The organism is Streptosporangium amethystogenes subsp. fukuiense (genome assembly GCF_042665875.1).
GTDB classification, from domain to species: Bacteria; Actinomycetota; Actinomycetes; order Streptosporangiales; family Streptosporangiaceae; genus Streptosporangium; species Streptosporangium fukuiense.
Genome location: NZ_JBHTEE010000001.1, coordinates 7,757,761 through 7,870,435, shown reverse-complemented (window position 1 = coordinate 7,870,435; position 112,675 = coordinate 7,757,761). Strand labels below are relative to the sequence as shown.

The 112,675-nt window shown below is 69.4% G+C and carries 107 protein-coding genes, 1 tRNA gene, 1 pseudogene and 1 riboswitch (2 of these 110 running past the window's edge); of the genes and pseudogenes, 56 read left to right on the top strand and 53 right to left on the bottom strand.

The window, feature by feature from the left end; all coding sequences use genetic code 11:
- Positions 1-1,837, bottom strand: partial view of a lysylphosphatidylglycerol synthase transmembrane domain-containing protein gene (locus tag ACFQVD_RS35025; RefSeq protein ID WP_343972837.1) — the 5' portion only. It extends 590 nt beyond the left edge of the window; the window shows 1,837 of its 2,427 coding nt (coding positions 1-1,837); its start codon is at positions 1,835-1,837; its stop codon lies beyond the left edge, outside the window.
- 479 nt (positions 1,838-2,316) lie between these two features.
- Between ACFQVD_RS35025 and ACFQVD_RS35020 the strand changes: the two genes are divergently transcribed.
- From ACFQVD_RS35020 to ACFQVD_RS35010, 3 genes are read left to right on the top strand one after another with little or no spacing between them, the layout of a single operon-like run.
- The gene (locus tag ACFQVD_RS35020; RefSeq protein ID WP_343972834.1) at positions 2,317-3,951 is read left to right on the top strand and encodes a M28 family peptidase; all 1,635 of its coding nucleotides are present in this window, start codon (positions 2,317-2,319) and stop codon (positions 3,949-3,951) included.
- A 29-nt stretch (positions 3,952-3,980) separates the two neighbouring features.
- Entirely contained in the window at positions 3,981-5,651 is a 1,671-nt protein-coding gene (locus ACFQVD_RS35015) for a M28 family metallopeptidase (RefSeq protein ID WP_343972831.1), read from the top strand.
- A gap of 36 nt (positions 5,652-5,687) precedes the next feature.
- Positions 5,688-7,703: a molybdopterin-containing oxidoreductase family protein gene (locus ACFQVD_RS35010; protein ID WP_343972828.1), complete on the top strand. Its 2,016-nt coding sequence runs from the start codon at positions 5,688-5,690 to the stop codon at positions 7,701-7,703.
- 34 nt (positions 7,704-7,737) lie between these two features.
- Here ACFQVD_RS35010 and ACFQVD_RS35005 read toward each other — a convergent pair whose 3' ends face one another.
- A complete protein-coding gene (locus tag ACFQVD_RS35005) occupies positions 7,738-8,187 on the bottom strand; it encodes a GNAT family N-acetyltransferase (RefSeq protein ID WP_343972863.1) in 450 nt (149 codons plus the stop codon).
- A 1,104-nt stretch (positions 8,188-9,291) separates the two neighbouring features.
- Between ACFQVD_RS35005 and ACFQVD_RS35000 the strand changes: the two genes are divergently transcribed.
- On the top strand, positions 9,292-9,516 hold the full coding sequence (locus tag ACFQVD_RS35000) for a hypothetical protein (protein WP_343972825.1): 225 nt from the start codon (positions 9,292-9,294) through the stop codon (positions 9,514-9,516).
- A 68-nt stretch (positions 9,517-9,584) separates the two neighbouring features.
- Here ACFQVD_RS35000 and ACFQVD_RS34995 read toward each other — a convergent pair whose 3' ends face one another.
- The 4 genes from ACFQVD_RS34995 to ACFQVD_RS34980 form a co-directional block, all read right to left on the bottom strand.
- Positions 9,585-9,941: a pyrophosphohydrolase domain-containing protein gene (locus tag ACFQVD_RS34995; RefSeq protein ID WP_343972822.1), complete on the bottom strand. Its 357-nt coding sequence runs from the start codon at positions 9,939-9,941 to the stop codon at positions 9,585-9,587.
- A 113-nt stretch (positions 9,942-10,054) separates the two neighbouring features.
- Positions 10,055-10,876 carry a helix-turn-helix domain-containing protein gene (locus ACFQVD_RS34990; RefSeq protein WP_343972819.1) on the bottom strand — a complete coding sequence of 274 codons (822 nt, stop codon included), beginning with the start codon at positions 10,874-10,876 and terminating at the stop codon, positions 10,055-10,057.
- The gene (locus ACFQVD_RS34985; RefSeq protein WP_343972816.1) at positions 10,869-11,366 is read right to left on the bottom strand and encodes a DUF6879 family protein; all 498 of its coding nucleotides are present in this window, start codon (positions 11,364-11,366) and stop codon (positions 10,869-10,871) included. Before ACFQVD_RS34985 ends, ACFQVD_RS34990 begins: the two co-directional genes overlap by 8 nt.
- Positions 11,363-11,527: a hypothetical protein gene (locus tag ACFQVD_RS34980; protein ID WP_343972813.1), complete on the bottom strand. Its 165-nt coding sequence runs from the start codon at positions 11,525-11,527 to the stop codon at positions 11,363-11,365. The genes ACFQVD_RS34985 and ACFQVD_RS34980 overlap by 4 nt, the downstream gene beginning before the upstream one ends.
- A 184-nt stretch (positions 11,528-11,711) precedes the next feature.
- Between ACFQVD_RS34980 and ACFQVD_RS34975 the strand changes: the two genes are divergently transcribed.
- From ACFQVD_RS34975 to ACFQVD_RS34965, 3 genes are all read left to right on the top strand, one after another.
- Entirely contained in the window at positions 11,712-11,939 is a 228-nt protein-coding gene (locus ACFQVD_RS34975; protein WP_343972810.1) for a hypothetical protein, read from the top strand.
- A 725-nt stretch (positions 11,940-12,664) separates the two neighbouring features.
- Positions 12,665-14,020, top strand: coding sequence for an RNA-guided endonuclease IscB (gene iscB, locus ACFQVD_RS34970; RefSeq protein ID WP_343972807.1), 1,356 nt, complete (start codon positions 12,665-12,667; stop codon positions 14,018-14,020).
- The gene (locus ACFQVD_RS34965; protein WP_343972804.1) at positions 14,020-14,484 is read left to right on the top strand and encodes a hypothetical protein; all 465 of its coding nucleotides are present in this window, start codon (positions 14,020-14,022) and stop codon (positions 14,482-14,484) included. Before iscB ends, ACFQVD_RS34965 begins: the two co-directional genes overlap by 1 nt.
- A gap of 138 nt (positions 14,485-14,622) precedes the next feature.
- Here ACFQVD_RS34965 and ACFQVD_RS34960 read toward each other — a convergent pair whose 3' ends face one another.
- The 3 genes from ACFQVD_RS34960 to ACFQVD_RS34950 form a co-directional block, all read right to left on the bottom strand.
- Positions 14,623-14,994 carry a VOC family protein gene (locus ACFQVD_RS34960; protein WP_343972801.1) on the bottom strand — a complete coding sequence of 124 codons (372 nt, stop codon included), beginning with the start codon at positions 14,992-14,994 and terminating at the stop codon, positions 14,623-14,625.
- 124 nt (positions 14,995-15,118) lie between these two features.
- Positions 15,119-15,442 carry a DMT family transporter gene (locus ACFQVD_RS34955; protein WP_343972798.1) on the bottom strand — a complete coding sequence of 108 codons (324 nt, stop codon included), beginning with the start codon at positions 15,440-15,442 and terminating at the stop codon, positions 15,119-15,121.
- A 20-nt stretch (positions 15,443-15,462) separates the two neighbouring features.
- Positions 15,463-15,529, bottom strand: a riboswitch (guanidine-III (ykkC-III) riboswitch).
- Positions 15,530-15,549: 20 nt separating this feature from the next.
- Positions 15,550-16,335 (bottom strand): class I SAM-dependent methyltransferase, encoded by a 786-nt coding sequence (locus ACFQVD_RS34950; RefSeq protein ID WP_343972796.1) that lies wholly within the window; start codon positions 16,333-16,335, stop codon positions 15,550-15,552.
- A gap of 182 nt (positions 16,336-16,517) precedes the next feature.
- On the opposite strand from ACFQVD_RS34950, the gene ACFQVD_RS34945 reads away from it, so the two are divergent.
- The 6 genes from ACFQVD_RS34945 to ACFQVD_RS34920 all read left to right on the top strand — a co-directional run bounded on the left by ACFQVD_RS34945 (position 16,518) and on the right by ACFQVD_RS34920 (position 22,910).
- Entirely contained in the window at positions 16,518-18,350 is a 1,833-nt protein-coding gene (locus tag ACFQVD_RS34945) for an acyl-CoA dehydrogenase (RefSeq protein ID WP_343972793.1), read from the top strand.
- A gap of 250 nt (positions 18,351-18,600) precedes the next feature.
- Complete coding sequence (locus tag ACFQVD_RS34940; protein ID WP_343972790.1) at positions 18,601-19,344, top strand: NUDIX hydrolase; 744 nt, start codon at positions 18,601-18,603, stop codon at positions 19,342-19,344.
- The gene (locus ACFQVD_RS34935) at positions 19,341-20,306 is read left to right on the top strand and encodes a lipopolysaccharide kinase InaA family protein (RefSeq protein WP_343972787.1); all 966 of its coding nucleotides are present in this window, start codon (positions 19,341-19,343) and stop codon (positions 20,304-20,306) included. The genes ACFQVD_RS34940 and ACFQVD_RS34935 overlap by 4 nt, the downstream gene beginning before the upstream one ends.
- A gap of 33 nt (positions 20,307-20,339) precedes the next feature.
- A complete protein-coding gene (locus ACFQVD_RS34930) occupies positions 20,340-21,293 on the top strand; it encodes a hypothetical protein (RefSeq protein WP_343972784.1) in 954 nt (317 codons plus the stop codon).
- A 125-nt stretch (positions 21,294-21,418) separates the two neighbouring features.
- Complete coding sequence (locus tag ACFQVD_RS34925) at positions 21,419-22,633, top strand: adenylosuccinate synthetase (protein WP_343972780.1); 1,215 nt, start codon at positions 21,419-21,421, stop codon at positions 22,631-22,633.
- A gap of 52 nt (positions 22,634-22,685) precedes the next feature.
- Positions 22,686-22,910 carry a DUF6458 family protein gene (locus ACFQVD_RS34920; RefSeq protein WP_030917415.1) on the top strand — a complete coding sequence of 75 codons (225 nt, stop codon included), beginning with the start codon at positions 22,686-22,688 and terminating at the stop codon, positions 22,908-22,910.
- Here ACFQVD_RS34920 and ACFQVD_RS34915 read toward each other — a convergent pair.
- From ACFQVD_RS34915 to pdhA, 5 genes are all read right to left on the bottom strand, one after another.
- A complete protein-coding gene (locus ACFQVD_RS34915; protein ID WP_343972776.1) occupies positions 22,907-23,200 on the bottom strand; it encodes a Dabb family protein in 294 nt (97 codons plus the stop codon). The genes ACFQVD_RS34920 and ACFQVD_RS34915 overlap by 4 nt on opposite strands.
- A 172-nt stretch (positions 23,201-23,372) precedes the next feature.
- Positions 23,373-25,103: an ABC transporter ATP-binding protein gene (locus ACFQVD_RS34910; protein WP_343972773.1), complete on the bottom strand. Its 1,731-nt coding sequence runs from the start codon at positions 25,101-25,103 to the stop codon at positions 23,373-23,375.
- Between the two features lie 742 nt (positions 25,104-25,845).
- Positions 25,846-27,255 (bottom strand): dihydrolipoamide acetyltransferase family protein, encoded by a 1,410-nt coding sequence (locus tag ACFQVD_RS34905; protein ID WP_343972770.1) that lies wholly within the window; start codon positions 27,253-27,255, stop codon positions 25,846-25,848.
- A 12-nt stretch (positions 27,256-27,267) separates the two neighbouring features.
- Positions 27,268-28,245: an alpha-ketoacid dehydrogenase subunit beta gene (locus tag ACFQVD_RS34900; protein WP_343972767.1), complete on the bottom strand. Its 978-nt coding sequence runs from the start codon at positions 28,243-28,245 to the stop codon at positions 27,268-27,270.
- Positions 28,242-29,333 carry a pyruvate dehydrogenase (acetyl-transferring) E1 component subunit alpha gene (gene pdhA / locus ACFQVD_RS34895; protein ID WP_343972764.1) on the bottom strand — a complete coding sequence of 364 codons (1,092 nt, stop codon included), beginning with the start codon at positions 29,331-29,333 and terminating at the stop codon, positions 28,242-28,244. Before pdhA ends, ACFQVD_RS34900 begins: the two co-directional genes overlap by 4 nt.
- 299 nt (positions 29,334-29,632) lie before the next feature.
- On the opposite strand from pdhA, the gene purS reads away from it, so the two are divergent.
- From purS to purL, 4 genes are all read left to right on the top strand, one after another.
- Positions 29,633-29,878, top strand: a complete 246-nt coding sequence (gene purS / locus ACFQVD_RS34890) for a phosphoribosylformylglycinamidine synthase subunit PurS (RefSeq protein WP_343972761.1) — start codon at positions 29,633-29,635, stop codon at positions 29,876-29,878.
- Positions 29,879-30,020: 142 nt separating this feature from the next.
- Positions 30,021-30,488 carry an ATP-binding protein gene (locus ACFQVD_RS34885; RefSeq protein ID WP_343972758.1) on the top strand — a complete coding sequence of 156 codons (468 nt, stop codon included), beginning with the start codon at positions 30,021-30,023 and terminating at the stop codon, positions 30,486-30,488.
- Between the two features lie 172 nt (positions 30,489-30,660).
- On the top strand, positions 30,661-31,344 hold the full coding sequence (gene purQ / locus ACFQVD_RS34880) for a phosphoribosylformylglycinamidine synthase subunit PurQ (protein WP_343972755.1): 684 nt from the start codon (positions 30,661-30,663) through the stop codon (positions 31,342-31,344).
- Positions 31,341-33,596: a phosphoribosylformylglycinamidine synthase subunit PurL gene (gene purL, locus ACFQVD_RS34875; protein ID WP_343972752.1), complete on the top strand. Its 2,256-nt coding sequence runs from the start codon at positions 31,341-31,343 to the stop codon at positions 33,594-33,596. The genes purQ and purL overlap by 4 nt, the downstream gene beginning before the upstream one ends.
- A 185-nt stretch (positions 33,597-33,781) precedes the next feature.
- Here purL and ACFQVD_RS34870 read toward each other — a convergent pair whose 3' ends face one another.
- On the bottom strand, positions 33,782-34,699 hold the full coding sequence (locus tag ACFQVD_RS34870; RefSeq protein ID WP_343972749.1) for a hypothetical protein: 918 nt from the start codon (positions 34,697-34,699) through the stop codon (positions 33,782-33,784).
- Between the two features lie 242 nt (positions 34,700-34,941).
- Here ACFQVD_RS34870 and ACFQVD_RS34865 point away from each other — a divergent pair, with 242 nt between their 5' ends.
- From ACFQVD_RS34865 to ACFQVD_RS34850, 4 genes are all read left to right on the top strand, one after another.
- Positions 34,942-36,990, top strand: a complete 2,049-nt coding sequence (locus ACFQVD_RS34865) for an adenylate/guanylate cyclase domain-containing protein (RefSeq protein ID WP_343972746.1) — start codon at positions 34,942-34,944, stop codon at positions 36,988-36,990.
- Positions 36,991-37,035: 45 nt separating this feature from the next.
- Complete coding sequence (locus ACFQVD_RS34860; RefSeq protein WP_343972743.1) at positions 37,036-37,704, top strand: Crp/Fnr family transcriptional regulator; 669 nt, start codon at positions 37,036-37,038, stop codon at positions 37,702-37,704.
- A 194-nt stretch (positions 37,705-37,898) separates the two neighbouring features.
- Positions 37,899-39,380, top strand: coding sequence for an MFS transporter (locus tag ACFQVD_RS34855; RefSeq protein WP_343972740.1), 1,482 nt, complete (start codon positions 37,899-37,901; stop codon positions 39,378-39,380).
- A 193-nt stretch (positions 39,381-39,573) separates the two neighbouring features.
- A complete protein-coding gene (locus ACFQVD_RS34850; RefSeq protein WP_343972737.1) occupies positions 39,574-40,206 on the top strand; it encodes a hypothetical protein in 633 nt (210 codons plus the stop codon).
- A 69-nt stretch (positions 40,207-40,275) separates the two neighbouring features.
- Here ACFQVD_RS34850 and ACFQVD_RS34845 read toward each other — a convergent pair whose 3' ends face one another.
- A complete protein-coding gene (locus ACFQVD_RS34845; RefSeq protein WP_343972860.1) occupies positions 40,276-42,330 on the bottom strand; it encodes a PhoX family protein in 2,055 nt (684 codons plus the stop codon).
- A 176-nt stretch (positions 42,331-42,506) separates the two neighbouring features.
- Here ACFQVD_RS34845 and ACFQVD_RS34840 point away from each other — a divergent pair, with 176 nt between their 5' ends.
- Positions 42,507-42,962, top strand: a complete 456-nt coding sequence (locus tag ACFQVD_RS34840; RefSeq protein WP_343972856.1) for a sterol carrier family protein — start codon at positions 42,507-42,509, stop codon at positions 42,960-42,962.
- Positions 42,963-43,009: 47 nt separating this feature from the next.
- Here ACFQVD_RS34840 and ACFQVD_RS34835 read toward each other — a convergent pair whose 3' ends face one another.
- A complete protein-coding gene (locus ACFQVD_RS34835; protein WP_343972734.1) occupies positions 43,010-44,053 on the bottom strand; it encodes a hypothetical protein in 1,044 nt (347 codons plus the stop codon).
- Positions 44,054-44,213: 160 nt separating this feature from the next.
- Here ACFQVD_RS34835 and purF point away from each other — a divergent pair, with 160 nt between their 5' ends.
- Both purF and purM read left to right on the top strand, forming a co-directional pair.
- Complete coding sequence (gene purF, locus ACFQVD_RS34830) at positions 44,214-45,659, top strand: amidophosphoribosyltransferase (RefSeq protein ID WP_343972731.1); 1,446 nt, start codon at positions 44,214-44,216, stop codon at positions 45,657-45,659.
- Between the two features lie 43 nt (positions 45,660-45,702).
- Positions 45,703-46,728, top strand: a complete 1,026-nt coding sequence (purM, locus tag ACFQVD_RS34825; RefSeq protein WP_343972728.1) for a phosphoribosylformylglycinamidine cyclo-ligase — start codon at positions 45,703-45,705, stop codon at positions 46,726-46,728.
- A gap of 177 nt (positions 46,729-46,905) precedes the next feature.
- Here the strand turns inward: purM and ACFQVD_RS34820 are convergent, their stop codons facing one another.
- Both ACFQVD_RS34820 and ACFQVD_RS34815 read right to left on the bottom strand, forming a co-directional pair.
- The gene (locus ACFQVD_RS34820) at positions 46,906-47,139 is read right to left on the bottom strand and encodes a DUF3073 domain-containing protein (protein WP_030917477.1); all 234 of its coding nucleotides are present in this window, start codon (positions 47,137-47,139) and stop codon (positions 46,906-46,908) included.
- 150 nt (positions 47,140-47,289) lie between these two features.
- Positions 47,290-48,393: a Glu/Leu/Phe/Val family dehydrogenase gene (locus ACFQVD_RS34815; RefSeq protein ID WP_343972722.1), complete on the bottom strand. Its 1,104-nt coding sequence runs from the start codon at positions 48,391-48,393 to the stop codon at positions 47,290-47,292.
- Positions 48,394-48,664: 271 nt separating this feature from the next.
- On the opposite strand from ACFQVD_RS34815, the gene ACFQVD_RS34810 reads away from it, so the two are divergent.
- Positions 48,665-49,522 (top strand): hypothetical protein, encoded by an 858-nt coding sequence (locus ACFQVD_RS34810; RefSeq protein ID WP_343972719.1) that lies wholly within the window; start codon positions 48,665-48,667, stop codon positions 49,520-49,522.
- A 318-nt stretch (positions 49,523-49,840) separates the two neighbouring features.
- Positions 49,841-50,044: a developmental transcriptional regulator BldC gene (bldC, locus tag ACFQVD_RS34805; RefSeq protein ID WP_013133571.1), complete on the top strand. Its 204-nt coding sequence runs from the start codon at positions 49,841-49,843 to the stop codon at positions 50,042-50,044.
- Between the two features lie 154 nt (positions 50,045-50,198).
- Here bldC and ACFQVD_RS34800 read toward each other — a convergent pair whose 3' ends face one another.
- Positions 50,199-50,888 carry a TetR/AcrR family transcriptional regulator gene (locus ACFQVD_RS34800; protein ID WP_343972716.1) on the bottom strand — a complete coding sequence of 230 codons (690 nt, stop codon included), beginning with the start codon at positions 50,886-50,888 and terminating at the stop codon, positions 50,199-50,201.
- Positions 50,889-51,128: 240 nt separating this feature from the next.
- Between ACFQVD_RS34800 and ACFQVD_RS34795 the strand changes: the two genes are divergently transcribed.
- The 3 genes from ACFQVD_RS34795 to ACFQVD_RS34785 all read left to right on the top strand — a co-directional run bounded on the left by ACFQVD_RS34795 (position 51,129) and on the right by ACFQVD_RS34785 (position 53,452).
- Entirely contained in the window at positions 51,129-52,109 is a 981-nt protein-coding gene (locus ACFQVD_RS34795; RefSeq protein WP_343972713.1) for a LacI family DNA-binding transcriptional regulator, read from the top strand.
- A gap of 123 nt (positions 52,110-52,232) precedes the next feature.
- Entirely contained in the window at positions 52,233-52,481 is a 249-nt protein-coding gene (locus ACFQVD_RS34790) for a hypothetical protein (protein ID WP_343972710.1), read from the top strand.
- A gap of 92 nt (positions 52,482-52,573) precedes the next feature.
- Positions 52,574-53,452 carry an N-acetylmuramoyl-L-alanine amidase gene (locus ACFQVD_RS34785; protein WP_343972707.1) on the top strand — a complete coding sequence of 293 codons (879 nt, stop codon included), beginning with the start codon at positions 52,574-52,576 and terminating at the stop codon, positions 53,450-53,452.
- Between the two features lie 7 nt (positions 53,453-53,459).
- On the opposite strand, the gene ACFQVD_RS34780 is transcribed toward ACFQVD_RS34785, so the two are convergent.
- A complete protein-coding gene (locus tag ACFQVD_RS34780; RefSeq protein ID WP_343972704.1) occupies positions 53,460-54,971 on the bottom strand; it encodes a N,N-dimethylformamidase beta subunit family domain-containing protein in 1,512 nt (503 codons plus the stop codon).
- A 131-nt stretch (positions 54,972-55,102) separates the two neighbouring features.
- Here ACFQVD_RS34780 and ACFQVD_RS34775 point away from each other — a divergent pair, with 131 nt between their 5' ends.
- Positions 55,103-56,740: a beta-N-acetylhexosaminidase gene (locus ACFQVD_RS34775; RefSeq protein WP_343972701.1), complete on the top strand. Its 1,638-nt coding sequence runs from the start codon at positions 55,103-55,105 to the stop codon at positions 56,738-56,740.
- Positions 56,741-56,804: 64 nt separating this feature from the next.
- On the opposite strand, the gene ACFQVD_RS34770 is transcribed toward ACFQVD_RS34775, so the two are convergent.
- The 4 genes from ACFQVD_RS34770 to ACFQVD_RS34755 all read right to left on the bottom strand — a co-directional run bounded on the left by ACFQVD_RS34770 (position 56,805) and on the right by ACFQVD_RS34755 (position 59,473).
- A complete protein-coding gene (locus ACFQVD_RS34770; RefSeq protein WP_343972698.1) occupies positions 56,805-57,008 on the bottom strand; it encodes a heavy-metal-associated domain-containing protein in 204 nt (67 codons plus the stop codon).
- Positions 57,009-57,068: 60 nt separating this feature from the next.
- A complete protein-coding gene (locus tag ACFQVD_RS34765; RefSeq protein ID WP_343972696.1) occupies positions 57,069-58,154 on the bottom strand; it encodes a quinone-dependent dihydroorotate dehydrogenase in 1,086 nt (361 codons plus the stop codon).
- Between the two features lie 95 nt (positions 58,155-58,249).
- Positions 58,250-58,957 (bottom strand): GAF and ANTAR domain-containing protein, encoded by a 708-nt coding sequence (locus ACFQVD_RS34760; protein WP_343972693.1) that lies wholly within the window; start codon positions 58,955-58,957, stop codon positions 58,250-58,252.
- A gap of 45 nt (positions 58,958-59,002) precedes the next feature.
- Positions 59,003-59,473: a GAF domain-containing protein gene (locus ACFQVD_RS34755; protein ID WP_343972690.1), complete on the bottom strand. Its 471-nt coding sequence runs from the start codon at positions 59,471-59,473 to the stop codon at positions 59,003-59,005.
- A gap of 173 nt (positions 59,474-59,646) precedes the next feature.
- Here ACFQVD_RS34755 and ACFQVD_RS34750 point away from each other — a divergent pair, with 173 nt between their 5' ends.
- The 4 genes from ACFQVD_RS34750 (at position 59,647) to ACFQVD_RS34735 (ending at position 62,072) form a co-directional block, all read left to right on the top strand.
- Positions 59,647-60,030: a hypothetical protein gene (locus ACFQVD_RS34750; RefSeq protein ID WP_343972687.1), complete on the top strand. Its 384-nt coding sequence runs from the start codon at positions 59,647-59,649 to the stop codon at positions 60,028-60,030.
- Positions 60,031-60,083: 53 nt separating this feature from the next.
- A complete protein-coding gene (locus ACFQVD_RS34745) occupies positions 60,084-60,848 on the top strand; it encodes a phosphatase PAP2 family protein (protein WP_343972684.1) in 765 nt (254 codons plus the stop codon).
- Between the two features lie 25 nt (positions 60,849-60,873).
- Positions 60,874-61,605 (top strand): phosphatase PAP2 family protein, encoded by a 732-nt coding sequence (locus ACFQVD_RS34740; protein WP_343972681.1) that lies wholly within the window; start codon positions 60,874-60,876, stop codon positions 61,603-61,605.
- A 224-nt stretch (positions 61,606-61,829) separates the two neighbouring features.
- Positions 61,830-62,072, top strand: a complete 243-nt coding sequence (locus tag ACFQVD_RS34735) for a hypothetical protein (protein ID WP_343972678.1) — start codon at positions 61,830-61,832, stop codon at positions 62,070-62,072.
- A 231-nt stretch (positions 62,073-62,303) separates the two neighbouring features.
- On the opposite strand, the gene ACFQVD_RS34730 is transcribed toward ACFQVD_RS34735, so the two are convergent.
- Together ACFQVD_RS34730 and ACFQVD_RS34725 are read right to left on the bottom strand one after the other, a co-directional pair.
- Positions 62,304-64,205: a glycoside hydrolase family 15 protein gene (locus ACFQVD_RS34730; RefSeq protein ID WP_343972675.1), complete on the bottom strand. Its 1,902-nt coding sequence runs from the start codon at positions 64,203-64,205 to the stop codon at positions 62,304-62,306.
- A 349-nt stretch (positions 64,206-64,554) separates the two neighbouring features.
- Complete coding sequence (locus ACFQVD_RS34725) at positions 64,555-65,490, bottom strand: AraC family transcriptional regulator (RefSeq protein WP_343972672.1); 936 nt, start codon at positions 65,488-65,490, stop codon at positions 64,555-64,557.
- A 246-nt stretch (positions 65,491-65,736) separates the two neighbouring features.
- On the opposite strand from ACFQVD_RS34725, the gene ACFQVD_RS34720 reads away from it, so the two are divergent.
- The 3 genes from ACFQVD_RS34720 (at position 65,737) to ACFQVD_RS34710 (ending at position 68,029) form a co-directional block, all read left to right on the top strand.
- Entirely contained in the window at positions 65,737-66,252 is a 516-nt protein-coding gene (locus ACFQVD_RS34720; protein WP_343972669.1) for an anthrone oxygenase family protein, read from the top strand.
- A gap of 197 nt (positions 66,253-66,449) precedes the next feature.
- Positions 66,450-67,028 carry a helix-turn-helix domain-containing protein gene (locus tag ACFQVD_RS34715; RefSeq protein ID WP_343972666.1) on the top strand — a complete coding sequence of 193 codons (579 nt, stop codon included), beginning with the start codon at positions 66,450-66,452 and terminating at the stop codon, positions 67,026-67,028.
- A gap of 119 nt (positions 67,029-67,147) precedes the next feature.
- Positions 67,148-68,029, top strand: coding sequence for a class I SAM-dependent methyltransferase (locus ACFQVD_RS34710; RefSeq protein WP_343972663.1), 882 nt, complete (start codon positions 67,148-67,150; stop codon positions 68,027-68,029).
- 48 nt (positions 68,030-68,077) lie between these two features.
- Here the strand turns inward: ACFQVD_RS34710 and ACFQVD_RS34705 are convergent, their stop codons facing one another.
- From ACFQVD_RS34705 to ACFQVD_RS34675, 7 genes are all read right to left on the bottom strand, one after another.
- Entirely contained in the window at positions 68,078-68,944 is an 867-nt protein-coding gene (locus tag ACFQVD_RS34705) for an NAD(P)-dependent oxidoreductase (protein ID WP_343972660.1), read from the bottom strand.
- Between the two features lie 90 nt (positions 68,945-69,034).
- Positions 69,035-70,066: an ABC transporter ATP-binding protein gene (locus ACFQVD_RS34700; RefSeq protein ID WP_343972657.1), complete on the bottom strand. Its 1,032-nt coding sequence runs from the start codon at positions 70,064-70,066 to the stop codon at positions 69,035-69,037.
- Positions 70,063-70,806: a molybdate ABC transporter permease subunit gene (gene modB, locus ACFQVD_RS34695; protein WP_343972853.1), complete on the bottom strand. Its 744-nt coding sequence runs from the start codon at positions 70,804-70,806 to the stop codon at positions 70,063-70,065. Before modB ends, ACFQVD_RS34700 begins: the two co-directional genes overlap by 4 nt.
- Before the next feature lie 91 nt (positions 70,807-70,897).
- Positions 70,898-71,305, bottom strand: coding sequence for a TOBE domain-containing protein (locus ACFQVD_RS34690; protein ID WP_343972653.1), 408 nt, complete (start codon positions 71,303-71,305; stop codon positions 70,898-70,900).
- 221 nt (positions 71,306-71,526) lie between these two features.
- Positions 71,527-73,674 carry an SF1B family DNA helicase RecD2 gene (recD2, locus tag ACFQVD_RS34685; protein ID WP_343972650.1) on the bottom strand — a complete coding sequence of 716 codons (2,148 nt, stop codon included), beginning with the start codon at positions 73,672-73,674 and terminating at the stop codon, positions 71,527-71,529.
- Positions 73,675-73,926: 252 nt separating this feature from the next.
- Entirely contained in the window at positions 73,927-74,244 is a 318-nt protein-coding gene (locus ACFQVD_RS34680) for a hypothetical protein (RefSeq protein WP_343972647.1), read from the bottom strand.
- On the bottom strand, positions 74,241-74,546 hold the full coding sequence (locus ACFQVD_RS34675) for a hypothetical protein (protein WP_343972644.1): 306 nt from the start codon (positions 74,544-74,546) through the stop codon (positions 74,241-74,243). The genes ACFQVD_RS34680 and ACFQVD_RS34675 overlap by 4 nt, the downstream gene beginning before the upstream one ends.
- Before the next feature lie 152 nt (positions 74,547-74,698).
- On the opposite strand from ACFQVD_RS34675, the gene ACFQVD_RS34670 reads away from it, so the two are divergent.
- The 8 genes from ACFQVD_RS34670 (at position 74,699) to ACFQVD_RS34635 (ending at position 82,186) form a co-directional block, all read left to right on the top strand.
- Positions 74,699-74,941 (top strand): GntR family transcriptional regulator, encoded by a 243-nt coding sequence (locus ACFQVD_RS34670; protein WP_343972641.1) that lies wholly within the window; start codon positions 74,699-74,701, stop codon positions 74,939-74,941.
- A 297-nt stretch (positions 74,942-75,238) separates the two neighbouring features.
- A complete protein-coding gene (locus tag ACFQVD_RS34665; RefSeq protein ID WP_343972639.1) occupies positions 75,239-76,447 on the top strand; it encodes an ROK family transcriptional regulator in 1,209 nt (402 codons plus the stop codon).
- A 427-nt stretch (positions 76,448-76,874) separates the two neighbouring features.
- Positions 76,875-78,344, top strand: a complete 1,470-nt coding sequence (locus ACFQVD_RS34660) for a M14 family zinc carboxypeptidase (protein ID WP_364154226.1) — start codon at positions 76,875-76,877, stop codon at positions 78,342-78,344.
- 160 nt (positions 78,345-78,504) lie between these two features.
- Entirely contained in the window at positions 78,505-79,395 is an 891-nt protein-coding gene (locus ACFQVD_RS34655) for a MurR/RpiR family transcriptional regulator (RefSeq protein WP_343972635.1), read from the top strand.
- Positions 79,396-79,610: 215 nt separating this feature from the next.
- Positions 79,611-79,805 (top strand): DUF5999 family protein, encoded by a 195-nt coding sequence (locus ACFQVD_RS34650; RefSeq protein WP_343972850.1) that lies wholly within the window; start codon positions 79,611-79,613, stop codon positions 79,803-79,805.
- A complete protein-coding gene (locus tag ACFQVD_RS34645) occupies positions 79,789-80,331 on the top strand; it encodes an ATP-binding protein (protein WP_386273115.1) in 543 nt (180 codons plus the stop codon). The genes ACFQVD_RS34650 and ACFQVD_RS34645 overlap by 17 nt, the downstream gene beginning before the upstream one ends.
- Before the next feature lie 194 nt (positions 80,332-80,525).
- Positions 80,526-80,693 (top strand): hypothetical protein, encoded by a 168-nt coding sequence (locus ACFQVD_RS34640; protein WP_343972629.1) that lies wholly within the window; start codon positions 80,526-80,528, stop codon positions 80,691-80,693.
- A 143-nt stretch (positions 80,694-80,836) separates the two neighbouring features.
- Positions 80,837-82,186, top strand: a complete 1,350-nt coding sequence (locus tag ACFQVD_RS34635; protein WP_343972626.1) for a phytase — start codon at positions 80,837-80,839, stop codon at positions 82,184-82,186.
- Between the two features lie 282 nt (positions 82,187-82,468).
- On the opposite strand, the gene ACFQVD_RS34630 is transcribed toward ACFQVD_RS34635, so the two are convergent.
- On the bottom strand, positions 82,469-82,939 hold the full coding sequence (locus ACFQVD_RS34630; RefSeq protein WP_343972623.1) for a MarR family winged helix-turn-helix transcriptional regulator: 471 nt from the start codon (positions 82,937-82,939) through the stop codon (positions 82,469-82,471).
- Positions 82,940-83,015: 76 nt separating this feature from the next.
- Between ACFQVD_RS34630 and ACFQVD_RS34625 the strand changes: the two genes are divergently transcribed.
- Positions 83,016-85,109 (top strand): MMPL family transporter, encoded by a 2,094-nt coding sequence (locus ACFQVD_RS34625; RefSeq protein ID WP_343972620.1) that lies wholly within the window; start codon positions 83,016-83,018, stop codon positions 85,107-85,109.
- Positions 85,110-85,239: 130 nt separating this feature from the next.
- Here ACFQVD_RS34625 and ACFQVD_RS34620 read toward each other — a convergent pair whose 3' ends face one another.
- The 3 genes from ACFQVD_RS34620 to ACFQVD_RS34610 form a co-directional block, all read right to left on the bottom strand.
- Entirely contained in the window at positions 85,240-85,737 is a 498-nt protein-coding gene (locus ACFQVD_RS34620) for a hypothetical protein (RefSeq protein ID WP_343972617.1), read from the bottom strand.
- A gap of 85 nt (positions 85,738-85,822) precedes the next feature.
- Positions 85,823-86,953 (bottom strand): NucA/NucB deoxyribonuclease domain-containing protein, encoded by a 1,131-nt coding sequence (locus ACFQVD_RS34615; RefSeq protein WP_343972614.1) that lies wholly within the window; start codon positions 86,951-86,953, stop codon positions 85,823-85,825.
- Between the two features lie 270 nt (positions 86,954-87,223).
- Positions 87,224-87,409 (bottom strand): hypothetical protein, encoded by a 186-nt coding sequence (locus ACFQVD_RS34610; protein ID WP_343972611.1) that lies wholly within the window; start codon positions 87,407-87,409, stop codon positions 87,224-87,226.
- Positions 87,410-87,680: 271 nt separating this feature from the next.
- On the opposite strand from ACFQVD_RS34610, the gene ACFQVD_RS34605 reads away from it, so the two are divergent.
- Both ACFQVD_RS34605 and ACFQVD_RS34600 read left to right on the top strand, forming a co-directional pair.
- The gene (locus ACFQVD_RS34605; RefSeq protein ID WP_343972607.1) at positions 87,681-89,960 is read left to right on the top strand and encodes an ATP-binding protein; all 2,280 of its coding nucleotides are present in this window, start codon (positions 87,681-87,683) and stop codon (positions 89,958-89,960) included.
- A 565-nt stretch (positions 89,961-90,525) separates the two neighbouring features.
- The gene (locus tag ACFQVD_RS34600) at positions 90,526-91,791 is read left to right on the top strand and encodes an MFS transporter (RefSeq protein ID WP_343972604.1); all 1,266 of its coding nucleotides are present in this window, start codon (positions 90,526-90,528) and stop codon (positions 91,789-91,791) included.
- Positions 91,792-92,093: 302 nt separating this feature from the next.
- Here ACFQVD_RS34600 and ACFQVD_RS34595 read toward each other — a convergent pair whose 3' ends face one another.
- Positions 92,094-94,205, bottom strand: coding sequence for a hypothetical protein (locus ACFQVD_RS34595; RefSeq protein WP_343972601.1), 2,112 nt, complete (start codon positions 94,203-94,205; stop codon positions 92,094-92,096).
- A 147-nt stretch (positions 94,206-94,352) separates the two neighbouring features.
- A complete protein-coding gene (locus ACFQVD_RS34590; protein ID WP_343972598.1) occupies positions 94,353-96,518 on the bottom strand; it encodes a prolyl oligopeptidase family serine peptidase in 2,166 nt (721 codons plus the stop codon).
- Between the two features lie 884 nt (positions 96,519-97,402).
- On the opposite strand from ACFQVD_RS34590, the gene ACFQVD_RS34585 reads away from it, so the two are divergent.
- Together ACFQVD_RS34585 and fmdA are read left to right on the top strand one after the other, a co-directional pair.
- Positions 97,403-97,684, top strand: coding sequence for a zinc ribbon domain-containing protein (locus ACFQVD_RS34585; RefSeq protein WP_343972595.1), 282 nt, complete (start codon positions 97,403-97,405; stop codon positions 97,682-97,684).
- Positions 97,685-97,714: 30 nt separating this feature from the next.
- Positions 97,715-98,971 carry a formamidase gene (gene fmdA, locus ACFQVD_RS34580; protein WP_343972592.1) on the top strand — a complete coding sequence of 419 codons (1,257 nt, stop codon included), beginning with the start codon at positions 97,715-97,717 and terminating at the stop codon, positions 98,969-98,971.
- 151 nt (positions 98,972-99,122) lie between these two features.
- On the opposite strand, the gene ACFQVD_RS34575 is transcribed toward fmdA, so the two are convergent.
- Together ACFQVD_RS34575 and ACFQVD_RS34570 are read right to left on the bottom strand one after the other, a co-directional pair.
- Positions 99,123-99,584, bottom strand: coding sequence for a hypothetical protein (locus ACFQVD_RS34575; protein WP_343972589.1), 462 nt, complete (start codon positions 99,582-99,584; stop codon positions 99,123-99,125).
- A 210-nt stretch (positions 99,585-99,794) separates the two neighbouring features.
- Positions 99,795-99,857 (bottom strand) — tRNA-Phe (locus ACFQVD_RS34570).
- A gap of 393 nt (positions 99,858-100,250) precedes the next feature.
- On the opposite strand from ACFQVD_RS34570, the gene ACFQVD_RS34565 reads away from it, so the two are divergent.
- Both ACFQVD_RS34565 and ACFQVD_RS34560 read left to right on the top strand, forming a co-directional pair.
- Positions 100,251-101,534, top strand: a complete 1,284-nt coding sequence (locus ACFQVD_RS34565) for a hypothetical protein (RefSeq protein ID WP_343972586.1) — start codon at positions 100,251-100,253, stop codon at positions 101,532-101,534.
- 239 nt (positions 101,535-101,773) lie between these two features.
- On the top strand, positions 101,774-102,646 hold the full coding sequence (locus ACFQVD_RS34560) for a GNAT family N-acetyltransferase (protein WP_343972583.1): 873 nt from the start codon (positions 101,774-101,776) through the stop codon (positions 102,644-102,646).
- Between the two features lie 11 nt (positions 102,647-102,657).
- On the opposite strand, the gene ACFQVD_RS34555 is transcribed toward ACFQVD_RS34560, so the two are convergent.
- The 4 genes from ACFQVD_RS34555 to ACFQVD_RS34540 form a co-directional block, all read right to left on the bottom strand.
- Entirely contained in the window at positions 102,658-102,801 is a 144-nt protein-coding gene (locus tag ACFQVD_RS34555; protein ID WP_343972579.1) for a hypothetical protein, read from the bottom strand.
- A 111-nt stretch (positions 102,802-102,912) separates the two neighbouring features.
- Positions 102,913-103,713, bottom strand: coding sequence for a VOC family protein (locus ACFQVD_RS34550; RefSeq protein WP_343972576.1), 801 nt, complete (start codon positions 103,711-103,713; stop codon positions 102,913-102,915).
- A 45-nt stretch (positions 103,714-103,758) separates the two neighbouring features.
- Entirely contained in the window at positions 103,759-104,172 is a 414-nt protein-coding gene (locus tag ACFQVD_RS34545) for a VOC family protein (RefSeq protein ID WP_343972573.1), read from the bottom strand.
- Between the two features lie 20 nt (positions 104,173-104,192).
- Complete coding sequence (locus tag ACFQVD_RS34540; RefSeq protein ID WP_343972847.1) at positions 104,193-104,627, bottom strand: helix-turn-helix transcriptional regulator; 435 nt, start codon at positions 104,625-104,627, stop codon at positions 104,193-104,195.
- Positions 104,628-104,806: 179 nt separating this feature from the next.
- Between ACFQVD_RS34540 and ACFQVD_RS34535 the strand changes: the two genes are divergently transcribed.
- The 3 genes from ACFQVD_RS34535 (at position 104,807) to ACFQVD_RS34525 (ending at position 106,875) form a co-directional block, all read left to right on the top strand.
- The gene (locus ACFQVD_RS34535; protein WP_343972570.1) at positions 104,807-105,271 is read left to right on the top strand and encodes a DUF1801 domain-containing protein; all 465 of its coding nucleotides are present in this window, start codon (positions 104,807-104,809) and stop codon (positions 105,269-105,271) included.
- Positions 105,272-105,712: 441 nt separating this feature from the next.
- Positions 105,713-106,462 carry an arsenate reductase/protein-tyrosine-phosphatase family protein gene (locus tag ACFQVD_RS34530; protein ID WP_343972567.1) on the top strand — a complete coding sequence of 250 codons (750 nt, stop codon included), beginning with the start codon at positions 105,713-105,715 and terminating at the stop codon, positions 106,460-106,462.
- Positions 106,463-106,521: 59 nt separating this feature from the next.
- On the top strand, positions 106,522-106,875 hold the full coding sequence (locus ACFQVD_RS34525; protein WP_386274418.1) for a VOC family protein: 354 nt from the start codon (positions 106,522-106,524) through the stop codon (positions 106,873-106,875).
- Positions 106,876-107,172: 297 nt separating this feature from the next.
- Here the strand turns inward: ACFQVD_RS34525 and ACFQVD_RS34520 are convergent.
- Positions 107,173-107,823 (bottom strand): annotated as a pseudogene (locus ACFQVD_RS34520) (alpha/beta fold hydrolase); the annotation flags it as partial.
- Positions 107,824-108,117: 294 nt separating this feature from the next.
- Between ACFQVD_RS34520 and ACFQVD_RS34515 the strand changes: the two are divergent.
- Positions 108,118-108,255: a hypothetical protein gene (locus tag ACFQVD_RS34515; protein WP_343972561.1), complete on the top strand. Its 138-nt coding sequence runs from the start codon at positions 108,118-108,120 to the stop codon at positions 108,253-108,255.
- A 58-nt stretch (positions 108,256-108,313) separates the two neighbouring features.
- Here the strand turns inward: ACFQVD_RS34515 and ACFQVD_RS34510 are convergent, their stop codons facing one another.
- The 6 genes from ACFQVD_RS34510 to ACFQVD_RS34485 all read right to left on the bottom strand — a co-directional run.
- Positions 108,314-108,691: a GntR family transcriptional regulator gene (locus tag ACFQVD_RS34510; protein WP_343972558.1), complete on the bottom strand. Its 378-nt coding sequence runs from the start codon at positions 108,689-108,691 to the stop codon at positions 108,314-108,316.
- The gene (locus ACFQVD_RS34505; protein WP_343972555.1) at positions 108,688-109,503 is read right to left on the bottom strand and encodes a hypothetical protein; all 816 of its coding nucleotides are present in this window, start codon (positions 109,501-109,503) and stop codon (positions 108,688-108,690) included. Before ACFQVD_RS34505 ends, ACFQVD_RS34510 begins: the two co-directional genes overlap by 4 nt.
- Before the next feature lie 129 nt (positions 109,504-109,632).
- Entirely contained in the window at positions 109,633-109,815 is a 183-nt protein-coding gene (locus ACFQVD_RS34500) for a hypothetical protein (RefSeq protein WP_343972552.1), read from the bottom strand.
- A 320-nt stretch (positions 109,816-110,135) separates the two neighbouring features.
- Positions 110,136-110,915, bottom strand: a complete 780-nt coding sequence (gene istB / locus ACFQVD_RS34495; protein WP_364159275.1) for an IS21-like element helper ATPase IstB — start codon at positions 110,913-110,915, stop codon at positions 110,136-110,138.
- On the bottom strand, positions 110,912-112,441 hold the full coding sequence (istA, locus tag ACFQVD_RS34490) for an IS21 family transposase (protein ID WP_386274280.1): 1,530 nt from the start codon (positions 112,439-112,441) through the stop codon (positions 110,912-110,914). Before istA ends, istB begins: the two co-directional genes overlap by 4 nt.
- Positions 112,442-112,662: 221 nt before the next feature.
- Positions 112,663-112,675, bottom strand: partial view of a hypothetical protein gene (locus tag ACFQVD_RS34485; RefSeq protein WP_386274492.1) — the 3' portion only. Its footprint extends 344 nt past the window's final position; only the last 13 of its 357 coding nucleotides appear in the window; its start codon lies off the right edge, out of view — the gene reads right to left on this strand; it ends in the stop codon at positions 112,663-112,665.

Sequence of the window (112,675 nt, the reverse complement as noted above, 5' to 3'; positions counted from 1 at the left end):
CCGCCTGCCCCAGAGGGATGCCGCGTTTCTGCAGGTAGCGGGTGTTGATCGCGACCCCGCTCACCGCGGCGGGCGCGACGAGCTTGACGAACGACCCGGCGAACTGGACGAGCACGGTACGGCCGAGCGGCAGTTTCTCCGGTACGAAGCCCATCAGCATCAAGGCGGCGGCGACGTAGCTCATCATCGCGGCGACCAGTGCCACGCCGGTCCAGCTCCACTTGGCCGACGTGATCATGTTGAGGTTGATCTGCGTCAGGTAGTAGACCAGGAAGTACGCGGCGAACGCGGTGCCGATGATGGTGATCAGGGTCCTGGGGCGGAAGCGCTCCAGGCGCACCTCCTCGGCCTCGGCCCTGGGCGTGAGCTCGACGATCCGCTCGCGGATCTCGGTGAGCAGCCCCTTGTTCTTGCTGAGTGCCGCCCTGGTCTCGCGGGTCAGCGCGATCCGCTGGAGCAGCGGGAGCGCGTCGGCGAGCAGGCCGTGCCCGGCTCCGGCCGCGGCGGCGTTGACCGCCCGCCGGGCTCCGACGCGAAGGCTGAGGTAGGTGAGCAGCTGGGCGATGTCCAGGCGGAGCAGCAGATCACCGGCGGCGATCTCGCCGCTGCGGGCGTCGGTGAGGATGACCCGGCCCTCGCGGTCGACATGGATGCTGTCACCGGTCAGCCGCCGGTGGGCGAGCCGCTGGACCTGCAGCAGCAGGACCTGCTCCCAGATCTGGGCGAGCAGGTTGTCGTCGATCTCCTCGTCGGGGATGTCGTCCAGCGCGCGGGTGGGAATGTGCTCGTAGGCGAGCAGCGCGGCCTCCGTACCGATCTCGCTGGTACCGACGAGCCGGGGGGTGCTCACTCCCGCCGCCTGCGCGGCGTACGCCATCAGGGCCTCGCGCTCCAGCTCGGCGCGGAGCGAGCGGATGGCCTTGCGGCGGGTCTCGGAGTTGAGCCGGATGCGCCGCCAGATGCGGTAGAGCACCCCGGCCACCTGGCGGTCCCGGTCGAGGACCGTGACGTCGAGGCGGTTGCCGTTCCTGAGCTCGACGGCGTAGCGGCGGCTGCCCTGATAGTCGTCGTCGAGCCGATGTGCCTTGACCGGGGCGAAACCCAGCTTGCGAAGCACGCCGACGACCGCACTGCCCGGAGGGCGGGTGTTGGGGCTGCCCACGCCGTACAGGGTGGCGTAGCCGACGGCCAGGCCGACCAGGATGGAGACGACGATGCCGAGGAGGGTGGCGGCGAGCCCGGCGAACAGGGCGACGGCGTTGAGCGCGACCGCGCTCCACAGGGCCGCCCGCCAGGTGGGGCGGCGGGATATGCGCACCGCGGTGACGTAGGCGATGATCGGGGTGAGCAGCGTGTTGACCGGCTCGACTCCGGCTCTGCCTCCGGTCATCAGGAGCCTCAGGTCCTCGGGCCCGGCGTGCACGATCCACTCGCCGAGCACGAAGGAGAGCACCATCCCGGCGATGGCCGCGAAGAGCCCCTCGGCCACCCGGAGGCCGTCGCGGTGCAGCACCCGCTCGATGGCGAAGGCGATGGGCACGCCGAGCATGGCCGAGGCGCTCAGCACCCCGGCCAGGCCGCTGAGCAGGAACGGCGCCCGGCTGGTGCCGTCGGCGACGTCGCCCTCCAGACCGTTCAGGGTCTTCTGCGCGACGAGGGCGAGCAGGATGACGGCCACCAGCCCGAGCAGGGTCGCCAGGAACCGCAGCAGGTCCGAGGGGCGACGGATCCGCTGGGGAAGCAGCGGTTCGATGACGCGCACGGTCAGATCGCCGTCCGTCGCCGGCCGTGTGCCGTCGTCGGACGGCGTCTCGTCCAGCTCCTTGATTTCCGTCACCGCCAGTGATTCTGCATGTTCCGCATTACAGCTGCGTCACCGACCTTCTCCCCCAGTGTCCACAATCGGAGCCGCACGCGTGTCGATGGCTTTCGACAGTCTTGACAGTCCGACTTCCATCTTGGTGGCTGAAATCAGAAAACGAGGCCACACGGTGACACCGTATGGCGCCCCGGCCGGCGAGCGGGCCGGCCGGATGTGGTCTCGAAGAGATCGTGGACGTCCGCCTCGCGCGAAATCCCCTCCGCGGCGAGGACGGCGGAGCGAGCACAGCGTACCTGCCCGAGATCGAGAATTGACCCTTCTAGCTGCGGGAATACTGGATTTAGCGGGTGCGGGACTGGAAGGCTGACCGTCATGTCCCGATCCTCGCCCGCAGCCCGCAGGGCCGCGTCCGGGGAGCGGGAACGCCTCGTCGCGGTCGCCTCTCAACGCCTTCCCGGGAGCGCGGGCGCTCCATGCACGTTGAGGGGTTCCGCATGAGCACTCGCGCCTCCAGGGGAATGGTGGTCGCGATCACCACGGCCTCCGCCATGGCCCTGCCCACCGTCTCCGCCGTGACGGCCGGCGCGGCACCGGCTTCGGGAACATCCTTTCCCGCGACATCCGCACCGGCACCCGGCGGGCCGGTGGGAGGCCTTCCCGGATCATCGGCCCCACCCCCCGCGGACTCCCCGATAACCCCGGAGGCCAGGGCGTTCGGGCAGTCGATCAAGGTCGTACGCGCCAAGCGGCATCTGGAAAGGCTCCAGGAGATCGCCGACGACAACGGCGACACCCGGGCCTCGGGAACCCCCGGCCACAACGCCTCGGTCACCTACGTCGCCGACTGGCTCCGCGCCGCCGGCTACCGGGTCACCCTGCAGGAGTTCACCTTCCCCTTCTTCCGCAACGTCACGTTTCCGCTGTTCCGGCGGATCATTTCGAATGTCGCCAAGCCGTACATCAACAACACCGATTTCAGGACCGTGACGTACTCCGGCTCGGGGAACGTCAGAGCACGGGTTCAGGGGGTGGACCTCACCCTGCCGCCGACTCCGAAGCCGAGCTCGACCTCCGGCTGCCAGGCGCGGGACTTCGCGAGGTTCGTCCGGGGCGGCATCGCGTTGATCCAGCGTGGTGGCTGCAGCTTTCAGACCAAGGCGGAGCGGGCCAGGGCGGCCGGCGCGTCCGGAGTGATCATCTTCAACGAGGGCCAGGCCGGCGAGGGAGCCGACGACCGCAGGGGCCTGCTGCACGGTTCCCTCGACGCCCCCACCGTGAAGCTTCCGGTCGTCTCCACCACCTACGCGGTCGGCAGGGAGCTGTCGGCGCGGGGAACGATCGTGACCCTCGTCACCGACACCGAGAGCGACCCCCGTCGCGCGACGCGCAACATCATCGCCGAGAGCGACTGGGGCGACCCGAACAGGGTCGTCATGCTCGGCGCCCACCTGGACAGCGTCCCGGACGGCCCCGGCATCGACGACAACGGCTCCGGGGTCGCGAGCATCCTGGAGACGGCGCTGGCGGCGAAGGACCTGCGGGCACGGAACAAGCTGCGCTTCGCCTTCTGGAGCTGCCACGAGTTCGGTCTGCGCGGTTCCGAGCACTACCTGGCCGGGCTCTCTCCCACGGAGAAGGCGAACATCAGGCTCTATCTGAACTTCGACGTGATCGCCTCACCGAACTACGTCCTGGGGATCTACGACGGAGACGACTCCGACGGGGCAGGCGCCCCCGCGGGGCCTCCCGGCTCGGACCGGATCGAGAAGCTCTTCGAGTCGTACTTCGCGGAGACAGGCCGGCCGTACAGAAGCGTCGACACCGCCATCCGCTCCGAGTACGGCCCCTTCGCCGCGTCGGGCATCCCCTCGGGCGGGCTGTTCACCGGCACCGTCGACATCAAGACCGCCAAGGAGGCCGTGCTCTTCGGGGGCCGGGCGGGAGTCGCCTACGACCCCTGCTACCACCTCAGGTGCGACACGATCGTCAACATCAGCGACACCGCCCTGGGGCTGAACAGCGGCGCGATCGCGACAGCGGCGTTCGTCTACGCCCGAGCCGACGACCTGCCCGGTGGCTCCGCCCCGGGATCCGGCGGTCCCCCCGTCGCCACCGATGTTCCCAACTAACGCCGTCCCCGATGTCAGAGGAGCCTGACGTGAGTCCACGTGCCTTCGGGAGAGTGCTGGCCGCCGTCACCATCGCCTCGGTCACGATCCCGCCCGTCGTCAACACGGCCTGGGCCGCGCCCCCGCCCGGGCTCGTCGCCTCCGCGCCGGTGGACACAGGTGCCCACGGCCCGTCGGAACCGCCTCCGGAGAGCCTCCTGTCGCCGGCCGCGAAGGCGTTCGGGCGGTCGATCAAGCTCGCGTCCGTCAGGCGGCACCTGGAAAGGCTCCAGGAGATCGCCAATGCCAACGGCGGTACCCGGGCCGCGGCCACCCCCGGCCACGAGGCCTCGGTCGCCTACGTCGCGGACAGACTTCGCTCCGCCGGATACCAGGTCACCCTGCAGGAGTTCGAAATCCCCTTCTTCCATGAGCTGAAGGCTCCGGTGCTGGCGCGATCGTCCCCCGTGGCCGGCGGGTACCTGCCCGGCGTCGACTTCCACACGATGACGTACTCCGGCTCGGGGAGGGTCACGGCTCCGGTGCAGGGCGTGGACCTGGTGCTGCCACCGGCCCCGAACCCGAACTCCACCTCCGGATGCGAGGTGAGTGACTTCAAGGGGTTCGTCCGGGGGAACATCGCCCTGATCCAGCGTGGCTCCTGCAGCTTCCAGGTCAAGGCGGAGCGGGCCCAGGCGGCCGGTGCGTCCGGGGTGGTCATCTTCAACGAGGGGCAGCCGGGCGAGGCCCTCGCCGACCGCAGGATTCTGCTGCGAGGCTCGGTCAACACCTCCGGCATCAAGATCCCGATCGTCGGGGCCACCTTCGCGGCCGGCAGGGAGCTGTCGGCGCCGGGAACGATCGCGACGCTCGCGGTGGACGCCGAGAGCGACCCCGACCGCAGGACACGCAACGTCATCGCCGAAAGCCGCCAGGGCGACCCGGACCGGGTGGTCATGCTCGGCGCCCACCTGGACAGTGTCATGGCCGGACCCGGCATCAACGACAACGGCTCCGGGACCGCGGGCGTCCTGGAGACGGCGCTGGCGGCGAAGGACCTGCGGACGAGGAACAGGCTGCGCTTCGCCTTCTGGGGCGCGGAGGAGCTGGGCCTGCTCGGTTCCACCCACTACGTGGCCCATCTCTCGGCGGCGGAGCGGGCGAAGATCAAGTTGTACCTGAACTTCGACATGATCGCCTCGCCGAACCACGTCCTGGGGATCTACGACGGCGACAACTCCGACACGGGCCTGGACACGCGTCCACCTGCCGGTTCCGACCGGATCGAGAAGCTCTTCCAGTCGTACTTCGACGCCGTGGGCAAGCCGCACCAGGACGCCGACTTCACCGGCCGCTCCGACTACGGCCCGTTCATCAAGGCGGGCATCGCCGCGGGCGGGCTGTTCACCGGCGCCGAGGGCATCAAGTCCGCCGAGGAGGCCGAGAAGTTCGGCGGCACAGCCTGGGCACCCTACGACAGGTGCTACCACCAGGCCTGCGACACCCTCGCCAACGTCGACGACGGGGCGCTGGAGGTGAACGCCTCCGCGATCGCCGCGGCGGCGCACGCCTACGCGTACGCTCGCGATCTCCCCGGCGATCCCGTCGCTCCCGGCCCCGCCGGAGGACCGGGAATCAAAGGACCGAGAATCGGAGCGCCGAGAGCCGGAGGAGGGCTGGGACACGACCACCGGCACGAGCCTCCGGGGCTACTCCGGTGACACCCGCGCTCCCTGGGCGCGGCTACAGTCGGGGGCATGTCGTCAGACGAACTTCGAGTGCTGGGGGCGTGCCCGCTCGACTGCCCCGACACGTGCTCCTGGGTGGTGACCGTCCAGGACGGCGAGGCCGTCAAGATGCGCGGCAACCCTGACCATCCCTACACCCGCGGCGCGCTCTGCGTGAAGGTCAACCGCTACCTGGAGCACACCCGGGCGTCCGACCGCATCCTGTACCCGATGCGCCGGACCGGCCCCAAGGGGTCCGGCAGGTTCGAGCGGATCAGCTGGGACGAGGCCCTGGAGGAGATCTCCGTACGGCTGCGCGGCATCGTCGACGAGCACGGCGGCGAGGCGATCTGGCCCTACCTGGGCACCGGCACGCTGGGGTACCTCCAGGGGGCCGAGGGGGTGGCCGGGCGGCGGTTCTGGAACGCGCTCGGCGCGTCGAGGCACTTTCTGAACATCTGCTCGGCGGCCGGCAACTCCGGGCTGCGACAGATCTACGGCACGCCGGGCGGGATGGATCCGGAGACGTTCGCCCTGTCCCGGCTCATCCTGCTGTGGGGCACGAACACGCTGACCAGCGGGCACCACCTGTGGAAGTTCATCCAGGACGCCCGCGCGGCGGGGGCGCACGTGGTGGCGATCGACCCGATCCGGACCCGCACCGCCGAGCAGGCCGACGAGCACCTGCCGATCAGGCCCGGCACCGACGCGGCCCTCGCCCTGGGGCTGATGAACGTCGTGCTCGCCGAGGGGGCCGAGGACCGCGACTACCTGGAGAACCACACGACCGGCTGGGAGAACCTCCGCGAGGAGATCCTGCGCCACCCTCCGGCACGTGTGGCGGAGATCACCGGGCTGGCCGAGTCCGACATCCGGGCCCTGGGGGTACGGCTGGCGCGTACCCGGCCCACCGGCATCCGGGCCACCATGGGCGTGCAGCGGCACGCCGGTGGCGGCACCGCGATGCGCACGATCGCCGCCATCCCCGGCGTGACCGGCGACTGGCACCACCCCGGCGGCGGGATCGCGTACTCCACCAGCGGGCACATCCACCTGAACATCGACACCCGCGAGGACCTGCTCGCCCGGCCGGTCCGCACCCTCACCATGACCCGGCTGGCCGATCAGCTGGACGATTCGGTGAAGTGCCTGTGGGTGTACGGGGCCAACCCGATGAGTTCCACCTCCGACCAGAACCGGATCCGCGAGAGGCTGACGCGCGAGGACCTGTTCACCGTCGTGATGGAGCAGTTCCCGACCGACACCGTCGACCACGCCGACATCGTGCTCCCCGCCACCATGCAGATCGAGCACGCCGACCTGCACGCGGGCTACGGGCACATGTACCTGATGTGGAACTCACCCGCGGTCGAGCCGCCGGGCGAGTGCCTGTCCACCACCGAGACCTTCCGCCGCCTGGCGCGGCACATGGGCCTCACCGAGCCGTCCCTGTACGACTCCGACCTGGAACTGGCCGAGCAGCTGCTCTCCTCGGGCCATCCGTCGCTCGACGGCGTCACGCTCGACCGGCTGCGCAAGGAGGGCTGGGTCCGCCTCAACGTGCCGCGGCCGTTCGTGCCGTTCACCGAGGGTTTCCCGACGCCCTCGGGCCGGATGGAGTTCGGCGCGGGACCCGCCTACGTCCCGCCGCGCACGGCCTCGGCCGCGCCGGGACCGTACCCGCTGACGCTCATCACCCCCGCCTCCCACACCTTCCTCAACACCATCTTCGGCAACAACCCCGAGTTGCTGCGGCGTTCGAAGGGCCCGCGGGTCCTGGTGAACCCCGGCGATGCCGCACCGAGGGGGCTGAGCGACGGGCAGCGGGCCCGGGTGTTCAACGACGGAGGCGAGTTCGAGGCCGTGGTCGAGATCAGCGAGCGGGTCCGGCCGGGCGTGATCGCGTCCACCAAGGGACACTGGCGCAAGCTGAGCTCGGGAGGCGCGACCGTGAACGCCGTGGTGGAGGCCCGCGACGCCGACATGGGCCGTGGCGCCGTCTACCACGACAACCTGGTCGAGATCGGCCCGCGCGCCGCCGAGTGACCGGACAGATCACCTCGACGCCGGACCCTGGCGATCAGGTCAGCGCGAGTTTGTAACCCTCGTGGGACGCGACGAAGCCGAGGGAGTCGTAGAAGCGGTGGGCGTCCACGCGGGTCCTGTCCGTGGTGAGCTGGACCAGGGCGCAGCCCCGGGCACGTCCGCGCTCGACGGCCCATTCCATCATCGTGCGGCCCAGACCCCGCCCGCGCAGCTCCGAGGCGATCCTGACCGCCTCGATCTGCATCCGGAGGGCACCCCGGCGGGAGATGCCGGGAATATAGGTGAGCTGCATGGTGCCCACGACCTCACCGTCCAGCTCCGCGACGATCAGCTCGTTGGCGGGGTCGGCGTCGATGACCTCGAAGGCGGCACGATGCTCCTCGCCGTAGGCTCCCTGGCGGGCGGCCGCGACGGTGTCGTCGGCGAGCATGGCCACGATGAGCGGAACATCCTCGGCACGGGCGATACGGAAGTTCACCGGCATGGCGGCCAACCTATCCCGGAACACCGCCGTACTCCTCCATGACGGCCTGGACGCCCCTCGCGGAGACCTCCGGAGGGAGATCTCGCCTATCACCGGGGGGAGACGACGGGTAGGGGAACAATCAGGGTCGCTCCGCCGGCTGCTGTATCCACTGCTTTCCGAATCCCGTTCGAGCTGCTGGTGGTGGCCTGACGCACTGACTACCGAGGAGTTCTACTCGGTTGGTCACAGGGGAGCCCTACCGTTCGTTCTGGCCGCCTGAGCGGCGCAACGAGTGTGCCTGAAGGCGTTTGTCGCAGAGCCCCCGCCGACGCGCCCTTCCCGTACGACAGTTTGTTTGTGTTACTCGTCTCCAAGCTGGGCTCATTGCAGGTAGTTGCAGGTAAAGCCGAACGTAGCTCACTGTGATTGGACGGTAGCGGCGGATGTCGATATAAGTGAGGACGCGAACGCCCCTCTAAAGGATTAAAGATCCTTTGGAGAGAGGTGTATCCGTGGGCAGGCCAAGACAGCCGGAACTCGTCCGGAAGCTGGACAAGCTTTCCAAGATCGTTAAGGCTGCCACTGGTCTGACCGATCAGATGGTGAAACTGGTTCGTCAGCTTGTCCACCTTGCAGGGTGGATCGTGCTCTTGATCAGCACTGCCAGGTTGGCGATCGATCCACCCATGACGCTCTCGCCCACGAACTTCTTGGCGCATGGAGCCGGAGCGGCAGCAGTCCTCCAAGGGGTCGTCAAGGTGCCCGCCCGCTGGCGAAGGCCGGAACCGCCTAGCCTCCAGCAGGCCGCAGAGCTGCCCAAGACGTCCACCCCTCCCTGAGAGTATTCCAAGCCCGCTCAAGTGGCCCAGCCCCGCGCGCCGAGGGACAAGTCGGTCTGAATCCCGGACACCTGAAGCTCTCGACCAGTAGCCTCGCGTTAACGGTCGGCGCATGTTGGCCGACTGCTATGCGACTCGGCGCACCTGATGCCGATAGCCAACCCGTTCCAAGCCATACCGACCCAAGCCAATGCGTGACCCGTCGCCACACCCGTGGAGGCGGCGAACGACTTGAGCGCCTCGGCCCCTCGCTCCGTGGCCCTCTCGATCGGCAAGGATGGGTATGTCCAAATTTCCTCTGTGGTTGCGAGTCCTGCTCGCCGCCATGCTGGCGCTGCCACTGCTGGTGGTAGTCGTCGCGTTCGTCCCGGCTCTCGTGGTCGCCATCCTCTTCGGCAAGGAGAGGCGCGACTGGGTGTTGGAGGTCCTGGATCGGCTCGGTAACTGGTACGGGGCGATCTTCTCTGGCAAGGACGAGGGCGACGACACCAAGGACGGCGACGCCTGAACGCGACGGGGCCACCGGGAGGTCACTCGACCAGTGGCCCTTTCGAAGTTCAAGGTTCTGGCAGGGGTTCAGGGCACGATGCCGGACAGGTCCGGGGGCACGAACCCCGGCCCCTTCATGGCCTTGCCACCCTTGGTGCCGGACTTGGTCATGTTTGCCCGGTGGACCTCGGCGATGACGGCGTCCAGGTCGATCCCGTAGGTCAGGGCGGTGCCGTACGCGACGTAGACCACGTCGGCCAGCTCGTGCGCGACACCGGCCAGATCGCCCGCCTCGGCGGCCTGCGTCACCTCGGCAACCTCCTCGTCGAGAAACTTCTGCCGCAGGCGGGCCAGTTCCACGGGAGGCAGGCCGGGGGCGTCGGAAAGGGGAAGCCCGATCTTCTCGTGGAACTCTCGAACCAGGCGCGCCGGTGATCCATCCATGGACGCCAGCGTAGGCCTTGCCTTCACCCCCGTGGGGCGACGCAGGCAACCGCGAGCAGCGAGGCACCAGAGCGCCGAAGACCTTCCGGACCACGTCGCGCCGATATCCGCCCCTACTCTGCGAGCTGCCCAAGAATCGTCCGGGCGTCGTCGTCGAACAGGGCGACCGTGGACAGATCCTCGAACAGCCGGACGTACGTCTCCACGTCGCGCGAGTCCGTCAGGGTCAGCTCGGACGTGTAGGTCTCCACCGCCACCCGCTGCTCGTCGAAGATCGCGAAGCCGTGCAGGGCGACGCGAGGCAGCTCCGCCGCCCAGGGCACGATGCCGAGCCGGACGTTGGTCAGCGTGGAAAGGTTCGCCAGCCGATCGAGCTGTGCGCGCATCACCGCCGCAGGACCGAGTCGCACCCTCAGGGCGGCCTCGGTGATGAGGAACTCGAACCGGTGATCGGAGGAATAGAGCAGGGTCTGGCGTTCCATCCGAGCCGCCACCGCCCGCGACATCTCCTCCTCGCTGAGGAACATGCTCCTGACGAAGATCTGCCGTGCGTACTCGGCGGTCTGGAGCAGGCCGGGAACCACCGCCGGATGAAACGACCGGCGTAACGCCGTGGCCCGCTCCCGCTCAGCCAACATCGTCTGCTTGGCCTCTCCCCGACCTCCGGACCTTCGCCATGTCGCGATGTCGGTGCTGATCCGCGTCAGCTCTTCGAGCAGATCCTCCCGCGTCTCGGAGTCCAGCCCGATGGCCTCGGCCAACCGGGTGACCATCTCGACCGAGGGCAGCATCTTCCCAGTCTCGATCTTGGAGATGGTCGGCTGTGTGACTCCGGCCGTCGCCGCGAGACGCTTGCCGCTTATGCCTGCGGCCTCGCGAAGCTCGCGCATACGCCCACCGAACTGGCGGAGCTGGCGTGACCGGTAATCATCCATCCCGCCATGATGCCAGCGGTCGAGCCGCCTGCCAGACAAGATCACGAGCGAGGACATATGCCCGCGCATCGCCCTGGTGCAGCTCCCGTCCGGTCAACTCGCCCTCATCGTTGTAGTGCATGAGCACGACCGTGCTCTCGTCGAACAGCCAGAAATCCGTGGCCGGAACGCCTTCGGGCGCCCGCTCGTGCTCGACGAGCCGAATCTCCTCGCCGAACGTCGAGTTCCTGGCATAGCTTTCCATCTCCCACCGGACGTACTCGCTCAATGGCAGCTCCACCACATGGACGCGCCGCATCCGGACGCCTCTGGGGATCAGCAGCTTAAGCCGCTCCTGCCAGGGCGTGACCGCGTCGGGCCAGAGGGCTCCGGACCTCCACGCGGCGAGCCGCGCCTCCTCACCGACGACCTTGTACGCCTGCCGGACTTCCAACCGGAACACATCGCGGGTCGAGGAGGCGAACAGCTCGCCCAGGTTGGCAGTGATCACAGGCCGCGCAGTATCTCGGCAGGGACCTCGACCGCCATCTCACCGTCCGGCGTGGTGATCGCGTTGAACACCTCGCCCTGCACGACGTAGGTTCCCCGATCGGTCTTGAACACCTTGGGGCAGTCGTCGCCCTCACATCCGCGCAGCTGGACCAGTTGCATGCCTGTCCTCCAGTGGTGTTGCCGATGTATGCCTCTTCAAGCTAGCCAGGCGGGCATAAGCATGCAAGTGATGACTCCAACTTTCCTGCCACCTCGGCGTTCTCTCACGGAAGACGCCTCACGAGAGAGGCATACTTAAGCATAGGCTAGGCATACCAACACCCCGTCCCACGGGAGAGGCTCCATGAAAACGCCCGACTACAAGCGCGAAGAGATCGAGTGGACCCAGGCCACCGCCAGACAGCTCGGCGACGTCTGGCAGGGAATCGTCTCCAGGAAGCGTCCGAGCTGGGTTTCCGGACTTATCCCTCCGAGGCTCCACCCCAAGGCCGACGACCACATCGTCTGGATGCTCACCAGTGACCAGGCGACCCTCCTCCTCCAGGTCCTCCGCACGCCCTCCTCCGAATAGGCCATGACGGGGCCCGCATGCACCGGACACCACCTCGGCCGCCCATTCGCCGGATACAAGCAGATTGACCGGTGGCCTTCAACGCACTGGGCAACAGTCGACCTCCGTATCCGGTCCTTCACATGCTCGTGCCGGAACGTCTACTACGAGTTCGGCCAGGCCGGTGGCAGCTTCGCCATCCAGCGCACAATCAAGGCGGCCGACGGGTTGATCATCGAACGAACGACACCGATGCGTTTCCGACAGGCGGAGGACCTGTGGCTTTCCATCTTTCAAGGACTCGCTCGTTAACCCGGGGCCCTGGGGGTGCGACAACCCCGGGGACAATCAGGGTTGCTCCCCGATGTGAGCAAGGGGGTTCGGGAGGCAGTCTGATGGCGTCAACGACCCCCTCCTGAGGGAGGGGGCTTGAGGCGCGGCGATGCGCTTCGAAGCCCCGCGTTGACCAGCCCTAGCCGTCACGAACTGGAGGTGTGATCCAGATGGCTACGTTGAACACAAGATCGCAGACCGACCTTGGGGTGCTTCCTCAGCTCCAAGCTCTCGAATCCGTGGGAGCAGACACGCCCGAGGGTGGGCACGAAACGGCTCACGGACACCGCCTCGCGGCGGTATCTGGTGTTCACCATGGGCGAGGGGAGACCGGTCCGGCCGCACCGCCGCACCGGCGTCACCCCGAGGACGCCTCGGCGTCCGAGGGAGCGAACCGTGAGGTTCACCCCGTCGTGTTCGTCCTCGACAGGCACGGCCACCCGCTCGACCCCTGTCACCCCGCCCGTGCCCGCCGCCTGCTGGCGGCAGGGCGGGCGGTGGTGGCGCGTCACACACCGTTCGTCATCCGCCTCAAAGACCGCGATACGGCGACCTCGGCCATCGAAGGCGTGCAGGTCGGCATCGACCCCGGCTCCAAGCACACCGGCCTGGCGGTATTCACCGACCACGGCGGAAGCCGGACAGGGAGGTATGCGATCCGGCTCGACCACCGAGGAGCAGCGATCCGCGACAGGCTCAGCGCGCGGGCCGCGCTACGCCGGGGCCGCAGGTCACGCAACCTGCGTCACCGCGCCCCCCGGTTCCTCAACCGCACCAGACCCCAGGGGTGGCTCGCGCCGTCCCTGCAACACCGCGTCGACACCACCTTGTCGTGGGTGGCGCGGCTGACCCGGTGGGCGCCCGTCACCGCCGTGCACGTGGAGAAGGTCTCCTTCGACACCCACGCCCTGTCGGCCGGACGGCCGCTCGAAGGAACGGATTACCAGCAGGGCACCCTCGCCGGGTACGAGGTCCGCGAATACCTACTGACCAAATGGGGGCGGGCGTGCGCGTACTGCGGCGCCAGTGGCGTACCGCTCAACCTCGACCACATCCACCCGCGCAGCCGGGGCGGCTCCGACCGCGTCAGCAACCTCACCCTGGCCTGCATCCGCTGTAACCAGGCCAAGAACGCCACCCCGGTAGAGGTGTTCTGCAAGGGCAAGCCCGCCCTGCTGGCGAGGATCCTCAAGCAGGCGAAGGCTCCGCTGCGCGACGCGGCGGCGGTCAACGCCACCCGGTGGGCGCTGTGGCGGGCCCTGGAAACAGCCGGCCCGTCCGTTCACACCGCCTCCGGTGGCCGCACGAAGTGGAACCGGTCACGCACCAGTGCCGCCAAATCGCACACGCTGGACGCGCTGCACGTCGGCCACCTGGAGACCGTCACCACCTGGCCGTCCACGGTCCTGGTGGTCAAGGCGACCGGGCGCGGCACCTACGCCCGCACCCGCACCGACCGCTACGGCTTTCCCCGGCTACGGCTACCCCGGACCAAGCGGGTCAAGGGGTTCGCCACCGGCGACCTGGTCCGCGCCGTCGTACCGAGCGGCAAGAAGGCCGGGGTCCACCTCGGCCGCGTCGCGGTCCGCAGCACCGGCAGTTTCAACATCACCACCCGGCACGGCACCGTGCAGGGCATCGGCCACCGCCACGTCCACCTGCTCCAACGAGCAGACGGCTACGGCTACACCACCCACCCGGAAACACGGCACCGTGCCGCGCTTCCTCCCCCGCCCGAAGGCGGGGGTCTCCACACTGGAGGTATCTGATGAACGACGAACTGACTCGACGTGACGAGATGTCCCTCGCCGGAGCGGCGCTGCACGGTGCTCCCTGGAAGACCGCCGCGGTGACCGGCGGCGCGGTGACCGCCGCCAGCTTCGGGATGGGGGTGCTCACCGGTGGCGGGGACCTGACCTGGGCGATGGTGGTCGGTATCGGGCTGTTCTCGCTCATCGCGGCCATCGGCTCGATCGGCAAGCCCAACAGCGGGGACCGGGTGACCCGGCAGGCCCGGCTCTGGGCACTGCGCCATCCCTGGAGGTTCGCCCTCTATCCCTCGCTCGGTGCCGCGATGCTCATGTATCCGGTGCAGCTCATCGTCGACGGCGAGGGCGTGTTCAGCGCGGCGCTGGACGCCTTGCAGGGCGGGGTCGTGGTCTACCTGATCACGGCTGTCCTGGCACTGACCCTCAAGGGCCGCGGCCAGACCTCGCTTCCCGGCGGCCGCTGAACCCTCGGGTGATCGCCGGGTCCCATGGGCGGCCGGTTCTCGTGTCGGCCACCGCCGGCCACCGCCGGCCACCGCCGGTCGCCGAGGCTCGCGGCCCGGCCGAGCCTCTCCGGAGTGACCGGGCCCAGAGCCGCTCCGCTAGGCGTACTCGTGTGCGGCGCGGCAGACGCAGAACTCGTTGCCCTCGGGGTCGAGCATCGTCACCCAGCCGGTGCCGTCGGGGTTGCGCCTGTCCGCGAAGACCTTGGCGCCGATCCCGAGCAGGCGCTCGACCTCCTCGTCGCGGGTGGTGCCCGCCGAGCCGGCGAGATCCAGGTGCAGGCGGTTCTTGACGGTCTTGCCCTCGGGAACCTTGATGAACAGCAGATCCACCCCGCCACCCTGCAGGAGGATCTCGTCGTCCTCCTTCTTCGTCTCCGGATGGAACTCCCCGCCGGTGGCGTCACGCCAGAAGGCCGCCAGTTCGTACGGCTGGGCACAGTCGAAGGTCACGTATTGAACAACAATCATGCGCCCACCCAACCCGACACCATCAAAACCGTCAAGCCGGTTTCGGGCGACCCTGCTCGAAGCGGGGTCGCCCGCGCCCGCCCCTCCCGATCACGTCGTACGGCGTGCTCGGGCAGGCGTACGGTCAGTGGCCGCCGGCGGCGAGGTTGAGTCCGACGACGCCCGCGATGATGAGCAGGATCGAGGCGATCTTGAGGACCGACGCGTTCTCGCCGAGGGCGACGATGCCCAGCACGGCGGTGCCGACGGCTCCGACGCCCGTCCAGACGGCATAGGCCGTACCGACCTCCAGGCTCTTCAGGCCCATCGCGAGCAGGCCGAAGCTGAGCAGGCCGAAGACGGCGAAGCCGACGCTCGGCAGCAGCACCGAGAATCCATTGCTCAGCTTGAGCGAGTACGCCATCGCGACCTCGAACAGACCGGCGACGAGGATGACGACCCAGGCCATGACAGCTCCTCCTTTGATCAGGAGCGTCGTCTTTGCCTACCGGGTACGGCGCGTCTCGTCCGGGAACACCCCTTCTGAGGGTTCGATCGGTGGAACGCGGCGGGGTCTCACTTTGATTCCCACCAGAGCGTGAACCACCGGTCCCGGGGGACCGGCCACATGTCCAGCTCGATCACGGCCGCGATGACCTCGTCGGCCCGCTCCCGGCCGAGACAGAGCCTCCGGCAGGCGCTTTCGGCGAGGTCTTCGAGCCGGGTGAAGCGGGGCAGCGGGGCCAGGCGCCACTCGTGGTGGACCTCGTACCCGAGCCCCTCGGCGACGGCGATCACGTCGTGGGCCGTGGGGCGGCCGGGGCGGGTGATGCCGTGGAAGTGCTGCCAGAGGGGATTGAGCCAGCTCATCGGGTGTTGTCCGGTGAGCTCCAGGACGACCCGGTTCCGGGCGTGACCGGTGAGCTCGGCGAGGAACCCGGCCAACCCCGGCACGTTGTAGACGACGTGGGCGGCGACCGCGACGTCCGCGACCGGCGTCTCGGCCGCCACGTCGGGCCAGCGGCCCCGGAAGAACCGGGTGGGGACGCCCAGCGCGTGAGCCCGGGAGGCCAGCTCGGCGAGCATGGCGTCGGAGACGTCGACCGCGATCAGCTCTCCCAGGTCGGGAGCGAGCGGCAGGGAGGCCGCCCCGGTTCCGGCGCCGACGTCCAGCACGCTCCCGCCGGGCGGGAGCGCCTCGGCCATCCGCGCCAGCGTCGGCCCCTCGGGGGCCGCGAGCGCGCGGTCGGTGCGCTCGGCGAACCGCGCCGACGAGTGACCCCAGGGGTCGGCCGGTGCCCTGGCCGCGATCTCCTCGGGAATGCTCCACCGTTCGAGGTCGGCCCGCCACTGTTCGTCCATGTGGCGAGCCTAGAAGAGCTTCGGGGGCCGGTCGATCGGCGCCGGGGCGGGTGTCTTCGCATGTCGTGACGAACGTCCCAGTCGGTACGGTTTTCTAGGGGTTACTCGCGGGTAGCATTACCGGTAACGTTACTGGCGAGTATGGAAAGTTCCGGTTCCCCCGGTTTCAAGGAGCAGACCCCATGGGCCACTACAAGAGCAACGTCCGTGACCTGGAGTTCAACCTCTTCGAGGTATTCGGGCGCCGGGACATTCTGGGCACCGGCCTCTACGCCGAACTGGACGAGGACGTGGTGCGGAGCCTCCTCGACGAGGTCAACCGCCTGGCCACCGGCGTGCTCGCCGACTCCTTCGAGGAGGGTGACCGCAAGCCGCCGGTGTTCGATCCCGCCGCCAACTCGGTGACGATGCCGGAGGGCTTCAAGAAGTCCTTCGCCGCCTACCGCGACGCCGGCTGGACCAACCTCAGCCTCCCCGCCGAGCTCGGCGGCCCCGGCCTGCCCAGCAGCGTGAGCTGGGCGCTGGCCGAGATGGTCCTCGGCTCGAACCCGGCCATCTGGATGTACTCCAGCGGCCCGGCCTTCGCCCACGTGCTCCACACGATCGGCACCGAGGAGCAGAAGCGCTACGCCGAGCTGGCCATCGAGAACCAGTGGGGCGCCACCATGGTGCTCACCGAGCCGGACGCCGGCTCCGACGTGGGCGCGGGCCGCGCGAAGGCGGTACGGCAGGACGACGGCACCTGGCACATCGAGGGCGTCAAGCGCTTCATCACCAGCGCCGAGCACGACCTGAGCGACAACATCTTCCACCTGGTGCTGGCCCGCCCCGAGGGGCACGGCCCCGGCACCAAGGGCCTGTCGATGTTCCTGGTCTCGAAGTACCACGTGGACCTGGAGACCGGCGAGCTCGGCGAGCGCAACGGCGTCTACGTCACCAACGTCGAGAAGAAGATGGGCCTGAAGGTCTCCACGACCTGCGAGCTCACCTTCGGCGACAAGCACCCGGCCGTGGGCACGCTGATCGGCGAGGTCCACGAGGGCATCAAGCAGATGTTCATGATCATCGAGCACGCCCGGATGATGGTCGGCACCAAGGCGATCGCCACGCTCTCCACCGGCTACCTGAACGCCCTGGAGTACGCCAAGGCCCGGGTGCAGGGCGCCGACCTGACCCAGCTGGCCGACAAGTCGGCCCCGCGGGTGACCATCACCCACCACCCGGACGTACGCCGGGAGCTGATGCTGCAGAAGTCGTACGCCGAGGGCATGCGGGCGCTGGTCCTGCTCACCGCCACCTACCAGGACGACGTGCTGATCGCCGAGCACGAGGGCCGCAGGGACAGCCGCGCCGAGGCGATGAACGACCTGCTGCTCCCGCTGGTCAAGGGCGTCGGTTCCGAGCGCTCCTACGAGCTGCTCGCCCGCTCCCTGCAGACCCTGGGCGGCTCGGGCTACCTGCAGGACTACCCGATCGAGCAGTACATCAGGGACGCCAAGATCGACTCCCTGTACGAGGGCACCACCGCGATCCAGGGGCAGGATCTGTTCTTCCGCAAGATCCTGCGCAACCAGGGCGTGACCCTCGGCTCGCTGTACGACGACGTGAGGGCCTTCGCCGCCTCCGAGGCCGGCAACGGGCGGCTGAAGGAGGAGCGCAGGCTTCTCGCCGAGGCCGCCGACGAGGTCAAGAGCATGGCCGACACCATGGCGGGCTGGGCCATCGGCTCACTGGAGGCGCCGAAGGAGGTCTACAAGGTCGGTCTCAACACCACCCGGTTCCTGCTCGCGCTGGGCGACGTGGTGATCGGCTGGCTGCTGCTGCGTCAGGCCGAGGTGGCCCTGGCCGCGCTGGGCTCCACCGAGACCGCGCGGGACGACCAGGCCTTCTACACCGGCAAGGTCGCCGCGGCCTCGTTCTTCGCCCAGACCGTCCTGCCCCGCATCGCCGCCGAGCGCCGCACGCTGGAGGCCACCGGCCAGGACCTGATGGAGCTGCCGGAAGAGGCCTTCTGAGCAGACCACCCGCTCCCGGGTCAGGCGGGCGAGGGGCGATCCTGTCTCAGGGTCGCCCCTCGTGGCTTGTCACCCGGTCTTCCGGTGCGGTTACCGTGCCGTCCGCCGCCCCGGAGCGCGCGCCGGCGGCCACCTGACCACCGTGATACTCGACGACCGGGAAGCACGGCCCCCTCGCGGGGACGAAGTGGTTGACATCTGACCAACGTTATTCTCATACTGAGATTGTCTCAGCTTGAGAAGGACATGTATGAATGAGTCTGAGTTTCTGGCGGGTTACGACCCGCGGGTGTACCCGGCGGTCGCGGTGACCGTCGACGTGGTGGCGCTCACCATTCGCGGGGGCGGGTTGCGCGTTCTGCTCATCAGGCGGGGCGAGCAACCCCATGCGGGGCTGTGGGCGCTGCCCGGAGGGTTCATCCGGCCGGGAGAGGACCTGCCCCAGGCCGCGGCGCGGGAGCTGGCCGAGGAGACGGGGCTCTCGAACCTCGGGGACCGCGTCCACATCGAACAGCTCGCCAGCTACGGGACGCCCGACCGTGATCCACGGATGAGGGTCGTGTCGATCTCCTACCTGGCGTTCGCCCCCGACCTGCCCGACCCTCTGGCGGGCACGGACGCGGCGGACGCCGCCTGGCAACCGGTCGACAAACTGCCGGAGCTCGCCTTCGACCACGATCGCATCCTGGCGCACGGGCTGGAGCGGGCACGCGGCAAGCTGGAGTACACCCCGCTGGCCACCGCGTTCGCCGGTGAGACGTTCACGATCTCCGAGCTGCGCGGTGTCTACGAGACGGTCTGGGGCGTGCCGCTGCACGCGGGCAACTTCCACCGCAAGATCCTGTCGGTGCCCGGTTTCGTGGAGAGCACCGGCGAGACCACCGAGAGCGGCGGGGTCAGGGGCGGTCCCCGGGCCAAGCTCTACCGGGCCGGCGACGCACGGCTCCTGCACCCCGCCCTGCTACGGCCCGCCAGGGAGGAGCAGATCAGATGACCACGGCCGAGGCGATCGCGCTGGTGACCGCCGCCCGCACCCCCGACGACCTGTTCGGCGGGGACGCTTCGCACCGGGCGTACCGGAGGCTGGCGAGGCTGCTCCATCCCGACCTCGCGCCGGGAGCCGAGGCCGCCGAGGCGTTCGCCAGGCTGGCGGAGCTGTGGGCGGCCCGTGGCGGGACCCCGGGACCGGCCGCGGAGACGGTGATCACCACCGGGCGGGGGACCTACCGGATCGGGGGCGTCTTCCGGCGGGGCGCCTCGGCCGTGCTCTACGAGAGTGGCCCGGACACGCTGCTCAAGCTCCCGCGCAGCCACGCGGACAACGACCTCATGCGCCGCGAGGCGGACGCCCTGGCGACGATCGAGCGAGACGGCGACCCGCTGCTCCTGCCGTACGTGCCGCGCCTGGTGGATTCGTTCCGGCACCGCCGTGACGGTGTCGAGCGGCTGGCCAACGTGATCAGCCGGGCGCCCGACGGGTTCGTGAGCCTGGACGAGGTCAGGCGGCGGCGGCCGGTGCTCGACGCGAGGGACGCGGCGTGGATCTGGCGGCGGCTGCTGGTCGCCGTCGGCGCGGCCCACCGGGCGGGGGTCGTGCACGGCGCGGTGTTCGGGCACCACGTCCTCGTCCACCCGATCGACCACGGCCTGGTGCTCGTCGACTGGAGCCAGTCGGTGCCGCTCGGCACCCCGATCACCGCCCTGGTGACCAGGCACCGCGACGACTACCCGCCGGAGGTCCTGGCCAGGAAACCCGCCACCCCCGCCACCGACATCCACCTCGCCACCCGCTCCGTGGCCGCCCTCATGGGCGACCGGGCCCCCACTCCGATCAAACGCTTCGTCCGGGGCAGCCTGCTGAGCCCGCCCGGCGACGCGTGGCGGCTCCTGGGGGAACTCGACGACCTGCTCGACGACCTGTACGGGCCGAGGAAGTACCGGCCACTGCACCTTTGAGAACGTGCCATCCCTGATCCGAGGAGATCCCCCGTGGGAAGCGGAATCTGGTCCACCGACGTCTACTCCGCCGCCGCGAGCTACCGCGCGGCCAAGGGCTCAAGCGCCTTCGCCTACAGCGACGGCGGCGCCCGCTCCACACACCCCGACCTCGACCCGCACGGGGTGCTCCGCGAGAGCCGCGACTCCGCCGAACACCCCGACTCCCTCGCCGTGGCCGTGCTGTTCGACGTGACCGGCTCGATGGGCGGGGTGCCCCGGACCCTCCAGAGCAAGCTGCCCGACCTGCTCGGCCTGCTGCTCCGCAAGGGCTACGCCACCGACCCGCAGATCCTCTTCGGCGCGATCGGCGACGCCACCTGCGACCGGGCCCCACTGCAGATCGGCCAGTTCGAATCCGACAACCGGATGGACGAGCAACTGGGCAAGGTCCTGCTGGAGGGCGGGGGCGGCGGCCAGATGAGCGAGTCGTACGAGCTGGCGATGTACTTCATGGCCAGGCACACCTCGATCGACTGCTTCGAGAAGCGGGGCCGCAGAGGCTACCTGTTCATCATCGGCGACGAGCTTCCCTACCCCCAGGTCAAGCGGCGCGAGGTCGAGAGCGTCATCGGCGACCGGCTCCAGCAGGACATCCCGACCAGGGAGATCGTCGCCGAGCTGACCAGGGTCTACGACGTCTACTACATCCTTCCGGCGGGGACGAGCCACGCCAGGGACGGCCGGGTGCTGGCCGCCTGGCGCGAACTGCTCGGCCAGAACGTGCTGGAGCTGGACGACCTCGACGCCGTCTGCGAGACCATCGCGCTCACCGTCGGTCTCGGCGAGGACGCCATCGATCTGCGGGAGGGGCTGGACGACCTCGACGAGCTCGGTTCGACCGCCGGGACCGCCGTGAGCAGGGCCCTCGCCAAACTCGACCGCGGCACGCTCGTGGTCGCCGACGGCCTCGACCTGGGCGGCGACAGCGGCGTGACGCGGCTCTGAAGACCTCCCCGCCGTGCGGCGGCCACCGCGAAAGCGGCGGGGAGTGCCACCACGAAGGGAAACGGCCCCTGTCCGGCGGTGGGAACCCACCGCCGGACAGGCCGCCACCACGAACAGAGGACCACATGCGCGAACACCTGATCGTGACAGACCTCGGCTACGGCGACGCGGGCAAAGGCACGATCATCGACTGGCTCTGCACCCGCGAACCCATCGGGGCGGTCGTCAGGTTCAACGGGGGTGGGCAGGCCGCCCACAACGTCGTGCTGCCCGACGGGCGGCACCACACGTTCGCGCAGTTCGGGTCGGGCACGCTCAGAGGCGTGCCCACCCACCTGTCCAGGTTCATGGTCACCGACCCGCTCTCGCTGACCCGGGAGGCCGCCCACCTGAGCGAGCTGGGCGTCGACGACCCGTTCCGCCTGCTCACCGTGGACCGGGACGCCCTGCTCGCCACGCCGTACCACGTGGCGGCGGGGCGGGCCAGGGAGCTGGCACGCGGCGAGGACCGGCACGGGTCGTGCGGGATGGGCGTCGGCGAGACCATGGCCTACGCCCTGGAGCACCCGGAACTCGCACCGACCGTCGGCGACTGCGAGAACCCGGCCCGGCTCACCCGCAGGCTGTACGCGCTCCGCGAGGCGCTCGGGGTGACCGGGCCGCCCGTCGAGGACTGCGTCGCCGCCTACCGGGCGTTCGCCGAGCGGGTGATCCTGGTCGGCTCCTCCTTCACGACCGCGCTGCTGCGCAGACGGCCCGTGATCTTCGAGGGTGCGCAGGGCGTGCTGCTCGACGAGTGGCACGGCTTCCATCCGTACACCACCTGGAGCACGACGACCTTCGCCAACGCGCTGGAGTTGCTCGACGGGGTGCCGGCCGTGCGGCTGGGCGTGCTGCGGACCTACACGCCCAGGCACGGCCCGGGACCACTGGTCACCGAGGACCCGGCGCTGACACTGCCCGAGACGCACAACGGGACCGGCCCCTGGCAGGGGCCCTTCCGCACCGGTCACTTCGACGCGGTGGCCCACCGCTACGCGCTGGCGGTCGCGGGCGGGGCCGACGCCCTCGCGCTCACCCACCTGGACGCGCCGGTCTCGCGGATGTGCGTGTCGTACGACATCGGCGAGCTGCCGGTGGGCACGGCGGGTGACCTCGAAGGGCAGGCCAGGCTGACCGGGCGGCTGTCGGCGGCCCGGCCACACTACGCCGACGGTGTCGACGACTGGCCCGCGGCGGTGGCCGGGGCCCTGGGAGTCCCGGTGTGGCTGGGCTCCCGGGGACCCACCGCCGCCGACAAGGTCCTTCTCAGTGGTGTGACCGCGCCCGAAAGGGTATGACCCTTCTCGTACTCTCCCTTTACCTGGCAGGCAGCCTTACCCGGAGGAACTCATGGGCGTCGGGGTCAGCATCTTCTTTCTCACGCTCGGCGCCATCCTCCGCTTCGCCATCGACCCCACCGTGCTCGGCGAGGCCGTGCACATCGACGTGATCGGCCTGATCTTCATGATCGTCGGTGCCGTCGGGGTCGTGCTGAGCATCGTGATGGCCCCAAAGCGCGGGAACACGTCCGAAGACCGCCTGATGCACCGCGAGAACCACCCGCCGGAGGTCTAGAGCTCGAACTGGATCGCCGCCCGCGAGGCCAGGATCGGCTTGATGTACTCGGCGATCACGGCCTGGTGCAGCGGGTGGTCACGGTAGACCAGGTAATCGTCGACGCTGTCGAAGTCCGCGACGACCGCGAACTGGTGGTTGCCCGGGTTCACACCCGCGTCCGTGCCGAGAATGTAGGAGCGGATCTCCGCGATGGCCCCGGGGAGCTTGTCGAGTTCCGCCGCGACCCTGGCCCGCTGCTCGTCGGTGGCCTCTTGCGTCCAGGTGAACAGCACGACATGCCGGAACATGATCTTCCCTTCGTTTGGGTGCCCGGCCAGCGTAAGGCCAGGCGTCAACGGAACCGGCAACGCCCCCGCGATCGCGGGGCAGGGGCGAGGGCGGGAGAACGTGCGACGGCGAGCCCCGGGCGGGTGTCGCGGCCCGTCCGGGGCCTGATCGCCGTCGAGAGGTGTCCCGCGCTCACACCGGGCGCGGTGCGGAACGGTGGCTGATCCTTATCCGGCTGGAACGCCGCGGCACGGCTTCGAGCACGATCTTCTGGGCCGCCTCGGGAATGAAACGGAGGTCGTGGGTGATCAGGATGGTCGTGCGGCCGGCCATGAGCCTCTTGAGCGGCTCCATGATCCGTTCCGCGGTGAGCGCGTCGAGCCCCGTCATCGGCTCGTCGAGGACGAGCACCGGGGCATCGCGCAGGATGGCCCTGGCGATGGCGATCCGCTGGCGCTGCCCGCCGGACATCAGTCGCCCACGCTGCCCGATCGGCGTGTCGTACCTGTGGGGAAGCGTGTTGACGAAGTCGTGGACGTCCGCCATGACGGCGGCGCGGACGATGTCGTCCAGGTCCGCGCCGGGGCGGCCGTAGGCGATGTTGTCGCGTACGGTCCCCGAGAAGAGCAGGTTCTCCTGCTGCAGGATGGTGATGTTGTCACGGAGCGACTCGCGCGACAGTTCCCGGATGTCGATTCCGTCGAGCAGGATGCGCCCGGCGGTGGGGTCGTAGAAGCGGAGCAGGAGCTTCGCCAGCGTGGACTTGCCCACCCCGCTCGGCCCGGTGCACACGACCAGTTCCCCGGGCTCGACGACGAAGGACGTCTCGCGCAACGTCGGTCTCCTCCTGTTCGGGTAGGTGAAGCCGACGCCCTGGAACTCGATGCGGCCACGGCCACGCCCCAGGTGGACGGGGGTGTCGCGGTCGGCGACGGCCGGCCGGGCCCGCAGGATCTCGATGACCCGGTCGGAGCCCGCCGCCGCCTCGGAGACGGTGAGGGCGATCTGCCCCAGGCTCTGCACCGCCGGGTAGAGGTAGGCGAGGTAGGCGGCGAAGGCGAGCAGCCCGCCGATGGTGAGACGCCCCGAGGAGATCTCCCACGCGCCGAACCCGAGAATGGCGATCAGGCAGATGGTCTCGATCACCTGCACGACGGGCCCGTACAGGGAGGACAGCCACGCCTGTGCCACGTTGGCCCGCAGCCAGGTGCTCCCCTCCGCGTGCAGTCGCTCGGCCTCGGTGCCCTGGCGGTTGTAGGACTGGACGAGTGCCTGGTTGGACAGGCTCTCCTCGATGACGCTGTTCATGGTCCCGTTGCTGAGCCGCTCACGCGCCGACACGGTCCTGAACCTGCCCGCGAAGGCCTTGGAGACCAGCAGGAAGGCCGGGGCCAGCAGGAAGGTCAGCAGTGCCAGGTCCCACCGGATGTAGAAGGCCGCACCGGCGAAGAAGACGACGCTGGCGAGCGTGGTGAAGAGCTTGACCAGGCCGGAACCGACGAGTTCCTCGATGGCCTCGATGTCGTCGGTGAGCCTGGCCATCAGGTCACCCAGGCGGCGGTTGTCGAAGAAGTCGGGCGTGAGCGTCTGGATGTGCTCGAACACCCTGTCTCGCAGCCGCAGCAGGAAGCGCTCGCCGCCCAGGGCCGTGAGGTAGGACCCCGTGAAGGAGACCAGCCCCGCGACGGCCGCGAGGCCCAGCCAGGCCGCCGCGGGGAGCCAGAAGGCCCCCAGGTTCTGCTTGCTGAGCACCTCGTCGGTGATGAAGCCGAACAGGCCGATCGCGGCGACCTCGCAGACGGCCGCGACGATGGCGAGCACGCCACCGGCCACGAGCAGCCGGCGGATACCGCGGGTGTACGGCCAGAACTCCCGGAAGGTCCTGCGGATGGAGACCGTCGGCGCCGTGGGAGGACGACGCACCGCTGCCCTCGCCCCGCCGGGCGAGAGCGACTCTGAGAATGAGAGCCGGCGGGTCACCCGCCGGCCCTCACTTGTTTCTGCTAGCACCGGATCTGGCTACCACCACCACCCGCCGCCACAACCGCATCCGCAGCGGCGGCGCCGGCAGCAGCATCCACCCCAGGTCACGTACCGGCTGGACGGGAAGAGCTGCTTGAAAGTCATGGCTTCCCCCTTCGTGCTGAGCCTGTCGCGTCTTATCAATCACGACACTAGCACCCATACCCAGACAAACACCTCATATCGACGCGCATTAAAGATGTTTTAACAACCCATTCAGAAAAGCCAGAAAACGTATCGGGAGTAAAGTCTGGCAAAAGTTTCACACGGCGACCCGGCCCCTTGCCCGAGCTGGGGATGCGCACCATAAACCCTGATCCACAAGGGACAAAAAGAGGTTTCCCGATTGTCGTCGGGACGGCGGCCGGCAGGGCGGCTCCGGAGCCCTCCCCGTCGGCTTTGACGGGAGGTCCGCCGGGTTCACCCGGCAGGGGAATCGCTTCCTCGATACGGTTTCCGGGTTCGAAACGGGCAGGGCCCGCCCGGCGCCCACCTCGGCCGAGGAAAGCGAGAAGCCGCTCCCCCGGGGAGCGTGGGAGCCACTTCCCGTCACGCCAATTGACATGTTCAGCGATTCACCTGCCGGATTTATCCGGCAGGTGAATCACCGCTCCGTCATGAAACCGGCTCCGGAATCACCGGGTCATGCCCAGGCGAGCATCCGGAGCGGGTCCTCAAGCATGGCGCCGACGTCGCGAAGGAACAGCGAGCCGATCTCCCCGTCCACCACCCGGTGGTCGAACGAGACCGCGAGCGTGCAGACCTTACGCGGCACCACCTGCCCGTCCACCACCCACGGCATATCCCTGACCTGGCCGAAGGCCAGGATCGCCGATTCGCCGGGGTTGAGGATCGGGGTGCCCGCGTCCACCCCGAAGACGCCCACGTTGGTGATCGTGATCGTGCCCCCGGCCATGTCCGCGGGCTGGGTGCGGCCCGCTCTGGCGGTCTCGGCGAGAGCGCCGAGGGCACCGGCCAGACCGGGCAACGACAGCAGGTGGGCGTCCTTGACGTTGGGAACGAGCAGGCCGCGCGGGGTGGCCGCGGCGATGCCCAGGTTGACGCGGTGCTTGACCACGATCTCCTGGCGCGCCTCGTCCCAGACAGAGTTGATCATCGGGTGGCGGCGGGCGGCGACGAGCACGGCCTTGGCGACCAGGAGCAGCGGCGAGACCTTGACCTCGGCGAAGTCGGGCAGGCCCCGGAGGCGCCGGACCGCTTCCATGGTCTCCGTCATGTCCACCTGGAGGAACTCCGTCACGTGCGGCGCCGTGAACGCGGAGGCCACCATGGCCTGCGCGGTCGCCTTGCGCACCCCCCTGATCGGGATCCGCTCCTCGTCCTCCGCCGGCCGCGGCCTGGACGTCTCCCTCGTCACGGCCGCCGAGTGCGGCCCGGACGTCGCGGCGCCGACCGCGGCCTGGACGTCGTCCCTGGTGATCGAGCCGTGCGGGCCGGTCCCGGTGAGAGCGGCCAGGTCGATGCCCAGATCCCTGGCCAGCTTCCGCACCGGGGGCTTCGCCAGCACCGCGACGCTCGTGGGCGGTGCGGCCGGGCCGGCGTCGCCCTCCCGCGCACCGGACGACACCGCCTCGGACGGCACCGCCTCGGGCGACCGCGACCCGGTGGCCGCACCGGCGGGGAAACCGCCGGTGGGAGAGATGCCGGACGGCGCCGGTTTGCGGGGGCGGCGCTTGGCCGCGCCCGGCTTGACGCCGTAGCCCACCAGCACCGGCTGCCGCGTCTCGGCGGGTGGCACGGGCACCATGTCGTCGGCCAGGGCCGCCGACCGCTCCGCGACGGGAGCCCCGGGGCCGGCACCGTCGTCCACCGAGATGATCGGCCTGCCGACGTCCACGGTCTCGCCCTCGTCCGCCATCAGGGCCGCCACGACGCCCTCGAACGGGCAGGGCAACTCGACGACCGCCTTGGCGGTCTCGATCTCCACGATGGTCTGGTTGATCTTGACCGGGTCTCCGACCTTCACGTGCCAGCGGACGATCTCCGCCTCGGTCAGTCCCTCTCCCACGTCGGGGAGCCTGAACTCCTTCATTCCAGCCCTCCTCTAGAACGCGAACGCGCGGTCGACGGCGTGCAGGACCCTGTCCAGATCGGGCAGGTAGTGGTCCTCAAGCCGCGAGGGCGGATAGGGAGTGGAGGGCCCTCCGACCCTCAGGACCGGGGACTGCAGGTGGTAGAAGCACTCCTCGGTGACGCGGGCGGCGACCTCCGCGCCGAAGCCGCTGTACACGGGCGCCTCGTGCACCACGATGCATCGCCCGGTCCTGCGCACCGACTCCATGACCTTCGGGACGTCGAGCGGATTGAGCGAGCGCAGGTCCACGACCTCCAGGGACCGGCCGTCGTCCTCGGCCGCCTTCGCGGCCTCCAGGCAGGTCTTCACCATCGGCCCGTACGCGAGCAGGGTGACGTCCGTACCCTGCCGTACCACCCTGGCCTCGTCGAAGGGGGTCCAGTCCGAGGAGTCGACATCCACCTCGGCCTTCTCCCAGTAGCGCCGCTTGGGCTCGAAGAAGACGACGGGGTCCTCGCAGCGGATCGCCTGCTGGATCATGGAGTAGCCGTCGGCCGGGTTGGAGCAGGCCACGACGCGTAGGCCGGCGGTGTGCGTGAAGTACGCCTCGGGCGACTCGCTGTGGTGTTCCACAGCGCCGATGCCGCCGCCGCAGGGGATCCGGACGACCACCGGCAATCTCAGCTTGCCCAGCGAGCGCAGCGGCATCTTGGCGAGCTGCGTGATGATCTGGTCGGCCGCGGGAAAGACGAACCCGTCGAACTGGATCTCGCAGACCGGGCGGTAGCCCCGGAGCGCGAGGCCGATGGCCGTCCCGATGATGCCCGACTCGGCCAGCGGGGTGTCGATGACCCGCTGCTCGCCGAAGTCCTTCTGCAGTCCGTCGGTCACCCGGAACACACCGCCGAGCTTGCCCACGTCCTCACCCATGACGAGAACCTTGGAATCGTCCTCCATGGCCTTGCGCATGCCCTCGTTGAGCGCCTTGGCCAGCGTGAGAATGGTCATGCCTCGAACCCCTCCAGGTAGGTGGCGAACTCCGCGCGCTCGGCGTCCATCAGGGAGTGCGGCTCGGCGTAGACATGGTCGAAGATGGCCAGCGGTTCGGGGTCGGGCAGCGCGAGGCAACGCTTGCGGACCTCCCGTCCGAGCTCGTCGGCCTCCGCGTCGATCGCGTCGAAGAAGTCCTGGTCGGCGATCTGGTTCTTGAACATGTAGGCCCTGACCCGCTCGATCGGGTCCTTGAGCTTCCACCCCTCCAACTCGGCGGCCACCCGGTAGCGGGTCGGGTCGTCGGAGGTGGTGTGGGCGCCCATCCGGTAGGTGAACGCCTCGATCAGCACGGGCCCCTGCCCCGACCTGGCCTCGGCCAGTGCCTTTCTGGTGACGGCCAGGCAGGCGAAGACGTCGTTGCCGTCGACCCGGACACCGGGGAAGCCGAACCCGCTGGCCCTGCGGTACAGGGGGATGCGGGTCTGCTTCTCCAGCGGTTCCGAGATGGCCCACTGGTTGTTCTGGCAGAAGAACACCACCGGCGCGTTGAACACGGAGGCCCAGATGAAGGCCTCGTTCACATCACCCTGGGAGGTGGCGCCGTCGCCGAAGTAGACGATCGAGGCGGCCTCGGCGCCGTCGCGCTGGATGCCCATGGCGTAGCCGACCGCGTGCAGGGTCTGGCTGCCGATCACGATGGTGTAGAGGTGGAAGTTGTGCTCCGCGGGGTCCCATCCTCCGTGGTTGACGCCGCGGAACAGGCCGAGCAGGTTCACCGGGTCGACGCCCCTGCACCAGGCCACCCCGTGCTCGCGATAGGTCGGGAATGCCATGTCGGCCTCGGTCAGCGCCCGGCCGGAGCCGATCTGCGCGGCCTCCTGCCCGAGCAGCGATGCCCACAGACCCAGTTCGCCCTGGCGTTGCAGGGCCACGGCCTCCAGGTCGACCCGGCGGACCAGGGTCAGGTCCCGGTAGAGACCTCGGATCTCCTCGGGGGTCAGATCGATGTCGTAATCGGGGTGCTCGACCCGTTCTCCTTCCGGGGTCAGCAGTTGAATGAGCTCCGGGGGTGCTTCCGCACCACGAGAGGCGTCGGCTGTCACGTGCCACTCCTGTGTGCTAGGGGCCGTCCGGGTGGGTTCGCCACCGCTGTCCGGCCGATTCGCGGCGCGTTCGACCCGTCTGATGGTGGTTCGTACGCGCTTGTGGCCATCGTGGCAGAGGTCACATACGTGTGCGCAAGACCTACCTCGGCGTCCATATGCTCCCCGTTCCCCGCGCGCTCCTTTTCACCCGCCTGTTTCGTCCGCGTGGCGCGGGTCCGGCCCCCGCGCCTGAGCGCGGCCGGAGCCGGTTACTCTTGAGGCGCCGAACCGTCCCCGTCGCAACCAGGAGGAACATCGTGGCGCGCGTCATCGTCGACGTCATGCTGAAGCCCGAGATTCTCGACGCGCAGGGGCAGGCGATCGCCCGCGCGCTGCCGCGGCTCGGCTTCTCCGGTGTCTCAGCGGTACGGCAGGGCAAGCGATTCGAGGTGGAGATCAACGGGCCCGCCGACGAGACGGCACTTTCGGACGTCCGAAAAATGGCCGAGACCCTGCTCGCCAACACGGTGATCGAGGACTACACCGTCACCGTCGAGTCCTAGGCCGTCACTCCGCGCAGATCAACCGCCCAGATCCAGCTATATCCGGCAATATGGGCGGAGCAATCCCACGGCTTGACCACCAGTCAATAACATTACGGTTATTTTGCGGTTAGCCCGGATTCTGCAGGGAAGCCTTCACAAGGTGACGTCTGACCCCGGGAGGAAACCGGTGGACATGGAGTTCTCGCTGGCTCTGCCACGACAGGCCATCGGCATCCCGATGGTCCGCAGGGCGCTCGGCGACTCCCTGCGCTCACTCGGCGTCACCGAGGACTGCGTCTCCGACATCCTGCTCGCGGTGACCGAGGCATGCGCCAACGCCGTGCGGCACGGAGGTCCGGCCAACCGCTACGAGGTCGAGACCGCCATCGGTCACGGCCGCTGTGACGTCCGCATCATCGACCGGGGCCAGGGCCTCGTCGGAGTGCCGGAGCACTACCCGTCGGCCGATGTCGAGCACGGCAGGGGCCTGCTCATCATGCAGGCGGTGGTGGACGAGATCTCCTTCGACATCACCCCTGGCCGGGGCACCGTCGTGCACCTGCGCAAGCACCTGGACTGGGACGACGACGCCGCCTTCGCCCGCGGCCGGGTGCTCGCCGCCGTGTAGTCCCGGTTCCCGCTCTCCTGGGCCGTACGGATGGCAGGCCACCCGGTTGTGTGATCGGACACTCCGCGTATGACCGCTTGCCCGGAGCGGATAGCCTGGGAGCACCGCCGCAGACCGACGTCCGATGTGAGAGACGCCGGCGCGGCGCCCGTTTGTGGAGGGGAACGCTGCCATGAGTGCTGCCCGCGTGGGCGTCGTCACTTTTCCCGGAACGCTTGACGATCAGGACGCGGCCCGCGCCGTACGCCACGCGGGTGGCGAGGCCGTGCCGCTCTGGCACGCGGATCCCGATCTCCGGGGGGTGGACGCGGTCTTCCTGCCCGGCGGGTTCTCCTACGGGGACTACCTGCGCTGCGGGGCCATCTCCAGGTTCGCCCCGCTGATGGAGGAGCTGATCCCCGCCGCCAGGGCCGGGCTCCCCGTGCTGGGCACCTGCAACGGCTTCCAGATCCTCTGCGAGGCCCACCTGCTGCCCGGGGCGCTGATGCGCAACGCCGGACTGCACTACATCTGCCGCGACCAGGGCATCCGGGTCGAGAGCAGCACCACCCCCTGGACCTCCGACTTCACCGAGGGCCAGGAGATCGTGCTGCCGATCAAGCACGGGGAGGGCCGCTACGTCGCCGACGAGGCGACCCTGGGCGCGCTGGAGGCGGGCGGCCAGGTCGTCTTCCGCTACACGGGTGGCAACCCCAACGGCTCCCTGAACGACATCGCGGGCATCCGCAACGAGGCCGGCAACATCGTCGGTCTCATGCCGCACCCCGAGCACGCCGTCGAGGAACTCACCGGCGCCCCGAGCACCGACGGGCGCGCCTTCTTCTCCTCGATCCTGAAGAAGCTGGTGAACGCATGAGTCTCGACACCGTCAAGCGGGCCGAGGAGACCCCCGACGAGCGCCAGCCGTACGCCGAGCTGGGCATGAAGGTCGAGGAGTACGAGCGGGTCCGCGAGATCCTCGGCCGCCGTCCCACCGGCTCCGAGCTGGCCATCTACAGCGTCATGTGGAGCGAGCACTGCTCCTACAAGTCGTCCAAGGTGCACCTGCGCCAGTTCGGCACCAAGGCTCCCAAATCAGCGGCTCTGCTCGTCGGCATGGGAGAGAACGCCGGGGTCGTGGACATCGGTGACGGCTGGGCCGCCACCTTCAAGATCGAGTCGCACAACCACCCGTCCTACGTCGAGCCCCACCAGGGCGCGGCGACCGGCGTCGGCGGCATCGTCCGCGACATCATGTCGATGGGCGCCCGGCCGGTCGCGGTGATGGACGCGCTCCGCTTCGGCGGCGCCGACGCCCACGACACCCGGCGGGTGCTGCCCGGCGTGGTCGAGGGCATCAGCCACTACGGCAACTGCCTGGGCCTGCCCAACATCGGCGGCGAGGTCGTCTTCGACCCCTGCTACATCGGCAACCCGCTGGTCAACGCCCTCTGCGTGGGCCTGCTCCGCAAGGACCAGATCAAGCTCGCGGTGGCCCCCGGACCGGGCAACAAGGTGGTCCTGTTCGGCGCGCTGACCGGCCCCGACGGCATCGGCGGCGCGTCCGTGCTGGCCTCGGCCACCTTCGAGGACGAGTCGCACGCCAAGCGCCCCAGCGTCCAGGTCGGCGATCCCTTCATGGAGAAGCTGCTGATCGAGTGCTGCCTGGAGCTCTACCAGGCGGACGTGGTCGTCGGTATCCAGGACCTCGGCGCCGCCGGTGTCTCCTGCGCGACCACCGAGCTCGCCGCCAAGGGCACCGGTGGCATGAACGTCAGGCTCGACCTGGTGCCGCTGCGCGATCCCTCGCTGCGGCCCGAGGAGATCCTGATGAGCGAGTCGCAGGAGCGCATGATGGCGGTCGTCACGCCCGACGACATCGATGCCTTCATGGCGATCTGCGCGAAGTGGGACATTCCCGCAACCGTGATCGGCGAGGTCACCGACGGAGGTCGCCTCGTGATGACCTGGCACGGCGAGACCATCGTCGACATCCCGCCGGGCACCGCGGCCGACGAGGGCCCGGTCTACGAGCGGCCGTTCCAGGAGCCGGCCGGCCAGATCGCGCTGAACAGCGACACTCCCAAGCGCCTCGCCCGCCCCGCCGACCTGCGTGCGGCGCTGCTTGAGCTCCTCGGCTCACCGAACCTGGCGTCCAAGGAGTGGGTCACCTCCCAGTACGACCGCTACGTCCGCGGCAACACAGTGCTGGCCCAGCCCGCCGACGCGGGCGTGCTGCGCATCAGCGAGGCCATGCCCGGTGCCGAGGAGACGAAGCGCGGAATCGCGCTGGCCACCGACGGCAACGGCCGCTACGCCCGCCTCGACCCGTACGCGGGGGCCCAGCTCGCCCTCGCCGAGGCGTACCGGAACGTGGCCGTGACCGGCGCGACACCGCTGGCGGTGACCAACTGTCTCAACTTCGGCTCCCCCGAGGACCCCGAGGTCATGTGGCAGTTCGCCGAGGCCGTGCGCGGCCTGGCCGACGCCTGCAAGGCCCTCGGCGTCCCGGTGACCGGCGGAAACGTCTCGTTCTACAACCAGACGGGATCCGTCCCGATCCACCCGACGCCGGTCGTCGGCGTGCTCGGCGTCATCGACGACGTGGCCACCCGGGTACGGTCCGGTTTCACCGGTGACGGCGACCGGATCGTGCTGCTCGGCGAGACCGAGGCGGAGTTCGGCGGCTCGGAGTGGGCGCACGTGGCCCACGGCCACCTGGGCGGCCTGCCGCCCAAGGCGCGGCTGGCCTCGGAGCGCGACCTGGCTCTCGTCCTGACCACGGCCGCCTCGCAGGGACTGCTGACCGGTTCCCACGACCTGTCCGACGGCGGGCTGGCCATCGCCCTCACCGAGGCCTGCCTCGCCCAGGGCATCGGCTGCGCGGTCTCCCTGACCGGCGACGACGCGTTCGTCGAGCTGTTCAGCGAGTCCTCGGCCCGCGCGCTGGTGACCGTCAGGCCCGAGTCGTTCGACGCCTTCGCGAAGCTGTGCGCGACCCACGAGGTGCCCTGCTACGGCCTGGGCACCACCGGTGGTGACTCGCTGAACGTCAAGGGCGTTCTGGACATCCCGATCGCCGAACTCCGGGAGACCCACACGGCCACTCTGCCGGGCATCTTCGGCTGATCCTCACGCACCACGAAAGAGGGGTACGGCCCGCCTGAGCCGTACCCCTCTTTTGTTTTCGGTGCTTCGCACGGCACCCGGCCGGGTCCGTCTCCAATCTGGAAGAAGGTCCCCGACATGGGAGAAGGCCCCCCGGCAGCCATCCGGGAGGCCCTCTGTCGCGCTGTCGCGCTCAGTCTCGGGGATCAGCCCATGCAGAGCGCGTAGACGGTGCCGCTGGTGTTCTTGCCGCTCACGGTCCAGCTGGAGGAGCCGCTGGGCGCGCTCGTGTAGATCTGGCCGGAGGAGCTGCCGCCACCGCCACCGGGGCTGCTGCTGAAGCCGCCACCCGTGACGACCTTGCCCGCACCGCAGCTCACGGTCTCGCTTCCGCCGTGACCGCCGAAGCTGAAGGAGTCGGTGACGGTGGTGATGGTGGGCTTGGCGCCGGTGCCGTCCTTGCCGTCCTTACCCGCCGGACCCGCGGGACCCGCCGGACCGGCAGGACCGGCCGGACCCTGGGCGCCCTTGGCACCGTCCTTGCCGTCGGTACCAGGCTTGCCGGGAAGACCGTCCTTGCCGTCGACCCCCTTCGGACCCTGCGGGCCGGTGTCACCCTTCGGACCCTGCGGGCCGGTCTTGCCGTCCTCACCCTTCGGACCCTGAGCACCGGCGTCACCCTTGGGCCCCTGCGGGCCGGTGGCACCGGTCTTGCCGTCCTCACCCTTCGGACCCTGAGCACCGGTGTCACCCTTGGGGCCCTGCGGGCCGGTGGCGCCGGTCTTGCCGGGGAGACCACGCAGCCCCTGCGGACCCTGCGAGCCGGTGTCGCCCTTGAGGCCCTGCGGGCCCTGCGGGCCACGCTCGCCCCGCGGACCGGCGCTGGCGATGCCCTGCTGCTGGCTCTCGCCCTGCTGCCCCCACCTGATCCGGATCTCGGTGGGCTTGCACTTGGCCGTCACGTTGACGATGCGGGCGTAACGCGTCTGCTTGTGGACACACGCGTGGATCTCCGCACCCGCCGACGAGGCTACGGCACTACCGCTCGCGGTGAACAACGTTCCGGCGAGCACACCAACGGTCACGACGGCGAGCGTGCGTCCGCCCGGCAACTTGATAGCCACTGGGCTTCCTTTCTGCGACACCAGAGTCTGGTGTGATGGGAGAGATACACGTAGTACACGGCTCAACCGTTTCAATGGTTGACCCGCGAAACATCACGCTTTGATCTCGGAAGCACAAATGTCCGGATGCCTGTCGGCAGCGGCCGTGTGCGGGATAATCGGGCCGTTCGGGGGAACCCGCCCGCTGGGCGTGGACGAACAACACAGGGAACCAACCGGGTTCTCCAGACACGGAGGCCACCGTGCCGACCACCACCCCGACAGACGCGGCCGCCGAGGGCCGCGCCGGACGGGCACCGTACCTGCCACCCGCCACCCATCCGGTCCGCGCCCTGGTGTGGGCGCTGCATCTGGCGCTGCCCATGCTCGGACTCTGGCTACTGCTGGCCAAACCCGACCTGAACATTGTTCTGCAGGACAACCCGGGCCATTTCTGGTTGATCGCCGCCGTCGCCGGGATCAACCTGGTTCTGGGCCTCATGATCAGCGAGGCATCGGCCAGACGGGCGGACGCGCGCCTGCTCCTGGTCTCCCTGGTCTTCCTGAGCAGTGCCGGATTCTTCCTGGTGCACGGACTGAGCACCCCGGGAATCGTCCTGGGCGCCCCGAGCCACGGGTTCGACCTGTCCCACCCGGTGGGCCTCCTCGTCGCCTCGGCGTTCGCGTTCACATCGGCGCTGCCCCTGGGGGACCGAGCGGCCGAGACCGTCCTGCGGCGCCAGATCTGGCTGCGCGGCGGTCTGGCCGCCCTGATCATCGGCTGGGGGATCGCCTGCCTGGTGCCGGGCCTGACCCCGCTGAGCGACTCGCCCCCCGAGGGCACCGGCCTGGGCGGCCTGGAGTGGATCGGGGTGGCCCTGTACGTGGTGGCGGCCGCGATGATGTTCCAGCTGCACCGCAGCCGCCCCGCGGTCGTGCTGATCAGCCTGATCACCGCCTACGCGCTGCTCGCCGAGTCCCTGGTCGCCGGGTTGTCCCACCGCAACTGGCACCTGTCCTGGTGGCTCTGGCACGTGCTGCTGACCACGGCGTTCCTCTTCGTCGCCTACAGCGCCTACCTGCAGTTCCGGCGGGAGGGCACGAGCGCCGGGCTGTTCGACTCGGTGGCGCTGTCGGCGACGGTCCGCAGGATCAGAGCCGACTACGAGGCCGCCCTGGAGGAACTCGTCGGCCACCTGCGGCGCAACCAGGAGAGCAGGGTCCCGATCGCGAACAGGCTGGCGGGCAGGTTCGGGCTCACCGAGTCCCAGGTGGCGGTGCTCGACCGGGCGGGTGAGGCGCTGGCCAACGAGCGGGAACTGACCGACAGGCTCGCCGCGCTGGTCGAGGTGGGCCGGCAGGTCCGCGTGGGCCTGCCGGAGCGCGAACTGCTGGCGCAGAGCCTCGACCGCGTGCGGCAGGCGTACGGAGACGTCCGGATCAGGCTGGTCGACGACGGCCGGGTCACCGTGAACTCCAGGGAGTACGGCCCGAAGGACTTCCCCGAGGACCGGCCGATCCGGCTGGAGGGGAAGGTCGTCCACCCCCTGACCGTGAAGGGCAGGCTCGCCGGGGCGCTTGAGGTGCCGATCGGCAGAACCCCGCAGGACGAGGCGCTCGCCGCCATGCTGGCCGGTCAGCTGTCCATCTCCCTGGAGAACGTCCGCCTCTACAGCGAGCTGGAGACCCTCTTTCGGCAGTACATGTCACCGGACGTGGCCCAGTCGCTGCTGGCCGACCCGCAGACCGCGGCGCTCGGCGGCGAGCTGGTGGAGCTGACCGCGCTCTTCGCCGACCTGAAGGGCTTCACCGGCTTCTCCGAGCGGGTGGCGCCCGGCGAGATCGTCGAGATGCTGAACCGCTACCACACCGCGGCCGTGCCCATCGTGCTCGGCAACGGCGGCACGATCGTGCAGTTCGTGGGTGACGCGCTGCTCGCACTGTTCAACGCCCCCGCCAGGCAGTCCGACCACGCCCTCGCCGCGGCGCGGGCGGGCCTGGCGATGCAGGAGGCCGCCGAGGAGATCGCGGCGGGGATGCCCGGCTACCCTCGCTTCAGGATCGGCATCAATACCGGTGAGGCGCTGGTCGGGAACATCGGCAGCCCCGAGCTTCGCGGTTTCAACGCGATGGGCGACTGCGTCAACGTGGCCGCCAGACTTGAGGGAATCGCCGACCCCGGCAGTGTCGTGATCGGCCAGAGCACCCTCGACCTGATCGGCCCCAGGGCCCGGACTCGTTCCCTGGGCCCGCTCAACCTCAAGGGCAAAGAACGACCCGTCCATGCCCACGTGCTGTCCGGGCTCTCGTAGCCCCGGGAGCCGTACGGACACGATCGAGATCACCATGAGGTGGTTATGACTTCTTCCCCCGAACCGGGTGAGTTCATCACATCGCTCACGAGCGATGAGGTAGCGGCCCTGTACGCCGCCGGGCGTCCCCGGCGCTGGGACAGGGGCGCGACGATGTTCACCGAAGGCGATGCGAGCGACTGGGTGGTCGTCCTGACGTCCGGCCGGGTCAAGGTGTCCTCGCACACCGCGATCGGCAGCGAGGTGGTCCTGGCGATCCGAGGACCCGGGGCGTTGCTCGGCGAGTTCGCGGCGATCGACGGGCTGCCCAGGTCCGCCACGATCACCGCCCTCGAACCCGTCGAAGGAGTCACGGTCCGCGACTTTCCCGCCTACCTGCGGGAGCACGGGAGAGTCGCGGTGCTGCTCATGCGGATGGTGATCGGCAAGATGCGCGACTCCGACCGCAAGCGGATCGAGTACGGCGCGTTCGACACCGCGGGCCGGGTGGCCACCCGGCTGGTCGAGCTGGCCGAGCGGTACGGCGAGCCCACCAACGGCGGGGTCCGGGTGACGTTGCCGCTCTCCCAGGACGAGCTGGCCGGCTGGACCGGCGCCTCCCGCGAGGCGGTCAGCAAGGCGTTGCGTTCCCTGCGCGACCGCGGGCTGATCGAGACGGGCCGCCGCCGTGTGATCATCCACGATTTGGAGGGCCTACGCAGACGGGCGCGCTGAGGGCGCCCCCTCCCGCGATGCCGATCACCGTCCCCAGTCCGGCTCGGGACGCGAGCCGGGTGGGCGTGCCGTGCCCCGTCACCCGAGCGCCGTCCGCTCCGGGCGTGGCCTGACGCGAGCCGCGAGCGAGGCGGGCGTGCTCTGTGACGGGCCTGGATCAAGATCAACGTACAACGTACGTCAGACTGTGAGTCATGGTCGCAATCCCCCAGGACCTGCCCGGATCCCCTGAATACCTATCCAAACTCCGCTACGCGTGGCGGGTCTGCTCGGTCACCAGCCTCGGTATGGTCATGATCGGCATCTCCGGCAGCACGCTGAACGTCGCACTTCCCACCGTGGTCAGGCACTTTCACGCGGACGCGTTCGCGGCCGGCTGGGTCCTGCTGGCCTTCCTCCTCGTCAACACCGCGACGCTGGTGTTCTTCGGCCGGGTGGCCGACCTGCTCGGCCGGCGGGAGATCTATCTGGCGGGGTTCGCCCTGTTCACCGTCGGATCGCTGCTGGCCGGGCTCGCCCCCGGCGTCTGGTTCCTGATCGCGATGCGCACCGTGCAGGCGGTCGGAGCCGCGATGGTCCTCGCCAACGGAACCGTGATCATCACCGACGCCTTCCCTCCGGACCGGCTCAGCCAGGGCATGGGCGTCTACATCGGCACCCTCTCGGTCGCCCAGCTCGCCGGCCCCACCGTGGGCGGCCTCATCGCCGAGGCCGCCGGCTGGCAGTGGATCTTCTGGGTGAACGTACCGGTCGGGCTGACCGCCCTCGTCTGGGGAGCGTTCACGCTGCGCCGGGTGCCGCGGGGGGCGCGCAGGCCGGTGGACGCGCTCGGCAACCTGATCGTGTTCGCCGCCCTCTCCGCGGCCCTGATCGCACTGTCCGAGGCGGGGTCCCGAGGCCTGTCCAGCCCCGTGGTGACCGTCGGCATGGCGATCGCGGTGGCACTGGTCCCGGTGCTGCTGCTGGTGGAGCGCCGGGCGTCGCACCCCGTACTCAACGTGCGCCTGTTCGGCGAGCGCATGCTGGCCTCCGCCAATCTCGCCTCCTTCTGCAACGCGCTGGCGCGTTCGGCGCTGATCCTGCTGGTCGCCCTCTACTTCCAGGCCGCCAGGGGCATCGACGCCGTCACCGCGGCCCTGGGCGTGCTCCCCGTCCCGATCGGCATGGCCCTGGCCTCCCCGGTCACCGGCGCCCTCGGCCGCCGGGTCAGGCCGTACGCGCTGTCGGTGGGGGGCGCCCTGATGAGCGCGGCCGGGCTGGGCGTCCTGCTCCTGAACACCGCCCCCGCCACGCCGTACTGGATCATCGGGGTCGGCCTGTTCCTGTGCGGCTGCGGCAGCGGCACCTTTCTGACCGGCAACACCACCCAGGTCATGGCCGCCCTGCCGGCGGGAAGCCTGGGGGTGGTGAACGGCTTCCGGCTTATGATCATGAATGTCGGGATCGTGCTGGGGGTCGCCCTCGCGCTCAGCGTGCTGACCGGCTCGGTCAGCGCCGAGCTGCGCGGACAGGTGTACGCGGGCACACTGTCGCGCCTCTCCCCCGTCGCCGTGGAACACCTGATGGCCGGCTTCCAGCGGACCTACGCGGTGCTGTTCTCCGTCGCCCTGTGCGGGGCCGTCGCCGCGGCACTGGCCTATCCTCACCGCCCCCTTCAGGCGGCCGGGAACGACTGATCGGCGGCTCGGCGACGGGCTTCGATACTCGGACATGCCCCCCCTACCAGCGTGTCTCCCTCCCTCGTACGACATGGCCGACATAATGGGGATGGCCCACCGGTCAGGATGGACGTCGGGCGCCCTCCCATACCCGTCTCCTCCCCAGAAACCCGCGTCACCTCGCCACCCGGGTGTCCGACAGGAGGAGCACATGCGTTCCGTCACACGGATCGGGATGGCCACCGCTCTCATGATGAGTCCGGGCGTTCCGATCGAACCGGATGCCGTCCCCAAACCCACGCCCACGCCCAGCGCCACGGCGACGCCCACCCCCACCCCGAGCGCCACACCCACACCCACGCCCACACCCAGCGCCACCATGACGTCCAGCGCCACAGCCAACACCACTGCCACCGTCACCACCAAAAACCACCAGAAGGTGTCAATTCCCCCCATGGGGGGGAGAAACAGTATCCCCAAGGCGCTGAAGAACGTCCCGTCGCTCCGCGTCCTGCCCCCGTGGCCCCGGCAGGCCAGCCACGTCCGGATATTCGTGCACTGCCCTCCCTCGTCGAACCACGCACTCGTCGGCTCCACCGCGTTCCCTCAGAAGGGATCCACACGTCGCTACCGGGAGGTGGGGATGGGAGTGTCCAACAGGGGGCTGGCCCACCACAGCGCGTCCATCTCCTACTTCGCCCTGCCCGGACCCCACGGGGCCTGCCTGAAGTGCGTGAAGGTCACGATGAACAAGCAGACCCGGATCAGGCGGATCCGGGTGACCGGCCGGGCCTTCGCGCCGCTCTACGTACGGAGGTTCAGCATCTGGCAGTTCTTCGACTGACGATCCACCGCTGACCGGGTGCCGCCCCCGGTGGCTCTCAGCTGAGCCACCGGAAAGCGGGAACGGGGGTCAAGAGCCGATCTTGCCGCCCTTCGCGTGCCAGGCGACCACGACGGACGGGCGGGGCTGTGCGGTGCCGCCGTCCGGCCAGTGGCTGCTGGGAGCCTCGGGGGTGGCACCGTTGGTCTCGCCGGGGTGTTGCACGGCCACGAAGACGCTGCGCTGGTCCGCGCTGACCAGCGGGCCGCAGGTCTCCGCGCCGACCGGCACGCTCAGGAACTGCTTGAGGTGGCCGCGCTCGGAACCGCGGACCGGCATGACGAACAGGCCGTCGTTGGCACCCAGTTGGCTGCCGTCCGTGGAGATCCAGAGGTTGCCGTCGGCGTCGAAGGCCACGTTGTCCGGGCAGGAGATCGCCGAGACCTTGGTCTTGTCGAACCCGGCGAAGTAGGTCGCGGGGTCGTTCGGATCACCGCAGACCAGCGGCAGGGACCAGGCGAAGGTCGTGGCCCCGGCGTCGTTCCGCCGCTCGACGATCTCCAGGATGTGGCCGTGCTTGTTCGCCGGGCGCGGGTTGGCCTCGTCCACCTGAGCCGGAGTCCGGTTGGTGTTGTTGGTCAGCGCCACGTAGACGCCACCGGTGACAGGGTTGCGCTCCACGTCCTCGGGGCGGTCCATCTTGGTCGCCCCGACCTTGTCTGCCGCCACCCGGGTGTGGACGAGCACCTCCGCGGCCGTCATCCCCGGTACGTGCGAGACGTCACCGGTGACCAGCGGGATCCACTCGCCCGAGCCGTCGAACTGCCCGTCGGCCGGGAGCCCGCCGGTGCCGTCGATCTCGGTGGCGGGGCTGTCTCCGGTGAATCTGGCCACGTACAGCGTGCCGTCGTCCAGCAGGTCCCGGTTGTTCCGGTCGAAGCCGGGAATGTAGCGCTTCCTGGAGACGAACTTGTAGACGTACTCGAACCGGGAGTCGTCCCCCATGTAGGCCACCACCCGGCCGTCGGCGGCCAGGGAGGTGGTGGCACCCTCGTGGGCCAGCCTGCCCAGGGCGGTGCGCTTGATCGGGGTGGAGTCCGGATCGAACGGGTCGATCTCCACGATCCAGCCGGTACGGTTGATCTCGTTCGGGTGTTTCGCCAGGTCGAACCGTTCCTCGACCCGGTCGAACCTGCGGTTTCCATTCGGGATGCCCGTCGTGGCGCTCACCCCGTACCGGGTGAGGTAGGGCTTCTGCGCCTCGGGCACGCCGTTGCCGTTGACGAAGTACTGGTTGAAGTTCTCCTCGCCGCTGAGCACCGTGCCCCACGGCGTGGTGCCGCCCGCGCAGTTGTTCAGCATGCCGACCGGCGTGGTGCCCTTCGGGTCGGCCGCGGTCTTCAGCAGGTCGCTGCCGGCCGCCGGGCCGGTGAACCTCATCTGGGTCTGCACGGTGATGCGACGGTTGTAGCGGCGGGAGCCCTTGGTGACCAGCCTCCACTGGCCGGAGGCACGCACCCGCTCGACCTCGACCACCGAGCCGCCGTGCGCGGCCATCGCGATCCTGATCTGCTCCTCCGTCGCGGCGGTGCCGTCCGTGTAACCGCGGAACATCAGGTTCTCGTCGGTGTACTCGTGGTTGACCCAGAGCAGGCCACGGTGCTGCCCCAGCTGGAAGAGCGTCACGTAGTCGCAGTTGTAGCCGAACTGCTTGGCCTGCGCGGCGGCCGTCTGGTTCTCGAAGTCGAACGCCGGAGCGCCGGGCAGCACCGGATCACCCCAGCCCACCACGACCGCCGACAGGTAGCCCGCGGGGACCGTCACCCTGTCGTCGGTGTTCGGCGCGATGGCGGTGAAGCGCGGGCCGTCCTTCCGGCCGGGGGCCTTCGCCTCCCGGCCCGGATCGGCGACGGCCGGGAGCGCCGTACCGACCCCCACCCCGGCGACGACGGCGCCCAGGGCGCCCGCGCGCAGCACCCCGCGCCGGGTCATCGCCTCGGCGACCACGTCGCCGAAGTAGGTGTTGTCACTGGTGTTCGTCACATCGTGGGCGCACTGGTCACCGCAACGGAACCGGCAGGTGAGCGCACTGCGGCCACCCTTGTGAGGGCTCGTGAGCAGGGGCAGCAGGCGGCGCGGCGACATGTTCGCCACAGGGGCCTCCAAAAAGGGGTGGAGTCTTACCGCCCGGACGCTACGTGCGCCGGCCGAACCCGAGGTGAACGACATTTGCCGGGACGGTGAACCGTTCTCCGGCCGTCACCGGAAGCGGGCGGTTCGGCGGCGTCCTGTCGTCGGAACAGCCCGCTCCGGCGGGCATCATGGAGGGCGTGCCGCCTTACAAGCCCGACCCCGCCAAGGTTCACGCCGCCCTCGACACCCAGCTGAGCTCCCTCGACGAGCCGCCCTACGACGGTCCCACCGGGGTCGCGGCGCTGCTGGACGCCTGCGTGAGCGTGGTGCTGCGAGCCTTCGAGCGCGAGATCCGCCCGGAACGGGAGATCACCCGCTTCGCCGTACGGCATCTGCTGGACAGGCTGGCGACGGCCGCTCCCGGCCGGACCGTCGAGGTCCGGGTCCCGCCCTACGCGGCGGTGCAGTGCGTGGCAGGTCCCCGGCACACCCGAGGCACCCCGCCCAACGTGGTGGAGACCGACGCGCGCACCTGGCTGGACCTGGCCACCGGCCGTCTGACCTGGCCCGCGGCGATGGCCGCCGGTAAGGTCGCGGCGAGCGGAGCCCGCGCCGACCTGTCGGAGCACCTGCCGCTGCGATAGCCCTCGCCGTTCCCCGGCGCCGGCCTCCCCGGGGGGCTCGCCGCCCCTCAGGGGGTGGGGCGGAGCCGAACGCCGAACCTGTCCTCGATGCAGCGCTGCTGCAGCTCCGGTGGCAGGTTGGCGCAGTCACCGATCTTGCTGTAGAGCCAGCTCAGGAACACCGCGGCGATGATCAGAGTGAGGGCGCTCAGCACTATGCCCACCCACGCCCTGCCCGGGGCGGACTTCTTGACGAGCGCGACGATCCCGACGATCAGACCGACGATCGCCACCAGCACGCCGAAGCCGCAGATGACGAGCGACACGATGGCCACGATCCCGAGCACGAGCGCGGCGGTGCCGAGCCCCTCGCCCTGCCTGCGGCCCTCACCCGGATACCCCGGGTAGGGCGCGGCGCCCGGATAGGCGGGCGCGCCAGGCGGCGGGTACGGCGGCTGGTAGGGACCCGCCGCGCCCTGAGAGGGTTGGTAGGGACCCGCCGCGGACGGCGGCTGATAGGGACCTTCCGCGGACGGCGGCTGATAGGGACCTTCCCCGGACGGCGGCTGCGGGCCGGGACCTCCGTAGGGCTGCCCGGCCTGCTGAGCCTCCCCGTATCTCGGCTGCTCCCCGTAGCCGGGCCGGCCCGAATAGCCCGGCTGGGGGGTGCCGGGGGCGGGCTCCGTGGACTCGGGGGGGCGGGGCTGGGCCGCGGGCTCCTCGGCGGGCTCAGGCGGTTCGTAGCGCGAAGGCTGGGCGGGGCCGGGCTGGTCAGGACCGCCCTGGGCCTCCGAGGTGCTCTCCCAGCCGGGATACGCGGCGGGCGTGGTACCGGGCACGGGGTGCGGCGGCCATTCCTCCGGCGAGGGCACTTCCCGCTCCCGCCCACCGGACTCCGGTGTCTCGTCCCCCTCCGGAGCGTCCGGATCGCCGGCCTGGTCAGGCGGGGGGATCTCCGGCGCGACCGGCGTGTCCGGATGCGGCGGCACCCTCGGCTCCTCGGGAACAGGGGACGGCGCCTCGCCGGGGCCGGGTACGGGCGACTCGGGATCCGGCTCCTGCCACGGCTCCCGCCGCGGATCGGGCTGGTTCGGGTCCACAGGTGTTGTCACGTCTATTCTCCCGACGCTTGGGCATGCCGGATATCTCACACTCCCCTGTCACCTGCCGACGAAACAGGCTGACACGGTAAAACACCGATGATCGTTCGGTCAGGGTGCGACATGCCACGGAACGGACCCTAGGTGCGAGCAGGGAAGAAGCCGACCTAGAATGAAGCATGTGTTGAAGGGCGACGGCCATCTGAGCCATGACCTTGACCCCCACGACCGGCCTCCGAAGGACGCATGTGGCGTCTTCGGGGTCTGGGCTCCTGGGGAGGAAGTCTCCAAACTCACCTACTACGGACTGTACGCGTTACAGCACCGCGGTCAGGAGTCCGCGGGCATCGCGGTCAGCGAGGGCAGCAGGATCCTCGTCTACAAGGACATGGGACTGGTCTCCCAGGTCTTCGACGAGTCCGTGCTCGGCACCCTCCGCGGCCACCTGGCGATCGGTCACTGCCGCTACTCGACGACCGGGTCGAGCGTCTGGGAGAACGCGCAGCCGACGCTGAGCTCGACCGAGGGCGGCGGGCTCGCGCTCGCCCACAACGGAAACCTGATCAACACCCCGGTGCTGGCCAGGCGTCTGGCCCCGGGTTCCACCCGGGCGACCACCGACACCGAAGTGCTGACCTCGCTGCTGGCCCAGGATCGCACCCAGTCCATCGACGACGCGGCCGCCGAGCTTCTTCCGCAGGTCAGGGGCGCCTACTCGCTCGTCTTCATGGACGAGCGGACACTTTACGCGGCCCGTGACCCCCAGGGCGTCCGCCCGCTGGTCCTGGGACGCCTGGAGCGCGGCTGGGTGGTCGCCTCCGAGACCGCGGCCCTGGACATCGTGGGCGCCACGTTCGTCCGCGAGATCGAACCGGGTGAGCTGATCACCATCGACGAGCGCGGCGTGCGCTCGCGAAAGTTCGCGCTCGCCGAACCCAAGGGCTGCCTGTTCGAGTACGTCTACCTGGCCCGTCCGGACACCACGATCGCCGGGCGCGGCGTGCAGACCACGCGCGTCGAGATCGGCCGCATGCTGGCCCGCGAGCACCCGGTCGAGGCCGACCTGGTCATCCCCACGCCCGAGTCGGGCACCCCCGCCGCCGTCGGCTACGCCGAGGAGAGCGGGATCCCGTACGGCCAGGGCCTGGTCAAGAACTCCTACGTGGGCCGGACCTTCATCCAGCCGTCCCAGACGATCCGCCAGCTGGGCATCCGCCTGAAGCTCAACCCGCTGAAGGAGGTCGTCGCCGGCAAGCGCCTGGTCGTCGTGGACGACTCGATCGTCCGGGGCAACACCCAGCGGGCGATCGTCAAGATGCTGCGCGAGGCGGGCGCCAGGGAGGTGCACGTCCGGATCTCCTCCCCGCCGGTCAGCTGGCCGTGCTTCTACGGCATCGACTTCGCCACCCGGGCCGAGCTGATCGCCGGTTCGCTCAGCGTGGAGGAGATCCGCGCCTCGCTCGGCGCCGACTCGCTCGGATACATCTCGCTGGAGGGCCTGACCAAGGCCACCACGATCCCTGCCGACCGGCTCTGCCGCGCCTGCTTCGACGGTGACTACCCGATCCCGATCGACCAGGACAACGTGGGCAAATACGTGCTGGAGGCCAAGCATTGAGCAGGTCAGGCAGTCAGACCGCCCGGCCGACGAGAGAGGCCCCATGACCAGCTACGCGGCCGCAGGAGTGGACATCGACGCGGGTGAGCGCGCCGTCGAGCTGATGAGATCGAAGGTCGCGCGGTCCCGGCGGCCCGAGGTCGTGGACGACGCCAGCGGCTTCGCCGGCCTCTTCGACGCCTCGGCCCTGCTGTCGTACCGGCGGCCGCTGCTCACCACGTCGACCGACGGCGTCGGCACCAAGGTCATGCTGGCCCAGCGACTGGGCAAGCACGACACGATCGGCCTCGACCTGGTCGGCATGGTCGTGGACGACCTGGTGGTCTGCGGCGCCGAGCCGCTGTTCATGACCGACTACATCGCCTGCGGCAAGGTCGTTCCCGAACGGATCGCCGAGATCGTGGGCGGCATCGCCGAGGGCTGCCGCCTGGCGGGCTGCGCCCTCATCGGCGGGGAGACCGCCGAGCACCCCGGAGCCATGGGCGCCGACGAGTACGACCTCGCGGGCGCCGCCACCGGCGTGGTGGAGGCCGACCGGATGCTCGGCCGGGACAGGGTCCGCGAGGGCGACGTGATCCTCGCGCTGGCCTCCTCCGGCGTGCACTCCAACGGCTACTCGCTGGTCCGGCACATCATCGACCGGGCCGGACTGTCGCTGGAGGCCGAGCTTCCCGAGCTGGGCCGGACGCTGGGCGAGGAGTTGCTGGAGCCGACCAGGATCTACTCGCTCGACTGCCTGGAGCTGGCCCGCACGGTCGACGTCCACGCGTACGCGCACATCACGGGTGGCGGCCTGGCGAGCAATCTGGCCCGTTCGCTGCCCGACGGGCTGGACGCGCTGCTCGACCGCTCGTCATGGACCCCGCCCGCCGTCTTCGAGGTGCTCGCCGGACACGGCCGGGTGGCTCAGGCCGACATGGACCGCACGTTCAACCTGGGCGTGGGCATGACCGCGATCGTCGCCGCGGAGGCCGTGCGGCCCGCCCTGGCGCTGCTCGGCGAGCGCGACCTTCCGGCCTGGGTGCTCGGCGAGATCGTCGAGGGCTCCGGCCAGGCACGCTTCCGATGACCCGATGGAATTTCCTCGCCCCGGCCCGGGGCGAGGAAATTCCCGGGTGAGTCGAGTACCACGAAAAGCGCCCCGGACCACCGGAGCGCCGCATATTGTCGACTCCCAGCGAGAGGGACACCCGGCGGCTCTGTGCTCACCGCAGGGTGCCCCGCTCACCGTCAAACCGAAACCCGCCTAGCGGCGCCCGGATGTCCCGTCGTCGCGGTCATCCTTGGAGCCGAAGTCATCGGCGTAATCGGCGTACCGATCCGCCAGCTCGTCGTAGGCGTCGTTGGAGTCGTCGTTGTGGTTGGAGTCGTCTCTGACTCCGAGCTCGTCGCGAAGACGCTCAAGATCAGTGCCACCGCTGTTGTACTTCAGCTGGCGAGCAACCTTGACCTGCTTGGCCTTTGCTCGGCCGCGCCCCATTGGCTCGACCCCCTCGTGTGGGGTCGTGCCCGACCCCTCGTCGCTAACGCACCACGCACTGACGCCACCTGACTTGAGGCGCCAGCTCTCGTTCGCCTACAACCGTACCCGTTTTACGCCCGGCTCGGTACGCCGTATGGGCGTGTGGGGCTAGTGGCCCAGCCAAATGCCCCTAATTCGCCCGACTTCCGACATTCTTCGCTCAGCCAGCCTATCGGCTGCGACAGCCGGAGGGATGCCGTCCTCCGCCGCGGTGGAGAAGATCTTAAGAGTCGTGTCGTAGATCTGGGTGGCCTTTGCCCGCGCCCGGTCCATGTTGAATCCGGCGATCTCGTCCGCGACCTGGATCACCCCGCCGGAGTTGACCAGGTAGTCGGGCGCGTAGAGGATTCCCCGGTCGGCGAGCTGCTTCTCCACGCCGGGGTGGGCCAGCTGGTTGTTGGCCCCGCCGCAGACGATCGTGGCGCGCAGGCGGGCCACCGTCTCGTCGTCCAGCGCCCCGCCGAGGGAGCACGGCGCGTAGACGTCGATGTCGGACCCGGTGAGCTCCAGCCGGTCGGCGACCACCTCCACCCGCGGGTGGCGCCGCAGCAGCCGCTCCACGGCCGCCTCGCTCACGTCGCAGATCACGACCTCGGCGCCCTCCTCGACCAGGTGGCCGACCAGGCGGTGGCCGACCTTGCCCACGCCCTCGACACCGACGCGCCTGCCGCGCAGCGTCGGCGTGCCGTAGGCGTACTCGGCGGCGGCGCGCATGCCCTGGAAAACGCCGTAGGCGGTCAGGATCGACGAGTCCCCGGCTCCGCCGTTGGCCGGCGTACGGCCGGTCACGTAGGAGCTCTCGCGGGCCACGACGTCCATGTCCTCGCTGTAGGTGCCGACGTCACACGCGGTGTAGTAGCGGCCCCCGAGCGACTGGACGAACCGGCCGTAGGCGCGCAGCAGCGCCTCGCTCTTGTCCTTCGCCGGGTCGCCGATGATGACGGCCTTGCCGCCACCGAGGTCGAGTCCCGCCAGGGCGTTCTTGTAGGCCATCGCCCGTGAGAGATTGAGCACGTCCGCCAGCGCGGCCTGCTCGCTCTCGTAGGGATAGAACCTGGTGCCGCCCAGGCCTGGGCCCAGGGCCGTGTTGTGGATGGCGATGATGGCCCGCAGGCCACTGCGCTCATCGGAGCAGAAAACGACCTGCTCGTGCCTGTTCTGGCCGGTTACCGGGCCCGCGTCCTTGTGGGACAGCCCGAAGACGTCGGTCACTGTGGTGACTCCCAGTCGTCCGTTCCCGCCGCTCCGTCGCGGCGGAGATCGCCTTCAGCGTAGCCACAAGCCCGCGGCGGGACGACTCACGCGAAGGTCTCATCACGTTCGACCGGGCGGACGCGCCGCCTCGCCGTGGTCGCCGCGGCTCCCGTGTTCGAGACGATCGGCCCCCCCGGGGGGGCCGAGGAGTCACCCGGCCGCCGGGGCCGCGGCCACGAAAGCCGGTCCGGTACGGACAGCGGCCCGCCGTTCGTGACACGATGCGGACGTGTTGCCCTACGCCGCGTACCTCCGCGTCTACGAGCCACTGGTCGCGTTCACCCCCGCGGAGCGCGTCTCGTGGGCCGCCTACGCCGAGGCGGCCGACCGACCGCGCCGCGCCGGTGCCCTGCACGCCGAGCACGGCGAGGCGGTGCGGCGCCTCCTGGGGATCCCACCGGCCCCGGCACCCGCCCAGGAGAGCCCCAACGCCTATCTGAGGCGCGTGGAGGAGGTCCTGTACGTCTGCCCATGGCAGAGCAGGCTGAGGTCGTGGCTGGCCTTCTCACGCTTCCGCGGGACGACCCCGCCCAAGCTGATGGAGCGGTTCGTCCCGCCCGCCGTCGCGGCGCAGACCGCCGACGACTTCGACCGGTTCAAGCGCCGTACCGACTCGGCCGCGCTGCGCACGCACATCCGCGGCTCCACCTGGCACGTTCCGACCTCGTGGTTCGTCCCCTTCGACGGCAACGAGCGCTGGCTGGTCATCGACGGCGACGGGAGCCAGGGGGGCACGACCACCACGCGCAATCTGATCTACGTCACCTCCATGGCCCATGCCAGGCGCCGCAGCGCCCGCGCCCTGCAGATCATCAGGAGACAGGTCGGCGAGGTCTCGATCACCGCCGAGGTCGAGGACGTGGCGCGCTGGCTGGAGGAGTTCCACCCGCATTCGCTGGTCGAGCTCGACTACGGCGGCATCGTCAACCTCATGGACGACGAGACGCTCCAGGCCGACGAGTCCGTGGCGGAGCTCGCGGCGGCGCTGACGGGTCTGGAAAAAGGCGAGGAAGAACTGGCGTTCGCCATGTACCAGCGCGTCATCCTCCGCTGGCGATCAATACAACTTCTCGAATCAGCAAACTGACTCGCAAATCATCCCTTCGACCTGCGTAAGTAGGTCCGTCGATGACCGGGGATGCACCTACGAACTGAGTAGTTTGCCGTTTTCACTGCGATACCACGAAACGTGTCGCTAGAATCACCGAGCGTGACAACAACACGTGCACAAGAGAGATGAGTCACTCAAAGACTCGCCAATCGCTCTACGTGGCTGTATGGTCACATCGGGTGATGCCGTATATGGCCCAAACTGCCGCACGCAATGGCCATAGGCGGACATCCGTGACAAGCGTCAAGTCGCAGGATCGCTGTCGCCGGTCCACATGGAGGAGAGGCCGCACAAATGTCAGCTCGTACACCCGAGGCAGAGCCGCTGCTCACCCCGGCGGAGGTCGCAACCATGTTCCGCGTCGATCCCAAGACCGTGACCCGGTGGGCGAAGGCGGGCAAGTTGACGTCCATCCGCACCCTGGGTGGACACCGCCGGTACCGGGAGACCGAGGTTCGCGCGCTGCTCGCGGGGATTCCGCAGCAGCGCTCAGAGTAAGACGGGGGCCGTCACTGACCTAGGGGGATTGGTGCGCGCTCACCCTGTGAGCGCGTAGGCCACACAGGTTTATGGGGAGCGGCGTCGCCCGCCCGGCGCCGCCCCAACCACATGCCCGATGTCCTTACGCCCGATGGCTTTCCCGGAGCGTGGATCAGCTCGTCTGGTCCCGGAGCAGGTTGTCCAGCAACTCGCCGACCCGCGGGTCGTGCCTGGCCGCCACGCCGAGCAGCGCCACCATGTGGTCGACCAGCATGCGCTCCAGGGCCGGCCGCTCGATGTCGCGGTGCTCCAGCCAGTCGAGGCCCGCGGTCTCGACGGAGGCGATCCAGGAACGCAGCGTGATGCGGAGCGCGGGGCCGGGCTCCTCGACCCGCATCTGCTTCATGATCAGTATGAACAGCCGGTTCCTGACCGAGTCGACGATCTCCCCGATGTCACCGCTGCGGTTGGCGGGACCACCCCTGAGCAGCGCGGCGAAACCCGCCGCGTGCTCCTCCACGAAGTCGAAGTACCGGGTGAGGCCGCCGGCCAGCTCGTCCAGCGGACGGCCGTTCTCATGGGGCTTGAGCCTTGCCTCCAACTGGGCCGCGGCGCTTTTCAGCGCGGCGACGTAGAGCTCCTGCTTGCCGCCGAAGTAGTGGTAGACCAGAGCCCGCGACGCGCCGGCCGCGGAGGCCACGTCGTCGATCGACACGTCTTCCGCGTCCCGCCTGCTGAACAACTCCAGGGCCGCCGCCATGAGCTCCTCACGACGCCGGTCCACGCTGAGCCTGCGCCGCGCCGGCCGCGCGTCACCCGCCGCAGGTTTGGCCTGTTCGGCGGCTCCGGATGTCGAACCCACACCGTGAAGACTATCGGAGTCGGTACGCACGGCGTTGAGGTCAAGATCGGAGTTCCCTACCCCGGAGGCCGTACCCCATTCGGAACTCGATCGTTTTGAGTGACAGGTGCCCATCCACCATCGCGGGGGAGAGCCATGTCAGGACCGCCGGTCAACACCACCGTCACCCGAGCCCGCGGGTTCGCCGAGCCCGTCTTATCCGACGGCTGCGGACCACGCCCGAGACCCACGATCCGCAATGTGGCCGAACGCGCCGGTGTCTCCAAATCACTGGTATCGCTCGTCCTGCGCGGATCGCCACACGTCAGCGAGCATCGCAGGCAGGCCGTGCTCCAGGCGGCCAGAGACCTCGGCTACCGGCCCAACGCGGTCGCGCGCAGCCTGGTCGAGGGCCGTACCCATCTGGTCGGGGCGCTCGTCGCCGACCTGCACAACCCGTTCTACGCCGAGTTCCTGGACGGCCTGCAGGAGAGCCTGCACGGCGACGGGCTGAGGCTCCTCATCGGCAACAGCCAGTGGGACCCGGCCTTCGAGGACGAGGCGGTCGAGGCGTTCCTCGAACTGCGCGTCGACGGGCTCGTCCTGCTCGGCATCGCGCCCACCAGCGGGACGCTCATCGAGGCCACCGGCTACACGCCCACGGTCGTGGTGGGCGAGCGCGACATCGACCTCGGCGGCGTGGACATCGTCGTCGACGACGACCAACTCGGCGCCCGTCTGGCCGTCGACCACCTCGTGGAGCTCGGCCACCGCCGAATCGCCCACATAGAGGCCTCGGGCATCTCCTCCGGGCGCTTCCGGTGCGAGGGTTACCTGGTCGCGATGCGCAGGCACTCCCTGGCCCCGTACATCATGGTCGAGGAGGGGGCCTCCAGCGAGGAGGGCGGCGCGCGTGCCGCGCACAGCCTGCTCACCCGCGACCCCCGGCCCACAGCGATCTTCGCCGCCAACGATCTGGTGGCCATGGGCGTGCTCTCCGCCGCCGCCGAACTGGGCCTGCGGGTTCCCGAGGACCTGTCGGTGGTCGGATACGACAACATCCACCGTGCCGGGACCCAGCCGATCTCGCTGACCACCGTGGACCAGCCCCGCCGCGCCATGGGCCGTTCCGCGGCCGCGCTGCTGAACGACCGGATCGGCGACCCCGGCAAGGCCTCACGCCTGCGCCAGGTCGCGCCGCAGCTGGTCGTACGGAACAGCACGAGTGCCACCGAGCGCTGAAGCGCCTGCCTGGAGCGTGACAGGACGCCCAGGCAGGCTTCATCGACTCCCCAAAATCAGGTCAACATCGCGAACGCCGGTGTGCCGCCGGTGTTGACTCTGGCCGAGACGAGGGGGGTAACAATGCGTGATCCGGAACTGGTGTCATGCGCCCAGCGGGCCGCCGCCGAGCTTGAACGGGCGTGGGCGCACTGGCGGGCCGCCCGGGGCCGCGGCGGGGATGCCGGAGCCGAGTCCGTGGCCAGTTACGTGGCCCATTCGATCGACCATCCGTGGGGGCGTCCGCGCGTGGTCCTCGGACTGGACGCCGAGGACGCCAGGGAACTCGCCTCGCTCCTGCAGAAGCAGGAGGTCGGCGAGCACGCCTGGTAACAGAAGGTGACAGCCGGGTATATATCGCGACAATGGGCTAGCCATGTCGTCGCGCCGCGTAGGTTGGGTGGTCGACGACCTACCAGGGGGCGATGAGCGTGACCGGCAGAGCACTCGCGACGACCCTTGTCCTGTGCGGCCTGAGCGCCGCCGCCTGCGGTGGCACCACCGGCGGCGCGGACCCCGGGCGAGATCGCGTCCCAGCCCCCGCGGCGGCCGCCACCGCCGCCCAGCCCACGACCGGCGAGGCGACCGGCCTGGCAGCGGGCGCGGCGAGCGGGTCCGCACCCACTCCCACCGCGGCCCGCAAGCCGTTGAGCGGCAAGATCGTGGTCATCGACCCGGGTCACAACGGGCAGAACTACCGTCACCCCGCGGAGATCAACAAGCAGGTCGACGTGCTGACCCAGCGGAAGGCCTGCGACACCACCGGCACCGCCACCGCGAACGGCTACAGCGAGGCCGCCTTCACCTGGGACGTCTCCCAGCGCCTGGACAAGATCCTCAAGAGCCGGGGCGCGAAGGTGGTGCTGACCCGCGCGAACAACAACGGCTGGGGGCCGTGCATCACCCAGCGGGCCGCGATCGGCAACAAGGCCAAGGCGAACGCGGCGATCTCGGTTCACGCCGACGGGTCGGGCCCCGCCAACCACGGCTTCCACGTGATCATCCCGAAGAAGATCGGCGGCCCGGTCGACCCGGTGGTCAAGGACTCCGAGAAGCTCGGCATCGATGTGCGCAACGCCCTGAAGCGCGGCACCGACCTGTCGTACTCCACCTACATCGGCAAGGCCGCCCTGGACTACCGCAGCGACCTCGGCGGGCTGAACCTCTCCACGGTTCCCAAGATCTTCGTCGAGTGCGGCAACATGAAGAACCCGACCGAGGCGGCCAAGTTCCAGCAGGCGGCGTTCCGGCAGAAGATCGCGCTCTCCCTGGCCAACGGGCTGCAGCAGTACCTGACCCACTGAGGCCCGCTCAGCCTCCCGCCGGACCGGCCAGGCCCAGGGACCCGAGGTTGTCCTCGGCCGGGTGGCGGCGCGCGGCCGGACCGGCCGCGAAGGCCCGCAGGATGTTCCCGGTGGCCCTGCGGACGAAGGCGGCGGCCCGTTCCGTGACGCCGTGGCCGCAGCGGGCCCCCCGCATCGCGCACACCCAGCGCATCGTGCCCGAGGAGAACACGGCGGCGCCGCTCGGCACCGTGTAGTAGGCGCTGTGCGCGACCGTGGAGCGTCCGCCGCAGTCGACCGGGGAGACGGACAGGACCTCCATCGGGCGGGGCACGCCCGCGCCGACCCGGTCGGTCTCCACCCCCACCATGCCGGGGAAGGTGGTGCCGCGCCGCACCCCGGTCCCCTTGAAGATCCAGTTGCCGGGACGCCAGACCACGTAGGCGGACTCGGAGGGGAAGCAGTCGTACATCGGGCCGGTCAGCGAGCTCTCCGGCCTGCCGGTCGCGCGCCACAGGACCGTGTGGGCGTCCTCGGCGGCGTCCTTGTGGCAGACGACCAGGCGGCGGTGGCCCAGAGGCGTCGCGACGAAGCGGATCCGCCAGTACACGGCGTTGGCTCCGAGGAAGGCGAGGTTGGTGCCGTGGTCGCGGGCCGCCTCGACGGTGCGGCGCATGCGCGCCGACCAGTACTCGTCGTGGCCCAGGGAGACCAGGCCCCTCGCCCCGTCGAGGAGGTGCGGGTCGCGGTCGAGATCCGCGCTCGTGACGTAGGCGAGCGGGACACCGCTGCGCTCGGCGACCTCGATGGCGTCGCGTTCCATGTCCAGGAAGAGCCGCGCGCCCGATGTGTCGTAGGGGCGGTCGAAGCTGACCGCGCGGGACCTGTCGGTGAAACCGCCGGGCCCGCGGTAGAGGCTGCGGCCACCCCAGTCGTTGTACGCCTGCCAGGTGGTGACCGCGTTGACGACGACCAGGCGTGCCCTGGTGGAGGTGGACCTGACGGTGAGGGGCACGTAGCGACTGCCTCCGGTGGCGGCGTCCAGCCTGATCAGGTAGGAGCCCTCCGGCCAGCCGGAGGTGTCCACCTCGGGGCCCGGCCTCCAGTGGGCGGCGGTCACCGTGCGGGTGGCGGCGATCGTCCTGGCCGGGGCCTGCCTCATGCCGGGCAGCCCGCTCGCCCGCCAGACCTGCCTGGCCCCGGCTCCGCCGTACCAGCCCATCCGGAAGGCCCTGGCGGTGTAGCGGTCGGCGGTGGTCGAGACGTACAGCCGGAAGCTCTCTCCCGGCGGCACGCTCACCCGGTCGGCGAAGCCCTCGATCTCGTGCTCGGCACCGCGGTGGCGCACTCGCCAGTCCGGGGTGCCCGGCCTGGCGTTCTCGATCACGGTGGCGCTCCGTACCGCGGACGCCGACGCCGAGGGAGTGGGCGAGGGCGGCTCCGCGGGCCGCTCGACGGTGGCGCTGCATCCGGCGACCAGCAGTATCGCCATCAGGGTCATCAGCGGTGTACGGGCCGAATGCCGGGACGTCTGGAACATGAGCAGCAGCATGTCCAGCCGGGCGGCCCCCCGCGGTTCTCCCTCGCCGGACTTGGGCGGTTCTTGAGCTCATGATCCGGGTCGGCAAAGTAAAAGGCTTATCCGCCGATGGGTTTGGCATGATGCGAACCATGACTGACCTCCTGCCGCTTCCTGCCGCGTACACGCCTGTGGACGGCTCCCTCGGGCTCTCCCCCGGAGTCGGCGTCCGGGGCCCCGCCGAGCTGGTCGACGCGGTACGGCTCGCACTCGCCGTACTCGACCCACGCCCGGACGAGGCGGGTGTGATCAGGGTGGAACCCGACGCGTCGCTCGGCGCCGAGTCGTACACCCTGGACGTGACGGCCCAGGGCGTGCGGATCGCGGCCGGAGACCGCGCCGGGGCCTTCTACGCGGGCCAGACGCTCAGGCAGCTGCTCCCCGCCGCGGCGTTCCGCACGGTGGCGAGGACGGGCTGGAGCGTCCCCCTCGGCCGGGTGCGGGACGCACCCCGGTTCTCCTGGCGCGGGGCGCACCTGGACGTGGCACGGCACTTCATGCCCAAGCGCGAGGTGCTCAGGATGGTCGACCTCATGGCGGCGCACAAGCTGAACCGCCTCCACCTGCACCTGGTGGACGACCAGGGCTGGCGGGTCGAGAGCCACAGGCACCCGCGGCTGCACGAGGTGGGCTCGCACCGCCCGCGCACGGTCACCAGCTACTACCGGGAGGACCTGACCTTCGACGAGGTGCCGCACGGCGGCTACTACACGCTGGACGACCTCGCCGAGATCGGCGCCTACGCGCGGGCCCGCGCCGTGACCGTCGTGCCGGAGATCGACGTGCCGGGACACGCGTCGGCGATCCTCGCCGCCCATCCCGAGCTGGACGCCCGCGCCACCGGGGGCCGGCGACCCGAGCCCTTCCGGGTGCTGGAGCGCTGGGGCATCTCCCCCGCGATCCTGTCCCCGCTGCCCGGCACCGTCGACTTCCTGACCGACGTGTTCGACGAGATCCTGGAGGCGCTGGGCGAGACCCCGTACGTCCATATCGGCGGGGACGAATGCGTGCTCGACGACTGGGCCGCCTCCCCCGAGATCGTCGCCTTCCAGGCGGAGCTGGGGCTGGGGAACCTCACCGACCTGCACGCCTGGTTCCTGCGCCGGCTGGCGGACGTGCTGGCGACGCGTGGCAGCCGGGCCTTGGTGTGGGACGAGGCGTTCGTCAGCGGCATGCTCAGGCCCGACACGATCGTGATGCCCTGGCGCGGCCCCGGGGTGGCCAGGCGCGCCGCCGCGGCCGGGCACGACGTGGTACAGACTCCGGTCTTCCCGCTGTACTTCGACTACGCCGAGGCCGCGTCCGAGCTGGAGCCGGTGGCGATCGGCGACACGATCACCGTCTCCGACGTCGCGGCCTTCGCCCCGGCGCCGCAGGAGTGGACGGCCGGGGAGCGGGAGCGTGTGCTCGGGGCGCAGTTCCAGCTGTGGAGCGAGCGGCTGCCCGACGGGCGCGCGGTGGACTACCGGGCCTGGCCCCGGGGGTGCGCGCTGGCCGAGGTCACCTGGTCGGGCTCGGCCGGGGCCGGGTTCGACGCCCGGCTGGAGACGCATCTGGGCCGCCTCGACGCGCTCGGCGTCGAGTACCGGCCGCCGACCGGCCCGCGTCCCTGGCAGCTGGGCGGTACCGGCCATCGGCGGCACCGGCCGGGGGTCGTCAGGGCGGACGAGGCCATGAGGCATCTGGAGGAGAAGACCCACGACGCCGACTCGACCCGGCCGAGCCTCTGACCCCGGCCGACCGGGGCGGAGGAGCACCGACCGCCCTGGTCTGCCGGATGGGACCGGCGGCGGATCAGCCCGCCACCTGGTAGCCGGCCTCCTTGATGGCGGCGCGGATGGCCGCGTCGTCGGGAGAGTCGCCGGAGACGTCGACCCTGCCGGTCGCGAGGTCGACGTCGACACCGGTGACGCCGGAGACCTCGCCGACCTCCTCCTTGACCGAGCTCACGCAGTGGCCACAGGTCATGCCGGTGACGGTATATGTGATCACGCTCATCGTGCCTCCAATGCCCCAGGATTACCTACCCAGGGTATATCGCCTCCCGGGGCGGGTGGATCAGGCAGCGGTGCGGCCGATTATCTGCCGGAGGTCCACCACGCCGTGACGGCGGAGCCTGCGGGCGAGTTCGCGGTTGACGCGATGCGCCCAGAGGGGCCCCTCGTAGATCAGCGCACTGTAGCCCTGAACGAGCGTGGCCCCGGCGAGCAGGCGTTCCCAGACGTCGTCCACGTCCTCCACGCCGCCTACGGAGACGAGCACCAGGCGGTCGCCCACCCTCGCGCGCAGCCTGCGCAGCACTTCCAGGGACCTGGCCTTCAGCGGCCTGCCGGACAGGCCGCCGCTCTGCTGGGCCAGGTCACGCTCCGCGCCGGTCAGCGCCTGCCTGCCGATCGTGGTGTTGGTGGCGATGATGCCGTCGAGACCGAGCTCCAGGGCCAGGTCGGCGACCGCGTCCACATCGTCGTCCGCCAGGTCGGGCGCTATCTTGACCAGCAGCGGGGTGCGCTTGGGGGTGGCGTCGGCGACCTCCTTCACCGCCCGCAGCAGCGGGCCGAGCAGTTCCACGGCCTGGAGGTCGCGCAGCCCGGGGGTGTTGGGCGAGCTGACGTTGACGACCAGGTAGTCGGCCAGCGGAGCGAGCTTTCTGGCGCTGGTCACGTAGTCGTCGACGGCCCCCGACTCGGGCACCACCTTGGTCTTGCCGATGTTGACGCCGACGATCGCCGGAACGCCCCTGGGCCTGCTCAGCAGCCGGGCCGCCGCGGAGGCTCCGGCGTTGTTGAAACCCATCCTGTTGATGATCGCCCGGTTTCCCACAAGGCGGAACAGCCGGGGCCGGGCGTTGCCCGGCTGCGCGTGGGCGGTGATCGTGCCGACCTCGACGTGGCCGAAGCCGAGCGCGGACACGGCCTCCACACAGCCGGCGTCCTTGTCGAAGCCGGCCGCCAGCCCGAACGGGCCGGGGAAGTGCACGCCGAAGGCCTGCACGCGCAGTGCGGGATCGCGCGGCGCGAGGCTGCGGTGGAGCAGCCTCTTGACCACGGGCATGACCGAGAGGGCGCGGAGCGCGCGCACCGTCAGATGGTGCGCGTCCTCCGCGTCGAGGCGGCTGAGGACCTGCGAGAAGACGAATCTGTACATCACCGATCAGGTTAGTGCCGACTCGCGCCGACCAGGTCACCGGTGTGCCTGATCAGCGGGCATTCGCCGGGTTCAGCCCCAAGACGTGAGCAGGATCACCGCATCTCTCCGGCTCCCTCACCGAGCAGTTCGGCCGCGAGGTCGGCGACCCGGCGACGGCTGTCCCTGGCCTGCTTGCGCAGCCCGGTGAAGGCCTGGGTGGCGGTCAGGTCGTGCTTTCCCATCAGGTAGCCGATCGCCCGCTCGATGACCACGCGGTAGTCGAGGGCGTACTGGAGCTGCTCGGCCAGCGCGCTCTTCTCCTCGGCGGCCATCGCGGCGGCGAGCAGTTGCTCGATCACGTCCGCATAGCCGTAGAGGGCTTGAATGTCCGACTCATCCCACTGGTAAACCGTGGCCTGGTAGACGTTCAACGTACCCACCGGCTCGCTGCCGAGCCGGACGGGCACCCCTGCCACCGCCCGCACCTCCAGGTGGAGCCGGTCGGCGAGCTTCGGCCAGCGCGGGTCGACACGCACGTCGCTCGAGGTCACCGCACAATTCTCTTCAAACGCGGAAATGCACGGTCCCTGACCAAGATGGAGCTGCGCGCCCTCAAGACTCCGCCCCGGGTCGTCGGTGGCGACCAAATAGCGAAGATCCTTGCCCTCCTCCGCGAACATCAGCCCCGCACCCGAATATCCGAACAGCGAGTTCACCACGTCCACGGCACGCTCCAGCTGATGGACTATGCCTATGGCGGGCGAGGTCGTCCTGAGCTTTCTCAAGCTCGCGACCAGCGCTTCCGGATCAATGTGAGTCATATGCGGGGCGCCTTTCAGCGTCGACCTGGTTACTTGACATGCACACTACGACTGCCCAGAAATAGGAGATCTATTGGCCAGCGCCTGGAGAACCATCACCATGAGCTCGCCGAGGCGTTCCCCGGCCCGGACTTTCGCGGGTTGCCATTCATGGCTCATCCGGTCGTAGAAATTCAGGGTGCCGATCAGCCGTTCCTCGGTTCGCAACGGCACCGAGAGCACCGCGCGGACCTCCGAGACCCGCGCGGCCACGCCGGGGAACCCGAGGGGCCTGGCCGCCCTCAGGTCGTCGACCGTGACGTCCTCCCCCCGGGCCACGCTCTCGATGGCCGGCCCGGAGCCGATCTGCTCCTGGATCAGCTCCAGGCGCCGGCCGTGGTCGTCGGAACCGCCGATCGCCCGCAACCGGTCGTGGTCGTCTATCAGCATGAGCGCCGCGCCGTCGGCGCCGAGAACGTCGGCCAGCGCACCGAGGGTGCGATCGATGAGCCGGGAGAATTCGAGGACCTGTGTCATGGGCGGGCTTCCTCCACGTCGAGGTAGCTCCGCGGACACAGGGCGGAATGATCTGCGGATCAGAGCCTAGTGCTGCCCGATGACTCCGGCCAAGCGGTTCCTTTCCCCGGCCGCATATCGCCGTCAACACATCGTCAAGCGTTCGGCAAACAGAGATCGGCAGGGTGGACCGCATGAACACCCTGTCACGTTCGGCCATCGCCCGGCGGCGGCGCACCCTGGCGCACACCGTGCTCCGCGACCTCACGGAAACCGGTGACGTCACGGTCCCTGTCTGGTGGGAGGAGGAGATCCAGCGGGAGTTCGACGGGCTCGGCGGGTTTCTGGCCGAGCTGAGCCGGCAGTGGTGGACCGCCTACGCCGCACACCTGGACGCGCTGATCGAGCTCGGCGTCGACGACCCCTCCCAGGCGTGGGACGACGTCGCGGCACAGATGCCGCGGCTGCGGGCCGTCCTCGACGCCTACACGGACGAGGCGTCGCTCGCCGAGGCCGAGCGACGGCACTGCGACGTCCTGCGCTGGACCACCCGGCGCGAATCCAAGCCCGCGGCCTGAGGCTTTACCCGGGGTGAAAAGAATATTCACCGGAAATCGGGTAGCCATGAACGATGGTTCGATCTGTCCAAGGTGAGTCACCACCGCACGGAAATCCCGATGATCACTCCGCCGACCTGCGCCTGGGCATACGCCTGACGCTGGCGGTGGTGGCAGTGGCGATCTTCACGGTGCCGTTCGTGGTCCTGCTCGTACTTGTGAAGACCTCCTCCTCACCGCTCAGGAGCTTCGACGAGGGCATCGCCCTCCAGCTGCACGCCCAGGCACTGGAGCACCCCGGCTACACGGCCTTCCTCAACGTGGCGACCGAGGTGTTCGGCCCCTGGACATGGCGTGGGCTGGTGCTGCTGACCGCCGCCTGGCTCTGGTACCGGGGCGCGCCGCGGCTGGCCGTCTGGGCGGTCGCCACGATCACCTTCGGCGGCCTGCTGAACCTCGCGGTCAAGGGGATCGTCGACCGCGCCCGGCCCGACCTGCCCGATCCGGTGGCCTCGGCGCCCGGCGCCTCCTTCCCCTCCGGCCACGCGATGGGCGCCGCGCTGGGTGCGTGCATCCTCGTGCTCATCCTGCTGCCCTTCCTGCGGACTCCGGCCTCCCGGATCGCCGCCTGGATCGTCGCGGCGGTCATCGTGGTGTTCGTCGCCTACAGCCGGGTGGCGCTCGGCGTCCACTGGACCAGTGACGTCGTCGCCGGGGTCGCGCTGGGCGTGGTGGTCGTGGTGGGAACGGCCGTGGGCTTCGAGGCCTGGCGCCGGGGAGAGGGCCGCAAACCCGTCGAACCGCCCATGGAAGGCATCGAACCCGAGGCGTTCCGGTGAGGCCATTCGGGGTAGCTGGCGCGCCATGTCGAAAATGTCGGTGGACTTCAAAGGCGTGACGCGCCTCATCCTGGTACCGCTGGCCATCATGGCCGTCCTGACGATCGGTGTCGGACTCCTCATCACCAAGGTCCTGCAGACGACGACCCTCGTGGCGAACGATCAGGGGGTCAACGAGCAGCTGGCCCAGGGCCGCACCGCCTACTGGAGTTCGATCACCGATGTGATGTCGGGCCTGTCCGACACCCCGGTGATCATCACTGCGACCGCGTTGCTCGTCATCGGCTTCCGGCTGGTCTTCAGGCGCTGGAACGAATCGATCTTCCTCGCGCTGGCGGTCTTCTCCCAGTCGGCGATCTTCCTGCTGGCCACCGTCTTCGCCCAGCGCAAGCGGCCCGCCGTCGAGCATCTCGACCCCGCCCCGCCCACCTCCAGCTTCCCCTCGGGCCACACCAGCGCCGCTGTCGCCTTCTACTGCGGCGTCGCCCTGGTGCTGACCGTCCACACCCACCGCTACAAGATCCTGAACGTGCTGTGGTGGCTGGTCGGCCTGGGCGTCCCCCTCGGCATCGGCTACTCGCGCATGTACCGCGGCATGCACCACCTGAGCGACGTGAGCTGGGGCTTCCTGCTCGGCCTGGTCTGCATCGCGGTGGCGGCCAACGCGCTGCTGTTCCGCCCGGTGGTGCGGGAGAGGGAGAAGGCCCCGAGGCCATCGGGAGCCGCCCGGTCGTACCGGGAATCAGCCGGGGGGTGAGAGAGACATTCCCCACCCACGGGGTCGCTTCACATGAGACCGTTATGAAGCAGCGTCACCAAGTCTCACACCTGTCACTTGGGGTCGCTCAATGATCGCCCTGCGCTACGAAGTAAGATAGAAACCCCAATAGGGAGATTCACCTCTCTCCGGCGGGGCACGAACAGCCAGCCGGCCGGACAGAGAGACGTTCGACGGCTACCCTCAAGGAAGGAAGCCGGTCCATGGATCATCAATCCGTCGTCTGCGCCAAATGTACGGGCGTTCTCCTCGCCACCGACTCTCGCACCTACACGGCGCAGCGGGGTCGCCTGATCCTGACCAACGGCTACTGCGGTTGCCCTGCCACGCAGGCCCCTGCCGAGCAGGTCGCCGAGCAGCAGCCCCAGCCCGTCGCGGAACAGCCCGTGTACACCCCTCAGCAGAACGCGCAGCCCGCAGGCCAGAACTCGATGGTGGTCGCCTAGCGACATCCCCGGAGGGAGCGGTCGCGGCGTCGGGGGGCGTGCGCGACGGCTCGGCCACTCAGCGGCCCCGTGTGTTCAGCCGCTGAGTCCCCAGGCCAGCACCACCGACAGACCGCTCGTCGCGAGCAGGCCGACGAGCACGACTATCGCAATCACCCGACGGTTCATACCCGAAAGCCTAGCCAGGCCGTTCGGGTGCTCTCGTACGTCCGCGTGCGGTCATGACCGCCGCTACGTCGGCCAGGCGGTCGGGATGAACTGCTCTCGCTCCGCGCGGATGATGTGGATCACCGCGTTGATGAGTGCCAGGTGGGTGAACGCCTGGGGAAAGTTGCCGAGGTGGCGCCCGGTCACCGGATCGATCTCCTCGGCGTAGAGTCCGAGGGCACTGGCGAAGGAGAGGACCCGTTCGCAGAGCCTGCGGGCCCGGGTGTACTCCCCGATGTCGACCAGCGCCGAGACGAGCCAGAACGAGCAGATCGTGAAGGTGCCCTCCTCGCCCGACATGCCGTCGTCCGTGTGCTCCGTCCTGTAGCGCAGGACCAGGTCGTCGGCGGTCAGCTCGTCGGCGATGGCCAGAACGGTGGCGCGGACCCGGGGGTCGCTGGGCGGCAGGAAGTGCACCAGCGAGACGAGCAGGAGTGACGCGTCGAGAGCGTCGGTGTCGTAGTGCTGCTTGAACACGCCTCGCTCGCTGACGCCGTTGGCGCACACGTCGACGTGGATCTCGTCGGCGATCGCCTGCCAGCGCGTGGCCAGCTCGAACTCCTCCCTGAGCAGGGCGAGCCGGGTGCCCCTGTCGATCGCCACCCAGCACATGATCTTCGAGGAGGTGAAGTGCCGCGGCTCTCCGCGCACCTCCCAGATGCCCCGGTCGGGCTCCTGCCAGTGTCTGATGGCCGACTCGACCTGCCGCTTCAGGACGGGCCAGATCCGCTCGTCCAGGCGGTCCCGCGACCGGGTGTGGATGTAGAAGGAGTCGAGGACGGCGCCCCAGACGTCGTTCTGGCGGTGCTGGTAGGCGTCGTTGCCGATCCGGACGGGCCTGGCGCCCTCGTACCCGTGAAGATGGTCGAGGATGTGCTCCTCCAGCTCGCGCTCGCCGTCGACGCCGTACATGACCTGGAGCTCCTCGTCCCGTTCCGCGACGTCGGCGATGAACCAGAAGAAGTCGTCTGCCTCCCAGTCGAAGCCCAGCGTGTAGAGGCCCCAGAGGGCGAGGGTCGAGTCCCTGATCCAGGAGTAGCGGTAGTCCCAGTTGCGGCTGCCCCCCGGGGTCTCGGGCAGGGAGGTGGTCGCCGCCGCGATGAGCGCGCCCGTCGGGGCGAAGGTCAGGCCCTTGAGGGTGAGTGCACTGCGCTCCAGGTAGCTCCGCCAGTGGTGGTCGGGAAAGTTTCCCCTGGCGAGCCAGTGCTGCCAGTGGTGGGCGGTCCACACCAGCCGCTCGTAGGCCTCCGTGAAGGTGTACGGCGGCTCGTGCATCGTCCACGACAGCGCGCAGAAGCGCGTGTCCCCCTCCTTGAGGAGGGTGCGCGCCGTCGCCCGCCCGGCCTCGAACCCCAGCCGCAGGTCCGTGGTGAGTTTGAGCTCCAGACTCTGCCCCGCCGCCCTCGCGACACCCTGGTGGTAGCCCCTGTCGGTGTACGACCAGCGGGCGGGGATGCGGCCGTAGTCGAACATCGGCTCGCAGCCGAGCGTGACCTGTGCCTCCCCGCTGACGCAGCGCACCGTGCGGAGCAGCACATGGGAGGCGTCGTAGTCGGTCGGCGCCCTCCGATGCGTGTGGGAGAGCTCCTCGTGGTGGTGCCAGGGTCCGACCAGGAGCAGGTCGCGCACGATGATCCAGCCGGTGGGCGTGCCCCAGCTCGTCTCCAGGATCATGGTGCCGGGCAGGTAGCGGCGCGCGGCGGGCACCCTCATGTCCGCGGGACCGAACCGGAAGCCTCCCGCGCCCCGGTCCAGGATGGCGGCGAAGACGCTGGGGGAGTCCATCCTGGGCAGGCAGAGCCACTCGACGTTCCCGCTCGGCGCGACCAGCGCGGTGACCTCGCAGTCGGACAGGAACGCGTACTCGGCGATGGGCGGGAAAGGGGAGGGGCCGTGCGGCGCGCTCATCGATGGATTCGCGGTCATAAGCCCTTTCCTCTCCTCGGCCGCCCTGCTGGGAACGGCTGTCACCTGCCGGACATATCCGCTCGTCACGCCCACCGGTTCCGAGATTTCCGGCCCGCGGCGGGGAACCGGGCTGTCCGCTTCGCCAGGCCCCCCGCCCGCCGGCCCCCCGGGTCAGGTGGTGGTCTCCACCATCTCCTGGAATTCCCCGGGAAGCTGTGCCAGAACATGGTGGAAAACCCCACACCCCGCCACGGTGTGAACGAAGTCCCTGTATTCCATGTCGTCCCCCTCGACCGGCTAGCCTTCCCGGTCGGTGCGAGAATGAACGCCCAGGTCACGACCTGTGTCCACTTCCCGGGGGAGCCGTCTACCTCGCCCCGGCGCGGTACTCCTGCGGGCTGACCCCGCGTACCCGTTTGAAGGCCGTGCTGAGCGCGAACGAACTGCCGTACCCGACCTGAGCGGCCACCGCGCCGACCGTGGCGTCGGTCTCGCGCAGCAGGTCGGCGGCCATGGCCAGCCGCCAGCCGGTGAGGAAGGCCATCGGTGACTCGCCGACCAGCTCGGTGAAGCGACGGGCCAGGGCCGCGCGGGAGACGCCGGCCCCGGCTGCCAGGGCGGCCACGGTCCAGGGGTGGGCGGGGTTGTTGTGCAGCATGCGCAGGGCCTTGCCCACCACGGGATCGCTGTGGGCGCGGTACCAGGCGGGGGCCCCGGCCTCGGGACGGGAGAACCAGGCCCGCAGGACGGCGATGAGCAGCAGGTCGAGCAGCCGGTCCAGAACGGCCTCCTGACCCGGCTCGTCCTTGACGATCTCGTCGGCGAGCAGCGGGATGATGGGGCAGCTCCAGGCGCCTTCCGGCAGGACCAGCAGCGTGGGCAGCGCCTCCAGCAGACGCCGGCTGATCTCCCCGCGCATCTGGTAGGCGCCGGTGAGGATCACCGCCGACCCGTCGGGGCTGTTGCCCCAGGTGCGGACGCCCAGGTCCATCGCCTGGGCCAGGTCCCGCCCGTCGAGGGTGGTGCAGTGCTGCCCGGGGTGGATCACCACCTGGGGAGGCGTGGCCGGGTCGTCGGCGACGGTGTAGGGATCGGGACCACGGATGATCGCGACGTCCCCGGGCCCCAGGCGCACCGCTTCGCCGCCGTCGGGGACCACCCACGCCTCGCCCCGCACCATGGCCGCCAGGGCGAGCGGTGCCCGATCCCGGATACGGAGGGACCAGGGCGGGCTCAGGATCGAGCGGAGCAGGAACGCTCCCCGGGCTCTCGGCCCGTCCAGGAGGTCGGTGAGTGCGTCCACGGATTCACCCTAGACGCTGAAACATGGAACCGAGCTTCTCAGCCATGGACCGTCTCACCGTTACCCGGTTCACTGACGGTATGAGGGAGCCCGGGATTTCACCGGCTACACGCACGAGGCCACCGACACCGGCGTCTGGGGCGGCCGGCGGGGCGCACGGGCGCCGTCCCGCTCGGGTTCCCGCCCTCGGTGGGGGCGAGCGTGTCCGATCCCGCTGGAATTTCGACGACGGTCATGGAGGATGTGATGTTGATGCTGTTCCGGGGCGTCGCGCTGGTCGCGGCGACGATCACCGTGGGGCTCATGGCGGGCCTCTTCTACGCCTACACCTGCTCCGTCATGCCCGGCCTGGGCCGGACGGACGACCGGACCTTCGTCGGCGCCATGCAGCGGATCAACGTGGCGATCCTCAACGGTTGGTTCGCCGTCTGCTTCGGCGGCGCGCTGGTGCTGACCGTCCTGGCCGCGCTGCTCCACCTGCACCGGGAGGGACGCCCCATGCTGCCCTGGATCGTGGCCGCGCTCGTCCTGTACGCGGTGGTGCTCGTCATCACCATGCGGGTCAACGTGCCGCTCAACAACGCGCTCGACGCCGCCGGGGAGCCCGACGGCGTCGCCGACCTCGCGGCGGTGCGCGAGCGGTTCGAGGCGGTGTGGGTTCGCTGGAACCTCGCCCGCACCGTGGCGTGCGTCGCCGCCTTCGGCTGCCTCACCTGGGCCCTCGTGCTGTACGGGCGCATCGGGCCGCCGGGCGGCTCGTGACAGACGCACCGTTCGAGCCCGTGGCGCCGCCGCCGATCACCACAACGTCCATGGTCTCACCGGGCAGTACGTCGCTCGCGTAGCGGGAAGTCCGCACAGACATGTCGCACCCTCTCCTCGTGCGTGGCCCCGGCCGTTCCGGGCCTTCCGCACACGACGTTAAACGCGCTTTGCGGAAAAGGCATACGATATTGCGTATGACGCAAGAAAATGGAGAGCTGGACGGCCTCGTACGCAAACGCATCCGCGCCCTGCGGGTCGCGCAGGGCTGGTCCCTGGAAGAACTGGCCACCCGCGCCAACCTCAGCCAGTCCTCACTGAGCCGTATCGAGAACGGTCAGCGCCGCCTCGCCCTGGACCAGCTCGTCACCCTCGCCCGAGCCCTGGACACCACCCTCGACCAGCTCGTCGAGACCGCCACCGACGACGTCGTCACCAGCCCGATGATCGACGGCGCCCACGGCCTGATGCGCTGGCCGGTGAAGGCCGACCCCGGCATGAGCGTGGTACGCCAGCGCATGACCGAGCCACCGCCCGACAACCCCGCCCGCATGCGCGCCCACCCCGGCCGGGAATGGCTGGTCGTACTCTCCGGCACCGCGATCCTCATGCTGGGCCACCGGCGCTTCCGCCTCGAGACCAACCAGGCCGCCGAGTTCCCCACCATGATGCCGCACGCCATCGGCGCCGAAGGCGGGCCGTGTGAGGTTCTGGGCATCTTCGACCGCGATGCCCGCCGCGGACACCAGCGCGACACCCCTGACATCCGCGAATGACGGCGACGCGCGCCCTCGGCACGGGTGCGTCTTGCGCGTCGGGCACCGCCACACGCTGACATCTTGCGTATTCCGGGAGCCGTCCTGCCGGGTAAGCAAACCCGGCTTACGGTGACGACATGACCCATGGACACCCGCACACCAGCCACCACGGCGCGCAGCACAGCACGCAGCACGATCACCACTGGCAAGACGACGCCGACCAGGCGGAGATCCTCGACCTGGACGCGGAGATCCTCGCCGAGCACATCGCCGCCATCACCGCGTGGCTGCCCCTGAAAACCAGCCCGCGCCGGATCGTCGACCTGGGCTGCGGCACGGGAGCGGGCACCTTCGCCCTGCTGAACCGTTTCCCCGAGGCCCACGTCATCGCCGTCGACGCCTCACCCGGACACCTGCACCGCCTGCGGAAGAAGGCATGCGCCCAGGATGTGGACGACCGGGTGCGCACCGTGCAGGCCGACCTCGACGCCGCCGACTGGCCCGATCTCGGCACGCCGGACCTGGTGTGGGCCTCGGCCTCGATGCACCACATGGCCGACCCCGGCCGCGCCCTGCGCAACGTCCACGACATGCTCCCGTCCGGCGGCCTGTTCGCCGTCGTCGAGCTGGCCGGGTTCCCCCGTTTCCTGCCGGAAGGCGCCCCCGAGGACCGGCCCGGCCTGGAAGAGCGCTGCCACGCCGCGACCGACCACTTCCACGCCGAACACGTGCCCTACCGCGGCGCCGACTGGGGACCGATGCTCACCGCCGCCGGGTTCACCCTCGACGACGAGCACACCATCACCGTGAACATCGACGGTGCCCACAGCGAGGCCATCGGCCACTACGCCCTGAACGCCCTTCGGCGCATCCGCGGCGCCGCCACCGAAGCGCTCCCGGCCGAAGACCTCGCCGCGCTCGACCGGCTGCTCGACACGGACGGCCCCCACAGCGTCCTACGCCGCGACGACCTCTCGGTACGCACCGAACGCACCGTCTGGGCCGCACGCCGCACCTGACCCTCGACGACCGCGTTCCGCGCCGTGGCCGCCGAGGTGCCGACACCCCTAGTGTGATCCGCCGCGCAGCAGCTCGACGATCGCGCCGATGTCGGCGCCCTCCCAGCCGCGCTCGGCCGCCTCCTCGTAACGCCGCTCGACCAGCCGGGCGATGGGCAGCTCAAGGCCGCTCGACTCGGCCAGCTCGGCGGCGAGCCGCACGTCCTTGGCGGCGAGCCTCGTCGTGAACCACCCCCGGTGGTCGCCGGCCAGGACGTCGTCGATCCGGTTGTGCAGGGCGGGCGCGACGGTGGGCCACTGGAAGAGGAAGTCGTGCAGCAGCATGTTGTCGAGGCCGGCTGCCTGGCTCGTGGCCGTCACCTCGGCGAGCACCGCGATCCCGGACATGAGCAGGTAGTTGTTCAGCAGCTTGAAAGCGAGCGCGGCACCGGGGTCGGCGCCGCAGTAGGAGTAGGAGGCGAAGGCCTCCGTCCACACCGGTTTCAGCACGTCGACGAGGTCGCGCTCGCCGCCCACCAGGACCGTGGCCTTCCCCTCGGCGACGGCCGAGGGACCGCCGAGCACGGGGGCCGCCACGAATCGGCCTCCCGGCACCAGGTCTCGTATCTCGCGGGCCGTGGCCGGGGCGACGGTGCTCAGGTCGGCCACGACCGGCCTGGTCGACTCGATCGGACCGGCCTGGACGAGCTGGGCCATCACCTCGCGGACCGCCCGGCCGTCGGCGAGTGACAGCAGCACCGCCTCGGCCGCCCGCGCCGCCTGGCCGAGTGAGGCCGCCTCGACGGCGCCGAGGCTGACCGGCTCGTCCGCCCGGCCCGGCGTGCGGTTCCACACCGTGACCTGGAAACCGAGCCCCAGCAGCCGCCGGGCCAGCGCCCGCCCCATCATGCCCATCCCGAGCACGGCAACGCGCATAGGTCATCCCCCCTCCACGTCATTATGCTCACCGGGGTTCCGGCGGCCGTGCCGCCACGCGGACCGCCGGCCACTCCACCGGCGGTGGCCTCAGAACGGGTAGACGTGGGTCTCGGTGGCCTTGACCGACGCCCAGATCCGCTGCCCGGGGGTGAGGTCGAGGTCGGCGACGGCGGCGGGGGTGATGTCGGCCGCGGCGGCGATCGGCCCGGCCAGGTGGATGCGGACGCTGTCGCCGTGCCGTTCGACGCCCTCGATCGTGGCCTGCCAGAGGTTGCGCGGGCTGCCGTCGGGGCGAGTCCGGTACAGCGCGACCGCGCTGGGCGGGAAGGCGACGAACGCGGGGCCCTCCAGATGCTCGGCGACGCTGAAGAGCACCTCTCCGACGGAGACCTGCTGTCCGGCGGCGGTGCCCCGGTAGAGGTTGAGGCCGACCAGGCGGGCGACGTAGTCGGTGCGTGGGCGCCGGGCGACCTCGGCGGGGGTGCCGTGCTGCACGACGGCGCCGTTCTCGATGACGACCAGGCGGTCGGCGAGCACCATGGCGTCCAGCGGATCGTGGGTGACCAGGACCGTCGCGCCGCCGAAGTCGGCCAGGTGGCGGCGGAGCTGGGAGCGGATCTCCAGGCGGGTGTGGGCGTCCAGGGCCGCCAGCGGCTCGTCCATCAGCAGCAGGCGAGGCTGCACGGCCAGGGCGCGGGCCAGGGCGACGCGCTGGGCCTGACCGCCGGAGAGCTGCCGGGGTCTCATCGTGGCGTGCCCGGCCAGTCCGACGCGCTCCAGCCAGGCCGCGGCACCGCGCCGCGCCTCCGTCCTGGAGGCGCCACGGCAGCGGGGCCCGAAGGCGACGTTGTCCAGCGCGGACAGGTGCGGGAAGAGCAGGTAGTCCTGGAAGACCACGCCGATCGGGCGTCGTTCGGCCGCCATGGTGTGCAGCGCCTCGCCGTCCAGGCTGATCCGCCCGCCGGACAGGGCGGTGAGCCCGGCCAGCGCGCGCAGCGCCGTGGTCTTGCCCGCGCCGTTGGGGCCGAGCAGGGCGACGACCTGTCCCGCGGCGACCTCCAGCTCGATGTCCAGGTGGAAGTGTGACCTGGTGACGACCAGATGCGCGCTCAGGGTCACGGGGCACTCACCCACCGCTCGCGCAGACCGGCCAAGATGATCACCGAGACGGCGAGCAGGACGAGGCTGAGCACGATCGCGGCCTCGGGTTCGGTCTCCAGGGCCAGATAGACGGCCAGCGGCATGGTCTGGGTCCGGCCGGGGAAGTTGCCGGCGAAGGTGATGGTGGCGCCGAACTCACCGAGCGCGCGGGCCCAGCACAGCACGGCTCCGGCGACGATTCCGGGGGCGATCAGGGGCAGGGTGACCCGGCGGAAGATGATCCAGCGGGACGCTCCCAGTGTCGCGGCGGCCTCCTCGAAGCGCAGGTCGGCCGCGCGCAGCGCGCCCTCGACGCTGATGACCAGGAACGGCATGGCGACGAACGCCTCGGCGACGACGACTCCCGCCGTGGTGAACGGCAGGGTGACGCCGAAGGTGGCGTCCAGCCACTGGCCGATCAGGCCGCGCCGCCCCAGCACGAGCAGCAGGGCGACGCCGCCGACCACCGGGGGCAGCACGAGGGGAACCGTGATCAGCGCCCGCACCAGGCGGCGGCCGGGGAAGTCGACACGGGCCAGCAGCCAGGCCAGTGGCACGCCGAGCAGCAGGCACACCAGCGTGGCCAGGGTCGCGGTCACCAGCGACAGGCGCAGCGCCTCCAGCACGTGGGGCTCGCCCAGCCTCTCGACCAGCGTGGACCAGGGGGCGCGTACCAGCAGCCCGGCCAGCGGCAGTGTCAGGAAGACCATGCCGGCCATCGCGGGCAGCACCAGCACCCAGGGCAGGCGACCCGCCACCCCACCGGAAGAGGCGCCCGTCACGTCACGTGCCCTGCCGCTCACCTGGCTGTCAGCTCGCCGTACGGGCGTGGTCGGGGATCTCCACCACGACGTTGGTGGACTTGATCACGGCGACCGCCATCACCCCCACCTCCAGGCCCAGCTCGTCGGCGGCCTGGCGGCTCATCAGCGACACCACCCGGTAGGGACCCGCGGCGATCTCCACCTGGGCCATCACCGAGTCCTTGATCACTTCGGTCACGATCCCGCGGAAACGGTTCCGCGCCGAGGAGAGCCCGGAGCCGTTCTCCGACTCGATCCGGGCACGCGCGAACGCCGCCAGATCCGCGCCCGCCACCATCCGGTGACCGTGCTCGTCCCGCCGGGCCACGAGCCGCCCGGCGTCCACCCATCGGCGGACGGTGTCGGGGCTCACCCCCAGCAGCGCGGCGGCCTCACTGATCCGAAACGTCGTCACACCAATCACCATACCTTTGCATATGCGGGCCTTTATCCCCATATCTCATGGCAGGCGCCTGCCCCGGGGTGGGTGCCCATGATCTAGCACCTCATCCTCGCCCTCCACGGAAGCCGGTCGAGCCTTCCCGCTCACCCGTCGTCGTGTTCGGCGATTCCCCGCATGCTTCCGGGGGGCCGAAACGCTCGGCGGGAGCGGATGGGCCGCTTCGGAGGCCCTCGTCAGTCACCGGTCAGAACGGTTCCGAGGCTCAGCGCGAGCCGGCGGGCGAGCCCGGTGTTGCGGCGGTGGCCGAGCCGCTGGACGGCCGTTTCCAGAGCCTTGCGCTCACCGACGACGACCACCCAGGACCGCGCCCGGGTGATCAGGGTGTAGAGCAGCTTGCGGCGGAGCATGACGCCGCCGGACTCGGTGACCAGCGGCGCGACCACGAAGGGATACTCGCTGCCCTGGGAGCGGTGGACGCTGATGGCGTACGTGTGGGTCAGCTCGTCGAGCTCGCCGAAGCCGTACTTCACGATCTGCCCGTCGTCGGTGCGGATCTCGACGAGCCGCTCCTCGGGGGTGATGGCGGTGACCGTGCCGGTGTCCCCGTTGAAGACACCCTTGTCGTAGTTGTTGCGGATCGGCATGACCCGGTCGCCGACCCGGAAGACCGAGGCGCCCGACCAGTGCTCCGCGACCCCCTCGCGAGCCGGGTTGAGCCGCTCCTGGATCATCCGGCCGATCTCGGCGGTCCCGGTCAGGCCCCTGCGCATCGGGCACAGCACCTGGACCTGGTCCGGACTCACCCCCTGCTTGCGCGGGATCGCCACCGTCGCCAGGTGCATCACCCGCTCGGCGACCTGCTCGGGGTCGTCGACCTCCTCGAACCAGAAGCCCCCGCCCCCGGGGGTCGGAGGCACCTCTCCGGCCCGGATCCGGTGAGCGGCCCTGATGATCCCGCTCCCCTCGGCCTGGCGGAAGACACGGGTCAGCCGGATCCGCGCGATCTCCTCGACACGCAGCAGGTCGGCCAGCACGCTGCCGGGGGCGATGCTGGGTAGCTGATCACTGTCGCCCACGATCAGCAGGTGGCTGCCCACCGGGATGACCGCGGTGAGCCGGGTGGCCAGGTGCAGGTCCAGCATGGAGGCCTCGTCGACCACGATCAGGTCGGCCTGCGCGGGCGTCTGCTCGAACAGCGCGCCGCTGTCGGGGTCCGGCTGGTGGGCCAGCATCCGGTGCACGGTCATCGCGGGCATGCCGGTGAGCTCCGACAGGCGCTTGGCCGCCTTGCCGGTCGGCGCGGTAAGGGTCACCGAGCCGCCCATCGCCTTCGCGGTCGCCGCGATGGTCCTGACGGTATGGCTCTTCCCGCAGCCCGGACCGCCGGTGATGATGGACACGGTGCTGGTCAGCGCCATGTTCACCGCCGCCCGCTGATCCTCGTCCAGCCCGGGATCCTCCTGGAAGGCGCGCATGGGCAGCGTCGAAGTGGCCTGGATGAGCCTGGTCAGCTGGGCGGTCAGGGTGAGTTCGCGGCTGTGCGTCTCCTTCAGGTACACCACGGCCTGCCCCCGGTCATCGGGCGACACCTCGACGACCACCCTGCGGTCGGCGACGAGGGCGTCGAGCGCCCGGCGGACGAGGTCGTGGTCCTGCTCGACCAGTTCGGCGGACTGGGTGACCAGCGCGACCAGCCGTACGTAGCAGTGCCCGTCGCGGCCGGCCGCCGTCTCCAGCCTGTCCAGGATCGCCGCCTTGATCCGCTGCGGGCTGCTCTCGGAGACCCCGGAGCGCAGGGCGATCCTGTCGGCCGTGGCGAACGCGATGCCCCTGACCTTGCCGATGAGCCGATACGGGTCACAGGTGAGGATGTCGCCCGACTCGGCGCCGAACACCTGGTAGATCCTGGCCGCGAGCAGCGGGCTGATCCCGAACCCCTGCAGGGTCACCATCAGCTCGGCGATCGCCTTCTGCTCCTGCCACGCGTCGGCGATCTGGGCCTGCCGCGCGGGGCCGATGTTGACGACCTCGGTGAGCCGTTCGGGCTCGGTGTCGATCACGGTCAGCGTCGTCTCGCCGAAATGGCTGACGATGGCGTGGGCGAGTCGCGGCCCGATACCCCGGATCAGACCGGAGCCCAGATAGATCCGGATGGCCCTGACCGTGGCCGGGACCAGCCGCTCGCACGCCGTGACCTCGAAACGCCTGCCGTGACGCGGATGCTCGCCCCAGCCGCCGATGAGCCGGAGCGTCTCCCCCGGCTGGACCCCGCCCAGCGCCCGGCCGGAGGCGACGAAGCCGGGCATGCCCTCGGCGCTCATCCGCGCGATCGTGTACTCGTCCTCCCGGACGTACACCAACTGCTCGACAGACGCCTCCACGACAGAGAGCCAACCCTCCTCTTCGCCCTTAGCGCATCAGACTAGGTGACCCGGTATCCCCGCAAGGCGTCATGCCCCGGACATCGCGTGCTCGGCGGGGCGGGTCAGGGGCACTGTGCTTTGCCGCTCTGAGGGCTCCTGCCTGAAAAACGCGGGCATGCCGCGTCACGTACCCGCACGGGGTGCTTCCTCACCCCCGTGCGGTACGTCTTCGATGGCACGATGGCCCCGGACCAGGGCTACCGTGCCCGCTCAGAAGTGGCCGATGCCGGCCGAGGTGGAGGTCAGCGCCCAGCGGTGCGGCAGGGCCGTCTCCACCTCCCGCATCTGCGCCTTCAACCCTTCGATCGTCCGGTCACACAGGAGCACCGGCTCGGGGGTCGTCCAGGTGGCGATGGCGTGGAAGAGGCGGCTGCCGGTGCCGTACAGGACGGACCAGCCGGGCCAGGCGATCTCCAGCATCGCGGCCTCGGCACGGGCCTCGTGGTCCCAGGTGTACTGCGGGACCGGGGCGACGGCCTGGCCGTCACGGTGACGCCCCCGGGCGGCGGCCAGACAGCGGCGAATCATGAGACCACCCGCCCGACCTGCTCCCGCTCCCCCGAGGCAGGAGCCTCCCGCATCTCCGGTTCGCGGGCCGCCTGCTCCTCCGCCTCGCGGGCGAGGTCCTCCTGCCGGTCGGCCTCGGCCCGCAGCGCCTCCAGGCCGTCGGCGTCGACGGTCCGTTCGGCCCCGGCGTGGGTGGCCACCTTGGAGAAGGGCCGCTCCCGGCTGGCCCACAGCCGCCCGGCGTCGCTGAGGATCAACCGCCAGCCGGGAATCGTCGTCTCGGGACCGGTGGGCTCCGGGTGGGTGGAACTACCATCTCTCACTGATTGGACCTCGATCCGATCAAGGGCCCGTCCGGTGTTCAGCACCTGGCGGGTTCGTGGTGCTTGAAGGGCACCATATCTCCGGTGTACTACCCCCGTCTAGCCTCTGGGGTAGCTATCAGGTGTCGAGGCTGGCCGCATAGGGTCATCACATGATCGATAGAGAGGGACCGGTCCCGCCTTATCGGCAGATCGCCGAGATTTTGCGCCAGCGCATCGCCTCGGGAAAGATCCCGCCTGGCCGCCGGATCCCCAGCCTCGTCGAGTTGGAAGCGGAGTTCCAGGTCGCACGCGACACCTTGCGCAAGGCGGTTCAGGTCCTCAAGGACGAGGGTCTCGTAGAGACCGTGCGCGGCATGGGCGTATACGTAAAGTCCGCATCCGTCTCTGAGTGAATCCTGGTCGGTAACGCCCGCCGATCGCGACTGCCGCGGACGGCGCGGAACACTCAACGAGGCTGAGACCAGCAATGGTGAGCACCTCAAAGCGGATCTTCAGCGCCTTACCGTGCAGAGCTTCATCACGTCCTGCCCCTCGGTGGTGAATCTGATGGTGACCCCCCGGAGGCTTCCGTCGTCAAGGGCTCGAAAGCATGGGCTCGGGTGGCGATTCCGCGGAGTGCGCTAAGAATCTAGAATCACCATTGTCGTCAGGCACAACGGCGACAGCCCCGAGTCGTCAGGATCCCCACGATGCTGAAAGCCGGTCCGTCCCAGGAGGAGATCCGCCGGCACAATCTGGGCACCCTGCTCCGGCATGTTCACCTGGGCGGCCCGATCTCCCGCACGGTGCTGGCCGACCGGATGGGCCTGAACCGCAGCACGATCATGGCGCTGACCGCGGAGCTCACCTCGGCGGGCCTGGTCCGCGAGGAACTCCCCACCGACACCCGCCGGGCGGGCCGGCCGTCGCTGGTGGTCCGGCCGGAGTCCGACCGGGTGTACGTGCTGGCGTTCGACGTCGCCGTGGATCGGCTGGTCGCCGCCAGGGTCGGGCTGGGCGGAAAGATCCTGGACCGCAGGGAGGCGGTCCGGACCCGCGCCGGGGCCGACCTCGACGACGTGGTCGAGGTGCTCGCCGGGCTGGCCCGCCGGATACACCGCGAGGCGGCTCCGGACTCGGTCTGTGTCGGAGTCGGCGCGGCCTACTGCGGCATGATCCGGCCCGGTGACGGGATGGTGCGTTTCGGGCCGAACATGGGCTGGGTGGATCAGGCCTTCGGTGCCGAGCTCGGCCTCAGGCTGGGGCTCGGACTGCCGGTCTCGGTGGGCAACGAGGCCCACCTGGGCGCGCTGGCCGAGCACGAACGCGGGGTGGGCATCGGCTTCGCGAACCTGGTCTACCTGCACGGGGATGTCGGCGTGGGCGGCGGGATCATCGTCGGCGGCAAGCTGCTGGACGGCGACGGCGGGTACGGCTGCGAGCTCGGACACATGATCGTGAACCCGTACAACGGGCGGCCCTGCGGATGCGGCTCGCGGGGCTGCCTTGAGGCGGAGGTCGGCGAGCAGGCCCTGCTCGACGCCGCCGGCCGGGCCTCCGAGCTGGTCGGCCACGACGGCATACGGGCCGTGGTGGACGCCGCCGACCACGGCGACCTCGCGGCTCAGAACGCGCTGGACCGGATCGGCGACTGGCTCGGCATCGGGGTGGCGAACCTGATCAACCTCTTCAACCCCGGATTGGTGATCTTCGGCGGAATGCTGCGTGACATCTACCGGGGCTCGGCGGCCCAGGTCCATCGCCGGGTGGCGGCCAACGGGCTGCTGATCTCCCGGGAGAAGGTACAGCTCCGCACCTCGGCTCTCGGGAACGACGTCACCCTGATCGGCGCGGCCGAACTCGCCTTCTCCGAGATACTGGCCAGCCCCCTGGAAGTGCTCGCCCGTAAGACGTCATGACCAGGCGTTCTCGCTGACCGTCGTACCGGTCGAGCCGCTGCCCGCGACCTCCCGGGGAACCGGTCGGCCCCATTTTGTAACAGACCCTTAACCACCATATGGCCCATGTCCCGATTGACTTGGCAGTCGGCGACCCACCACCGCACCTGAGCATCCGCACGACACCCCCACCCGATCCGGGTCGAGGCTCACCCGCCCGCTCCGGCCGCGTTTCGAGGACCTCTCTCACCCCCGACATCCCACACATGTGCGGAAATACCGTGGGCACAACTGGTTGACAACCATACATTCATGACCAAGACTAACTGAAAGTTTGCAATCAACGGTCGATGGCCGGTTATCCAAGAGCGCTCCCGAAAGAACAGAGCGGGAAGCAGCATGCGTTTCTGATGCCAATTCGTCCGTGGTTAGAAAGGTTCTTTTCAGCATGTCCTCAAGAGACTCGCAGTCCCCCACGGCCTGGAGCGCCAAGAAACGCGTTTTGACGCTCGCGTTGAGCGTCGGACTTCTGGGAAGTCTCAGCATTCCGGCGGCCACCACCACCTTCGCCGAGTCCACCGACATCGCAGCAACCGCCCAGTTGCTGGCAGCGCAGTCAACGACGCTGCCCAGCGGCCGGACCACCTACCGGACGATCACCGACTACAACGACGAAATGCTCGCGCTGAGCAATCAGCACCCCGACCTCGTCAAGCACATCACGCTGCCGCACAAGACCCGCCAGGGCCGCGAGGTTTACGGCATCGAGGTGACCCGCGACGTCAACGCCTCCGATGGCAAGCCCGTTCTGTTCATGATGGGAATACACCACGGGAACGAATGGCCCTCGGGTGAGCACACCCTGGAATTCGCCTACGACCTGGTGAACAACTCCGAAAAGGACCCGAAGGTCAAGCGCCTGCTCGACCAGGCGCGGGTCATCTTCGTCCCGGTCGTCAACGTGGACGGGTTCGTCATCAACCGGCGCACCAGCTGCGGCATCTCGCCGACGTGCGCCAGCAGCGGCGGAGTCGACCTCAACCGCAACTACCCCTTCGGCTGGGGCAGCAACGCGGGTTCCAACGTGACGAACCGCGGCCCGGCGCCGGCCTCCGAGCCCGAGATCCGGAACATCATGGACCTGACCACGAACAACCAGGTCACCGTCCTGATCACGAACCACACCTCCGGGCACACCCTCCTCCGTCCGCCGCTGGAGAAGCGCGCGGGCGACACCCCGGACGAGGCCGTCTACGCCGCCCTGACCGACGCGATGGCGGCCAAGAACGGCTACACGGGCATGAAGTCGGGCTTCGACTACGAGACGACCGGCGAGACCCCGGACTGGTCGTACTACGCCACCCGCGGCCTCGGGTTCACGTACGAGATCATGAAGACCCAGTCGACCAACAACACCTACCCCGAGGTGATCGAGGACTACCTCGGCACCGGTCGCTACGAGGGCAAGTCGAACCGTGAGGCGTTCATGGTGGCCCTGGAGTACGCGGCGGACCCGGCGGGACACTCTGTGATCACCGGCAAGGCGCCGAAGGGCGCGGTGCTGACGATCACGAAGGACTTCGACCTGTGGACCGCGCCGATCCGGCAGTCCAGCACCGTCCTCGACCCGCCCCAGGCGGTCCCCACCCACCTGGAGTCCAGCCTGATCGCCCCGACCAACGGCAAGTTCACCTGGCACGTCAACCCGTCGGTGCGGCCGGTCCCGGCCTACACCGAGAACGGTGTCGTCGCCACCGGCCCGGGCAACTTCCTCCAGGAGAGCTGGACGCTCACCTGTGCCCGCCCGAACGGTGAGGTCCTTGAGACGGTGAAGGTCACCGTCGACAGGGGCGAGCAGGTCGATGTGCGGCTGCAGGAGTGCAAGACCCGCTTCAACGGCAACGGCCCGAAGCACTGAGCGTGCCCCGATAAGCCGGGCGGTCCCCTGTGGGGGGCCGCCCGGTACCGCTTTCGCCCCACACTCTTGAAGTCATGCGGCCAAAACCCGATCACCTTGCCCGCCGGGCGGTGAGAATCATCGCTGGGTCCGTCACTCCACGGGGAAGGGAAGTTCAGGAATGGGGCACGCCAGGGAGACCGGCCAGCCGCTCGCCGTGCCGGACGCGTCGCGGATCGCCGCGAACCTGCGCGGGCTCTTCGACGATCACCGGCTCTCCCCCTCACAGCGCCGGATCGCGCGCTACCTGCTTGAACACGCGCAGGAGGCCGTCTTCTTCACCAGTGCCGACATCGCCGAGCGGGTGGGCGTCAGCCAGCCGTCGGTCACCCGCTTCGCCGCCGCACTCGGATTCAGGGGGTTCCCCGAGTTCCGGGACGCGCTTCGCTCATCGGTGTTCGGCGGCGTACAGCCGGCGCCACCCGCGGAGGACCTCAACGAGATCCAGGAACTGGTCAACTCCGAGATCCGCGACCTTGAGCGGCTGCGGGACAACCTCCGGGACCTGAGTCAGCTCCGCGAGGTGGCGGGTCAACTGGCCAGGTCACGTCCTCTCCTCGTGATGGGACTGCGGATCTCCGCACCGCTGGCGCACCTGTTCGGCCATCTCGCGGAGAAGGTGCTCCCAGACGTACGGGTACTGGACATCGCGGGCTCGATCGCGGAGGACCGGCTGAGCCGGGCGGCGGAATCCGGAGCCGAATGGGTGCTCGCCATCGGGCTGCCGCGCTACCCGCGCGAGCTGGAACAGGGGCTCACCTGGGCGCGTCGGGTCGGGCTGAAGATCGCCCTCATCACCGACCAGCCGGTGGGCCGGCTCACCGAGCTCGCGGACGAGGTCCTGCTCGCGCCGGTGAGCTCTGATTTCGCCTTCGACTCCCACGCCGGTCCCACGGTTCTGTGCACCGCGCTGCTCCACACCATGCTGGACACCCTGGCCACCGAAGGACAGACCCGGCTGGAGTCCTTCGACGACAGCGCGACGGAACGCCAGATCTTCCTCCCCTACTGAAAGGCCCCTTTCCGGCGTACCCGGGCTACCCCCATTGCGGTTAGCAGGTATGCCGGGACTGTCGTTGGCATGGGGCCCGAATGGGTGCTGCCAGCGCAGACAACGGGCGGCGGACGCGGCATCGTAGAGGGCGAAAGCAGCTCACCGGACCGGAACATCGGAGCCGGTGGCCCTCGAAGACTCTCCTGCGATCGTCAAGGATCGAGGTAATGGTCATGTGCCAGCACCAGCCTCCGTGCCCGCCCGCAAACGCCCTTGATCACGATGCGGCCCGCCTCGTGTCGTTCCACCCGGAACAGGGATGGGGATTGCTCTGCAACGGCGTGGTGCTGTTCGACGACACCGGCGAGCTGCTGCCCGATGGGCGCAGCGTCCCCGCCCAGAGGTGGTCCTATGCGCAGGCGGCCTGAACTCGCGTGCCGCCGGGGCCCCGCAGCTGAGTATGTGAGGCCCGGCCGGCCGGTCACCACGGTCCGGCTACGGCGGCTCCTCCACGGACTCGGCGAGCCCGCGGCCCGAGCCGTCCGCGCGGCGCGCGTCCGGCGGGCCTCGTGGACGCTGTCGCCCCACGTCTCGTCGACTCCCATGGCCCGGCGTCTCGTCCGCGCCCAGCTCACCGACTGGGGATACGACGGAGAGAGCGACATCGCCGAACTGCTCGTCAGCGAACTGTTCACCAATGCCCTGCGTCACGGGCGGGGAGCACCGATCATCACCCTTTCCCTCCGGGAAGGCACGCTGCGCTGCGAGGTCGAGGACGAGAGTCCGGCTCCGCTCCAGGTACGCGAGGCACCCGGCACCGACGAGAACGGCCGCGGGCTGCTCCTCGTCGACACGCTGTCCCGTTCCTGGGGCACCGGCCGCACGCGCACGGGGAGGCCCGGAAAGACCGTCTGGTTCGAGTTGCCCGCCCATCCGGCGTACCAGGCTTTTTGACCGGCCATCCGCGATGATCCTCGGCGGAAGCCGGGAGCCCGACCGGTAGCGATCACTCCCGCGGACGAGGGCATCCCAGTGATCGACAAGCCGTTCTTCAGGATCGGATCCTGACCTCGTTCCTGGGTTCCGCGCCTGACGCGACGCGACAGGCACTGGTCCCGGGCATACGAGCGACGATGAGGAGCGAGATCTTGACGACGTTCGGAACCTTCTCCCGAACGTCGGCCGGCCGAGCGGCGCGCGTGTCCGAAGTCGGCAAGCACGGCAGGGGTGATTCGCTGGTCGCTCTGCACACCGGGGCCTCCGAGGAGGAAGCACTCGTCGCAGCCCGGAAGGCGTTGCTCGCCATGCGAGCCTGAGCGGCAGCCTCCCGCCCCGACGCCTCGCACCGCGGCACGGTCGCAGCCGACGATGTCCTCCCCGCATGACGAGTTCCAGAGTTCAACCGGCGGCTATCCGCCGGTCAGATCCACGGCAATCTTCGTCGGGCACGCTCGAACACGTGACCCACATCCTGAAAGCCGCACTGTCGGTTGGCACAGTCGCCGCCGCCCTGCTCGCCGCCTCCCCCGCGACGGCCTTTCCCGCCGTTGGGCATCGGGGCGATCCCGCGGTCGTGACGACGGACAACGAGACGCCCGCCCTTTATGACGACGAAGAGGGAGGCAACGCCTCCGGTGACGACCCCGCCATCTGGGTCCACCCGAAGGACTCCCACAGGTCGATCGTGATCGTGACCGCCAAGGAGGGGGGCCTGCGCGTCTACGACATGAGATCCCGGGAACTCCAGTCACTGGCCGCGACCGAGGCCCCGCGGGCCGACACGGCCAAAGGCCGGTACAACAACGTCGACATCGCCTACGACATCACGCTCGCCGGCCGCGTGGTCGACGTCGCGGTCGTCTCGGACCGCTACAACGACCAACTCCGGTTCTTCGTCATCGACCCGGCCGGCGCCGCGGCGCGTACGCCGCTGACCGAGGTCACCGCGGCTGATCAGCGGTTCCTGTTCAACCCTGACCGTAAAGCCGTCGACGAGGAGCACACGGCGTACGGACTCGCCGTCTGGCAGCCGAAGCGCGGTGAGACGTATGCCGTCGTCACCCAGGAAGGTGCCACGACCCTCGCGACCGCGCGCGTCGTCGAGGTCGACGGCAGGCTCGGCTACACGAGCGTCAAGAAGCTGACGATGCCGAGCACCTTCAAGCTGCCGGACGGTTCGACCTGGTCCCCGTGTGCGGAGCCGGGCGTACTGCCGCAGTTCGAGGGTGTCGCGGTGGACCAGAAGTCGGGCGTTCTCTATGCCGCGCAGGAGGATGTCGGCCTGTGGCGGCTGCGGCTGCCGCTCGGCTCGGGCGGGCAGCCGACGCTCATCGACAAGGTCACCGACTTCGGCATCCACGACGCCTACGACGAGGAGTCCGAAGAGTGTCGGCCGATCGACCCGAAGGCCAAGGGCTTCGGCGGCAACCGGCTGACCGCTGACGCCGAGGGCGTCGACATCTACTACGGCCCGGGCTCGACCGGATACGTCATCGTGTCGAGCCAGGGAGACGACACGTTCGCGGTCTACGACCGGCAGGGCAAGAACGCTCCGGTGGGCGGCTTCCGGGTCAAGGGCGCCAAGGGGGCCGACGACGTCAACGGCTCCGACGGGCTCGCCGTGACGAACCGTCCTGTCGGTGACTACCGCCGGGGCCTGCTGGTCACGCACGACGAGCCGGAGAGCGGGCCCGACGTCGACGACGAACGTGACGCCACGAACTTCTCCTACGTCTCGTGGGGTGAGATCGCCGACGCCCTGTCGCTCAAGGTGACCACGAAGGCCGGAAACGACCCGCGGTTCCGCTGAGGCGGACCGCCACAGACCGATCGCGTGAATCAGGGACGCTCTCGGCTGACAAGGATCTCAATCGGAACGCCTCGGGGCATGGTCCTCCGAGGCGTTTCCGTTTTTCCGCTCGGTCGATCCCCGGTGGCCCCGGAACACGATCCATCCGGAATCAGGCGAAGCCCGCCGCGTGGGCCTGGAAGCCCTCACTGAGCAGTCTCCGCGTCTCCGTGGATGTGCCCCCTGCCGCCCGCGGCGAGCGAGAGGAACGCAACCGTTCGGCCCGCGCACTCGAAGACAAGGTCAGGAAGAACCCGGCTCGGCTCGCAACACGCCGAGCTCCCCGTTCATGGCGTCGAGAAAGGCTGCCACGGTGCGCAACTCCTCCGGGCTGAAACGCCGCAGGGCGTTGTCCGTGCTACGGCCGAGCGGGCCGAAGAAGGCCGCGGCGAATTCCTTCGCCGCGTCGAGGTAGTGCAGGTGGACCACCCGCCTGTCGTGCACGTCGCGAACCCGGCGAATGTGCCCGGCCCGCTCCAGCCGGTCGAGGCACGCGGTGACGGCACCCGACGTGAGGTTCAACTCCTCCCGCAGCCGCCCCGGAGTGATCGGCGACGGAGCGTCAAAGATCTTCATGAGGGCCTGGACATCTGTGGGGTGCAGCCCCTGCTCGTGGGCGAACTCATGGGCGATGCGGTTGAACTCGGCGGTCATCCGACGCATTCGTACCGCGAAGGACTGCAGGTCGATACCCACCTCGCGATCGCCGTTCATACCGCCATGCTACATTAATTCAACGATTGAGTATCTTGATAGTTGAGCTACATAGCATCACGGAAAGGTGATCTTCATGGCACGGCAACCGATCCGCTGGCTTGTTCCGGCACTGCTGGTGCTGGTCTGGCTGGCCGTCGGCGGGGGGCTGGGGCCGTTCGCCGGCAAACTCACCGAGGTGTCCACCAACGACCAGGCCTCTTTCCTACCGCAGAGCGCGGAGTCGACACGCGTACTGGAGGTGCAGGACAGGTTCCGCGAGGGGGAGACGCAGCCACTCATCGTGGTGTGGACCGCGGACGGGAAGAACATCACTCCCGAGCAGAGCGCAGCGGCGACTCGGGCGCTCGCCTCGCTGCGCGGCACGGAGGGCGTCGTCGGGACACCCACACCCGCCATCGGATCGGAGGACGGCCGGGCTCTGCAGGGCGTGATCCAGTTCAGTTCCGACCTTGAAGGCTCGCTCGGGGAGATCCTGGACCGGACCGGCTCGGCGGTGGCGGTCGACGGCCTGCGGGCCCAGCTCGCCGGACCGCTGGCCACCCGAGCCGACCTGTCCGGCGCTTTCGCCGGGATCGACGGCCTGCTTCTCGGGGTGGCGCTGATCACCGTGTTGATCATTCTGCTGGTGGTGTACCGAAGCGTGCTGCTGCCGCTCATCATCGTCACGGGCTCGGTCTTCGCGCTGGGCCTGGCATGCGCGGTGGTGTACTTCCTGGCCGACCGCGACATCGTCCGGGTCGACGGCCAGGTGCAGGGCATCCTGTTCATCCTGGTCATCGGCGCGGCCACCGACTACGCGCTGCTGCTGACCGCCCGATTCCAGGAGGAACTGGCCGCGACCGGCGACCGCTTCGCCGCAGGCCGCGTCGCGCTGCGGCGCTCGTTCGAGCCGATCGTCGCCAGTGCCGCCACGGTGGCCCTGGCCCTGCTCGCACTGCTGCTCAGCAACCTGACCAACAACCGCGCGCTCGGCCCGGTGGGTGCCATCGGCATCGTGTGCGCCGCCCTCAGCGCGCTCACCTTCCTGCCCGCGGCTCTCGTCCTGCTGGGCCGCGCCGCCATGTGGCCGGCGAAGCCGCGTCCGGCCAACACCGAGGCCCGCGGGATCTGGGGCCGGGTGGCCGCCCTGGTCGACCGCCATCCGCGCCGGCTCTGGATCGCCACCATCCTGCCTCTCATCGCCCTCGCCCTCTTCGCGCCGCAACTGAACGCCAGAGGCGTGCCGCTGGACGAGACCTTCGTGAACGACACACCGTCGGTGGCGGCACAGGCGGCGCTGAGCGAGCACTTCCCCGGAGGCTCGGGGCAGCCCGCGGTCATCGTCACCCCCGCCGAGCGTGCCTCGGCCGTGGAGAAGGCGGCCGACGGCGTCGAGGGCGTGTCCGACGCCGCGGCGGTGACCCAGAGCGGGCGACCGGGCGACGCCCCCAAGATCGTCGATGGACTCGCGCTGGTGGAGGCGACGTTGAGCGACGCGCCGGACAGCGAAGCCGCCCAGAACACGGTCAAGCGACTGCGCGCCGCACTCGCCTCCGAGAACGGCGTCATGGTCGGCGGGTACAGTGCCCAGCAGTACGACACGACGGAGACCGCGAAGAACGACACGCTGCTCATCGTCCCGGTCGTCCTGGCGATCATCCTGCTCATCCTGATCGTCCTGCTGCGCTCGCTGGTGGCGCCCGTGCTCCTGGTCGTCACCGTGGCGCTGAACTTCCTGGCCACCCTCGGCGTCTCCACACTGGTCTTCACGCACGTGTTCGGATTCACCGGCAGTGACGCGTCCGTGCCGCTGTACGGCTTCGTCTTCCTGGTCGCGCTGGGGGTGGACTACAACATCTTCCTCATGTCCAGGGTGCGCGAGGAAACCGCGCACCACGGGGCGGAGAAGGGGGTGCTGCGCGGGCTGGTCACCACCGGCGGGGTGATCACCTCGGCGGGCGTCGTGCTCGCCGCCACCTTCGCCGCGCTGGTGGTGATCCCCCTCGCCTTCCTCGTGCAGATCGCCTTCATCGTCGCCTTCGGCGTCCTGCTCGACACCCTGGTGGTGCGGTCTCTGCTGGTCCCGGCGCTGGTACGGGACCTGGGCCCGCGGGCTTGGTGGCCCAGCCGCCTGGGCCGTACCGAGGTACGGCAGGAGTCCCGGGAACTGACCGGGGCGTCAAGGTGACATCCGGCCCAGAAGGCAGATGAAGCCGGACACCCGCCCACAGCACAGCCCTTCAGAAGGGCTGTGCTGTGGGCGGGGTGGTCGACCGGTGGTGACGTGCGAGCCACCGGCCTGGTGCCGTGGCGGCCGGTCAGGTCCGGTCGATGTACCAGTTGCCGCAGAAGCTGCCGAGTATCGCGGTGCGCGCGCAGGCCCGGACCGCGTAGTGCCGCTGCTGGCTGGTGTTCCAGTTCATGACAAGGCTGCTTTCGGAGCTGGAGAACGGACCGCATTGCTTCCAGCCGCCGTTCGCGTTCACCTGCTCGGTGGTGGGGTACATGGGCAGGCTGCTGGGCATCCCGCTCAGGCTACGGTCGACCCACACCTGCTCGCCCGAGTAGTGGGGTGAGAGCCGGGCATAGCTGTAGTTGAAGCCACCGCCGTTCCACAACTGGAGGGTGCGGTCGCCCAGATTGGGGCTGGCACCGATGACGACCTGGTAGTAGTCGGGAATCCCGGACTGGTCGCATTCGGATGGGGTGGCACTCGCGGCGGAGATCGGGCCGGCGACCGTGAACGCCGCTCCGATGACCACGGCAAGAAGAATCCTCCTGAACCGCTTCGAGGGCGTCGCGCTGGTGCTTGTCATGACTGTCCTTTCATAGATGGGTCTACGTGATGGCCGGTCCGGTGCCTGACCTGGCTGGGGAACGCGAAGGGGGCGTCCCGGCGGCTCAGTTGGGATCGACCCAGAAGGCGTCCCGGTCCAGCAGTCGCTGGTAGCGGACGAGTGCTCCGAATTTCCCTCCCGCGCCCTCGTTCTCCGCCTCGGGGACCATGGCCCGGCTGAAGGCGCCGCCGCTCGTCCAGGCACCCTCCCAGGTGCGTGCCATGGGGTATTCGTCGCATGTCTGCCCTGAGGGACGGGGCAGCCAGTCGGGGCATGCCATGTCCCGGTTCTGCCTAACCTTGGCCGCGTCGGCCAGTCGGTGAAGGGGCGTGGTGCCGGGGGCCCCGGGAAGCCCGCCTGCCTGCGCCGTCCTGATGTGAGCGCTGACCGCCGGATAGTCGGTCAGTCCGCTGAGCGTGGGGGCGAAACTCGGTATGACGCAGCCGGCGCCGCTGAGAATCTTGTCGCAGCGAATGTCCGGCGAGGGGTAGGGGCCCTGGGCGGGCGGGAAATAGTTGATCACTTCCGTGTCCCCACCCGGATGCGTCAGCTGCAACTCATAGGTGGTGTGAACGGTGCGCAGGCCATCTTGGGGCACGTTCACCAGATGGGGTACGGGTGGGGTCAGAGACTGGGTGGAATTCTCGGGCAGTGTGATCGCGGGGCCGAAGTCGCCCGCCGTACAGCCGACGGAACAACTCGCCACAAGGCGGAAACTGATCGCGTCGTCCGGGGCCAGTTCCCCCTCGGAGAAGAAGCGGACGATCGCGAAGACATCGGTGAGTTCCAGGCTGTCGTAGAACATGCCGATGAAATGGATGTAGTTCACGGTGGTGCGGCCGAGCAGAAGCCCCGTGGTGGTGTCGTAGACGCTGACGGTCGCGTAGTTGATCAGGCAGGCGGCGAATCGCCTGGTCTTCCATGCGCTCTTCGACTGATCGTCAGGGGGGTCGATGCACCAGCCGGGCAGGGGCGGTGGGTCGGCGGCGGCGCTCGTCGAACTCAGGACCGATCTGCTGGGCCGTTGTGCCACCGGCGCGACGCACAGCACCTTCCTCTTGCCCTGACGGGCGAGTGACCGGAATCGATCACGGATGTGATCGCAGCCGGTCTCCGTCATCACCGTGGTGGTGGCGTGCGCGCCGGCATTCTGTGCCGAGACCGTCATCGACGCGCACAGCAGTAGAACCGACATTGTCAGAAACGTGATTGCTCTCATGCGAATAGTGCTCATGGCTTCCCGTAAGGCTGTAGGGCCGAGGGGAGAGGTGGAGGAAACGAACCCCGGCCCCGGGCCGGGAGTAAGGCAGCGGAAAGAGCTCTTCGGCGTGGCCGGAGCTCCGGGGAGAGAGCCCGGCGCCATTCCGCGTCATCAAGACGGCTGGGCCTGGCGAACCCGTCCGCGGAACCCGGCGGCCGGAGCGGGCCGGGCCACCCGCTCCGGCCGATCACCGGACGATTGCGATCAGCAGCTCACCATGCGCTCGTACTGGCCGATCTCGGTCCGGCTGTCAGGTCTGGCCGCCCGGCCCGTCAGACCTGGAGCCGCCTCGCCGGGGTTGTCGAGCACGGCGTTCTCGTGGACCGTGCCGCCACATGTCGTCCTGCCGTAGCCCACGTCGCCGCGCCGGGGGCCGTATCGGACGGTCACCCCACACGCCTCGCCGCCGGCCCATCACCATGATGGGAGCGATCGTGACGACCGCGCCCGTCATGGCGACCATCAGCGCTGCCCCCGCGGCGAGCGCCGCCTTCGCGTGCAGAACTTCATCTTTCCTCCAGTGGTAGAACCCCGGTGAGGTCCCTCCAGCGAACCAACCGCAGCGGCCCGGCGGCAGGCGCTCGACCGGCGGTTAACCGGCGGTTAGGCTGCGAACGCCACGAACGTGATCGAATACCGTGGATCGGCGGGAAGGGGATCGATGTTCGGCAGCGTGCTGCGTGACTTCCGGATTCGTGCACTGCTCACACAGGAGGAACTGGCCGCCCTGTCCGGCATCAGCGAGCGACAGATCCGCGAGATCGAGTCCGGCCGCGTCACAGTGCCCCGGTCCAGCACCGTCCGGGTGCTCGCCGACACGCTGAAGCTGTCCCCGGCGGACCGGGCCGTCTTCCAGCTCGCCGCGCAGCCAGACGCCGGACACCCACCGGTGCCCGCGCAGTTACCCGCCGACGTCGACGGATTCACCGGTCGTGCCGAGGCGCTGCGCGCGCTCGACGCGGCCACTGCCGCGGTGGTCACCATCTCCGGCCCGGCCGGAGTGGGCAAGACCTCACTCGCCGTGCATTGGTCTCACCTGGTCGCGCCGAGCTTTCCGGACGGCCAGCTGTACGTGGACCTGCGCGGCTTTTCCCAGCACGCCACGGTCGACCCCGCCGAGGTGGTCCGCGGATTTCTGGACGCCCTCGGGGTGCCGCCCGACCGCGTCCCGCCCGGCTTCGCGGCGCAGGTGGCGCTCTACCGTAGCCGATCCGCCGACCGCCACCTGCTGGTCGTGCTCGACAACGCCCGCGACGCCGACCAGGTCCGGCCGCTGCTCCCGGCCGGCCCGGCCACCCGCACGGTCGTCACCAGCCGTCGGCAGCTCACCGCCCTGATCGCCGAGACCGGCGCCGCCGCGCTGACGCTGGACATCCCGGACATCGAGGAGGCGGTCGAGCTGCTCAACCGCCGGCTCGGCACCGGCGCCCCGCAGAAGGCCGATTCGAACACCCGGTCACCCCGTTCCCGGTCCGCCCCGGACACCGGTCGGCGCCCAGGGGCTGAGGTCGCGGACGGTTACGCCGTGGCCGCGATCGCGGCCGCGTGCGGACGGCTCCCGTTGGCGTTGGCGCTGGTCGGTGCGCGGGCGCGGCTGACCGGCTTCCAGCCCGAGGCGATCGCCGCGGAGCTACGCCACCCAGGGGGCCGGCTCGCGGCCCTCGAGATCGACGCCGTGTTCTCCTGGTCCTACGATGCGCTGAGCCGGGACGCCGCACGGCTGTTCCGGCTGCTCGGGCTCGCCGCGGGCGCCGACATCTCGGTGGCCGCCGCGGCCGCGTTAACCGGCCGGGCGCTGCCCGATGTCCGGCGGACGCTGGCCGAACTGACCCACGCCAGCCTGATCACCGAGCATGCGCCTGGCCGCTACCGAATGCACGACCTGCTGCACGCCTACGCCGGCGAGCGCGCCCGGGCCGAGGAGGCCGAGGCCGTGCGGCAGGCGGCGCTGACCCGGCTGCTCGACCACTACACGCACACTGCCTACCACGCGGAGCTGGTGCTGAATCCGGTGCGCGCGCCCATCCCGATGACCCTCGGCGCGCCCGCGGACGGGGCCGAGCCGAAACACGTATTCGACCTCCCGGCCGCCCTGGCATGGCTGAAGACCGAGCACGCGGTGCTGCTGACCGCGCTGCGGCAGGCCGAGGAGGAGGGCATGCACCGGCACGCGTGGCAGCTGAGCTGGGCGCTGGACACATTCCTGAACGACCAGCGGCGCTGGCACGACGAAGGGGCGGCGTGGGCGGTGGCACTGCGCGCGGCGACCGCCATGACCGACCGCCCGGCGGCGGCGCACGCGCACCGCTTCCTGAGCGCGGTGAACGGCCGGCTCGACCGGTTCGACGACGCGCACGCCCACATGCGGCAGGCGCTCGAACTGAGTCTCACCGCCGGAGACCGGGCGGGCGAGGCGGAGAACCGCTTCGTGCTGTCCTACGTGTACTGGCTGCAAGGCGACAGTGAGCGTGCGCTCGACCAGGCCGAGCAGGCGTTGTCGCTCTTCACCGAGTTCGACGACCCGCTCTGGGCGGGCAAGGCCAGCCTCGCGGTGGGCTGGTACCACTCCGAGCTCGGTGCCTATCAACAGGCACTGGAGTTCCAGCTGCGAGCGCTGGATCTGCAGCAACGGGCGGGTAACCGGGCCAACGAGGTGGTCACCCTGGACACGCTGGGCCTGCTGTACCAGCGGCTGGGCGATCCGGAGACCGCGATCCGGCACTACGGGCGTGGCCTCCGGCTGGCCGGCACGATGGACAGCCCCGAATTACGGGCCCAGCTTCTCGGGCACCTCGGTGATGCGAGCGAGGCCACCGGGGACCCGCAGACGGCCCGCGAGCGCTGGCTGGAGGCGTACGAGATCTTCCGCGATCTCGGCCACCCTCAGGCCGGTGACCTACGCCGCAAGCTCCAGTCGCCCGGCTCCCGAGCCGCGACCTGAAAATAGCGGGATTCCGAATCGGCGTCCCACGGGCGGCTGTGGTGATGGACGTTGCCGTCAGTGCTCAGCGGGGAACGACCTGTGCCCGCACCCCGGGTAGATCGTCAAAGTCTGATTCTGCCTGCCCATGGGGTAACCCAAGTGCATGTCACCCTGCTAAACCCGCTCGCCGACGCGACACCCCGACAGCTCCGGACAACCTCTGCCGGCCTGGGACGAGACGAGCGGGTTGCAACGCGATCTCGCTGACAAGGGATGGCAGCGGAGCGCCTCCCTGGTCGATCTCCTCATGGCGGTGACGGCTCGGTACCGCAAGCTCACCGTGCTGCACGCGGACGCCGACTTCGACACCATCTCAAGTGGCCGGCGGGGACCACTCCCATCGACGACCTCTTCGAGAGGCTGCGGCAGAATCGGAATCCGACCATCGCTGGTTTCGATTTTCCGGAAAGCCCCGCCAATTCGGCATCGTCGAGATCTGGTCTGTGATCCGGCCTCGGGCTACCCTGATCGCACTGTGCTCTGAGCTTCAACGTGTCTGAATCCCATCCGCGCTGGAGAGCATGTGCCCGTCCCTAGGAGCCCGTGGCGGGCGCCGGTCGCCCTGGCGTACGCGACCTTTGTGCTGGCCGGGTTGAACGCCGGTGTGGGCGGAGTGCTGCTGCCCGCGCTGATCGGCGACTACGGCGTCGACATGACGACGATCGGGATCACCTTCTTCGTGTCCTCCGCCGGGTTCATGCTCGCCGGATCCGGTACGGGCCCGCTGCTTGAGCGCCTCGGTACGCGCCTGGCCCTCGCCATCGGCGGCGGCCTGTACGTGATGGCCACGCTGTACATGGCAAGCCGCCCGCCGTTCGTGGCCTTCCTGGCAGTGCAGCTGGTGGCCGGCTACGGCATCGGCGTGCTGGAGTCGGTGCTCAACGCCTACCTCACAGAGCTGCCCTCGGCCACGACGCTGCTCAACCGCCTGCACGCGTTCTTTGGTGTCGGCGCGCTTCTCGGCCCGTTGACGGCCGCCTGGATGCTGACCTTCCTGCCGTGGACGGCCGTGTGGCTGGTGCTGGCGGTGGCGTGCCTGCCGCTGGTGGCCGGCTTCCTGGTGGCCTATCCCAGGCACACCCCCGCGGGTGACGGTGCGGCCGAGCGCCCCGTGCCGGCGGGGCCTCCGTACCCAGACGCCTTGCTGCCTCCGGCAGACCCCGAGGGCTCCGAACCGGAGCGGGGCGGTCTGCTGACCGCCGTCATGCGCTCGCCCGCGGTGGCACTGGCCTCGGGGTTTCTCGCCGTGTACGTCGGTTTGGAGATCAGTGTAGGCAACTGGGGGTTCACCTTCCTGGTCGAGGAGCACGCGCAGACCGGCCTGACCGCCGGGTACATCTCCAGCGGTTACTGGCTCGGGCTGACCCTGGGCCGGTTCCTGATCAGTCCGGTCGCCACCAGGATGGGACTGACCGCGGTCGGCATGACCTACGCCTGCCTGGCCGGCGTGACGGCGAGCGCGGTACTCACCTGGGCGGCACCGGGAGCGGCCGTGGCCACCGCCGGTTTCCTCCTGCTCGGCTTCTTTCTCGGGCCCGTCTTCCCGACGGCCATGGCGGTGGTGCCTGATCTGACCACGGCCCGGCTGGTGCCGACCGCCATCGGCATCATGAACGGGATATCGGTCATCGGCGGCGCGGTGCTCCCCTGGCTGACCGGCGCCATCGGACAGAGCGCCGGTATCTGGACCCTGATGCCCTCCGCCGTGCTCCTCGCCCTGCTGCAGTTCGCCCTCTGGCGGATGATCGTCGCCCGAATGACTGCAGAGAGACCCGACCCTGTCATATAAAGCATCTTTTCCAAGGCGCGCTCCCTACACCGCCTGGAGAACCGTCCGCTTCGCCGACGTCGGAATCACCGACAAGTACTGCTACGGCAAGTAATCGGCGGCGTTTCGCAGCGGACCGGTCGTGAGGAAGGCCCAAGAGCTGGATATACCAGCAGACCCACCGGGGTCTACCTGGAATCGAACCAGGTTAGAAGGAAGCTCTCAGATGGCCTCACGACCAGAATGCGAGGAAAGCGGGAAGGCTAGGATCCAAATCGGGTGTGAGAAGGAAGCCCTCCCATGGCCTCGCGATCTTCACGATATCAGGCGGGAATCAGTTCGTGCAGCGTCCCTGGCGTGTACACCCGCGAGCCCGGCGGCAGGTCGGCCGGCGCCGCCAATCCGATGTAGGTGGTGTGCTCCGCTGAAGAGCCTCTCTTACCCAGCAGATCGGCCAGGTATCGGACTCGCAGGTAGTCGCGTTCCACGATCGAACGCGTCAGCAACGAGGTGGTGACCCGGTTGCCCTCCACCTGGTTGAAGCCGGGACGTCCCTTCAGGTAGAGGTGCAGCCACTTCACCCGCCATCCGCCGTTGTCATCACGGAGAAAGACAAGCGGCAGGGCGATCCGGCCCGAGCCCCGCAGGTCGGACTTCGTACGCACGGTACGCGGCTCGAACGGCCTGCCTTCCTGCCCGGCTTCCCTGGTCATATAGCCGAAGAACGCCTCGGCAGCCTCGTCGAACGGCTCTCCGTCGTAGATGTTGACCTGCGGAATGATGATCGGCCGAGTCGCGTCGGCGAGACGGATGTTGATGAACTCCGACGCGCCGTGGGGTGCCTCGGTGAGGTCACCGGAGTACTCGGCGAAGTCGTTGCCGTAGTTCGTCCACGAGATGTGCGTCGCGTTGCCGTAGGAGGCGTCGAGCATGAGCGCGGACAGGTCGTAGTCGGTGCGCCGCTCAGCCTGCCGCCAGTGGACGAAGAATCTGAGCAACTCTCCGTCCACCGTCGAAAGCGAGCCGCGGGGCAGCATGCCGAGCCCGGGCGAGACGGCCTTGCCCGAGAGCGGCAGGGCGACGTCGAGCACGTCGGGATCGACGATCAGTGCGCCGGGATCGGGGAGGCGGCGGACGATCTCCTCGTCCAGGATGGCGAGCGCCCGAGACAGGACCTCCTCCTCAAGCGGCGAGCGGGAGTCGGGCGTCGCCCATGCCCTGCCGTACCGGTTGGTGAAGACGCGGCCGGAGGCGGGGGCGAGCCGGTTCTGGAGGTGCTCGCGCAGGGACAACAGGAGGCGGCCGGAGGCGCCCGCCACGGCGTTTTCCGCGGCGTCCAGCACGGTCGGCGCGGAAAGGCCGATCCGCAGCAGGTGGTCGAGGCGGCGCAGCAGCGCACCGGGCGCCTTCCCCAGCAGTTCGACGGCGTCGGAGGTACGGCCCGCCGACAGTGCGGCCTCGACGCGGCTGTCGAAGCCGACGGCCCTACGCACGCCTCTGGCCACCTCGAAGACGGCGGCGGCACGTGGGAACCGCGGGTACTCGTGGGGATGCAGCCGCTCGCCGAGCCGCTTCCACTGCTCCCGATGGCGTGGCACGTCACCGAGCTTGGCCGGGGAGGCGACGGTGTCCAAGGCCTGCAGCAGGGCGCGACGCTCGGCGCGGCGGAACGAGCGGATCCTGGTGGGGGTGGCCAGCGTGACATCGCCGCCGGAGCAGCCGCAGGCGAGCCGGAGCACGTCGGTCACCGTGTCGACGAGCAGCGGCCGGCCGGCGGCCAGCCGCACCTCGTTGATGACCGCGCGGTTCTCACGCATGGGGATGCGCTCCGGCTGGTCAGCGCAGAACGACGCCAGGGAACGCAACGCCGCCAGATCCTCGGCGGCCGGCGGCACCTCGGAGCCCGCCAGCGAGAAGTAGAGCTCACGCGCCTCCGATTCCAGGCTCCCGCCCAGCTCCAGCACGGTCACCCGGTCCCCGGCCAGCGGGATCAGCTCGGCGTGAGCGGCCAGCAGGTCGGCGTAGGTGTGCCGGTAGCGGCCATAGCCCGGCAGAGTCAGCAGGTCGAGCGTCGGCGGCTGGACCCGCGCGGCGGCGACCGGGTCGAGCAGGGCCTCACGCAGCAGACCGGCCCAGAACTCCAGGGTGTCGGGCACGTTCGCGGGAAAGTCGACGAAGTAGACGTTGTGCTGGACGTGGTCGCCCACCAGGCCGCGGACGGTGGCCAGGACCCGTACGCCGAGATCCGACACGGTCTCGCCGGGCAGCCTCGTCAGGTGTTCGAGCAGAGCCGCCGAGCACTTGAAGCCGACGCTCAACAGCGCGGCGTCGAGCTGACGGGCGGCCGTCTCCCCCCGGCCCGGCGCGAAGGCGTCGGGAGCGTCGACGGGAACCCGAAGCCGCCTGGCGATGACGAGGCTTTCAAGATTTTCCACGAGCGCACCTTATAACCGGAACACGCCTGTAATCTGCAGGTTTTCCGGGAGGCGATGACGCCTGTCACCTCAGTCGATCCGGCTTCGGAACGCGAAAGCCGACGTCTGGTCCCGAACCATCCGAAGCGGGACCGGAACGCAGGATCTTCAATGCACTTCCAGCCCGTCTCCATGTGGTTCCGCGGCGGTCTCGTGAAGACGCGTGGTTGCTTTCTTCGGTGACAGACCGGTGTGTTCTCCGGCGAAGGCCAGGATGTCCGCGGTCAGGGCGCGCTCTTTGCTCGCGGGAGAGGCGGCGTGGGCGGTGTCGGGCTCTCGGCGCATGAGGATCGGCCGGTCACCGCTGGTGGCGTTTTGGAGGGCCGCGCACATCTTGGTGACGTGCGCCTCTCCGGTCTGCAGATCGGTCACCGCGCCGGTGAGCAGGAATGCGGGATAGGAGTCTCCGGGTGTGACGTTGTGGTACGGGGAGTACGCGAGTAGCCATTGGAGTTGTTCGGGCTGGGAGGCGGTCCCGAATTCGTCGGTCCATGTGCACCCCAGGCCGAAGTGTTCGTAGCGCACCATGTCGCACAGCGGGCCTTCGGCGATGACCGCGGCGTACAGGTCCGGCCGCTGTGTGGCGGCGGCGGTGACCAGTAGCCCGCCGGCGGACTGACCAAAGATCGCCAGTTGGTCGCGGGTGGTTCGGCCGGTGTCGATGAGCCAGGTCGCGGCGTCGTTGAAGTCGCTGACCGCGCGATGTTTGTGTGCTCCGCGGCCTGCGTCGTGCCAGCGTTGGCCTTCTTCGCCGCCTCCGCGTACACAGGCGACCGCGTAGGTGCCGCCGGCGCCGACCCACGCGGCCGCCGCGGGGAAGAACCACGGGCGCATCGGCATGCCGAAGCTGCCGTAGCCGTAGAGGAGGGTGGGGCGGGGGCCCCGATGTTCTTCGGCCGGGGTGAACAGGAACAGCGTGATCTCGGTACCGTCGCCGGCGGGATAGCGAACGCTGCGGCTGTGAATCTCCGGAGTGTGTCCGGCTGTCGTGGCGCCGGTTTCCTGTTCCGTCCTCCCGCTGGTGGCGTCGTAGCGATAGATGGTGGGAGGCGTGGTCGCGTCGCAGTAGCTGAACCACGCGTGATGCCCGTGTGGGACGTTCGTGCGCAGGGACGACACGACGCCCGCACCGGGAAGGGGCAGACCGGTGAGCAGCCGCCCACTGGCCAGGTCGTGCAGTGTCAGGGTGGAGATGCCGTGGCGGGTGCGTGCCACCAGCAGAAGGGGCCGTGGAAGCGCCGGGTCGTCCAGGACCAGGCACTCGTCCAAGGGGGCTTGGGGATCTTCGGCTACCAGCGCGCGCCACGCGGCCGGGTCGGTGTCGTGCCGGTGCGCCACGCAGATGCGGCCACACGGGGCCTGGTGGTCGGTGACCAGCAGCAGGTCGTTGTCCGCGAGGAAGCGTGGGAGAACACGGGCGCCTATGGCGCGTCCGTCCACGGCCTTGACGAAATGCGGGGCTTCCGGATCGACGAGCTCGGCCACGTACACATCGTTGTGTGAGGCGGGGCCGACCATCGCGGTGATCGCCAGACAACGGCCGTCGGCGCTGACCGTGAGCCCGTAATAGTGGTCCGGGGCATCGTCGCCGCCGAACACCACCGCGTCGGTCTGCCAGGGGGAACAGATCCGGTGCAACCTCACCCGCCGCTGCAGACGCATGTCGCCCGGGGCCAGTTCCTCATCGGGAACACGGCTGACGTAGTAGAACGCGTCCCCTCCCGGCAGCCAGGCGAGCGAGGTGTTACGGGCGCGTGGCAACGGCCCGTCCAGCACCTCACCGGTACGCGCGTCCAGCACCAGGATGTCGCTGCCGGGCTGCTCGGCGACCTCCATCTGGACGGCCACGCGTTCGCCCTCGCGCGACGGCCACCAGGCGTGCAGCCCGGTGTGGCCGGACGGATCGATCTCTACCGGATCGACCAGCACCCGCCTGTTCCCCTCGGTGTCAACGACGAGCAGGCGCCGTTGCTCGTCCCCACGGAGCTGCTCGGCAAGGAACATGACCGAACCACGCACCATCGGAGGCTCCGAGACGCCGAAGGATGACACCTGATCCACCAAGGACGCCCACGATCGCCTCTCACGCCATCCGGCGCGATACGCGCGGAAGAGATGATCCTGGGCCGCGGCCCAGTCCCGCACGCGCGCGTCATCGCCGTCTTCCAACCACCGGTAGGGATCGGGGACCGGGAATCCGAACAGATCCTCCACCGCATCGCTGCGCCAGACGGCAGGGTAGAACAATCGCACCACAGACGCCCCCCGATGCATCGCCCCGCCTGCAACAGGTCGAGGCACTGCGGCCTTTACGCACCGCAGCACCTCGGCTCATTCAGCTACGACTCGCCGCGAAGAATGTCCGCCTGCCAGCCGCGTACGCCCCCAATGCGGGTAGTCGGAGTGGAATCACGATACGGTAGGTAGCCATTCATGTCAGCCTCCCGGATTCGTTGATTCGCCCGGAATGAGCGATTACGACGACAAGTATCCCCGGGCCCGGGATCGATAAACACCGGCGTCACCCTCGATGGTGAGCGCCAATCCTCCTGGATCCTCGGCGCACGGACCTGCCATATCGACTATCCTCCCGCTAAAATTTCAGGTAAAAGAAAAAGGCATACTGGAATGCCGTGTTCGGATCGATCTCAATTCGGAGCCTTTCGAGATGGCCCCCAGGGCCGGCGGCGTTCTCGAATCGTGAGACCGGGAACGATCGGCAGGTCGCCGAAATCATCGCGGGCCCGGCGGGTTCCCTCGGACCCGCCGGCGTCCGGCTGATCCGCGACCCGGACGAGGACGGCCTGCGGATCGCCGCGTGACATCCCCCTTGGACGTGCCACCGATCTTCGCCGCCAAGAATCAGCGATGATCAGCTAAGTAACGGTCCAAGACCGACATTTCCCGACAGCGGGCCGGGAACGTCACCACCGGCCAGAACATTGAGCACGAAGGAACATCTCCTCGTATTTTCGCCTGTGGAATAAGCGATCTACCTTACCGTGCGAGCAAGTTGGCGGAAGTGAGATGGATTGCATTCCATTCACACGTTAAATTGCGGATACATCCGACTCTGAGACTGTTTTCCGAGGTCACGTCGGTAGAGAGGGATCACGACCGGGGAGGACCGACTCGAAGTCGCTCGAAGGGCGCGTGCTATGACGGTATATGCCTATCGGTGTCCGCACTGCTCAGAAATCGAGGTCACTTTTCGGATAGGCACCGCACCCGCTGCGGTGCCGTGCCCGGACTGTGGCGCGGCCTCGGTTCGGGCGTTCTCAGCGCCGATGCTGGCGCGCACTCCGGCCGCCGTGGCCGCTCGGTTGCAGCGCGCGGAGCGCAGCGCCTCCGAGCCCGAAGTCGTCACGTCCCTGCCGCGGCGCCGCGCCGGAGGCGCGGTGGCCGTCCATCCCGCTACCGGCCGCCTGCCGCGGCCGTGACCGTCTCGCAGCGCCGAAAGGAACCCAGCCGTGCCAGAGTTGATTTTCCCGCTCGACTCGAAGAGGAAGTTCACCGACCAGGCCAAGATCGGTCACAACCGTTGGCACCCCGCGATCCCGCCGGTGGCATGGGTCAAGCCCGGCGACAGCTTCCGGGTCCACTGCCGGGAGTGGTTCGACGGTGCGATCCACAACGACGACTCCGCCGAGGACATCCGTGACGCCCCGTTGACGAAGGTGCACGCGCTCAGCGGCCCGTTCGCGGTGGAGGGAGCCGAGCCGGGCGACCTGCTGGTCGTGGACATCCTCGACCTGGGGCCCATCCCTCAGGAGGACAGCGGCCCGCTGGCCGGCCAGGGCTGGGGTTACACCGGGATCTTCCCCACCAGGAACGGCGGCGGGTTCCTCACCGAGCAGTTCCCCGACGCCTACAAGGCGGTCTGGGACTTCTCCGGTCAGACTGCCACATCGCGCCATATCCCGGCGGTGTCGTTCACCGGCATCACCCACCCCGGACTCATGGGCACCGCGCCGTCAGCGGCGCTGCTGTCGAAATGGAACGCGCGGGAGTCGGCGCTGAGGGCCACGGACCCGCAGAGGGTGCCGCCGCTGGCCCTGCCTCCCGAGCCCCAGGACGCCGTCCTCGGCTCCGTCTCCCCGTCCGAGTTCGACCGGGTCGCGGCCGAGGCGGCCCGCACGGCACCGCCGCGAGAGAACGGCGGCAACCAGGACATCAAGAACCTCACCCGGGGCTCCCGAGTCTTCTACCCGGTGTACGTGTCCGGCGCGAACCTGTCGGTCGGCGACCTGCACTTCTCACAGGGCGACGGCGAGATCACCTTTTGCGGTGCCATCGAGATGGGCGGGTTCATCGACCTGCGGGTCGACGTCATCAAGGAGGGCATGCAGACGTACCGCGTCGGCGAGAACGCCATCTTCATGCCGGGCCGCACCGGCCCTCAGTACAGCGAGTGGCTCGCCTTCTCCGGGGTGTCCGTCACCCTGGACGGCGAGCAGCGCTATCTCGACTCGCAACTGGCCTACCAGCGGGCCTGCCTGCACGCGATCGACTACCTGACGGCGTTCGGCTACAGCCCCGAGCAGGCGTATCTGTTGCTCGGCGCCGCGCCGATCGAGGGCCGGCTGTCGGGGGTGGTGGATATTCCCAACTCCTGCGCCACCGTCTACCTGCCAACCGCGATCTTCGACTTCGACGTCCGTCCCGGCGCGTCCGGCCCGCTCCGCGTGCCACAGGGCACCAGCGCACCGCACGCCGGCTTCGACTGAACCGCTGACCGCCTCCCACGGCCCGATCACGGGGACCCGCATCGTGGACCCGTCGTCCCGAACGCGGGCATGTGCGGCATGCCCGCCAACCTCCTCCCGGCCCGTCCTCACCCCGTCCGCAGGCCTTCGTCGTGTTCCAGGAGGCCGAAGCTCAACACCGACTCCTGCCGCTCACAGAGGAGCTCACGTTCACCTCGTAGTCGTCGTCCTCCGTTTCCAGGAACAACACCGAGAGGTGAACATCTCTACCGTCGACGGACTTGACAAAGCAGTTCACCACTCCGCCTTCATCCTTTGGAGAAGGTTTCCAACCGTCCGCGGTCGCGGCGTCCTGATAAAAGGACAGCATCTCGGCCACCTGGCCCGAAGGGCGGTAAGCCTGCCTGACAGTCACCGTCCGGTAGACACTGTCGCAACCGGATCCGCGTCCCCCCTGGGGTTTCGCGTGCGCCGGATGAGCATCGAGGATGTCGAGCTTGCCCAGGGAGGCGATGAGCCGGTCATCCTCAGCGGTACACCCATCGGTTGACGCCGAAAAAGCGACAAAAGCCACTAAGGCGGCACCGACCCCCATACAGGCGGCCACGAGCACCGCGATCGTTGAGCGCTTCATCATCAAAATCTAGCGCCCCTGCGCATTCATTCAACAGGGAAGCCCTGGCCACTCTGGAATGCCCCGGAGTCATGCGGTCATTTCGTTCGACCGACCTGCGAGGGCCTCGTATCGGCCGACCCACCCTGTCGGCAGCACCGCCGTCGACCAGAACCAAGAAGGCCCCGGCCGTGATCGGCTCGGGGCGTTCGTGCTGCTCGGCCACTGTGCTCAGAGGCGGGGTCGAACCGCCGACCTTCCGCTTTTCAGGCGGCGCGATCACCCTGCTCCGCTCATTCGGGGGCGAAAAGGCGATGACGTCACCCGCCTTGGGCACGTACGTCCCGTCGGCCGCCTTGCCGGTGACCGCGTCACTCATCTTCAGTGTGGGCATCATCGCTTCGCTCGGTTCGATAGGACTCTTTTCCGGTCATCTTGGAAATCAACGGCTGAGGCATTGCCGAGCAGGCGGAAGCCTCAGACCGGCCCCGAACTGGGCGACCTCAACTCCCGAACGGCCAGACGGAGATGCGTAACAGGCCCTGAGCCCGAGGCCGGAATCCCAACACGATATTGTCTGACTTCATCGATTTACCACTCTGAAAATACATGTCAAGACATTGATTGTGCCGTAAACTCATGAAATATCGGATGTATCCCCGCAAGTGAAACGCAGAGGAGCATCCGGTGAAAATCCCCCCGATCACCGCAAGAGCCTCACGATCCGCCGGTCGTCCGGCAGTGGCGCTGGGAGTCGCCCTCGCCTTGGTCGCGATGAACGCCATCCAGGCCACCGCGGCCCCCGCTCCCGCCTCCCCCGAGAACGCCATCACCCGGGCCGTCGAGCCGACCGGCGAGGTCCCGGGCGGTTTCGCCTCCTGGAAGGACCTGGTGGCCACCCAGGAGAAGCTGGTCAAGGCCGCAGACCGCGTCACCGCCGCCGTCAGGACGCAGGGCGACACCGGGTTCGCCGGCATCGTCGCGGCGCCGGAGAACCGCGAACTGCGTGTCTACTGGAAGGGAGACACCCCCGAGCGCATCGACGACCTGGTCGGCCGACTACGCCGGGACGTCCCGGTCAGTGTCCTGCCCGCGGCCTACTCGGCCCGGGAACTGGAGAGCGAGATGAACCGTCTCGGCCGCACCTCCGGCGGCGCGATCACCTCGATCGCGCCGAACGTCGACGGCTCGGGCCTGACGGTCTCGGGCGCCGCCTACGGCCTGACCCGCTCGAAGGTCGCCGACTCGGCGGTACCGGTCACCGTGGAGGCCGGCGTCACACCGACCCCGGCCAGCCGCTGGGACGATGCCGCGCCCTGGCTGGGCGGCGCGGCCTGGCGCACCACCGGCACCGGCCGCGGCTGCTCGACGGGCTTCGCCGTCACCGCCGGCGGGGCGAGCTGGATGCTGTCCGCGGCCCACTGCGGCAGCATCGGGCAGACGGCCACCGACCCGACCGGCCAGGTGATCGGCCCGATCGCCTATGCCAACACCAGCCGCGACGTGATGCTGATCCGCGCGAGCACCGCCGGCCGCGTCTACAACAACAACCCCGGCACCGTATCGCCGGAGTTCAGCAACCCGGTCGTCGGCACCTCCGCCTCCTACGTGGGCATGTGGCTCTGCACCTCCGGCGCCTACTCGGGCACCATCTGCCTTTGCCAGGTGAAGATGACCAACGTCACGATCTACCTTGCCGAGAGCGTGCTCTACGGCCTGGCCCTTCTTGAGAATCCGACGCGCAAGAACGTGGCCGGCCAGGGCGACAGCGGCGGCCCGGTGGAGACTCCCGAACCGTCCGGCACCACCCAGCAGTACGCGGTGGGGGTCATCTCCCTGATCGACACCAGCGCTCAGGTGCCCTGCACCGGCTACGTCCTCAACGGCCGCGTCTGCTCCTGGCGGCTGTACTACGCGCCGTGGAGCAACGCGACCACCGCCTTCCCGGGAATCGCCATCGCGACCGGCTGACGAATCGATCGAGCCGATCACCGCGTGAGCCGCGGTGGCGGCCATCTGGGGCGTGACGTGCATGGCAGGGATACCTTCCGTCATTTCGTACGGCGCCGCACCAGGACGGCTGCGCCAGCATGGCCAGGAGGTTCCCGCTCGCCTGCCATGCGAGTACGTCCCCATGTCGCGCGAGTGCTGGAGCGCACCGGCAGAAAATCAGGTGCGGACCACCGGTGCGGTGGGGTGTGATCGGGGCCATGGCGATCGTGTCGGGTGAGCCGGGAGTCGACGGGCTGAGCGCGGTCGTGGACGTGCTGCGGGACTGGCAGCACGACGAGGCGCCACCGCAACTCCACCCGGGAGACCTGGGCTGGTTCTGGCGATTCGGCGCGGAGGCGACGGCCGCGGCGGTCCGGACCTGGAGCCGTGACGGACGGATTCTCGCCGTCGGGCTGCTGGACGACCCCAGGGTGTTGCGGCTCGCGATCGCGCCGGACGCCCGGCGGGACGAGGAGGTGGCGCGACGGCTGGTCGCGGACATGACCGAGCCGGAGCGCGGCGTACTGCCCGAGGGGAGAGCGAACGTCGAAGCGCCCATGCGCGCGCTGGTCCGGGACCTGCTGTCCGGGAACGGCTGGAACGCCGGCGAGCCGTGGACGCCGCTGCGCCGCGACCTCGCGGAGCCGGTGCAGGACCCGGACGTGCGGATCGAAGTGATCGGACCGGAGCAGGCGGACGTGCGGGCCGCCGTACAGCGGGCGTCGTTCGACGGGTCGACGTTCACCGACGAGCGCTGGCACGCGATGGCGGCCGGACCGCCGTACGCCGACGCCCGGTGTCTGGTCGCGTACGACGACCGGGGCGACGCGGTGGCGGCGGTGACGGTGTGGTCGGCCGGTCCGGGGAAGCCCGGGTTGCTGGAGCCGATGGGCGTGCACCGCGAACATCGCGGCCACGGCCATGGCCACGCGATCACCCTCGCCGCGGCGGCCGCCCTCCGGAAGCTGGGCTCGTCGAGCGCGACCGTCATCACCCCCAGCTCCAATGTCGGCGCCGTCGCCACCTACAGGTCGGCCGGCTTCCAGCGACGCCCCGAGGCCCGCGACCTGCGCCGGGACGCCTTCTCATGAATACCAGGGGGTCAGCGCAGTCGCGCACGAACGGCATCGGTGGCCCGCGTATCCCTGAGCTCGATGAACTTCTCGACGGAGAGCTTCCCAATTTTTCGGCGTTCCGGCGTCTTGCCGCCAAGCTCGGGCTCTGTCACCTTGTTCGTCGTGTCCACCGATCTACCAGCCGGAACGTTGGGCGCGTTTCAGGAGCCCCCGCGATCTCCTCGCCCCTTCCCACCCCCTCCTGCAGCCCCCGTCCAGTCGCGCCGAGCGACCCGTGGCGGTCAGCCGGATGTGGTGATCCTCCAGTGGTAGCCGTCGGGGTCGGTGCAGTGCCCGGCGTAATCACCCCGGTCGGTTCGGGCCGCTGCGGCGGTGACCCGGCCGCCGGCAGAGTCAGCGGCGCTTAGAAGAGCGTCGACGTCGTCACGGGAAGCGGCGATGTGGGTGAGGACGAGCGCCGAGAAGCCGTCACCGTGCTCGTCGACGCCGGCGTCCTTGGCGAGGGCTTTGCGTGGCAGCAGGCCCAGCCGGCACACGCCGTCGGCGATGGCGAAGTCGAGGAATTTGTCGCCGTAGTCATGGTTGACGCTCATGCCCAGCGTCTCATAGAACGCCCTGGATGCCATCGGCTTGGCGACGCCGAGGTAGATGGCGGTCTCGATCGGCTTCGGCGGGTCGGGGACGGGATCGGTGTCCTTCTTGGAGGCCGCGGTCAGCTTCCACACGGCCCCGTCCGGTGCCTGGTAGACGGCGGTGAACTCACCGAAGAACTGCTTCCTCGCCGGCTTGATGACCGTCGCGCCCTTGGCTGTGGCGGCATCGAGAAGGGCCTTGACCTCGGCGGGCCGGTTGACGATGGAGGACAGGACGTAGCCACGGAAACCCAAGGTCGCCGGGTCCGTACCGGAGTCGGTGGCGAGCGCGTCGATCTGGCGGAGGGCGAGCCGCCCGGTGCCGTGAAGGTCGAGGCCGGCGGTGTGGTCGTCGTCCGTGGCCGTGGCTGAGAACGCGGACGTGTAGAAGGCACATGCGGCTTCTACCTGCGGTACACCGAGAGTGATGATGTCGACAGAGAGCGGCATCGGTGGTCCTTTCGTGCTTTCAGTGTGAAAGTTGTGCGGGCCGGCTCAGGCAGATGCGCTGGTTACGCGGATGAGGTTGCCGGCGGGATCACGGAAGGCGCAGTCACGGACTCCGTAGTCCTGGTCGATGGGTTCCTGGACCACATCGGCACCTGCGGCCTGCAGACGGTCGAACAGCCCGTCGAGGTCGTCGGTGGCCAGCGTGACGGCGGCGTAGGCGCCCTTGGTGATGAGTTCCAAGATGGTGCGGCGCTCCTCGTCGGTGATGCCCGGATCGGCCGCCGGCGGCTGCAGCACGATGGAGGTGCCGGGCTGTCCGACCGGGCCGACGGTGATCCACCGCATGTCTTCGTAGCCGGCATCGGCCCGGACCTCGAAGCCCAGGATGTCGCGATAGAAACCTAGAGCGGCCTCGGGGTCGGTGTGCGGGAGGAAGGCGTGCTGAATGGTGACGTTCATGCCCGGCACGCTACGCATGACTACCGGGCGCGGGCTTCTCGATTCTTGACCGGTCTGGTCACCTGCTTGCTCAGACACGGCGGAATACCCGCTGCGGCCTGGGAATGGTCACGCCGGTAGACGCTCGGCGGCACGCCGACCAGTTCGGTGAACCTCGTACTGAACGTGCCCAGTGAGGAGAAACCCACCTCGAAACACACTTCCGTGACGCTGAGGTCTCCGCGGCGCAGCAGCGTCATCGCCCGTTCGATCCGCCGGGTCATCAGATACGAGTACGGAGACTCACCGTAGACGCGACGGAACTCTCGACTCAGGTGCCCGACCGACATATGCGCCCCAGCGGCCAGCGCCTGAAGGTTCAGCGGCTTGGCGTACTCACGATCGATCCGATCCCGGACACGACGGATCACGGCGATGTCCTGCAACCGTTGCGCCTCCGCACGCCCGAGACCCATACGCACCATCTTCCACCTCGCCTGCCGCGCGGGCGACAGCCGGCAGTGTGGGCCCGTGCGACGAGGTGTGTCCCGGAAGCGCGGGGCGAGCATCGATCAAGAATCGAGAAGCGCCGGCTTCGCGGCACGGCTAGCGTCACAACCACTTCACAGCGATGACGACGAGGAGAGTGACAGCGGTGAGCGCGGACATCGGCGCGGAGAGCAAGAAAAGCACGGACGGTTTCTCCGAGGAGGAGCATGCCGCCATCAAGGAACGCGCCGCGGAACTGAGGAAGGAGGCGAACCGTGGCCGTGGCAACAAGGCAGCCGCCGAGGAACTCGATGTGCTGTCGAAGATCGCGGAGATGGAACCGTCGGACCGCACAATGGCCGAACGCATCCACGCCATTGTCACCACCAACGCCCCAGAGCTGTCGCCGAAGCTGTGGTACGGACAGCCGGCCTACGCCAGAAAAGGGAAGGTTGTGTGCTTCTTCCGTAGCGGGAACACGGACAAAGAGCCCTACTCAACCTTCAGCTTCACCTCCGAGGCAAAGCTCGCCGACGACAGCGGCCTGTGGCCCACGTCCTTCGCCGTGACCGAGTTGAGCGACGAAGTCGCGAAGACGATCACCGCTCTCGTCAAGAAGGCCGTGAGCTGAGGCATCGCCTCGGCGGTAGGGGGTACACCGACTCGGCGAGGCCGGGAGCCGACGCCGTACTTCGCCTGGCAGCGTGCCTGATGGGCGCGGGCTGGTGAGGTCGCCGGACCGAGTTCGAACCGGCCAACGTCGCGGTTCACCAGGTGGCGGTGGCGGCCGAGCTGGAAGACGCCGGTCACACGCTCCGGGTCGGGACAGCGGTCGGCGCCTCCCGCTTTCGAGTGAACGACGCGCTCGGCGCAGAAGCCCGCGGCCAGCAGGCCACGCCATCGGGCACGGTCGAAACCCAGGTGAACGGCCAGTTCGGTGGAGTTGGGGCCGGGAATGAGGTTGGTGGCGCCCGTCAGGTCTCCGCCGGACCGCAGCCAGGCCGGTGAGATGAGAACCCGCGGTTGCGCGGCGAGCCCAATCCATCAAATTCATTTGATGTATTATCACTTCATGGTATCCCCCGCTCAAGTGGTTCCAGACTTCGTGCAGCTGGCCGCACACCCCGTGCGGTGGCGACTGCTGAGCGAACTGGCCACCGGCGACTATCGGGTGCGTGAGCTGGTGGAGCTGATCGGTCAGCCGCAGAACCTGCTCTCCTACCATCTGCGGTTGCTACGCGGCGGCAAGCTGGTGAGCGCACGCCGCAGCAGCGCGGATGCGCGTGACACCTATTACCACTTGGATCTGGAACGCTGCGCTCAGGCGCTGACCGATGCCGGCGCCGCTCTGCATCCGGCGCTCCACCCCGGTCCCACCCCACCGCCACGCCATCCGGGACCTGCGCCCACCGTACTGTTCACCTGCACCGGCAACAGCGCCCGCTCACCGATCGCCGAAGCCCTGCTCCGCCGCCACGCCGACCACGTCGAGGTCACCAGCGCGGGAAGCCACCCCCGGCCGCAGCTCCACCCCCATGCCGTACAGGCCTTAAACGAGGGCTACGGCATTGACCTGACAGGACAGCGCCCACGATCCCTGGCGACCATGACCGACCGCCACTTCGACTACGTGATCAGCCTGTGCGACAAGGTCCGCGAGGTCTGCCCCGACTTCGGCGACCACACCCGGCGCATCCACTGGAGCATCCCCGACCCCGCAGCGTCCAAGGCCGCCCAGAAGGACGCCCACCGCGCCTTCGTCCATACCGCGGCAGAGATCGATGCCCGTGTCCGCCACCTACTTCCGGTCCTGACCCCCTAGGAGGCCCTGCCATGACCGCACCCGATCAGCTCGCCGGCGTCCGCTACCTCGTCGACGACGTGCGCGCCTCGATCGACTTCTACACCACTCACCTGGGCTTCACCCTGCGCCTGGACGCCGCGCCCGCCTTCGCCGACGTGGTCCGTGGTCCCCTGCGGCTGCTGCTATCCGGACCCACCAGCTCCGGCGCCCGCGCCACACCCTCGGACACCCCTGCCGGCCGAAACCGCATCCACCTCATCGTTGAGGACCTCGACACCACGATCGACCGGCTCCGCAAGGCCGAACTGCCATTCCGCAGTGACGTGGTCGCCGGCCCCGGAGGACGCCAGATCCTGCTCACCGATCCCGCCGGCAACCTCGTCGAGCTGTTCGAACCAGGCCCCACTCCAACCAACCGCCTGCCGGCCTGACCCTGATTCGCCACCTGCCGCGCTCCCAGTTCCCGAGTCGTCGGCCCTGCCGACAGAGCCCAGCCGGTCCAGTCGCCTCAGGATGGCGGGGTCCACGGTGGATCCTGAGACGGCGGCCGTGAGCTCCTGCCAGAACTCGGCGATGAAAGGGAAGTCGCCGTCGAAGTAAAGCCCCACTCGGGTGATCTCGCGCAGTGCGTTGCCATCGAGCACGGGGCCGCCCGGGATCGGCAGGGGCCGCCTGTCGAGGGTCGCGAGCAGCCGGTCGTAGATGCGCCGCACCTCGTCCGGTGTCGCGCCGAGGTGGTAGACGGCGTCCCGCTCGGCTGCGAAGGCCAGCAGGTCGGGCAGGCGCACCGCGATCGCCTGGCTCCAGGTTCGCCCCATGTCCCGCCACACCAGGTCCGGATCGACGGCGCCGTCCAGCACGATCCGATCGGTGCGTCCCGGGAACATCGAGACGTAGACGGCTCCCAGATAGGTGCCGTAGGAGAGGCCGAAGTAGGAGAGTTTCGGCTCACCGAGTGCGGCTCGGATGCGGTCCATGTCCCGGGCTGTGTTGGCCGTGGTGATGAACGGAAGCAGATCGCCGGAATGCTCGGCGCACGCGGCCGCGGTGTCCCGTGCGAAGGCGACGTTGCGCCCGATGCCGCCATCCGGTCCCGGGTAGGGCAACAGCAGCGTGAACTGCCTCATGAGATCGAGGCCACAGGTGACCGGGGTGCTGTGGCCGACCCCGCGCGGATCGAAGCCGATCAGGTCGTACCGATCCAGGACCTCGCGCGGCAGTACGACCGCCAGCCGGCTGGGCAGGTCCAGGCCGCTACCGCCCGGGCCGCCCGGATTGGAGAGCAGGATCCCGCGACGCGCCCCGGGACGCGCCGTGCCGATCCGGGAGATCGCGATCTCGATGCTCCGCCCGCGCGGGGCGCGGTAGTCCAGCGGCACCCGCAACGTCGCGCACTGCCGGCGTGGGTCGCGCGAGACGCCGCCGGATTCCACCGGCGGGCACTCGCCCCAGATCGGAGCCGCTCCCCCGGCTTCGGCCACCGCCGACTCCGGTGTGCCGATCCGGGCCCCGGCCGACGTGGGCACGCCTGCCGCCACGATGGCCACCGTCGCCACGGCGATGAACGATGTCAGACTTGATCGCACTGGTACCCCTTTTCGAAAGGAACAGCTGCTTTCTCAATGACTGTGAAATCGGCACCGCCAGGTACGTGAGACTCTTCGCTTGATCACGTGGAGAAACAGGGGCCGTGGTTCGCGGTGGGAGTCGAGCTGCTGTTGCTCCCCATGACCCACACCGAGATCGAGATCACCGCGGAGTTGGTGCGGGATTTCCGGAGCAGCCGACGCAGCGGCCCGGACGCCGCCTGAGCGGCCACTACACCGACGTCGTGCGTTCGACGACGTGACCCCCGCGGCCGGGTCGTGGTCATGACGAGGCCGGTGCTGCCGCGCCGGACGTCAGAGCCGCCCGTACGATGCGGATCGCCTCGTCCTCGTCGATGCCGACACTGGCGATCACGGCGGCGTAGTCGGCGGCGGCCCGGTGGGCCCGCTCCCGGCCCTGCTGGCCGGTGGCCGACACGAACGAGCCCGCCCGCCCGCGCGTCTCGATCAGTCCCGCCTCCTCCAGTTCCCGGTAGGCCCGGCCGACCGTGTTGGCGGCCAGGCCGAGGTCGGCCGCGAGGTGGCGGATGGTCGGCAGCCGGGCGCCCACGGTCAGCGTGCGGTCCTGGATCTGCCGGGCGAGCTGGGATCGTAGCTGCTCGAACGGCGGCACCGGCGAGGCCGCGTCGATGACGATCATCGGACGCTCATGACCTGTCGGGCCACCGTCGCGCACGACGGCGTCCTGGCGCGGAGCGCGACGAGGGCGACCATGCCCAGGATCACGTAGGCGACCGCGGCGGCGCCCCACCAGCCGGGCGCGGTGCCGAACAGCAGCACCATGGGCAGTGACCACTGCACATTCGGCGTGGTGAGCTCGCGGGCGTCCTCGACGCGCATGATGACGTCGGCGGTGAGCGACTCCTCGTCCTCCGCCACGACCGGGTGCCGTAGCAGGTGGCGCAACTGCAGGGCGGTGATGGCCGTCGCGCCGAGCAGGCCGATCAGCACGACGACGGCCAGCTGCCGCACGGTGGGGTCGGGAACGGCCAGGGCGCCCACGGCCAGCACCATCGCACCGGCGGACGTGGCGACGGCGAAAACAGCGAACGGCCGGCCGAGCACGGTCCGCCAGCCGGGCTGGATCGTATGGGTGGCCCTGCGCGACAGCGTCGCGGCCGCTCGCTGGTCGACGCGTCGTACCCACCGGTCGAGCAGCGACTGTGCCAGCAGGAGTCCGGCCACCGACGCGGTCAGGGCCAGCAGCGGCAGCGGGCGATACGGCTGGGGGTCGCTGAAAGCGGAAACGGCGGCAAGGGCGCTCACGATGATCAGCGCGGCCAGGATGACGTAAGTGGCCAGGCGGGCGCGGTTGCGGACCGCCAGCCGGCCGGCCAGCAGCGGGGTCGGGTGGGCGTCGGCCAGGCCGTGCCGGGCCAGCCACGCGCTCGCCAGTCGCAGATCGGTCGCAGGCGCCGACGGGCCGGCGTCCGGTAACGGTTCACGGGTCATGCCATCTCCTTTGTCGCAAGCTTTGTATCAATAGGATGCGACAAAGGTTGCGACAAAATCAACGCCTCCGGGCTCTCGTCGTTCCGGTGGCGCGAGCCCCGGCTCAGCGGCGGCCGTCGCCGTGGACCATCAAGTGGACGGCGTCGTCACCGCCTCGGGTATCTCCTCCTCGGTGGCGGTGACTTCGAAGATGCACCGCGGCAGCGTGCGCCCCCACCCGACCGTGGCGTCGGCGGCCTCTTCGTCGGCCCTGACCAGCGCCGCGCCACCGTAAGCACCGATCGCCCCCCATGACGTACGGCGCCACCTCATGGACCAGGTTCACCAGATCCCCGTACCTGTCCAGCCTCTCCCCAGGCGAAACAGCCCCCGGCGGCGCCCTCGGCTGACATCGCACGCACACAAATGAAGCGTCCCGGAGGTCACCTCCGGGACACTTCATTTCCGCCCTCGTTAATAGCGCCACTTTTCGCAATGGCGATGCCTGGTCGGCTCTGGTTCCTCACCGCTGCTAGCGGACACGCCGTTCTCCAGTTGAGCGGCCAGATTTCTCCTGGCTGATGGCCATCAAAATTCCTGGCGTGGCCACTGGGAATCCCGGTGGGTGGCCAGGTCGATCTCCGGGTGGGCGGTCAGGTCAGCGGGATCACTCCACGCCCGGACAGAGCCTCGGCCAGGCGATGGGAGTCGCCGCTGGTCTCCACCAGGTGGGCGTGGTGCATCAGCCGGTCGACGGTCGCGGTGGCGAGCGTCTTGGGCATGATGGTGTCGAAACCCGACGGGTGGATGTTGCTGGTGACCACGACCGAGCGGCGCTCGTAGGCGGCATCGATAACGCGGTAGAACGCCTCGGAGGTCTCGTGGCCGACCGGCAGCAACCCGATATCATCGATAACGATGACGTCGCTGCGGCAGATGCGGCCGATGGCGCGCGAGACCGATCCGTCGATCTTGGCCCGGCCGACCGTGGCACTGAGAGACTCCAGAGTGAACCAGGCCACCCGCAGGTCTTTTTCGATCGCCAGATGCGACAGTGCCTCAGCGAAGTGGGACTTGCCGGTGCCGGACGGTCCGGCGATCACCAGGTTCTCCGCGCGGCTGACCCATTCCAGCGTCATCAGCGCGTTCTGGGTGGCCTCGTTGATCGTGGAGCCCTCGCGCCGCCAGGAGGAAAAGGTCTTGCCGGAGGGAAAGCCCGCGCTCTTGCGCCGGTTGCGGCGGGTCGCCTGGTCGCGGCCGACGACCTCCTCATTGAGCAGGACGCGCACGACTTCGGCTGGGTCCCAGCGTTGCGCGCGGGCGGTCGCCAGCACCTCGGGCGCCGCTTTGCGGGCGTAAGGAAAACGCATCCGGCGAAACAGGGCCTCCAACTCGGCCGGGACCGGTGGGGCCGCAGGAAGGGTGACACTCACGAGTGATCTCCTTTGACGCTGTTGGTGTTACTGAAGGCAGCCCAGGAAGCGGTGCCGGGCTGGACCGAGTGAGCCTCGTCGACACGGGTGTTTTCACCGGCGTGCTCATGCAACGCGAGGTGGTCGCAGATGGAGGCCAGATCGGCTTCGGCGAACCGGCCGTTGATCGCGGCCAGGCCGAGCGCCTCATCCACCCGGGCCGCGCCCAGCAGACTGGCCAGCTCGACCGCGCGGGCCATTTTGGTGCGGATCCGCACCACTCCGGTGGCGGCGGCCTCGATCAGCCACGCCTGCGCACCCGGCCCGATCGCCAGGAACGCTTCTTCGGCCTTGGTCCGCGGGCGAGGCCGGGGCGCTTTGGGGCCGTTGCCGCCCTCGTGCTCGGGATAGTGGGCATCGACGATCCGCGGCCGGCCCGGAACCGACAGCCGATGCCGCCACAGTTCCCTCAGACCGTGCTGACCGTGCTGCTCATCGGTGCCGGAGCGGCCGACGATGACCAACTCGTCGCCGTGGACGCGGCACCAGACCGTCTGTCCCTCGTGGCCGGGCGGCACCGAGTAGCGCACATCGCCCCAGCGGACGGTCCGGTCGTCGCAGACCAGGCGCTCGGCGCCGAGCGCGAGCACGTAGGGATCGGCGGGCAGCACGTGCAGGCGAGCGCGTTCCTCGGCCAGCATCTCGATCGGCGGCCGGTGTGTCTCGCGATGGCGGCGGCCGTTGATGTGCTCACTCCAGGCAGCACACGCGGTCTCCAACTCGGTGAAACTCCCATAGGCGGCGCGGAGGTTGGCGTGGGTGGGCACCAGGTCCGCCTTGGCGATCTTCACCGTTGCCTCCACCCCGCCCTTGGACTCGGGATCGAACGGCTCGCAGGTAGTCACCACGCACCCGTAATGCCGCCCCAGCTCGACGATCTGCGGGTGGCGCACCGCGATGCGGGCGATGTGCTCGATCGTGACCGTCTTGGGGTTGTCGGTCAGCAGATACGTCGGCGCCCCGCCCAGCCGCCGCAGCGCCGCGTCCAGGCACGACGTCAACGTGGCCAGCGTCTGATCCCAGGCGGGGATCACCACCCGAAACCGCGACCAGGCCAGCCAGGCACAAAACAGCTGCGTGCGGCGCTCACCGATCCGCGGGCCCTCGCCCCAGTCCCACTGCAGCCACATCCCCGGCTCAGGCACCCAGGGCCGGTAGACGCGCCGCCGTCCGGCCTTCCAGGCCGCCTTGATCTCGGCGACCGCCCGCCGCGTGGTCCGCTCGGACCCGGCGAATCCCATCGCGACCAGGTCTTTGTGCACCACGTCCGCGCGGATCTTCCCTTTCGACCGGTCGACCTTCTCCTCGATCTTCGCCAGGAACGCGTCGATCGCCTTAGGTCGCGGCGCCGGCTGGTGCGGGTTGCCGCCCGCCGCGCGGATCGCGATATACCGGCGCACCGTCTTGGGGTCACACCCCGCCAGTTGCGCCGCCGACCAGGCGCACCCGGTCAGGTCGTAAGCCTCGTAAATCTCCATCAGCTCCATGCCAGACTTCGTCACGGGCCCCCTCCGCGGGTCTGGGGTGCAAGGTCTCGACAACCCGCAACCCAAGCCCCCGCGGAGGGGAACCCAAGCTGTGACACACGGACAAGATCAGGAGATCGGCCTGGCCATTGACCAAGACTTTTGGTGGCCGCCCACCAGGAACCGGTGTCCGTCAGCCGCGACTTTTCTGTCCGCCGATCAAGAGTTCCACGTGACCGCTCTCAACCGCGCAGC

What these genes read in the sequence shown, in the direction of transcription:
- ACFQVD_RS35020 (WP_343972834.1), top strand. Translation starts at nt 2,317, where the DNA reads ATGAGCACTCGCGCCTCCAGGGGAATGGTGGTCGCGATCACCACGGCC.
- ACFQVD_RS35010 (WP_343972828.1), top strand. Translation starts at nt 5,688, where the DNA reads ATGTCGTCAGACGAACTTCGAGTGCTGGGGGCGTGCCCGCTCGACTGC.
- ACFQVD_RS35005 (WP_343972863.1), bottom strand. Translation starts at nt 8,187, where the DNA reads ATGCCGGTGAACTTCCGTATCGCCCGTGCCGAGGATGTTCCGCTCATC.
- ACFQVD_RS35000 (WP_343972825.1), top strand. Translation starts at nt 9,292, where the DNA reads ATGTCCAAATTTCCTCTGTGGTTGCGAGTCCTGCTCGCCGCCATGCTG.
- ACFQVD_RS34995 (WP_343972822.1), bottom strand. Translation starts at nt 9,941, where the DNA reads ATGGATGGATCACCGGCGCGCCTGGTTCGAGAGTTCCACGAGAAGATC.
- ACFQVD_RS34990 (WP_343972819.1), bottom strand. Translation starts at nt 10,876, where the DNA reads ATGGATGATTACCGGTCACGCCAGCTCCGCCAGTTCGGTGGGCGTATG.
- ACFQVD_RS34980 (WP_343972813.1), bottom strand. Translation starts at nt 11,527, where the DNA reads ATGCAACTGGTCCAGCTGCGCGGATGTGAGGGCGACGACTGCCCCAAG.
- ACFQVD_RS34975 (WP_343972810.1), top strand. Translation starts at nt 11,712, where the DNA reads ATGAAAACGCCCGACTACAAGCGCGAAGAGATCGAGTGGACCCAGGCC.
- ACFQVD_RS34965 (WP_343972804.1), top strand. Translation starts at nt 14,020, where the DNA reads ATGAACGACGAACTGACTCGACGTGACGAGATGTCCCTCGCCGGAGCG.
- ACFQVD_RS34960 (WP_343972801.1), bottom strand. Translation starts at nt 14,994, where the DNA reads ATGATTGTTGTTCAATACGTGACCTTCGACTGTGCCCAGCCGTACGAA.
- ACFQVD_RS34955 (WP_343972798.1), bottom strand. Translation starts at nt 15,442, where the DNA reads ATGGCCTGGGTCGTCATCCTCGTCGCCGGTCTGTTCGAGGTCGCGATG.
- ACFQVD_RS34950 (WP_343972796.1), bottom strand. Translation starts at nt 16,335, where the DNA reads ATGGACGAACAGTGGCGGGCCGACCTCGAACGGTGGAGCATTCCCGAG.
- ACFQVD_RS34945 (WP_343972793.1), top strand. Translation starts at nt 16,518, where the DNA reads ATGGGCCACTACAAGAGCAACGTCCGTGACCTGGAGTTCAACCTCTTC.
- ACFQVD_RS34940 (WP_343972790.1), top strand. Translation starts at nt 18,601, where the DNA reads ATGAATGAGTCTGAGTTTCTGGCGGGTTACGACCCGCGGGTGTACCCG.
- ACFQVD_RS34935 (WP_343972787.1), top strand. Translation starts at nt 19,341, where the DNA reads ATGACCACGGCCGAGGCGATCGCGCTGGTGACCGCCGCCCGCACCCCC.
- ACFQVD_RS34925 (WP_343972780.1), top strand. Translation starts at nt 21,419, where the DNA reads ATGCGCGAACACCTGATCGTGACAGACCTCGGCTACGGCGACGCGGGC.
- ACFQVD_RS34920 (WP_030917415.1), top strand. Translation starts at nt 22,686, where the DNA reads ATGGGCGTCGGGGTCAGCATCTTCTTTCTCACGCTCGGCGCCATCCTC.
- ACFQVD_RS34915 (WP_343972776.1), bottom strand. Translation starts at nt 23,200, where the DNA reads ATGTTCCGGCATGTCGTGCTGTTCACCTGGACGCAAGAGGCCACCGAC.
- ACFQVD_RS34905 (WP_343972770.1), bottom strand. Translation starts at nt 27,255, where the DNA reads ATGAAGGAGTTCAGGCTCCCCGACGTGGGAGAGGGACTGACCGAGGCG.
- ACFQVD_RS34900 (WP_343972767.1), bottom strand. Translation starts at nt 28,245, where the DNA reads ATGACCATTCTCACGCTGGCCAAGGCGCTCAACGAGGGCATGCGCAAG.
- purQ (WP_343972755.1), top strand. Translation starts at nt 30,661, where the DNA reads ATGAGTGCTGCCCGCGTGGGCGTCGTCACTTTTCCCGGAACGCTTGAC.
- purL (WP_343972752.1), top strand. Translation starts at nt 31,341, where the DNA reads ATGAGTCTCGACACCGTCAAGCGGGCCGAGGAGACCCCCGACGAGCGC.
- ACFQVD_RS34860 (WP_343972743.1), top strand. Translation starts at nt 37,036, where the DNA reads ATGACTTCTTCCCCCGAACCGGGTGAGTTCATCACATCGCTCACGAGC.
- ACFQVD_RS34855 (WP_343972740.1), top strand. Translation starts at nt 37,899, where the DNA reads ATGGTCGCAATCCCCCAGGACCTGCCCGGATCCCCTGAATACCTATCC.
- ACFQVD_RS34850 (WP_343972737.1), top strand. Translation starts at nt 39,574, where the DNA reads ATGCGTTCCGTCACACGGATCGGGATGGCCACCGCTCTCATGATGAGT.
- ACFQVD_RS34845 (WP_343972860.1), bottom strand. Translation starts at nt 42,330, where the DNA reads ATGTCGCCGCGCCGCCTGCTGCCCCTGCTCACGAGCCCTCACAAGGGT.
- ACFQVD_RS34840 (WP_343972856.1), top strand. Translation starts at nt 42,507, where the DNA reads ATGGAGGGCGTGCCGCCTTACAAGCCCGACCCCGCCAAGGTTCACGCC.
- purF (WP_343972731.1), top strand. Translation starts at nt 44,214, where the DNA reads ATGAAGCATGTGTTGAAGGGCGACGGCCATCTGAGCCATGACCTTGAC.
- purM (WP_343972728.1), top strand. Translation starts at nt 45,703, where the DNA reads ATGACCAGCTACGCGGCCGCAGGAGTGGACATCGACGCGGGTGAGCGC.
- ACFQVD_RS34820 (WP_030917477.1), bottom strand. Translation starts at nt 47,139, where the DNA reads ATGGGGCGCGGCCGAGCAAAGGCCAAGCAGGTCAAGGTTGCTCGCCAG.
- bldC (WP_013133571.1), top strand. Translation starts at nt 49,841, where the DNA reads ATGTCAGCTCGTACACCCGAGGCAGAGCCGCTGCTCACCCCGGCGGAG.
- ACFQVD_RS34790 (WP_343972710.1), top strand. Translation starts at nt 52,233, where the DNA reads ATGCGTGATCCGGAACTGGTGTCATGCGCCCAGCGGGCCGCCGCCGAG.
- ACFQVD_RS34785 (WP_343972707.1), top strand. Translation starts at nt 52,574, where the DNA reads ATGAGCGTGACCGGCAGAGCACTCGCGACGACCCTTGTCCTGTGCGGC.
- ACFQVD_RS34780 (WP_343972704.1), bottom strand. Translation starts at nt 54,971, where the DNA reads ATGTTCCAGACGTCCCGGCATTCGGCCCGTACACCGCTGATGACCCTG.
- ACFQVD_RS34775 (WP_343972701.1), top strand. Translation starts at nt 55,103, where the DNA reads ATGACTGACCTCCTGCCGCTTCCTGCCGCGTACACGCCTGTGGACGGC.
- ACFQVD_RS34770 (WP_343972698.1), bottom strand. Translation starts at nt 57,008, where the DNA reads ATGAGCGTGATCACATATACCGTCACCGGCATGACCTGTGGCCACTGC.
- ACFQVD_RS34765 (WP_343972696.1), bottom strand. Translation starts at nt 58,154, where the DNA reads ATGTACAGATTCGTCTTCTCGCAGGTCCTCAGCCGCCTCGACGCGGAG.
- ACFQVD_RS34760 (WP_343972693.1), bottom strand. Translation starts at nt 58,957, where the DNA reads ATGACTCACATTGATCCGGAAGCGCTGGTCGCGAGCTTGAGAAAGCTC.
- ACFQVD_RS34755 (WP_343972690.1), bottom strand. Translation starts at nt 59,473, where the DNA reads ATGACACAGGTCCTCGAATTCTCCCGGCTCATCGATCGCACCCTCGGT.
- ACFQVD_RS34750 (WP_343972687.1), top strand. Translation starts at nt 59,647, where the DNA reads ATGAACACCCTGTCACGTTCGGCCATCGCCCGGCGGCGGCGCACCCTG.
- ACFQVD_RS34745 (WP_343972684.1), top strand. Translation starts at nt 60,084, where the DNA reads ATGGTTCGATCTGTCCAAGGTGAGTCACCACCGCACGGAAATCCCGAT.
- ACFQVD_RS34740 (WP_343972681.1), top strand. Translation starts at nt 60,874, where the DNA reads ATGTCGAAAATGTCGGTGGACTTCAAAGGCGTGACGCGCCTCATCCTG.
- ACFQVD_RS34735 (WP_343972678.1), top strand. Translation starts at nt 61,830, where the DNA reads ATGGATCATCAATCCGTCGTCTGCGCCAAATGTACGGGCGTTCTCCTC.
- ACFQVD_RS34730 (WP_343972675.1), bottom strand. Translation starts at nt 64,205, where the DNA reads ATGACCGCGAATCCATCGATGAGCGCGCCGCACGGCCCCTCCCCTTTC.
- ACFQVD_RS34720 (WP_343972669.1), top strand. Translation starts at nt 65,737, where the DNA reads ATGTTGATGCTGTTCCGGGGCGTCGCGCTGGTCGCGGCGACGATCACC.
- ACFQVD_RS34715 (WP_343972666.1), top strand. Translation starts at nt 66,450, where the DNA reads ATGACGCAAGAAAATGGAGAGCTGGACGGCCTCGTACGCAAACGCATC.
- ACFQVD_RS34710 (WP_343972663.1), top strand. Translation starts at nt 67,148, where the DNA reads ATGACCCATGGACACCCGCACACCAGCCACCACGGCGCGCAGCACAGC.
- ACFQVD_RS34705 (WP_343972660.1), bottom strand. Translation starts at nt 68,944, where the DNA reads ATGCGCGTTGCCGTGCTCGGGATGGGCATGATGGGGCGGGCGCTGGCC.
- modB (WP_343972853.1), bottom strand. Translation starts at nt 70,806, where the DNA reads ATGGCCGGCATGGTCTTCCTGACACTGCCGCTGGCCGGGCTGCTGGTA.
- ACFQVD_RS34680 (WP_343972647.1), bottom strand. Translation starts at nt 74,244, where the DNA reads ATGATTCGCCGCTGTCTGGCCGCCGCCCGGGGGCGTCACCGTGACGGC.
- ACFQVD_RS34670 (WP_343972641.1), top strand. Translation starts at nt 74,699, where the DNA reads ATGATCGATAGAGAGGGACCGGTCCCGCCTTATCGGCAGATCGCCGAG.
- ACFQVD_RS34665 (WP_343972639.1), top strand. Translation starts at nt 75,239, where the DNA reads ATGCTGAAAGCCGGTCCGTCCCAGGAGGAGATCCGCCGGCACAATCTG.
- ACFQVD_RS34660 (WP_364154226.1), top strand. Translation starts at nt 76,875, where the DNA reads ATGTCCTCAAGAGACTCGCAGTCCCCCACGGCCTGGAGCGCCAAGAAA.
- ACFQVD_RS34655 (WP_343972635.1), top strand. Translation starts at nt 78,505, where the DNA reads ATGGGGCACGCCAGGGAGACCGGCCAGCCGCTCGCCGTGCCGGACGCG.
- ACFQVD_RS34650 (WP_343972850.1), top strand. Translation starts at nt 79,611, where the DNA reads ATGTGCCAGCACCAGCCTCCGTGCCCGCCCGCAAACGCCCTTGATCAC.
- ACFQVD_RS34645 (WP_386273115.1), top strand. Translation starts at nt 79,789, where the DNA reads ATGCGCAGGCGGCCTGAACTCGCGTGCCGCCGGGGCCCCGCAGCTGAG.
- ACFQVD_RS34630 (WP_343972623.1), bottom strand. Translation starts at nt 82,939, where the DNA reads ATGAACGGCGATCGCGAGGTGGGTATCGACCTGCAGTCCTTCGCGGTA.
- ACFQVD_RS34625 (WP_343972620.1), top strand. Translation starts at nt 83,016, where the DNA reads ATGGCACGGCAACCGATCCGCTGGCTTGTTCCGGCACTGCTGGTGCTG.
- ACFQVD_RS34620 (WP_343972617.1), bottom strand. Translation starts at nt 85,737, where the DNA reads ATGACAAGCACCAGCGCGACGCCCTCGAAGCGGTTCAGGAGGATTCTT.
- ACFQVD_RS34615 (WP_343972614.1), bottom strand. Translation starts at nt 86,953, where the DNA reads ATGTCGGTTCTACTGCTGTGCGCGTCGATGACGGTCTCGGCACAGAAT.
- ACFQVD_RS34605 (WP_343972607.1), top strand. Translation starts at nt 87,681, where the DNA reads ATGTTCGGCAGCGTGCTGCGTGACTTCCGGATTCGTGCACTGCTCACA.
- ACFQVD_RS34590 (WP_343972598.1), bottom strand. Translation starts at nt 96,518, where the DNA reads ATGCATCGGGGGGCGTCTGTGGTGCGATTGTTCTACCCTGCCGTCTGG.
- ACFQVD_RS34585 (WP_343972595.1), top strand. Translation starts at nt 97,403, where the DNA reads ATGACGGTATATGCCTATCGGTGTCCGCACTGCTCAGAAATCGAGGTC.
- ACFQVD_RS34575 (WP_343972589.1), bottom strand. Translation starts at nt 99,584, where the DNA reads ATGAAGCGCTCAACGATCGCGGTGCTCGTGGCCGCCTGTATGGGGGTC.
- ACFQVD_RS34560 (WP_343972583.1), top strand. Translation starts at nt 101,774, where the DNA reads ATGGCGATCGTGTCGGGTGAGCCGGGAGTCGACGGGCTGAGCGCGGTC.
- ACFQVD_RS34550 (WP_343972576.1), bottom strand. Translation starts at nt 103,713, where the DNA reads ATGCCGCTCTCTGTCGACATCATCACTCTCGGTGTACCGCAGGTAGAA.
- ACFQVD_RS34545 (WP_343972573.1), bottom strand. Translation starts at nt 104,172, where the DNA reads ATGAACGTCACCATTCAGCACGCCTTCCTCCCGCACACCGACCCCGAG.
- ACFQVD_RS34540 (WP_343972847.1), bottom strand. Translation starts at nt 104,627, where the DNA reads ATGGGTCTCGGGCGTGCGGAGGCGCAACGGTTGCAGGACATCGCCGTG.
- ACFQVD_RS34530 (WP_343972567.1), top strand. Translation starts at nt 105,713, where the DNA reads ATGGTATCCCCCGCTCAAGTGGTTCCAGACTTCGTGCAGCTGGCCGCA.
- ACFQVD_RS34510 (WP_343972558.1), bottom strand. Translation starts at nt 108,691, where the DNA reads ATGATCGTCATCGACGCGGCCTCGCCGGTGCCGCCGTTCGAGCAGCTA.
- ACFQVD_RS34505 (WP_343972555.1), bottom strand. Translation starts at nt 109,503, where the DNA reads ATGACCCGTGAACCGTTACCGGACGCCGGCCCGTCGGCGCCTGCGACC.
- ACFQVD_RS34500 (WP_343972552.1), bottom strand. Translation starts at nt 109,815, where the DNA reads ATGAGGTGGCGCCGTACGTCATGGGGGGCGATCGGTGCTTACGGTGGC.
- istA (WP_386274280.1), bottom strand. Translation starts at nt 112,441, where the DNA reads ATGGAGCTGATGGAGATTTACGAGGCTTACGACCTGACCGGGTGCGCC.